Raw genomic sequence first — 110,489 nt, forward strand, 5'->3', positions numbered from 1 at the left:
CCCCCCCCCCCGCTGAGCCGACCGGAAACCTCGTTGCGAGTTCATCGAGACCAACGCGCTGCGCGCGGCCAACATCGACGTCTGATCGTCGGCGCGCCCTGACGCCACTGCCCGAGCCCTACTCGGCAGTGGCCGGGCGCACCTTCTCCACCTCCATCCGATCCCGCCCCTTGCGCTTGGACGCATAGAGCGCCTCATCCGCTCGCTTGAGCCCTTGCGAGAGTTCCGTGTCCGGCCGGTCGAACAAGGCCGCGCCGATGCTCAGCGACACCGGCTCCGGCGTCGCGAACATCTCGCGCGCCTGCTGCGAGAACGCCTCGCGCAAGTCCTGACCCAACGCCTGCGCGGCCGCGTCGGTCACGCCGCGCAGCAGGATCACGAACTCGTCCCCACCCAGACGCGCGGCCAGTGCGCCGGGAGGCAACACGCCGCGGATGAGATCGCTCAGCGTCACCAGCAGGACGTCGCCGGCGTGGTGGCCGTGCAGGTCGTTGACCTGCTTGAAGTGGTCGATGTCGATCAGCAGCAGGGCGCCGGGACTGCCGGGCGAGGCCTGCGCCAACAGCGTCGGTGCGCGCAGATAGAGCGCGCGGCGGTTGTCCAGGCCGGTCAGCGGATCGCGGGCGGCGATCTGCGCGATGCGTTCCTCGCGGCGATGGCGCTCGGTGCCCGTCATGGACATCGCGAGCAGCATGATCGCCATCACGCCTTCCACCAGTGAGACCAGGATCACCGCGCCACCGAAACTGGCCAGGTTGATGAAGGCCTCCGGCACCAGGGCCGAAGCCGCCTTGGCGAGATAGAACAGGCCATGCGCCAGCAGGACGACGCGCAACTGCGCCGCACCCACGTTCAGCGCGCCGCCGTGCGGGCGCAGCAACAGCCCGGCGCGCAGGGTGATGACGGCGATCAGCAGCGACTGGACACTCAGCATCGCCCGCGACCACCAGGGCCCGCCGGGCAGCCACAGCATCGCCAGCCACACGACGGGCAGCAGCCACCACGCGCGTGGCAAGCGCGTGCGCGTGAACTTCGCGACGCCGGCCAGGAACAGCCAGTGGGCGCCGATCAGCATGCCGTTGGAGAACCAGATCCCGATCAGCACATGGCCGCTGGAGCGCAGCAGGGCGAGCGTGCTGCCGACGGCGATGATTCCGAAGCCCGCGCTCCACAGCAGCAGCGAGCGTTCGCGCACGCTGCTCCATTCCGCGACCAGGTACAGCGCCGAGGCGGCAGCCATGGCCGTGGTGAGGACCAGCAGGGTGAAGGGATCGAGAGCCATGGCGGTGGAGGGGTCGGCGCGCGGCGAATTGTCGCAGGCGTGGTTTTCCGGACCCGGCCACCGCCGCGCTGAAGGCCCTCCGGATCTCCCCTCGGCGACAAAGGCCCCCGACGAATCGACGTCACCGGAACGGGTGATCCCCGGCCGGGCCGCATGACCTTCGGCCACCCCGATCGGGCGTCCGGCTTCGCAGAATGTTCGGTATCGGCCCTCGGGGCCCAGCGTCAGGTTCCCTCCATGAGCAACGAACAGACCCTCATCGATCCCGATCTGGAACAACTCGCCACGGCCTTCGCCGCGCAGGCCGCCGGCGATCCCGTCGGCGCCGTGCAGCAATGGACCCGCGCGATCGGCCGGCTGGATGCGCCGATGACCGAGGCGGCCCATCGGCTCGCCGATGCCTCGCTCGACTGGCCCGCGCGATCGGCGCTGAACACCGTCGCCGACGGCGCGGCCCTGCTGCGTCGCTGGGCGGACGACCGCGGTCAGCGCCCCGCCCTGCCGCGCATGCCCTTCCTGTCCCAGCGCGCCGCCTACCAGTACTGCGCGAGCCTGGTCTACCAGCGAGGGTCGCGGGCGACGGCCAACGCGCTGCGGCAAGGCCGTGTGGTCGTCCTCGGGCTGCGTCGGGAGACCTCCACCCTGGCCAACAAGGGCCGCGGGGTCTATGACGACCACATCGTCGTGCTCAATGGCTGGCGCAGCCGCGGCAGCGTCTGCGTCCTGCCCGGCAACACCGAGCCCTCCGCCCAGTACGCGCATCGCGCGGTCGTCACCGCGGGCAAGCCGCTCGACGAGCGCTACAAGGACGTCGCGTCCCGGGGCGCGAGCCACGTCGCCGGCGTCGACGTCAACGCCGACAAGATCCGCGACGCCGGCCGCCTGCGCGCCGGCACCTATTTCTTCCGGGAGAAGCCCGGCGGCTACCTCGGTGCCCGTGCCTTCCGATCGGCCGAGGACCAGACGGTCGAGCGCGACACCAACGGCGACGGCCGCTTCGCGCTCGACGACGCCGGGACACGCATCGACACCAAAGGCGTCGGCCGCACGATGTACATCCACTGGGGCGGCGCCGACAATGCGCCGGTCGTGAATACTTGGTCCGCCGGCTGCCAGACGATCCCGAAGAACCATTACGGGTCCTTCCTGTCCTCGGTCGGTCAGAACCCCTCCTTCTTCTACGTGCTGATCGATGGCCAATGACCGGATCTCCTTCGTCGCGCCCGCGCTGCTGCTGACCTTCGCCACGCTCGCCGGCGCCGCCCACGCGTCCGGCGGCGCGCCCGAACCCGCCTGCCGGTTCACCGCCTTCGTCGAGGAAACGGATCCCGCGGGTCTCAACGTCCGTGCGGCCCCGTCGGCCACGGCGAAGGTGCTGGGCACGCTGCCACCGGTCTGGTCCGACGGCTCCGGCCTGCGGGTACGCGTCCGCGTGGAGGTCACCGGCGTGCGCAACGGCTGGTTCCAGATCCGCGACGCCGCGGACGAGGACGTCATGACCGGCGAGCCGCCCCGCCCGACCTACGGCGGCGAGGGCTGGGTCAGCGGCAACAAGCTGATCGTGAAATCCCAGGCCGAAGCCGGGCACGCCCGTCCGGATGCGAAGTCACCGGCATCGCTTCGATTCAAGGACGGCTCGCTCTTCGACGGCAGCGACATGATGGCCGCCGGCCGGCTCGCGGACTGCCAGGGGCGCTGGGTCCTGGTCGACTACGACCTCTCGCGCGTCTCGGCCGACGTGCGCCAGCTCCTCGACATCGCTCCGGCGGCCCGCGCCGGCCGGCCCAAGGGACACGTCCGCGCCTGGATGGACCGGATCTGCGGCATCCAGGAGACCTCCTGCGACGGACCGTCCTCGCTCGACGATCAGTGAGGTCGCGGGCGGATCGACAGCTCGAGCCGGCGGGGCGGCGCCGGCCTCTGCGAGGCCCCCTTCACCGGGTCACGATCGGGAACCCGACCGCCGGCTTGTCGATCAAGCCCAGGAACTGGCGCAACGCGCCGGTGTCTCCGTCGACCTTGAGCGCGCCCGACATCACCAGCTCCATCGGCGTGGCCAGCCCCGAGCTCAGCTTGAGGAAGGCCGGCTTGGTCAGCGTGAGCGTCGCCGCCGGCGCCATCGGCGCCTCGCCCAGGCGGTGGTGCAGCACCGCGTTCTCGATCCACAGGCCGTAGGTCTCGTTCAGGTCGGTGAAGCGGAACGCCACCGCCAGCGTCACCCCGTCCGCCCGCGGTCCGTTCAGCGACGCGGCCATCGCGGTCAGGAACTGCTCGATCGGCGTCTGCATCAGCATGTCCATCACGCTCGCGCGCGACGGGCCGCGCTGCGGCGGGCCTGAGCGCAACTCCTGCGCGCCGGTCAGGTAGAAGTTGCGCCACGGCGCCGATTCCGCCGCATAGCCCAGCTGCTCGAAGCTCTTCGCCAGCAGCTCCTTCGCGCCGGCCGCCTGGGCGGCCCGCTCGTCGGCGAGCACCACATGCCGCAGCAGCTCCGCCGCCCAGCGGTAGTCGCCCGCGTCGAAGGCCTTGCGCGCGACCGCGGTCGCGGCCTCCGCACCGCCGGCCAGCGCGACGTAATGCCGCGCGGCCTCCACCGGCGGCAGCGGATCCAGATTCGAGGGATGCGCGTCGAACCAGCCGACGTAGTACTGCGCCACCGCCCGCACGTTGTGCTTCACCGTCCCGTAGTAGCCGCGCGAGCTCCACATCCGCGCCAGCGAGGCCGGCAGCTTCACCTCCTCGGCGATCTCCGACGGCGTGCGGCCCGCGTTGATCAGCCGCACGGTCTGGTCGTGCAGATAGCGATAGGTGTCGCGCTGCGACACCATGAAGGCCTCGATGCGCTCGCGCCCCCACACCGGCCAGCCGTGCTGCAGGAAGACCACGTCCTTGTCCGCCGTCTGCCCGATCGCCTCGTCGATGAAGCGCGACCACGACAGCGAGTCCCGCACCTTCGCGCCGCGCAGCGTGTACAGGTTGTGCATCGTCTGCGAGACCAGCTCCGCGGCGCCGAAGGCGCGCAGCTCGGGCAGCTCGAAGGTCATCTCGGCCGGCGCCTCGGTGCCCGGCACGTTGTGGAAGACGAAGCGCACGCCGTCGATGGTCATCGCCTGCGTCGGCTGGTCCACCAGCACCGTCGGCGGCAGGATGCCGATGCGGCCCGAGGCCACGCCCACGCCCAGCCCCGTGTCGACCAGACCGCGCGCATCCTTCGGCAGCAGCCCGCCGTACATGTAGCCCGCGCGCCGCGACATCGCGGGACCGACCAGCACGTTCTCGCTGGTGGCCTCCTCCATGAAGCCCACGGGCGCGACGATCGGGACCTGCCGCGCCACGGCGTCCTTGGCCGACAGCACGCCCAGCGCGCCGCCGAAGTGGTCCACGTGGCTGTGGGTGAAGATCACCCCGGTCACCGGCTGCGCGCCCAGATGCTGGCGCGCGAAGGCCAGCGCCGCCGCCGCGGTCTCCTGCGTGGTCAGCGGATCGACCAGGATCCAGCCGGTCTTGCCCTGGATCACCGTCAGGTTGGCGAGATCGAATCCGCGCAGCTGCCAGATGCCCTCGGTGACCTTGTAGAGCCCCGGCTGGTGATTGAGCCTGGCCTGACGCCACAGGCTGGGATTCACCGTGGACGGTGCCTCGCCTTGCGTGAACGCGAGCGCCTGGAAGTCCCACACGACCTTGCCCTGCTCGTCGCGGATCTGCCCGCTGGGCGCCGCGATGAAGCCGCGGCGGGAGTCCTCGAAGCTGCCGGGATCGTCGACGTCGAGCCCCACGAGGCCGGCCTTCTGACGCTCGCGGGTGAAGCTCGTCGCGTCGCCGCGCGGGTCGTCGGCGGCGGCCGCCGTCCGCGGTGCGAAGGACGTCGCGAGGCCGGCCGTGGCCAGCGCCGCGATCAGGAGGGTTCGGATCATGGGGATGTCTCGAGGAGTCGATCGGAGCGCGGCTGCCGCCGCGGTCCCCGGGTGTAGCACGGGCCGGGCTCAGCGGGGATCGGGCCTGACCTGGGGCGCGGGGCCGGCCATGGCGGTGGCGGCGAGCCTGGGGCCCGGTCCGGCATCGGTCTCGGATCCCGGCGCCCGCGCGAGGCGCCGGGCCGAGCGCTGCGGGTTCATCGTCATCAGCGCGACCAGTCCGCCGGCGATCAGCAGCAGGCCACCGACGAAGAAGCCCTGCTCGTAGCCCCGCGCGGCGGCGCGCGGAAGCTCCGCCGCGAGGTTCACGCCCGGCAGGCCCGAGGCCCGCTGGATCAGCCACCCCATCACCACGGGCGCACCCAAGCCACCGAGCGACGCCACCGCGTTGCCGATCGCGAGGATGCCGCCGCGCTGCGCGCGCGGGACGATCTCGCCGAGGATCGCGGGGCCGATGGAGTTGATCGTCAGGGTCATGCCCCCCGAGATCGCCAGCATCAGGAAGCGCTGCATCGTGGACAGGTCCAGCCACAGGAGCGCGCAGTTGCCCAGTCCGGCCACCACCAGCGACAGCCCGACGAAGGCCCCCCGCGAGCGCCGCGTCGGCATGCCGCCGAGCACCAGCCGCTGCGAGGCCCAGGCCAGACCCAGGCTCACCGGGGCGGTGATCAGGATGAAGAGCGCGAACATCCGTCCCGACTGGATGGGCGCGAAGCCCAACCCCTGCTGCAGGTAGCCGCTCAGCCAGGTCAGCGAGGCCGCCAGCACCCAGTGCGACACGAAGTGCGCCGCGAAGTTGCCCAGCACGGTCGGGTCGGTGAGCAGGTGGCCGTAGGGGAGGCGTGGCGACGGCGATGGCGATGGCGTCGCCTCCTCGACCTGCCCTTCGGCGCCGAGGAAGTACCACGCCACGCACCACAGCAGGCCGATGACCGTGAGCACCAGGAAGTTGGCGCGCCACCCCCAATGCGCCGTGATCTGCGGGATCGCGAGGCCCGCGATCAGCAGGCCGGCCGAGCTGCCCTGATGCAGCAGCGCGATGGGCAGGCTGCGGCGCTGGTCCGGGAACCACTTGCACAGCGCGTGCGTGGCCACCGGTGACGCGGGGCCTTCCGTCAGGCCGAGCAGGACCCGGCACACGACGAAGGCGGCCAGCGAGCCCGACACCGCCAGCGGCAGCTGGATCACCGCCCAGGCCAGCGCGATGGCCATCAGCACGCTGCGCGCCGCGATGCGGTTGGCGGCGAGGCCGCCGACGATGGCGCCGATCGCGAACAGCCAGTAGAAGCTGCCGCCGATCAGGCCGAACTCGGTGGGCGAGAGCTTCAGCTCCGCCATCATCGGCACCGCGACCAGGCCGAGCACGACCTTGTCGAGGAAGTTGCTGGTCATCATCAGCGCCAGCAGACCGGCGACGGTCCAGGCGCGCGCAGGGCGGTAGGCGCTGCTCATGGCATCAGCTCGGCAGGATCTCGCGCGCGATGGTGTTGCGCTGGATCTCGCTGGTGCCGGTGAGGATCCGCATCATGCGCAGCTGGCGGAAGGCCAGCTCCACCGGATGGTTCTGCGTCACGCCGACGTTGCCGTGGATCTGCACCGCGCGGTCGGCGATGGCGAAGCAGCGCTCGCTGATGAAGAGCTTGCAGGCCGAGGCCTCCCACTTCAGCGGATCGCCCGCGTCGGCGCGCATGGCCGCGTGCAGCATCATGCTTTCGCAGGCGAAGAGCTCGGTCTGCATGTCCGCCAGCAGGTGCTGGATCGCCTGGAAGCGCGCGATCGGTCCGCCGAACTGCTGGCGCTCCACCGCATAGGCCAGCGACATCCGATGCACCCGGCGCGCGAGGCCGATCATCGTCGCCGTGTGCAGCAGCCGGTTCAGGTGGATGCGCGCCATGCCCAGCCGCAAGCCGGCCCCGAACCCGCCGATCACGTTGCCCACCGGCACGCGGACCTGGTCGAAGTGGATGTCGGCGTCGATGTGCTGGCCGGACATCGGCACGTAGCTCGAGTCCACCCGCACGCCCGGGGCGTCGAGCTCGACGAAGACGGCGGTGATGCCCTTGGGACCGGCCTCCGGATCGGTCACGCACATCACGATGGCGATGTCGGCGAAGGGACTGCCGGTGATGAAGTGCTTCTGCCCGGTGATCACGAGCTCGCCGCCTTCCCGCACGGCGCGGGTCCGGATGCTGGCGGCGTCGGAGCCCGAATGCGGTTCGGTCATCGCGAAGCACACGCCCTTGTCGCCGCTCATCACGGGACCGAGGAAGCGCGCGCGCTGATCGGGCGTGGCGATCGCCATCAGGTTGCCGATGCGCGGCGGGCCGCTGAGCTCGCCCAGCACGTGCATCGCGAAGAGCGCGCCGGTAGAGGCCAGCTCGGCCTTGAGCAGGCACAGCTCCACCGTCGTCAGCCCCGGGCCGCCGAGCGCCTCGGGCATCGCCGCCGTCAGCAGGCCCAGCGCATGCGAGCGCTTCCAGATGTCGCGCAGCACCTCGCGCGGCAGCGGGTCGCTGGGCGCGAGACCGAGGCGGCGCTCGAGGGGCAGCAGCTCCTCCTCGATGAAGCGCAGCGCGCGGGCGCGCAGGTCCTCGTAGATCGGTCGTGTCAGCACGGGCAGCGTCGCGGGGCGGGCCGAGGGCGCGGGCCCCTCTCCCGCGACGCCAGCCGCGGTGCGATCGGTCGAGGAGGTCGAGGAGGTCGAGGAGGTCGAGGAGGTCGAGGAGGTCGAGGAGGTGGACGGGGTGGACGGGGTGACGGAAGCGGTGGCGCTCATGGTGCGGATCCTTGCGGCGGCAGGGCGGTCAATGGACTTGCCGCTCGTGCCCGGCCCAGTAGGGCTGCCGGACGTCCTTGCGGGCGATCTTGCCGTTGGCGTTCCTGGGCAGCGCGGCGACGAGCTCGACGCTGCGCGGGGACTTGTAGTCGGCGAGGTGACGGCGGCAATGCGCGATCAGCTCGTCGGCATCGACGTCGGCGCCGGCGCGCGGCACGACGACGGCCTTCACCGCCTCGCCCCAGCGCGCGTCGGGCACGCCGATCACGCAGGCCTCGTAGACCGCCGGGTGGCGATAGAGCACCGCTTCGACTTCCGTCGGATAGACGTTGAAGCCACCCGACACCACCATGTCCTTCTTGCGGTCCACGATGTAGAGGAAGCCCTGCTCATCGCGGCGCGCGAGATCGCCGGTGAGCAGCCAGCCGTCGACGAGCGCCTCGGCGCTGAGCTCGGGCTCGCGCCAGTAGCCGCTGAAGACGTCCTCGCCGCGGATGACGATCTCGCCGATCTCGCCGACCGGGACCTCGCGGCCCTGCTCGTCGACGATGCGGACCTCGGTCTCGCCATAGGGGCGGCCGCAGGAGGCGAGTCGATGCGGCGCGCTCGCGAGCGCCTCGGCGTGATCGCGGGTCGAGAGCGAGGCGACGGCGGAGGTGGACTCGCTCAACCCGTAGCCCTGGGCGAGCACCGGTCCGATGCGACGCCAGGCCTCCTCGACGCGCGCCGGCGCCATGGGTGCCGCGCCGTAGCTGAGCTGGCGCAGGCTCGACAGGTCGGCCTGCGCGAGGAAGGGCTCCTCCAGCAGCGCATGGATCATGGCCGGGACCATGAAGGCATGGGTGATGCGGTGCTCGCCGATGGCCTCGAGGAAGGCCCGGGGATGGAAGCGGTCGAACAGGTGCAGCGTCGCGCCGGCGTAGAGGAAGGGCTGCATCAGCATGCCGCTCGCGTGCGTGATCGGGCCGACCAGCGCGATGCGGTCGCCGGGACGGGGCGCGCCCTCGTTGCGGAAGAGCACCTTGCGAATGCATGCGCGGCGATTGCCGAAGCTCTGCATGGCGGCCTTGATCTTGCCGGTCGAACCCGAGGAGTAGTGCAGCACCGCCAGGTCGTCCTCGGAGACTGGCACATGCACCGGGGCATCGGGGGCGGCGGCGATCAAGGTCTCGGCGTCCAGGTGGCCCTCGGCGGGGCCGGCCAGGCTGATGAAGTGGCGCACGGAGCCGAAGCCCGGCGATCGCGGCCCGCGATGCGCGAAGCCCTCGCCGGCGAGAAAGACCAGTGGCTCGGCGCTCTCGACGACGTCGCGGGCCTCGTCCTCGGTGAAGCGGGCGTTGAGGGCGACCTTCACCAGCCCGGCCTTGAACAGCGCGGTCTCCAGCACCACCAGCGCGATAGCGTTGCGCGATTGCACGGCGACGCGGTCGCCCTTCGTCAGGCCGAGTCCGATCAGCGCGGCGGCGAGCCGGTCGCTGCGAGCGTCGAGATCGCGGAAGCTCACGCTGTCGTTGCCGCACACGACGGCTGGACGCTCGCCCCAGAAGCGCGCGCCGTTCCGGATGTGCCTGCAGATGTCCCACGTGGTCATGGGTTGTCTCCGTTGTTGTGACTGCAAGTGAGGAGCAGTCTGGAACCTGAGAGACATTCCCGCAACGCACGATCTGGCACATTCTGATGAAAACAAGTCATCGAGCCCGAAGACCCTCACCCCAGCCCTCTCCCGCCAGCGGGAGAGGGGGCCGGACGACCGAGCGCCGTGGTTGATCAGCCCCTGCGCTCGGTGGATGCAACTCCCTCTCCCGCTGGCGGGAGAGGGTGGGGGTGAGGGTCTTCGAGCTCGACGAAGGAAGACAAATGAACCTGAACGACATCGACTACCTCGTCGCCGTGGCCGAGCACCGACACGTGGGCCGTGCGGCGGAGGCGCTGGGGCTGACGCAATCGGCGCTCACGCGGGCGTTGGCGCGGCTGGAGGCGCTGGCGGGACTCCCGCTGTTCGAGCGCCACCCCAAGGGCGTGATGCCGACCGAGGCGGGCCTGGCCTTCCTGCGTCGCGCGCGACGCATCCAGCTCGAGTACGACGACACGCTCAGCGAGCTGCACCAGATGAAGACGGGCGAGCTCGGCATCCTGCGCATCGGCTACAGCCCCTCGGTGGACGTGGAGCGGCTGATGCAAGTGGTGCGGCGGCTGCTCATGGAGCGGCCCGCCGCGCGCATCCACCTGAGCGAGCGCCTGATGCATTACCTGATGGCGGACCTCGACGCGGGCGAGGTGGACGCCGTCGTCGCGCCGCTGCCGCATCCGATGCCGGACCCGCTGGAGGCCCTGCGCCTGAGCGACGACGAGCTGCAGGTGATGGCCGACACCGCCCACCCCCTGCGGCGTCGCAAGTCGCTGGACATCGCGGCCATCGCCGCCGAGCCCTGGCTGCTGCCGCCGCCGGACACGCGGCTGCGGCGCGAGCTGGAGCGCCTGGTGCAGCAGTCCGGCCTGCCACCGCTGACGGTGCGCATCGAGGCGGCGGCCACCAACCTCAACACGATGCGGCTGCTGTGCGGCACGCCGCTGCTCACGCTGAGCAGCAGCTGGTCACTGCCGCCGCTGGCCGCCATCGGCCTGAAGCCCTTGCCCATCGCGCTACCCGCGCTGCGCCGCAAGATCGGCTGGATCACGCGCAGGCACGGACACCGCTCGCCGTTGCTGGAGCGGATGCAGCAGCTGCTCGTCGAGGAGTTCGGCCTGCGCGGCGCCGCCAAGCGCCGCGTCGTCTGACCCGCGCATCAGGAGGAGCGCCACGCGCCGCCCGACCGCGCGGCGCGATCCCGGACCCCGGTCAGGCCGAAGCCTGCGCGTCCAGTTCCTTGAAGACCTCGGTCGCGGTGCGGAACGCATCGACCGCGGCCGGAACGCCGCAGTAGATCGCCGTCTGCAGGAAGACTTCCTTGATCTCGTCGCGCGTCACGCCGTTGTTGAGCGCCCCGCGGAGGTGGATCTTCAGCTCATGCGGCCGGTTCAGCGCCGTCAGCATCGCCAGGTTCAGCAGCGAGCGCGAGCGCCGATCCAGTCCCGGACGATTCCAGACATCTCCCCAGCAGTACTGCGTCACCAGCTCCTGCATCTCGATGTTGAAGTCGGTGGCGTTGTGGATCGACGCGTCGACATAGGCATCGCCGAGCACTTCGCGCCGCGTGGCGAGACCTTCCTCGAACAAGGCCGGATTTTTCGGGGCGTAGGGACGGGTCATCAGAAGCTCCTGGGCATCGCATCACTGGGAAGGCCTGGTCGCCGAGGCGGCTCTTGCCGCGACCAGGCCGGACGGCGGAGCGTAGCCCGACTTGGCGTCGTCCAATCCTCCGCTTGCGGCGAACCTGCTTGGGGTGGCCCGGCGACCGATGGCGAGGGGCGGCCGCGCTCGTCACCGTACGACGTCAGCCCTTGCGATGCGGGGCCGCGCTGGCCGCTTCCCAGAAGGCCTCGGCCGCCGCGCCCATCGGGTTGCGATCGCGGTACAGGCGGATCTCCAGGTCGAGGTGCCAGTCGGCGTCAGCCGCCAGCACCAGGCGACCCGCGGCCAGGTCCTCGCCGACCAGGATCCCCGGCAGCCACGCCAGGCCGCGCCCGTCCAGCGCCATCGTGCGCAGCACCGAGGCCAGATGCGCCGTCAGCACCGGCCGCACGCTGAGCCGCTCCAGCGCCGGACCCTTCACGTCGCGCAGGATGCGGCCAAGCCCCGACTCGGAGCTGTAGGCGAGCAACTGCACCGACGCGCTCTTGTCCGCCGCCTTGCCGCCGCCCCTGCCCGCGGCCTTGGCGGCCAGCAGCGGATGCGTGGGCGTGCCGTCCGCGGATGGCGCGCAGACCGGCAGCAACTGGTCGTGGCCGACGACGACGCATGGCAGCCCGGCCTCGTCCAGCGGCCCGGCGACCTGCGCGTGCCCATGCGCAAGCACGAATTGCACCTGCCGCTGCTGCAGCAGCGCCTCGCACTTCTGCTGCGTGTCGGAGACCAGGTTCACCGGGCCGACGCTGGTGCGGGTCTCGAGCGCGCGCAGCCAGCTCGGCATGAAGGAGAAGGACAGCGCATGCGTGGCCGCGAAGCGCAGCGTCTGCGAGCTGGCCTCGGCGATGGCGCGGGCCTCGCCGGGGAGGCGGGCGACGTGGGCCTGCAGCGCCTGCGCCGACTTGCGGAACCACAGCCCTGCGTCGGTCAGCCGCGCCGGCTGGGAGCTGCGGTCGAAGAGCTCGACACCCAGCCAATCCTCCAGCGCGCGGATGCGGCGGCTGAAGGCGGGCTGCGTCATGTGGCGCTCCTCGGCGGCGCGCGAGAAGTTGCCGGTCTCGGCCAGCACCATGAAATCGTCGATCCAGCTGAGGTTCAGGGTCATCGGGGCAGGGTCCGGAGCAGGTGAGCGGCAGAGGCGGCGAGGGCGGCCCAGGCGGCCGGTGCCTTCAAAGCATCAAAGGCTAAGAAAACTGAATTGGTCAGGTCAGGGGGCGTGGCGGGATCATGCGGCCCATTCGAAGCCAACCCGAAGTGGAGTCCCCGTGAAGATCGTCGAGATCCGTGAGCAGACGCTGCCGATCAGCAGCCCCATCCGCAATGCCTACATCGACTTTAGCAAGATGACCCTGAGCCTCGTGGCGGTCATCACCGACGTGATGCGCGACGGCAAGCCGGTGGTGGGCTACGGCTTCAACTCCAACGGCCGCTACGGGCAGGGCACGCTGATGCGCGAGCGCTTCATCCCGCGCATCCTCGAGGCCGACCCGGAATCGCTGCTCGACAGCCGCGGCATCCTCGACGCCCACAAGGTCTGGGACGCGATGTTCAGGAACGAGAAGCCCGGCGGTCACGGCGAGCGCTCGGTGGCGATCGGCACGATCGACATGGCCGTGTGGGATGCGGTGGCGAAGATCGAGGGCAAGCCCCTGTTCCAGCTGCTGGCCGAGCGCTACGGCAACGGCACGCCTGACCGCAAGGTCTTCGTCTACGCGGCAGGCGGCTACTACTACCCGGGGCAGGACCACGGCAAGCTCAAGGACGAGATGCGCAGCTACATCGACCGGGGCTACTCGGTGGTGAAGAAGAAGATCGGCGGCGCGTCGCTGGACGAGGACCTGCGCCGCATCGATGCCATCCTGAGCGTGCTGGGCGACGGCCAGAAGCTGTGCGTGGATGCCAACGGCCGCTTCGATCTGGACACGGCGATCGCGTACGCGAAGGCGCTGTCGCAGTACGACCTGTTCTGGTACGAGGAGGCCGGCGATCCGCTGGACTTCGAGCTGCAGGCGACGCTGCGCAACTACTACGCCAACCCGATGGCGACGGGCGAGAACCTGTTCTCGATGCAGGACGCGCGCAACCTGATCCGCCACGGCGGGATGCGGCCGGACCGGGACTGGCTGCAGTTCGACTGCGCGCTGAGCTACGGCCTGGTGGAGTACCTGCGCACGCTGGACATGCTGAAGGAACACGGCTGGTCGGCGAGCCGCTGCATCCCGCACGGCGGTCACCAGATGTCGCTGAACATCGCCGCGGGCCTGGGCCTGGGCGGCAACGAGTCCTACCCCGACCTGTTCCAGCCCTTCGGCGGCTTCCCGGACGGGGTGAAAGTGGAGAACTCCTACGTCACGCTGCCCGATCTCCCGGGCATCGGCTTCGAGGGGAAGGCGGATCTGTATGCGGTGATGAAGCAGTTGTCGGACTGATGACAGAGGGTCGCTTTGCTTCCCTTCACGGCATCTGCGCCAACGGGACAGGGCGGCTACCGAGTACCGATACTGGGTACAGAAGTATCGCGCAGGATTGTCTAGCTGATGTACCGCAGAAAATGCGGTGGTCAAGAAGTTCAGAGTGATTTCAACCGCATGAGCAGTAGAGCCCATTGCCTCGCATGAATAGGACGCTTTTGTCACAATAATGCTAGATTGCGGAAACGCGCTATGCCAATGTATGCGCCGGTCACGGCCGCCCAGAATCGCGCTCTATCAAATTTCATTCAGTGCTAGATCGTCAGCGTCGTCACTCTCCACAACGGCCTCGCTCATTCAAGACTAGCTCTGCCAGCGTCGCCAGAGCGCTAGCCCGCCGAGTACTGCTTGCTAGACAGGTAGCCTTCTAGCGACAGCCCGACGCGAATGCCGCGCCAGCAAGCATTCAATCTCACCGGCCTGCACCAGACAACGACGGACATCGCCGAAGATCCCGTACGGCCCGAAGTGCTGCTTCTACGAGCTAGTGCAGACGATTGGTCATGTCGTTGAAAAATGCACGACGGATTTCCTTTGCCGCTGGTAACGTCGGACTCTCAAGATCGAAAGATGCTCTGGGAGGAGTAATGGACATTAACGAGGCGATTCGACACGCGATTGACGGCAATGCTGTCCTATTTGCCGGTTCCGGGTTCTCATTTGGCTCGGTAGGGTTGGGTGGGGATTCGCCTCTTTCCGGAAGAGGGCTGGCAAGAAAGCTATACGCTGATGTCGGAGTTGACGCCGAGGATTCCGATCTCTCGATCGCTTCCCAACTCTATGTGGAACGCTTCGGAGAAGCCCAGTTGACGAGGCTGTGCCGCGAAATGTTCACGATCAAGTCTTCAGGCGCGCATCATCGCGAGATTGTTGACTTGCCTTGGCAGAGAATATATACGACCAACTACGACGATCTCATTGAACGCTCAGGAATCGACGTAGGCCGTGCCATTACGCCGATTACCCCGTCTGATTCTCCTGAGCGATATCTATCAACTGGGCGCGTCTGCCTACACATCAATGGCTTTATTAGTCGCCTAGGGGTTGGCGATCTTTCTAGTAATTTCAAATTAACCTTCGAGAGCTATCTCCATGATGCCTTAGAAGGAACACCATGGCAGTCTGTCTTACGGCAAGATCTTCGACTGGCTCGGGCAATAATATTTATTGGATACTCAATGTACGATTTGGATTTAGCCCGAATCGCACATGGCGAAGATATCAAAGGGAAGGCGATCTTCATCCTTTCCCCAGACCTGAAAGCAAACAGCCCAGACGCCCTGCGACTGCCTTTTTTCGGAAGCACCCATAAAATAGGTGCGATCGATTTCTCGAAAATGGTTCGGCACGAAAAAACCATTTATTCAAGACCAGAGATCACATTTGAACCAGTCGCTTTGGAGAAGATATCTGCAAAGCTCTCCCTAACTCCGCCAACGAACTCCGATGTCGAGAAACTATTTCTTTATGGTGATGTAAAAAATGAGCTTCTTGGCAGCCACTCTGCGAATTCGGCGACCAGGTATTATTTGCTTGATAGGCCTGCCACATCTTTAGCAACCCAAACTATCGAAGCGGGTCGCGATGTAGTACTTACTTCAGAATTAGGCAACGGAAAGACGATTGCTCTTGAGCAGATCAGCTACAAGCTCGCCGCTCTTGGTTGGCAGGTCCTGCGATTACGAGAAGATTCCAAAGCAGTCCGAAAGGAATTATCCCAAATCGTATCCTCGGACGTCCCCACGGTACTGGTTATTGATGGGTACATTCCATTTCTGGATGCAATAGACTTCGTTTCAATTCGGCGTGTCGGAAAGAAGATTGTCTTCCTGTTAAGTTCCCGGTCGCACGTGCACGACGTGTATCTAGAGCGCCTGGAAAACGCCTTGCGAGTTCAGGAGGTCGATGAGTTCGATCTCAATCTTCTCGAGCGAGAAGATGCGCGCTCGCTGGTCTCTATGATCGACACATATGGACTGTGGACGGAGTTCTCAAACCTATCTGACTCCGACCGCATGAAGCTTGTGCTTAGCGACTGCGGCGGTCAATTCCATCAGATTCTGCTCAAGCTCTATTCTTCCCCACAAATCGCGGGAAAAGTAAAGGCTCTGTTCGATGAAATAAAGCCCCACGTAAAGCAAATAGCCACCGCCGTATTCATAATAAAAGCGACTGATACTCCATTGCAAAAACATGTAGTTGACGACTTACTAGAGGGCAGTCCTCTAGTAAGGATGTCAAATACAGAGCGGGAATCCGTTCGATTTCTCTGGTCGGACAGCGGGGGGGTTTTCAAACTACGCTCATCTGTCTTAGCGGAATTCTACTTAACATCCCAAAGCAATGCCTCGGAAGTGGTGGCCGTGCTTTCCAGCATGTTTAAGCGAGCCCAAATTCTTGGCGGCCGGACTTATGAGTACTTCATGAGAAGTGCGATGACGTATTCGGCACTTCAAAAGATGCTCCCGAAGAATGGCCTCAGAGCTGCAGTCGTCAACTTCTATGAAGACATCCAAAATACGGCGTTTGCAAAGAAGAATCCCCATTATTGGCTTCAGTATGCAATCGCGCGCCTCGCAGTGGAGGACGATGATTTCGATCGCATCGGCGGATACTTTAAAGCGGCATATGCATTTGCAAAGCTGCTCCCAGCCTATGATACATATCAAATTGACAACCACTTTGCGCGCTTTCAATTAATGTCTGCGTGTCGCTCTCAAGATCCGGGGCACGCATTCGACCTATATATTGAAGCAAAGGCCATTCTTCTTCGGCAGACGCTGCGAGAGCAAAAGCACCAACCTTATCGCGCTGCAGCGGCGGTCGCTGACTTTGCGAGGGCTCACGGCAAGAGTCTCGATGAAAGGCAGATTCAGGACGTACGGCGCTTCTGCGAGAAGGTTATCGAACGAATCTCCGGTTTGAAGCCTCAAGTCGGCAATCATCGCCATGTTGTACGCTGCAGAAACGAACTATCGTCCATTAGGACTTGGCTAGACTCTCCCGACTAAAGGGATATATATTTTTAGTTAGGCATGCGCTAGCGTGGCATAACGTACCTTAGCCATACGGTAATCTTGTTGCGCGCGCGATTAACCTCTACCACCCAGCATCACTTCCTGATGCCCCTTCCCCGCCGGGATCATCGGGAAGCAGTTCTCCGCGGGCGTGACCGCGACGTCGAGGAAGAAGGGGCCTTCGCTCGCCAGGCACTCGGCGAGCGCCTCATCCAGTTCCTCCCGCCGCTCCACCCGACGGGCGGGCCAGCCGAAACCCTTCGCCACCGCCACGAAGTCCGGCAGGCAGGCGTTGTAGCTGTGGCTGTAGCGCTCGCCGTGATGCAGCTCCTGCCACTGCCGCACCATGCCCATGTGGCCGTTGTTGCACAGCACGACCTTCACCCCCGCGCGGTGCTGCCGCGCCGTCGCCAGCTCCTGCAGATTCATCAGGATGGAGGCGTCCCCGCTGACGCACACGACCAGCTTGTCCGGATGCGCCACCTGCGCGCCGATCGCCGCCGGCAGGCCGTAGCCCATCGTCCCCGCGCCACCCGAGCTCAGCCAGCGCCGCGGACGCTCGAAGGCCAGGCGCTGCGCCGCCCACATCTGGTGTTGGCCGACATCGGTCGACACGATCGCGTCGCGGCCCTCGAGCTGCGCGCGCAGCCGCGCCATCAGTGCCTGCGGAGCGATGACCTCCGGCGTGTCCTCGAAGTCGAGCGAGCGCTGCGAGCGCCACCCCTCGATGCGCGACCACCAGTCGGCCAAGCGCGACGCGGGCATCGCGCGTCGGGCCAGTGAGCGCCGCAACCTCGGCAGCAGCGAGCTCGCATCCCCGCACAGCGCCAGGTCGGCGCGGCGGACCTTGTCGATCTGCGCGGGATCGATGTCGAGATGAATCACGCGCGCGTTCGGGGCGAAGCTGTCCAGACGGCCCGTCACGCGATCGTCGAAACGCGCGCCGGCGCAGACGATGAGGTCGGCATGGTGCATCGCCAGGTTGGCCTCCAGCGTCCCGTGCATGCCCAGCATCCCGAGCCAGTTCGGCGAGGAGGCCGGCACCGCGCCCAGGCCCATCAGCGTCAGCGTGCAGGGCGCACGCGTGGCATCCACGATCGCGGCGAACTCGGCACAGGCCTCGTCACCGGCGTTGATCAGGCCGCCACCGCCGTAGAAGACGGGCCGGCTCGCCGAGGCGATCCAGTCGGCCGCTTCCTCGATGGCGCGCCCCTCGACAGGCAGCACCGCCATCGCATGGGCCCGATCCCGACGGGCTTCCGTCCGGGCCAGCCGTTCGCTGGCCGCCTTGCTCGCCTGTTCCGCCCGGCTTCGGGCCTTGGCGCTCAGCACGGGATCCGCGGCCACGGCGAGCTGCACATCCTTCGGCACGTCCAGCAGCACCGGTCCTGGCCGACCGCCTCGCGCGAGCGCCACCGCCTTGCGCACCAGCGCCGCGACATCGCCCCCTGGCCGCAATTGCGCGTTCCACTTCGTCACCGGGCGCGAGATCCCCAGCGCGTCGCACTCCTGGAAGGCATCGGTGCCGATGGCCGCGCTGTTGACCTGGCCACTGATGCACAGGATGGGGATGGAGTCGCACAGCGCGTCCAGCAAGCCCGTGGTGGTGTTGCTCATGCCCGGGCCCGAGGTCACCAGCACCACGCCGAGGCGACCCGTGCTGCGCGCGTAGCCTTCGGCCGCATGCACCGCCGCCTGCTCGTGGCGGACCAGGATGTGACGAAGCCGTGGCTCGCCATGCAGCGCGTCGTACAGCGGCAGCACCGCGCCGCCCGGGTAGCCGAAGACGGTGTCGACGCCGCACTCGACCAGCGTGTCCAGCAGGATCTGCGCGACATTGCGCGCGGCCGGTACCGGGGCGGCGTACGTTGACTGGGGCTGGAGCTGGGCGGCGAGCGTGGCGTTCATGCATCCAGTGTCCCGGGGAGCCCGCCGGAAAGGTTGCCGTTCTTGCCTTCTAGAATCCTTGCCGCAGCAAATCTTCCTGCCAAAGCCAGATGGATCAGCAAATCAATCTCGACAAGTTCGACCGCGCCATCCTGCGTGCCCTGCAGCGCAATGCCCGCGCCAGCCTGCAGGAGGTCAGCGACGAGGTCGGCCTGACCACCTCCCCCTGCTGGACTCGCATCAAGCGGCTGGAGGAGTCCGGCGTCATCGAGGGCTACACGGTGAAGGTCAACGCCGAGAAGGTCGGCCGGCCGGAACAGCTCATCGTCCAGCTCACGTTGAACAAGCACACCGACGCGGCCATGGCCGAGTTCGCCCGCCACCTCGAGGCCATCCCCGAGGTGATCGACGCCTACCTGGTGTCCGGCGACTACGACTACGTCCTGCGCCTGTCCGTGCGCGACACCCGCGACTACGAGCGCCTGCTGCGCGAGAAGCTCTACAAGATCCCCGGCGTGCGCCACAGCAAGTCCAGCTTCGTGCTGCGCTGCCTCAAGGCCAGCTCGCTGCCGCTGTGATCTCGCGCGGCCAGGACCGTGCGCGGGCGGTCTGCGGTCTGCGGGACGATCGGCCCGCCGGGGCGTGATCGCGCCATGCCGCGTCAGGCCGCCAACCGGAACACCGCCACCGCCTCGACCAGCTTCTGGGCCTGCGCCCGCAGGCTCTCGGCCGCCGCCGCGCTCTGCTCGACCAGCGCCGCGTTCTGCTGCGTCGCGCGGTCCATCTGCGACACCGCCTCGCTGATCTGCGACACGCCCTGGCTCTGCTGCTGCGAGGCCGCGCTGATCTCGCTCATGATGTCGGTCACCCGCTGGATCGAGTGGACGATGGCGCTCATCTTCTCGCCCGCCGTCGCCACCTGGCCCGACCCGCGCACCACGCGCTCGCTGCTGGTGCCGATCAGCGCCTTGATCTCGCGCGCCGCCTGGGCGCTGCGTTGCGCCAGGTTTCGCACCTCCTCGGCCACCACCGCGAAGCCGCGTCCCTGCTCGCCGGCCCGCGCCGCCTCGACCGACGCGTTCAGCGCCAGGATGTTGGTCTGGAAGGCGATGCTGTCGATCGTGCCGATGATGTCGCCGATGCGCCGCGAGGACTCGTCGATCTCCGACATCGTCGACACCACGTCGCCCACCGCGCCGCCGCCTTCGCCCGCCACCGTCGAGGCGCTCTGCGCCAGCTGGCTGGCCTGGCGCGCGTTGTCGGCGTTGTGCCGCACCGTCGCGCCCAGCTCCTCCATCGACGAGGCCGTCTGCTGCAGCGCGCTGGCCTGCTGCTCGGTGCGGGTGCTCAGGTCCGCGTTGCCTTGCGCGATCTCGGCCGAGGCCGTCGCGACGCCCTCCGCGTTGCCGCGCACCGTGCGGACGATCTCGTTGAGCCGCGACTGCATCCGCTGCAGGCCGGCCAGCACGCTCGTGGTGTCGTGCTCGGCCAGGCGGATCTCCAGCGTCAGATCGCCGTCCGCGACGCGTTGGGCGAGATCCACCGCCAGCGCCGGCTCGCCACCGATCTGGCGCCGCACGCCGCGCACGATCAGCACGCTCAGCACCACCCCGCCGACCACGGCCAGGGCCATCACCACGGCGATGGCCAGACTGCCGGAGCGGTAGGTCGTCGCCGCATCCCGCGCCGCCTCGTCCGAGCCACGATTGCTGAACTCCACGAGCTTGCCGATCTGCGCCACCCAGGCGTCGAACGCCTGCTTGGAGGCGCCCAGATGCAGCGTGCGCGCCTCCTCGAAGCGGCCCGCGCCGCCGCGCGAGGCGGTGATCGCCGTGGCCTGCGCCTCGAGATAGCGGTCCCGCAGCCGGCCGTACTCGAGGAAGAGCTTGTCCTCGTCCGGGTGCTCGACCAGCGGGTCGTAGGCCCGCTCCAGCGAGGTCAGCGATTGCCGCAGTTCGCTCATGCGCGCCTCGATCCGCGCCATGTCGGCCTCGCCGGTGTTCAGCACATGCTCGGCCTCCGAGCGTCGCAGCTGGTTGGCCGTCGCCCGCATGTCGCCCAGCATCTTGATCGCCGGCAGCCACCGGGTCGCGATGAGCTCGGTCCGCTCATTGACCAGGCCCATCCGGTTCATGCCGAACAGCCCCAGCACGGCCGTCAGCAGCACCATCACGCCGAAGGCCAGGCCCAGCTTGCGGCCCAGCGTCATCCCACCGGTGCCGCCGGGGGCCCGGGTTCCGTAGTCGTCGCGCATCTCGCACCTCCCTGGGCCGGTGGACCGGCCGATGCCTCATCCCGCGGCCGACGCGTTGGGCGCGCCCGCGCCGCGACCCGTTGTCGCAGTCCGTCGTTCCGGAAGCGGCAAATCATGCGCCCGGCCCCGACACCCCGCCAACAATGCCCCCGTCGGGACGTAGGCGGCCGGCCGGGATGCGCAACAGCTTCTTCATGTAGGCGCGCATCGCCGCTACATGCAGCCGCACCGCCTCCCGGGCCGCGGCCTCGTCGCCGTCGGCCACCGCGCGCAGCAGGGCGCCGTCGTGCAGGGGAAGCACCATCAGCTCCGGCGCCAGCAGGTCCACCCGCATGCGGCGGAAGGCCTCCAGCAGCCGGCCCCGCGCGGCCAGCATCAGCTCGGCGTGGTCGTTGCCGCCCAGGGCGCCCAACTGCTCGTGCAGCGCCTGGTCGGCGGCCAGCAGGTCCCGCACCACGCCGCGCCGCGCGGCGTCCTCGACCTGCGCCAGCAGGTCCAGGCCCCGCGTCAGGCCGGCCGTGGTGTCCACGGGAGGCGCGTCGCCCGCGTCCAGGCGCGCGCGGCAGGCCTGCGTCACCAGCAGCGACTGCAGCGCCTCGCGCACGTCGAAGTACTTGTCGATGAAGCGCTCGTCGACGTTCAGCACCACCGCGCCCTTGTTCATCCGCATGTCGACCAGCCCGTCCCCCTGCAGCTGCAGCAGCGCCTCCCGCACCGGGACATTGCTGACGCGGTAGTGCACGCTCAGTTCGTTGAGCGTCAGGTGCTGGCCCAAACGCCAGTTGCCCTCCTCGATGTCGGTGCGGATCTGGTCGCGCAGACGCAGGTAGGTGGGGGCGTTGATCGGATGATGGGAACGAACCATCGCGCAGCTCCGTCCAGTGGATGAGCTGTCCACTCTAGGGAGTCACCCGTCGCGGCGGGCCCGGCCGCGAGGGCCTCGCGACGCGTTCTTGCCGCTTCGCAAGCCCGCCGGCGATCGAGCGGCGAGCGACCGGCCCAATCCCGCATCGATGAGGAATTGACTGCCTGGAATCGGGAGGTGGGAGCCCGGGACCGGGAGGTGGGCTGTCGGATCGGCGCGACGCGCTACAGTCGCCGCCGGGAGGGTCCCGACACGCAGAGGCGAATGCCCACGTCGACACCCATTGGAGAGGGCTGCATGGCCAAGTCCCTGAAACAAGTCCTGAGCCAGATCGAGAAGCTTCAGAAGGAAGCCGACGCGCTGCGGGCGAAGGAGATCTCCGGCGTCGTCGCCCGCATCCGCGAGGCGATCGACCACTACGGACTCACCCCGGAGGAGTTGTTCGGTCCCGGCGTGGGTACCGGCCGCGCACGGCCCCCCCGCGCCGCGCCCGCCCGCAAGACGCGCGGCGGTGCCAAGACCGCCCGCGCCCACGGGGCGCCGAAGTACCACGACGGCAACGGTCGCACCTGGACCGGCGTCGGCAAGCGCCCCACCTGGTTCAAGGACGCCCTGGCCGCCGGGAAGACGGCCGAGGACCTGCTGATCGGCTGAGCGACCGCCCGCCAGGCGGGCGGTCCGCCTCACCAGACCTTGCAGCGCTCCGCGTCGGGCTTGACCATCTTCTGGCCCGGCTTGCAGTTGAAGGCCTTCTCGAACTCCGGCATGTTCACCGCCACGCCGTTGATCCGGTAGCGGCCGGGCGAGTGGGGGTCGGTCAGGGCGTGCACGCGCGCGTACTCGGGCCGGACCTGGCTGCAGTCCCACTGCGCGAAGCCGACGAAGAAGCGCTGCTCCGGCGTCAGGCCGTCGCGCGGCGTCAGCGTCATGTCCGCGACCTGCGCCTTCCAGGCGGCGTAGGCCAGCACCAGGCCGCCCAGATCGGCCAGGTCCTCGCCCAGCGTGAGCTTGCTGTTGATGCGGATGTCGTCGACCACGACGTACTGCGCGTACTGCTTCGTCACGCAGGCGGCGCGCTGCTCGAAGGCCTTGCCGTCCTTCTTGGTCCACCAGTCGCGCAGGTTGCCCTTGGCATCGAACTGACGGCCTTCGTCGTCGAAGCCGTGGATCAGCTCGTGGCCGATGGTGCCGCCGGTGTTGCCGTAGTTGGGCGCGTCATCCATCTTCTGGTCGAACAGCGGGGGCTGCAGCACGCCGGCCGGGAAGTTGATGTCGTTCATCTGCGCGTCGTAGTACGCGTTGACGGTCTGCGGCGTCATGCCCCACTCGCCCCGGTCCAGCGGCTTGCCGATCTTGGCCAGCTGACGCTGGAGCTCGAACGCGTTGCCGCGCATCACGTTGCCGGCGAAGTCCTCGCGCGTCACGGTCAGCGCGCCGTAGTCGCGCCAGCGGTCGGGGTAGCCGACCTTGTTGACGATGGCGTGGAGCTTCTCGGTGGCGCGCTGGCGGGTCGCCTCGCTCATCCAGCTCAGGGAGCGGATGCGGGCGGCCATGGCGTCCTCGATCTGCCGGGTCATCGTCAGCGTCTTGTCCTTCAGCTCGGGGCTGAAGTTGCGCGCGACGAACTCCTGGCCCAGCGCCTCGCCCATCTGCGCGTCGACCAGCTCGACGCAGCGCTTCCAGCGTGCCTTGAGCTGAGGCACGCCCTGCAGGGTCTGACCGAAGAACTCGAAGTTCGTCCGCACCCAGTCCGCCGACAGCGTCGCCGACTGGCTGCTGACCAGCTGCCAGCGCAGGTAGTCGCGCAGCTCGCCGAGGTCGCGCCTGGCCAGTTCCTTGCCCAGCGCCTTGAAGAAGGCCGGCTCGGTGACGTTGAAGGTCTTCACCGGGTCCAGGCCCAGCGCGCGCTGGTAGGCCGCCCAGTCGAAGCCCGGCGTCATCGCCTGCAGGCCGGCGGCCTTCATCGGATGGAAGCTCTTGTAGGGATCGCGCTTGTCGACGCGGCCCAGCGAGGCCTGGGCCAGCGCGGTCTCCAGCGCCATGACGCGGCGGGCCTGGGCCTGCGCGGCGGCGGGGGCGTCGCCCAGCAGCTCGAAGCTGCGCGCCACGTGAGCGACGAACTGGTCGCGCAGCAGACGCGATTTCTCGTCGGTCTTGAAGTAGTACTCGCGGTCCGGCAGGCTCAGGCCGCCGGCGTAGGCGAAGGCGATCACCTTCGTGGAGTCCTTCAGGTCCTGCCCCGAGGTGAAGCGGAACAGCAGGCGCTCGTTGTTGGTCGCCAGCTGCAGCGCGGCCAGCAGGGCGGGCAGCTCGCGGCGGTCCTTCAGCGCGTCGATGCGCGACAGCAACGGGCGCAGCGGCGCCAGCGCGTGCTGGTCGGCGGCGCCTTCGTCCATGCAGGCGGCGAAGTAGTCGCCCATGCGCGCCTGGTTGGCGCTGCGCGCCGGATCGGCGGCGGACAGCTTGTCCAGCACGCCCCACAGGTAGCGCTGGTTCTCGTTGGCCATCTTGGCGTAGACCGACCAGCGGGCCTGGTCCGGCGGGATCGGGTTGGCGGCCATCCAGCCGCCGCAGGCGTACTGGTACAGGTCCTCGCAGGGGTCCGCGCCGCGGTCCATCGCGGCCGTGTCCAGGCTGGGCGTGTAGGGCAGGCGGTCCAGCGGACCTTCGGTGGCGACGGGCTCGGTGCCGGTCGCGGGCGCCGCGGCGGCGGACGCGGCCGACGGGGCCGGGTCTTGCGAGGTCGCGGTGGCGCAGGCGCCAAGAGAAGCGGCCGCGACGAGCGCGGCCGCGGCGGTGCGGGCGAGGGGATGACGGGTCATGGCCGGCAGCGGGTGGTGATTGCTGGCGGGCATTCTCCATCAGCGGCCGGACGCCCCGCAGGTGTCTTCGGACACCCCGCGGATCGCCCGCGGAGGGCGGATCAGCCGCCCTGCGGCCCGCGCACCAGCAGCACCGGCACCTCGGCGTAGCGCACGATCAGCTCGGCGTCGCTGCCCAGCAACGCGCGCGACAGGCCGCGCCGGCCGTGGGTGCCCAGCACGATGACCTCGCCGCCCCAGGAGGCGCACTCCCCGGTGACTAGGTCGCTGACGCGGGAGGCCAGGCTCTCGCTGAGCTGCGTCGACACCGCGATGCCGGCGGCGCGGACCGTGGCGGCCGCGTCGTCCAGCACCTTCTTGCCGCCCGCGCGGATCTGCTCGAAGTTGTCCGGCGTGATGCCCAGCCCGGCGCTGGACATCATGGAGAAGGCTTGCAGGTCCAGCGCGTGCAGCAGCCGGATCTCGCCGCCGCTGAGCTTGGCCAGCCGGATCGCCTCCGCCAGACCGGCGTTGGAGGTGGGGCTGCCGTCGACAGGAACCAGGATCTTGGCGTACATGGTCATCGCTCCATCGGATGGGATGCGTCGATGCTAGTCCCCGGGCCCGGGCGCGGGCGAGCGCCGTGTCGCCGAGCTGGGCGGCACGCGGACGGCGCCGTCCGACATCGGTCAAACGGCGCCGCGCCGACGCGCGCCCGGGCCTCGGGCGCCGCTCAGGGCGCGCTGAAGCTGTTGAGCGCCTTCGGGAACTTGAACAGCCACAGACGCGTCAGGCGATCGATCTCGTTGCCGCGCGTCACCCGGGCGGTGACGGCGCCGGCCGCGCAGCTGCCGTCCTGCGCGATCACGCCGTTGACATCGACGGTGCACTCGGTCGGGTCGCCGGCCACGGCCTTGCCCTTGGCGTCCACGAGGGTGGACTTCAGGCCGAAGTCGTTGTCGTTGACCAGCGCCAGGGTGTTGCCGTCGACGATGGCCAGACCCTCGGCCTTCTCGGCCTTCCAGCCGGCGGCGTTCAGGTCCAGCAGCACGGTCTTCCTGAGCTTGACCACGTTGGCCCAGCTCACCGCCGAGGCGGTCACGCCGTCGATGCTGTTCTTCTCCAGCTCGGTGCCGAGGGTGGTGATCTCGGTCGCGTTGGCCGGGATCTCGACCAGCATCAGGAAGTTGCGCACCGCGCCCGTCGCATCGGCGCCCTGCTCGACGACGATGAACTTGCCGTTGCCCAGCGAGACCAGGTCACCCAGCTTGGCGCTGCCGGTGCGGTTGCGGTCCCACTTGCCGCCCTTGGCCGCCAGCGGGTAGCTCAGCGGATAGGCATAGAGCCTGGAGGTCTCGGTCTTGGGATCGAACTCGATCCAGCGCGCGAACTGGGCGAAGTCGCGCACCTTGACCTTGTCGTTGGTCTTGCCGTCCTGGTCCATGTCGCTGGTGTCGACGACCTCGACGCTCTTGCCCGCGCCGTCGACCGGGTCGATCGGGCTCTGCAGGAAGCCGTGCAGCTTGCCGCTGGCCGCGTCCATCGCCAGGCCTTCCATCCCGCGGTTGGGGCGGCGGTTCTTCAGCACGTCCGGCAGGCTGCCCGCGGTCGTGCCCGGGGCGTAGCGCTTGATCACCTGGAAGGTGGTGGCGTCGATCTTGACGATGAAGGGGCCGTACTCGTCGGAGGTCCAGAACACCTTGTTGGCGGCGTCCCAGACCAGGGTCTCGGTGTCCAGGCCGTTGGCGTCGAAGCCGGCCTTGGCGTTGTCGTACTTGAGCGCGTCGTTCAGCGGCACCTCGGCGCTGGAGCCGACCGCGCCGAAAGGCAGCGGCCGGCCGCTGACCTTGGAGCCGTCCGCGTTCTTCAGCGGGTTCAGCGCGGAGATCACCGCGCCGTTCTTGCCCAGCGTGATCACGCCGATGGACGGCGCGAAGCCGGGGGCGGGGAACATCTTGGTGGTCACGACGGCGCCGTTGTCCGGGCGCGGCGCGCTGGGGCTGTCGCCGTTGGGGCCGCGGTCGGTGATGGCGTAGAACTCCATCGCGCCGTCGGCGTTCTTGCCCTTGTAGGCCAGGCCCGAGCCCAGTGCCGGATAGAAGCCCTTGGGGAAGTCCTTCTTCGCGTCGGCGTTGCCGCCCTCGTAGGGCACGTACTGGCTGTCCGCGGCGCGAATCTGGAACTTGGTGATCGCCACGGCGCCGCCCGCCGTGTCCTGGCTGGAGCTGCTGGTGTCGGACTTGCCGAGCAGCGTGGCCAGGGTCGATTCGTAGTGCTCGACCGCGGCGGCGCGGCGGGTGGCGCTCATCGCGCGGGCGGCGTAGGGCTGGCCGTAGACGTCGGTCTGGCCGGCCGGCAACAGGGCGGCGAAGGCGGTGTCGAAGCTCGCCGAGGCGGCGGCGAAGTCCAGCGTCTTGCCCGCCAGCGCGTCATGCACGGCGCCCGCGATGGTGATGCCGTTGGTGGGATCGTCGTCCTCGTCCAGCGCCTGCAGGAACACCAGGCGGTTCTGCAGCGCGGCTTCCGTCAGGGTGGCGGTGCCGGCCAGGTCGGCGACGGCGATGTCCGCGACGCACTTGGCGCTGCCCACCACCACGCCGCCGACGGTGAAGGTGACGGCGTCGTCGGCCACGCACGGGAACACGCCGCCCGCGCCGGTCTTGCCCGACAGGCCGCTGGGCTTGGTCGAATAGCTGATGCCCTCGACCGGCGCATCGATCAGGCGCGCGGCGACCGCGGCCTTGCCGGGGGGCGCGTCGACGCCGTCGTCACCGCCGCAGGCGCTCAGCGCGGCGACGCTGGCCGCGGCCAGCAGGGACAGGCTCAGGCGCCGCGCGCCGGGGAGGGACGTGTTCCGCATGTCTTTCTCGTCTCGTTTCTCTTGGGTCTGGATCGCGACCGGCGCGACCGGTGTCCGGTCCGCGTCGGGACTGGGCGGCACCCTAGGGAGCGGGCGTTACAGCGGCGTGAAGACCGTTCACGCATGAGCAAGAAAGAGACAAGAACGTGACAAGAAGACCCTCACCCCAGCCCTCTCCCGCCTTGCGGGAGAGGGAGCAATACCGGCCGGGAAGCGTTTGCAACGGGCCTCGGAGGGGCGGGGTTCCGGAATCAGCGGGCTTGGGCTTGGGCTTGGGCTTGGGCTTGGGCTTGGGCTTGGGCTTGGGCTTGGGCTTGGGCTTGGGCTGAGCTGAGCTGAGCTGGGTTGGGGTGGAGTCGGGGTAGGGAGATCAAGGCAGAAGGCCCCGGAGCACGCCGGGGAGGGCGTGGTCCGGGGCCCGGTCAGGGGCTGCAGAGGAGGATCAGCCGCTGACCTTGATGCGGTTGTTGACGGACTGGACGCCCTTGGTCGCGAGGGCCATCGAGCCGGCGCGATCCCGCGCGGCCAGGTCCGGTGCCTTGCCGTCCAGGGTCACGTGGCCGTGCTCGGTCTCGACCTTCACGTCGAGCGCGCTCAGCTTGGGGTCGCCCGCCAGCGCGGTCTTGATCGAGGTAGTGATCTGGGCGTCATCGACGGCCACGCCGGCCTTGTCGGCGGCGCGTTCCATCTTCTTGCCCATCTCGTCGGCGGCCTGGCGGGTCTCGGCCGCGGCCTGGTCGGACTTCTGCTCCATCTTGGAGATGCCGGCGTCCAGGCGCTGGCCGGCGGTGCGGTCGTCATCCTCGCGACCGCAGGCGGTCAGCGCGACGGCGGCCACCACGGCGGGCAGCAGCAGGGCCAGGGAATGGGGGCGGGTGATGCGTTGCATGGCAGGCTCCTTTCGGGTGCTGAGTGCTGAGAGACCTGGCGGTCCTCGCGGTCCCTCCGGTCCATGTGCATCACTCTAGGCAGCCGCCCGCGTGCCGCGGGTCGGCTTCCGCCGGAAGCGCCGGTCGCCGCCGTTCCCGCGCCGCTGTAGGACCCCACCTACGCCCACCCCACAACCGCCGCCGACGCCCCGGCGGGCGCGAGCACCGTCACCCCTCGGCCGCGCCTTGCGACGGCGGGCACCGTCAAGTCTTCAGTCCCCTCGCGAACGCGGGCACGGTCAAGTCCTCTGCCCTCCTGGCGGGAGAACGCTCGCTCGACTCCCTCTCCCGCTTGCGGGAGAGGGCAGGGGTGAGGGTCTTCGGGGTCTCACAGCCCCCCACCCGCCGGCGCGGGTCCCTCCCCCGGTGTCACGCCCGGAATCGGAAAGTCGATCCTCGGGATCTCCGCCTCGTCCCGCTCCTCGCGCTTGAGCGGCAGCCAGGCGCGGATCTCGGTCCCCAGCCCCGGCGCGCTGCGCAGCTGCAGCTGACCGCGTTCCGCCTCCACCCGGAAGCGCATGCCCAGCAGCCCGTGCGACCCCAGCGTCATGCACGCCGGATCGAAGCCCTGGCCGTTGTCGCTCACGCTGACCAGCGCCTGCGCGTACTCGCGCTTGAGCGAGACCGTGGCCTGCGTCGCATGCGCGTACTTGGCCATGTTGGTCAGCGCCTCCTGCACCAGACGGAAGGCGGTCAGCTGCGCGCTGGCGGGCAGTTGCACCGCGGGGTCGAGCTGGAGCTGGATGGGCACGCCCAGGCGCTCGGCGGTCTCTCGGCACAGGATCTCCAGCGCCGGCACCAGGCCGAGCTGGTCCAGCGTGGACGGGCGCAGGTCCTCGATGATGCGGCGCTTGAGCGCGATGCCGCTGTTGAGCGTCTCGGTCAGGTGGTTCAGGCGCTGCATCAGGTCGGGGGCCTCGGCCTGCAGCTTGGGCCGCATGCGCGCGACGTCCAGCTTGGCCGCCGTGAGCAGGGCGCCCAGCTCGTCGTGCAGGTCGCGGGCCAGGCGGGCGCGCTCGTCCTCGCGCGCGGTCTGCAGGTGCCGGGCCAGCTGCGTCAGCTCCGCCGTGCGGCGCTGCACCTCGACCTCGAGGCGGTCACGCTCGGCGCGCATCTCCTCCTGCTGCTCGGCGCGCTGCTGGTCCAGGGCGCGGCTCTTGCGCACGAAGAGCACGAACACCAGCAGGCTCAGCAGCGTCATGCCGCTCACGCCGATGCGGCTGAGCATCAGCGTGTCATAGACCTGGCCGGTGCCCAGCGCGATGCGGGCGTTCTCGTCGGCCAGCAGCTCGGCGCTGCGGCGCCGGATCTGCTCCATCTGGTCGCGGCCGATGTCGGTCATCATGAGTTCCCGGCCCGCGTCGGCACGGCCGTTCTGGTAGAGCTTGAGCACTTCCTGCAGCTCGCTGAGCTTGGCGCCGACGGCGGTGGCGATCTCCTTGCTGCGGCGCTCGGCGTCGTTGGCGCCGACCTGCGCGTACATGCGCTGCAGCGCGTTCAGGCCCTGGGAGGCATCCTCGGCGGCAAAGCGGTAGGGATCCAGGTACTCCGGGCGGCCGGTGATCAGGAATCCCCGTTGCCCTGACTCCGCGTCGGTCACGCGGGCCATCAGGCGCAGCAGCTCCATGCGGGCGCGGCCCAGCGTGTCCAGACGGTCCATCTGCGAGACGGCGCCGAAGTAGGCCAGCTCGCTGATCAGGACCATCAGCAGGGCCACGAACACGCCCAGCGGCAAGGCCCAGGTCTTGCGGCCCAGGTTCGTGACGGTGTCCTTCAGGCTCATCCTCTACACTCCCTCGAGCGATACGCTCTCCACTTGACCATCGCCACCATGATCCGAATCGCCATCGTCGACGACCACGCGATTGTCCGCGCCGGACTGCGCCAATTCCTCTCCGAGCAAGTCGACCTGCGTGTCACCGGCGAGGCCGCCTCCGGCCGCGAGGCGCTGGACCTGGTCCGCGCCGGCGAGCTCGACGTGATGCTGATGGACCTCTCGCTGCCCGACCAGAACGGCGTCGAGACGCTGGCCGCGATCAAGGCGCGCAAGCCCGAACTCCCGGTCCTGATCCTGAGCGGCTTCCCCGAGACGCACTACGCGACCACGCTGCTGCGCCAGGGCGCCAGCGGCTACCTCAACAAGGAATGCGACCCGGAAGAGATCGCCACGGCGATCCGCACCGTGTTCCGCGGCCGCAAGTACATCACGCCCGCCGTGGCCGAACTGCTGGCCGAAGGCCTGGGCGCCTCGCCCGACCAGGCCCCGCACGAGACCCTGTCCGAGCGCGAGCTGCAGGTCTTCCTGCGCCTGGCCCGCGGCGAGACCGTGGGCCACATCGCCGACGGCATGTCGCTGAGCGTCAAGACGGTGTCGACCTACCGGTCGCGGGTGCTCGAGAAGCTGGCGCTCAACACCAACAGCGAGCTGACGTACTACGCCCTCAAGAACGGACTGATCGAGTAGCCGCATCGCGTGTCGCCGCATCGGCCAGGCCGGTGCAATAGGCCAGCAGGTCCTCAAGCTCGGCGGACTTGTCGAAGACCTTGTGGGCGCCCAGCGCGAGACAGCGCTGGCGCATGTCCGGCGTGGCGTAGTTGCTGAGCACGACACGATGCGCCTCTGGCAGCTGCTCCAGCGCCGCGCGCAGCACGTTCAGCCCGGTGCCCTGCGCCAGGAAGATGTCGATGATGAGCAGGTCGCAGCCCGGGTGCTCGCCCGCGAGCCAGCGCAGCGCGCCGCCCTCGTCGACCGCATGGCCGAGCACGCGCACATCCACCATCTCCTCGAGCGTCGCCACCAGGTTCTCCCGGATGACGGCGTTGTCCTCGACGAGGAAGCAGGTCAGGGCGGCGCTGGCGGGCTGGGCATCCATGGCACTTCGGGATGGCTCGTGCCGCCCGGACCGTGAAGTCCGGCGGCAGGGGAAACAATAGCGCGCGAACGGGCGTCATGCACGAGGCAGGCCGTCCGTTCGCGCGAGGCCCCCGGCCGGCGGGCACTGGCCGCCGACGGGAGCGTCGGGATCGCGGTTCCGCGTCAGTTGCGGATCGCGATCTCGTTCTTGACGCGCTTCACGCCCTTGACCTCGCGGGCCAGGCGCTCGGCGCTGGCCTTCTCGTCGGCGTTCTTGGCGAAGCCGGACAGCATCACCTCGCCCTGCAGCGTCTCGACGTGGATCGAAGTCGCGTCCACGGCCTTGTTCTCGACGAACTTGGACTTGACGGAGGCGGTGATGCCCGCGTCGTCGACGTACTCGCCGACAGAGGATTGACCGCGCGTGACCGCGCAGCCCGGCAGCATCGTGATGGCGCCCACGGCGGTGGCCAGGGCAATGACGGTGGCACGGATCATCATGAGGAATCTCCTTTTGGCGTGTTGATGAGGCTCAGGCGGCGGCGTGGCGATGCGATGCCACGACGGCCGGGGCCGGTTCTGCGAACGTCGCGGGGGCGTGATCCAGGAGATACGGAAGCGCCGCTTCCAGCCCCAGCATCGGGTCGTGGTCACCGACTGCGGTCCAGTGGACCTGGCATTCGGAATCCTGGGCGAACAGACTGAGAGAACTGTGGTCGGCGAATCCCATCTCGTGGCTCCTTGAGCGCCCCGTGGCGCGCTGAAATCACTCTACGTATGCCGAACAGCGACCCCTGTCGTCCGCATCCGCGATGTTTTGTAGGACAAGCGGCCATGGGGACGGCGGGCGCGGGAATGGGGCGTTGTCCTACACCGGGTCGGGGGACGTCCCGACAGGTCCGGGAACGGGGCCTGCCTAGGATGCCGGGCATGGATAGCAAGGACCGCGGCCCCGCGTTGGGAGGCCGCTCCGAGACCCCGGCCGCGAGCGGTCCGGGCACCCCCGACAAGACCAAGATTCAGATCGAGACCACCATGACGCTGTTTGCCTCCACGGTCGCGCCCAGCCCGGCGCCGGCCGCCCCCGATTTCCTTCCGTCCCATGGCGTGAATGCCGAGCTGCTGCTGTCGACGCCGCTGACCGTCGTGGTCCGCGCGCGTCTGGACTTCATCGCCGCCGACGGCCTGGCCGACGAGCAGGAACTGGCGCTGGTCATCCCGCGCAGCCGCTGTGAAGGTGACCTGCCCTACTGGCCGGCGCTGCTGTCGGCCGCGACCGAGCACTGGCATCGTTGCCCGGGCCATGCGCGCCGCCTGCGGGCCTGCGTCGACGGGGAATGGCAGACGCTGCTCACCGCGCAACCCGCCCACTGATTTCCTGGGCTCGCACGGCCAGCGATCGCGGCGCCGTGGCGAGCGCGTTGCGCGGCATGCGCCCGGATGTCGGGACTGACATCCGTCTTTACCGCTCCTCGGACATCGGCCCTCGGTGACGACGGGTGCCGGACAGGCTGGGCGCGGATAATCCGGCGTTGGCCCTGTGGGGGCCCGACGACGCATGATCCGACGCTTCTCACCCGACTCCCCCCGTTTCACGATCCCTTCCGCCCGACGCCTGACGACGCGATCGGCCGCCCTGGTGCTGTGCGCCTCGGCGGCGATGGCGCTGACGGGATGTGGCGTCTTCGGGGGCGCGGACGCGAAGGCGGCGCGCAAGAACTCGGTCTATCTGAACGAGCGCTTCCAGGCGGACGAGACCTACTCGCGCCTGTTCGACGCCGGCGTCGAGGACACCTGCGAGGCGGCGCGGCGCGCGTTGCTGAGCCAGGGCTACATCATCAACACGGCATCCGCGTCGTCGATCACCGGCGCGAAGCGCTTCCAGCCGGAAGCGGACGTGCACGTGGAGATCAACTTCAACATCGTGTGCGTGCCGGAAGGTGGAAGCGGCAAGATCGCGACGGCCTACGTGTCGGCGCTGCAGGATCGCTACAACGTCAAGCGCAGCTCGAACTCGACCAGCCTGGGCGTGAGCGCGATCGGGTCGATCTCGGTGCCGCTGTCGTCGACGTCGGAGTCGCTGGTCAAGGTCGCCTCCGAAACCATCCCCGCCGGCCAGTTCTACGACCGGTTCTTCGCGTTGATGCAGCGGTTGCTCAAGGAGCAGGATGCGGAAGGTGGGCGGGACAACGAGAAGACCGGCGGTTAAGCGCGCCCACGCGCTTCGTGGGCTTCGATTCGTTCCGCCATCGCCGTCATTTCCTGCAGATCCTGGGGACAAGGGTCCGGCAATTCCTTGCCGGCATATTCGTCCTGCTGCAGTTCTGCTTCCTCCGGCGTCAGGGGGCGTGTGCATCGCAGGGCAATCTCGTATGGGGTCATGCGGTCACCTCAATGCCTCTTTCCCGGGCGTATCGCCGATAGTGATTCCAGCTTGCCGACGATTCCTCCAGGGGAAACGACAACTTGATCGTTGATCCATGGCGAAGCCAGAAGGCTTCACCTTCAGTCGTTGCGAAGAGTTCAACGACGTCTCGACAGTTCCTGCAGATGGCAGGTAGTTCGGGATGCTCACGATAGCAAATGGGCAAGGCAGCGTTGAAACCCATCTTGGCCCATACGTAGTAGCCGTTCATGGCCGATTCACCTGCACGGTGATGCCAGTCCCCGACCGCGTGGACCACGACTTTCGAGAAGTAGCCCAGTCGCTGCGCTTCGTGAAGCTCGATCGCCACGCTTCGAGGCCCGATCCCCATCCCGCGAAATGCGGGTCGGAGGACGAATGCCCTGTTCTGGATCATGAAGACGTATCCACCTTCTACCGTCCGCGCAACGCTTCGGACAAGGGGCTCGCTCAGCAAATCCTGATTCAGGACCCGCAGTTCAATCACCCCAGCCTGCGTCGTTGCGACGTGAACCTCACTGCCGCGAGGTGCGCCAGAAAGGCGCGCCAGATCCTCGTCCTGATGCCACCCCTCCAGCTCCGGACTTCGCACGACCTTCACCGTGCTCGGATCGAACCACTTCTTCGTCACCTCATCCATGCCGCACTGCCTGGTCTCAAACGTAAGGCAGGCAGTCTCGGCAAGGCGTTCGTGGCGGTGAATAACAAAAGGGCGCCCCTGTGGGCGCCCTTCTGACCTGTGGCGGTCAAGCGGCTGACCGCTTGCGGGGTCACTTCGCCGGCTTGGCCTTCTCCAGCACCAGACCGCGGCGTTCCAGCAGCGGCTGGATCTGCGGCTCGTGGCCGACGACGGCGCGGAACATCGACAGCGCGTCCTGGCTGCCGCCCTGCGACAGCAGCTTCGCGCGGAAGGCATCGCCCAGCTCGCGCTTGAGACCGCCGTGCGACTTGAACCACTGCACGGTGTTGGCGTCCAGCACCTCCGACCAGACGTAGGCGTAGTAGCCCGCCGCGTAGCCGCCCATGATGTGGCTGAAGTAGGGCGTGCGGTAACGGGGAGGCACCGCGTCGTAGTCGTAGCCCTCCTCGCGCAAGGCCCTGGCCTCGAAGGCCATCACGCCGTCCGCGTCGGGGATCTGCTCCAGCGGCAGCTGGTGCCAGCGCTGGTCCAGCATCGCCGCGCTCAGGTACTCGGTCGTGGCGAAGCCCTGGTTGAACTGCTTGGCCGCCAGCACCTTGTCCAGCAACGCGCGCGGCATCGGCTCGCCCGTCTTGTAGTGCTTCGCGTAGTTGGCCAGGATGCTCGGCCAGTCGGCCCACATCTCGTTGACCTGGGACGGGTACTCGACGAAATCGCGCGGCACCTTGGTCCCGGCCATGCTCGGGTACTTCACGTTCGAGAACATCCCATGCAGCGCATGGCCGAACTCGTGGAACATCGTGTTCACCTCGTCCCAGGTCAGCAGCGTGGGCTTGCCGTCCATGGGCTTGGGGATGTTCAGGTGATTCGCCACCACCGGCTTCTGGTTCAGCAGCCCGCTCTGGTCGACATAGGCGTTCATCCACGCGCCACCGCGCTTGGACGGCCGCGCGTACATGTCGGCGATGAAGATCGCCAGCTGCGAGCCGTCCGCGTTGAACACGTCGTAGACCAGCACGTCCGGCTGGTACACCGGCAGGTCGCGGCGCTGCTTGAACTTGAGCCCGTACAGCTGGCCGGCCGCGTAGAACACGCCGTTCTCCAGCACGTTCTTCATCTCCAGATACGGCTTGAGCTGCGACTCGTCGAAACCGTACTTGGCCGCGCGCACCTTCTCGCTGTAGAAGCTCCAGTCCCAGGCCGCCAGCTTGAACGAGGGCTCGTGCTTCGCCGCTTGAGCTCGGTCGATCATGGCCTGCAGGTCCGCGCCTTCGCGGCGCGCGGCGGTCTCGGCGGCGGGCGCCAGCTGGCGCAGCATCGCATTGACGGCCGGCACGCTCTGCGCGGTCTCGTCCTTCAGCACGAAGTCGGCATGCGTGGCGAAGCCCAGCAGCCGCGCGCGCTCGGCGCGCAGCGTCAGCACGCGCGACACCAGTCCGGTGTTGTCGTAGGCGTTGCCGCGCGAGCCGCGCGCGACCGAGGTCTCGTAGATGCGCTGACGCAGCGCGCGGTTCTCCAGCTGCGACAGCACCGGCTGGCCGGTCGTGTTCAGCAGCGCGATCACGTACTTGCCGTCCAGGCCGCGCGTCTTCGCGGCGGCCGCGGCGGCGCTGATCTGCTCGTCGCTCAGACCGGCGAGTTCGGCCGCGCTGTCGACGACCACGGCCGAGTCGTTCACCTCGGCCAGCACGTTCTGGTTGAAGCGCGCGCCCAGTTGCGCGAGCTCGCCGTTGATCGCCTTCATGCGGGCCTTGCCGGCCTCGTCCAGCTTGGCGCCGGCGCGCAGCAGCTGGTTGTAGTGGCGCTCGACCAGGCGCTGCTCCTGCGCGCCCAGGTTCAGCTTCGCGCGCTGCTGATACAGCGCCTCGACACGCGCGAACAGCTTGGGATTCAGCGCGATGGCGTCGCGATGCGCGGCCAGCCTGGTCGCGTAGTCGGCCTGCAGCTTCAGGCGCGCGGGGTTGGCGTCGGCGCCGGTCAGGCTGGACAGCAGCGTGTAGGCGCGGCCCAGCGTGCGGCCGCCCCGCTCCAGCGCCAGGATGGTGTTCTCGAAGCTCGGCGCTGCCGGGTTGTCGACGATCGCCGTCACCTCGGCCAGTTGCTCGGCCATGCCCTGGTCCAGCGCGGGACCGATGTCGGCGTCGCGGATCTTGTCGAAGGGCGGGTACTGCAGCGGGAGCGTGCTCGGCGCCAGCAGCAGGTTGACGGCGCTCGGCGCGTCGGCGGCGTCGCCGGCCATGGCGGCGTTCTGAGGACTCGATGCAGGGGAGTTCTGGGCCAGCGCGGGCAACGCCGCGGTCACGATGGCCACGGTGGCGGCCAGGACGAAGGGAATCCTCATGGGGAGCGGCCCGCCGGCGCGGGCATTCGATTTTTGCAAGGCCGTCACCTTAGCCCAAGCCACCCCGTCCGGACGGTCGCCACGGGCGCCGTCCGCCCCGGACATGCCCGACCTCGGGTCTACCCTAGTCGTCCCGACGGTGACCGCGCGGGCGCGCGCCGCCGATTAGCATCAGCCCCAACCCCTTCCCCACGCCTGCCTCACGCGCCGGTCACGCGCGCCGCCTCCGATGTCCGACTCCACCTTCCAATGGGCCCTCATCGGCCCCGGCGCCATCGCGCACCGCTTCGCCGACGCGGTCGCGCGACTCGACGGCTGCCGCCTGCACGCGGTCTGCGGCCGCGACGCGCATCGCACGCAGCAGTTCGCCGAGCGCTGGTCGCGACCCGGCGACGCGCCGGTGCTCGCGCACACCGACCCCGCCGCGGTGATGCGCGATCCCGCCGTGGACGGCGTGTACGTCGCCACGCCGCATGGGCAGCACTTCGAGTACGTCCTCGCCGCGCTGCGCGCCGGCAAGGCGGTCCTGTGCGAGAAGTCGCTGGTGCCGAACGAGGCGATGGGCCGCCGCCTGGTCGAGGCCGCGCGCGCGCATCGCGCCTTCCTGATGGAAGCGGTGTGGACCCGCTTCCTCCCCGCCTACGCGGAGGTGGCGACCTGGCTGCGCGAGGGCCGCATCGGCGCGCTGCGCGGCATGCAGTCGACCTTCTGCTTCCCCGCGCCCTACGACCCCGACAGCCGCATCTTCAGCCCGGCGCTGGCCGGCGGCGCGCTGCTGGACGTCGGCATCTACAACCTGACGGCGACACGCTGGATGCTGCAGCACGCGCTGGGCGACGTGCCCCCGCTGCGCGACCTGGACGTGCGCGCGACGCTGGCGCCCACCGGCGTGGACGCGCGCCTGGCGGTGACGCTGGACTTCGGCGACGGACTGACCTCGCAGTTCGTCTGCGCGATCGACACCTACGCGCCCAACGCGATGCAGGTGCTGGGCGAGCAAGGCGCCATCGTGCTGCCCGAGACCTTCTGGGAGGCGACCCGCGTCCAGCTGCTGCCCGCGCGCGGCGCGCCCGAGACGCTGGAGCGCCCGTTCGAGATCAACGGCTTCGAGGGCGAGATCCGCGAGGCCATGCGCTGCGCGCGCGCCGGCGAGATCGAGAGCCCCGTCGTGCCGCATGCCGAGACGCTGGCGGTGCTGGGCTGGATGGACCGCATCCGCGCGCGGGCCGGCGTGCGCTACGCCTTCGACGAGGCCTTCCCCGCCCCCGCCTGAATCCCTGGCGAGGCGCCGCGCCGTCACGACCACGGACGCGTGTCGGCGATTCGCCTCGACCTTTCGCCCTCGCGCTGCGACATTCGCTTCGAATCATCGACAACAAGACCACGAGACCAGAAGAGACGACGATGGAGACCTTGCCCGCACCGACGCTCACCCTGAGCCGCGCCACGCCCGACGACCTGCCGCGCATCGAGAACCTCATGCAGTTCTACAACTACGACCTGAGCGAGTGGACGCCGGTCCCTTTCGCGCCGGAGGGCCGCTATCAGCTGCGGCCCAAGGCGCCGTACTGGGCGCAGCCGGACGTGCATCCGTTCATGATCCAGGTCGACGGGGACCTGGCGGGCTTCGCGGTCGTCGACGCGGAGTGCGAGCACCCGGACTCGGACCACAACATGGGCTACTTCTTCCTGGCACGCGGCTATCGCGGCCACGGCCTGGCGGCACTCGCCGCCGGCGAGGTGCTGAGCCGCTTCCCCGGCCGCTGGGAGGTCTATCACCTGATGGCCAACACGCCGGCGCTGCAGTTCTGGCCCGGTGTGATCCGCGCGCACGCGGCCGGCGACATCGCCCGCGAGGTGCGCACGCTGCACGAGGACGACTGCTGCCTGTACCGCTTCACCGTCGCCGCGCCCTGAGCGGGCGCTCGACGGCGCCGTCATCCTTCCGATCACCCGCGCGCACCGGCACCCGATCCGCCCCACCCTGACCACCACCGAACGAGGCCCCGCCATGCAGCTCATCGGCATGCTTGACTCCCCCTACGTCCGCCGCACGGCGATCTCGATGCTGCTGCTCGGGCTGCACTTCGAGCACCGCTCCCTGTCGGTGTTCCGCACCTTTGACGAGTTCAGCCGCATCAACCCGGTCGTGAAGGCGCCGACCTTCGTCTGCGACGACGGCACGGTGCTGATGGACTCGACGCTGATCCTGCAGTACGCGCAGTCGCTGTCGCCGGGCCGGACGCTGCTGCCGCCCAGCGACCCGACGCTGCGCCGCGCGCTGCGCATCGTCGGCCTGGCGATGGCCGTCTGCGACAAGAGCGTGCAGGCGGTCTACGAGCAGCAGCTGCGCCCCGAGGACAAGCAGCACGGCCCCTGGCTGGACCGCTGCACGGGACAGCTGCGGGCGGCCTTGGTGGAGCTCGAGGCCGAGCTGCGCAAGGCGCCGTTGTCGGCCGAGCGCGACGTGATCGGACTCGCGGGCGTGAGCATCGGCGTGGCCTGGGAGTTCGCGCGACAGATGGTGCCGGAGCTGCTGCCGCCGGCCGACGAGTTGCCGGGGCTGATCGCCTATGCGACGGCGGTGGAGCAGCTGCCCGAGTTCCGCGCCGCGCCTCACGGCGACGGCACGGTGCAGCCGGTGGCAGGCTGAATCGGCTCTCCCGCGGTCCGGACCGCCGACGTGGTCACCCCGTGGAGGCTCGTCCAGAAATGACAGCGGGGGCCGAAGCCCCCGTGTCGGTCGCCGTGTGCGGGCGAGGCGTTCAGGCGATCAGTTCGCCGCCGGCATGCCGATGCGCGGCAAGGAGCGCAGCGCCAGATGCAGCAGGGCGGCGATGCCGAGCAGGGTCAGCAGACCCAAGCCCCATACCCCCCAGACCACCGGCACCAGCCAGCCGACCGCGGCGCCCGCGAGCGGCGCGCCCTGGCCGGCCAGCTCCAGCACCCAGCGCACCAGGTCCTGGATCGCGCTCAGCAGGCCGGTGTCGAGGAAAGGCTCGAGCCAGGCGGGAAACTTGAACGCCACCGCCGTCTTGCCGAGTTCGGCGGCCTGGCCGGTGGACAAGGCGTCCACCGTCCAGCGCACGACCGCGGCCGAGGCCCAGGCCAGCCCGCTCCACAACAGCGCGAGCAGACCGGCGATGGCCCACAGCGCCGTCTTCAGCGGATCGAGACCGCGGCGACGAGCGCCGCTGAGGGCGTCGCTCATCGTGCTTACTCGTCGCGGCCGGCGAAGCCGAACAGGCTCAGCAGGCTGGTGAACAGGTTGAACAGCGACACGAACAGGCTGACGGTGGCCATCACGTAGTTGCGTTCACCGCCATTCACGATGCGGCTGGTCTCGAACAGGATCATGCCCACCGACAGCAGCGCCACCACGCCCGACACGGCCATGGCCAGCGCCGGCAGCTGGAAGAAGATGTTCGCGAGCGAGGCCAGGATCGCGATGATCATGCCGGCGAACAGGAAGCCGCCCATGAAGCTGAAGTCCTTCTTGGTCGCCAGCACGTAGGCCGACAGCACCAGGAAGGTCGCGCCGGTGGTGCCCAGCGCCAGGGCGATGGTCGTGGCGCCGCCCGGCAGGTTGAGGATGGCGCTCAGCAGCGGGCCCAGCGTGTAGCCCATGAAGCCGGTCAGCGCGAACACCAGCGGCACCGAGGCCGCGCCGTTCTGCGTCTTGTGGATCGCGAACAGCAGGCCGAAGTAGCCGATCAGCGTCAGGATCATGCCCGGGGCGGGCAGCTTGAAGGCCACCGCCGCGGCCGCGACGGCGCCGCTGAACAGCAGCGTCATCGACAACAGCGCGTAGGTGTTGCGCAGGACGCGGGCGACGTCGCCGCGCTGGGTGAAGACGTCCCCCTGGGACGTCGTGGAAGTCGTGGGCGTCCAACCCGAGGGGGACGCCGGCTGTCGTTGGAAGTCGCTCATGGCTGGTTCTCCTGGATCCGATTGAGCCGTTGGACGAAAGCGCGCTCGCGCGCGCACGAAGCCCGGACCTTAGCGGCCCGATCGATTCCGAAAAACCTGCTTCTTCCTCAAGTTGCTGAAGCAAATTCCGAGTCGATGCCCACCTCACCGCCAGCGCCGGTCCGGCGACCCAGCAGCTTGGACACCAGCGGGTGGTTCTGGCCGCGGCGCGAGTAGATGGCGTGCACGTCCTCCATCACCTCGGTCTGGCCCAGCAGGTGCAGGCCGGCCATCATCGACAGGTCGTCCGCGCCCAGGCGGCTGACCGGGAACACGCCCAGGCCGCGGGCCGCGAAGACGCTCATCAGGGCGCTGTCCTCGAACTCGCCGACGATCTGCGGGCGGATGTGGTGCTGCTCGAACCAGCGCTCCAGGCCGGCCCGCAGCGAGGCGTGGCGCGTCGGCAGCAGCACCGGCAGCGTCTCCAGGTTGTACGGGAAGCCCTTGTTGGGCGCGCGCCGGGCGCGCTCGACCAGCTCGGCGGGGCCGTACCAGTCCACCGGCGTGCTGGCCAGCAGCTGGCTGGTGATGCGCAGCGTCGGGTTGACGGGGGCCGGCTGGTCGGTGAGCACCAGGTCCAGGTGATGCAGCGCGAGCTCGCCCAGCAGCTGGTCGACCTCGCCCTCGTGGCAGACCAGGCGCAGGTGCGGCGTGTCCAGCACCGGCGCCAGCAGGGCGTGCGCGGCCAGCTTGGACAGACCGTCGGAGAGGCCCACCGACAGACGCTGCACGCGCTGCGTCGCGGCTTCGTGCACCTCGTGGGGAATCAACTGGCCGATCTGGAAGATCTCCTCGGCGCGGCTGAAGGCGGCCTGGCCGGCCTCGGTCAGCACCAGGCCGCGGCCCTCGGGCTTGAGCAGCTGGCAGCCCATGAAGCGCTCCAGCTCCCGCACCTGCGCGCTGATGGTCTGCACGGCCATGCCCAGGCGGTCGGCCGCGCGGGCAAAGCCGCCCTCCTTGGCCACGACCCAGAAGTAATGCAGATGACGGTAGTTCAGGTTGGACATGGCAGCGCCTCCGAAAAAGTCGAAGCCGGATGATAACCAGCTTCGCTTAGACGGTAGTTAAGACGATTTTGTTGAAGGTTTTTTCGCTCACCCTCCTGAACACCGATCCAGAGGTTCGGACTTTCGTGCGTCGCGTCCGCGCGCAGTCCATGAGCTTGGCGGCCCGCTTCATCGCATGCGGGGCGCCGTCCGGCGAATCGCTGCCTAGAGTCCCCTCATGTCTGTCGCGGGCTGGGTCCCGCTCGAGGAGGGCGTCATGGGCTTCGTCGGCCTGCTGTTCTGGATGATTCTGTTCGTGCTGTGCTGGCCGCTGGCTCTGCTGGCGCTGGTGCTGTGGCCGCTGGCCTGGCTGATCACCTTGCCGTTCCGGCTGATCGGGTTGAGCGTCGAGGCGGTCTTCGCGCTGCTCAAGGCCATCCTGTTCCTGCCGGCCCGCGTGCTGGGCTGGCGCGAGACCCGTTGATCCGCGCCGAAAGACCTGGATCCGCGCCCCCCCGCGGCGTCCCATGAAAAACGCGCCGGTGGCCTCACGGCCCCGGCGCGTCGTCGTTCTGGCATCAGCCCGCTGGGGCTGGCGGGTCAGACCGCGGCCAGGCCCGCCTTCAGGTCGTCGCGCAGGTCCTCGATATCCTCGATGCCAGCGGAGATCCGCACCAGAGAGTCCGTGATGCCCAGACGCTCTCGCGTTGCCAGCGGGATCGACGCATGCGTCATCAGCGCGGGCAGCGAGATCAGGCTCTCCACGCCGCCCAGGCTCTCGGCCAGCGAGAAGATCCGCACCCGCTCCAGGAAGCGGCGCGCGCCGGCCAGGTCGGTGTCGAGCTGGACGCTGATCATCCCGCCGCCGCCGCGCATCTGACGCTGCGCCAGCGCGAGCTGCGGATGGCTCTCCAGCCCCGGGTAATGGACGCGACGCACCTTGGGCTGCGCCTCCAGCCAGCGGGCGAGTTCCAGCGCGCTCTCGTTGTGCCGCGCCATGCGCAGCGCCAGCGTCTTGAGCCCGCGCAGCGCGAGGAAGCTGTCGAAGGGGCCGGCAATCGAGCCGACCGCGTTGTGCAGGAACTCGAGCTGCTCGCGCAGCTGGGCCTGGCGCGGTTCGCCGCCGACCACGACCACGCCGGAGATCACATCGCTGTGCCCGTTCAGGTACTTGGTCGCCGAGTGCATCACCGCGTCGAAGCCCAGTTCCAGCGGCCGCTGCGACCAGGGGCTGGCGAAGGTGTTGTCGGCGATGGCGAGCGCGCCGTGTTCCCGCGCGATCTTCGCGACCGCGGCCAGATCGGTCAGCTTCAGCAGCGGATTGCTGGGCGTCTCGATCCAGATCATCTTGGTCTCGGGACGCAGCGCGGCGCGGACGTTCTCCGGATTGCTGCTGTCGACATAGGTCACCTGCAAGCCGGCGCTGCGCTTGCGCACCCGCTCGAACAGCCGGTAGCTGCCGCCGTAGAGATCGTCGCCCGCCACGATGTGGGAGCCCGCATCCAGCGTGTCCAGCACGGTGGCCATCGCCGCCAGGCCGGACGAGAACGCGTAGCCCTGCACGCCGCCCTCCAGGCTGGCGATCGCGCGCTCGTAGGCCTGACGGGTGGGGTTGTGGGTGCGGCCGTATTCGTAGCCCTGGTGGACGCCGGGGCTCTGCTGACGGTAGGTCGAGGTCGCGTAGATCGGCGGCATCACGGCGCCGGTCAGCGGGTCGGGATGCTGGCCGCCGTGGATGGCGCGGGTGTCGAAGCGCAGCGAGGCGTCGTCGTGGCCCTCGGCGGGCGGGGTGTTCTTCGGGGACTGGCTCATGACAAGCCCTTTCGCAGGTGATTCAGAAGGTCGAAGCGGGTGACCAGGCCGTGGAAGCCGCGCTCGTCGGCGATCACGGCGACCAGGCCCTGGCGCAACTGGGCGATCAGGTCGGACAGCGGCGCCCCCGGCGGCAAGGTGCGCACATCATGGCTCATCGCGGCCTCGACCGGGTCCTTGAAGTGGCGCGCGTCCATGTGCATCTGGGCGAGCAGATCGGACTCGTCCAGCAAGCCGACCAGCTTGCCGTCGCGCAACACCGGCAGCTGCGAGACCTCGGCCTGGCGCATGCGGGAGAAGGCGGTGGCCAGCGTGTCCTCGGGGCTGACGCTGACGACCGCGCCATCCTCGGCGCGGCGCGCGATCAGGTCGCGCAGGTCGCCCTTCGAGGCGCGCTGCAGCAGTCCCTGATCGAACATCCACGGGTCGTTGTAGACCTTGGAGAGATAGCGGGTGCCGGTGTCGCAGACCAGCGTGACGACGCGCTTGGGCGTGGTCTGCGCGCGGCAGTACTTCAATGCCGCGGCCAGCAGCGTGCCGGTCGAGGACCCGGCCAGGATGCCCTCGGCCTTGTAGAGGTCGCGGGCGGTGGAGAAGCTTTCCTGGTCGGTGATCGAGTAGGCGTGGCGCACGCCGCTCAGGTCGGCGATGGGCGGGACGAAGTCCTCGCCGATGCCCTCGACGGCCCAGGAGCCGGCCTCGCCGTAGCTGCCCTTCTCGACGAAGTCCTTGAGGATGGAGCCGGCGGGATCGGCGAGCACCACGTCCAGGCCCGGCCGCACCTTCGCGAAGAAGCGCGACAGCCCGGTGATCGTGCCGCCAGAGCCCACGCCGCAGACCAGCGCGTCGATGCGGTGGCCGGTCTGATGCCAGATCTCGGGACCGGTGGTGGTCTCGTGGGCGAGCGGATTGTTGGGGTTGTTGAACTGGTCGGCGTACCAGGCGCCGGGGATGTCCTGGACCAGGCGGGCGGCACGGTCCTGGTAGTAGTCGGGGTGGCCCTTGCCGACATCGGACCGCGTGATGTGGACCTCGGCGCCCAGCGCCTTGAGCTGCAGCACCTTCTCCGCCGACATCTTGTCGGGCACGACCAGCGCGACGCGATAGCCCTTGGCGCGGGCGACCAGCGCCAATCCCAGCCCGGTGTTGCCGGCGGTGGCCTCGACGACGGTGCCGCCCGGCTGGAGCAGGCCGTCGCGCTCGGCGGCCTCGATCATGGACAGGCCGATGCGGTCCTTGATGGAGCCGCCGGGGTTCTGCGACTCGAGCTTGAGGAAGAGCTGGCAAGGGCCGGTGTCGAGCCGGTTGACGGGGACCAGCGGCGTGTTGCCGATCAGGTCCAGCACGGCGGGGCGGTCGGCGCGATCGGGGCGCCGGGAGGGCCTGTCGTCGACGGTGGGAGAGGCGGTCATGCGCGTTCCTTCGATCCTGGTGGGATGGGGCGGGCCCGCGTCCGGCAAGGATGGCGCCGGGGCGGGCGGCGAACCGTTCAGCGTAGGCGATCGCTAGCGCGGTGGCCGCAGCAGCTTATCCGCATCGCTTCGTTCGCGCGCGGGATCGAAGGTCATACCCTTGGATCCATGTCGTCCAGTAAGGGAGTCTTCAAGACCCAGCCATGACCTGATCACCTTGTCATCCGATGCGAGCACGCCCCGGCTTCGGCCGGGGCGTTCCTATTGGGGATCCCGACGACTGGAGTCGGTGGGCGACGAGGCGATTTGCGCTGAAACGGGTCAATGACCAGCAGGTGTCGGAGGAGCAAGCTGACGCCCCTCTCCACGGCATCTCCAGGACGGTCATGATCAACGAAGCCCTCTGCCAACGCGCACTCGAAGTCGCGGACGAGCCCATGAGCCGCGAGCAGCTCATCAACACGGCTTTGCGATGGTTCATCGCGCGGCAGGCGCAGGAGCGCTTGGCGCAGATGGGCGGCATCGCCCCGAACCTCCCGGACATTCCGCGTCGGCGTCAAGACCCTGAGAACGAGGAGGACCTGCAATGATGAAAGTGATCGTGGACACATCGGTGTGGATCGACCACTTCCGTCGCAACAACCCGTCGCTACTGGCGCTCCTTGACTTGGACGTCGTGCTCGCCCACCCAATGATCCTCGGCGAGCTCCGCTGCGGCAGCTTGCCCGAACCGCGCGCGACCGCGCTCTCCACTCTTGAGGACCTGGAGCCGAGCGCCGCCGTGGACATCGATGAGGTCATCGATCTCATCGAGGAAGAGCGGATCTTCGGCAAAGGATGTGGGCTGGTCGATCTGTCGCTGCTGGCATCGACCATCAAGACCCCGGGAGCTCGGCTCTGGGCAGCCGACAAGCGGCTCGCCGCGCTGGCCAAGCGACTCGACGTCGCCTACGTCGAGTCGGCGCCGCAGGGGCGTCATCGAGGGGAGCTCGCGCTCACCGCTGCATCCCCCACCGCCTGACCGTCGCCTTCTCGATGGTGCTGAAGACGAGGCGCTCGACCAGCCACCCGATCAGGATCACGAGCGCCAGCCCGGCGAACACGCGATCGGTCATCAGTTCGTTGCGGTTCTGGAAGATGTACCAGCCCAGCCCGCCCTGGCCCGACGAGGCGCCGAAGAAGAGTTCGGCGGCGATCAGCGTTCTCCAGGCAAAGGCCCAGCCCACGCGCAGGCCCGAGAGGATCGCCGGCAGCGCCGCCGGCAGCAGGATGAAGGCGACGTAGCGCGGCCCCTTCAGACCGTAGTTCCGGCCCGCCATGCGCAGCGTCTCCGGCACCGACGCGAAGCCCGCCGAGGCCGCCAGCGCCAGCGGCCACAGCACCGCGTGGACCAGCACGAAGATCAGACTCGTCGCGCCCAGCCCGAACCACAGCAGCGCCAAGGGCAGCAGGGCGATGGCGGGCAGCGGATTGAACATCGCCGTGAGGCTGGAGAGCAGGTCACGGCCCCAGCGCGAGGCCGTCGCCAGCGCCGTCAGCGCGAGCGCGAGCGCCACGCCCAGCGCGTAACCCTGCAGCAGCAGCTTCAGCGAGATCCCCGCGCGCAACAGCAGCTCGCCGTTGACCAGGCCGTCCCAGAGCGCGCGAGCGGCGGCGGTGAAGGTGGGCAGCAGAAGATCGTTGTCGGCGACTCGCGCGGCGACCTCCCAGGCGCCGGCGAGCAAGGCCAGCAGCGCGGCTTGACGCCAGGCGCTCAAGTCGATCAGTCGGCGCCATGGCGGCACGACGGTCTCGATCGGCGCGGTGTAGTCCGGGAGCTCGCGCTCCCGCTCCAGGCGCAGCGGTGGATCCGGCAGGCGCGACGCGCGATCCGGGAGACCGGCGCCACCCGCGGCGCGCGCGCTCCCCGAGATGCTCCCCGTACCCGACGCACCCGCGTGATCGGGCACCGCCCCACCAGGCAAGACCGTGACACTCATCGAGCGACTCCCGTCAGCTCATCCTCGAACAGCAATCGTTCGATCCGCTGTGCCTGCGCCGCGCGCTGCGACGGGGTCAGGGCTTGCGCGTTGAGCTCCGCCCGCACCCGACCCGGATGCGGCGACAGCACCAGCACCCGATGCCCGACGAGCAGCGCCTCCTCGATCGAGTGGGTCACGAAGAGCAGCGTGAAGCGCTCCTGTTCCCACAGCGCGAGCAACTCGTCCTGCATGCGCCGGCGCGTCAGCGCGTCCAGCGCGGCGAAGGGCTCGTCCATCAGCAGCACGCGCGGCTTCATCGCCAGCGCGCGGGCGATGGCCACCCGCTGCTTCATCCCGCCGGAAAGCTGGTGGGGATAGGCCGACCCAAAGTCCGCCAGTCCCACCCGCGCGAGCCAGTCGCGCGCCCGTTCCATCGCCTGCTTGCGCGGCGCGGTGCCCGAAGCGATGAGCGGGAAGGCGACGTTCTCCAGCACCGTCTTCCACGGTGGCAACTGGTCGAACTCCTGGAACACGGCGATGCGGTCCGGCCCCGGCCCGAGGACGGGTTGTCCGTCGACGAGGATCCGCCCCTCGGACGGCGCGACGAAGCCTCCCACCGCCTTCAGCAGCGAGGACTTGCCGCAGCCCGACGCGCCCAGCAGCACGAAGCGCTCCGAGGGCAGCACGTCGAAGTCGACGCGGTGTGTGGCCCGCACCAGGCCGCGCTCGCCGCGGTAGTCCAGGCTGACGCCCTCGACGCGCAGCCGCGCGTCCAGCGCGGCCGCGCCGGGCTCGCGATCGACGCCGCCCACTCCGTCGATGGCGCCGAGGGCCTCGGCCGCCACCGTGTCCAGCGCGCTGTCGACCCCGATGTCGTGGCCGGCGTCGATCCGGTCCAGCACCGCGCTCACGCTCAGCTCCCGTCCGCGTTCTGCGGATCGTCGAAGAAGTAATCCTGCGCGGATGCCGGCTTGTTCTTGATCGCGCCCACGCGATGCATGAAGGCCGCCAGTCCGTAGGTGTTCTGCGGCGTGATCTTGAACTGCACCTCCGGGTTCTTGATCACTTTCAGCAGCAACTCGCGCGGGACCTTGGAGTTCTCGTTGCGGATGTAGATGTCCGCCGCCTTCTCGGGGTTCTTCGCGATGAAGTCCGCCGCCTCGGCCAGCGCGCCGACGAAGGCCTTGTAGGTCTTCGGGTTGTCGCGCCGGAACTTCTCCGTCGTGTACAGCACCGTCGCCGACGCCGGCCCGCCCAGCACCTCGTAGCTGCTCAGCACGACGTGGACGTTGGGGTTGCCCGCCAGCCCCTGCTCCTGGAAAGGCGGGTTGCCGAAGTGGGCGTTGATCTCGGTGCCGCCCTTGATCAGCGCGGCCGTCGCCTCGGGATGCGGGATCGCGACCTGCAGCCGGTCCAGCTTGTTGAACTGCGCGTCGCCCCAGCGCTTGGCGGAGGCCAGCTGCAGCACCCGCGCCTGCACCGACACGCCCACCGCCGGCAGGGCGATGCGGTCCTTGTCGCTGAAGTCGTCGATCGTCTTGACGGCGGGGTTGCTGCTGGTCAGGTAGTACGGGAAGTTGCCCAGCGAGGCGATGCCGCGCACGTTCTGCCGGCCCTTGGTCTTGTCCCACAGCGTCAGCAGCGGCCCGACACCCGCGCCCGCGATGTCGATGCTGCCCGAGAGCAGCGCCTCGTTGATCGCGGGACCACCGGACAGCTGCACGCGCTGCACCTGGACGTCGACCCCGGCGGCCTTGCCGTGCTTCTCGATCAGCTTCTGGTCCTGCGCCACGTTGAGCAGCAGGTAGACGATGCCGAACTGCTCGGCGATGCGGATCTGGCCTTCGGCGTGCGCGGGCAGGGCACCCAACGTCAGCGCGCCGGCCATCGCGCCCGCGAGGACACGGCGCAGCAGGCGCCGCGGCGTGCTCGCCATCGTGGAGACGCCGGGGCGGTCGCCTGGAACATCGCTCGGGGAGCGGAGCGGATCGCGGGTCGACGCGAACTCGAGGAAGCGGTCGGTGGTCATGCGGGAACGTCGCCTTCGATGGTGGTGCGGTAGAGGTGGCGGCGCAGGTGGTCCGGGCAGCCGGCGGCCAGATGCAACAGCGAGCGGTTGTCCCAGAACACCAGGTCGTGCGCCTGCCAGTGATGGCGGTACACGATGCTCTTGCGACTGCTGTGCTCGAAGAGCTGGGCCAGCAGGTCGCGGCTTTCGTCCTCGGGGACGTCGAGGATCCGCGTCGTGAAGTGCTCGCTGACGAAGAGCGCCCGGCGCCCCGTCTCCGGATGCGTGCGCACCACCGGCTGGGAGACCGGCCTGACCTCGGCGATCTGCTCGGGGGTGAGCTTCGGGCGCCACGGGTTCCTCGCGCGCAGTTCCTCGTAGCGGGCGAGGTAGCTGTGCTCGGCGCGCAAGCCGGCGATGGCGGACTTCACCGCCAGCGGCAGCCCGTCATAGGCCAGATGCTGGTTCGCGAAGAGCGTGTCGCCGCCCTCGGCGGGCAGCTCCTGCGCGTGCAGCAGCGAGCCCAGGCTGGGGCGCTCCTTGTAGGACAGGTCGGAGTGCCAGTACTGGCCCGCGTCGCCCAGACCCAGCGGCTGGCCGTCGGCGTCGCGCAGGTTGGAGACCTGCAGGATCTCGGGATGCCCGGCCAGCTGGAAGTTGCGCAGCACGTGGATCTGCAAGGGTCCCCAGCGGCGGCTGAAGGCGATGTGCTCCGCCGGCGTGATGCGCTGGTCGCGGAAGACCAGCACGTGATGGTCCAGGTGGGCGCGGTGCAGGCGGGCGAAGTCGCCGTCGCTCAAGGGTCGCGACAGGTCGATGCCCACGACCTCCGCGCCCAGCGGCGCGTCGAAGGCGCGGATCTCGAAGCCCTGGTCGGCGGCGGTCAGCGTCGCGTCCTGCGACAGGACGGAGGGATAGCCGGCGCGGTCGATGAAGGACGCGGCGGTCCGGGCGGCGAGGGGCGAGGCGGTGGCAGTCATGGCCGTCGACTCTAGGCAGCCGTCCTTCTTCGGCGAACGAAGCTCGCGGCATGTCCAAGCGCGCGAAGCGCATAAGCGTGCTCGATGCGCGACGTCGCTCGCACGTCAGCGCCCTGGCGCGCACCGGCTTGTTCGCCAGCGCACATTGGGCAACGTCTTGTCACCCTTGGCGGGCGAATGCCGGGCTGGCGACATCTATCTTTACCTTGCTCGGTCAAGCAGCAAGGGGGCCTTCCTAGACTCGGCCGCTGCCCGGCGCCTCGTCGCCGACCCAGAACAAGCAGCGGAGGAACGCCCCATGAAACAAGTGATCTGCGTGAAGTGGGGCAGCGCCTACGGCGCCGACTACGTCAACCGTCTCTACGGCATGCTGCGCCGGCACGTGACCGGCGAGTTCCGCCTGGTCTGCCTGACCGACGACGCCACCGGCATCCGCCCCGAGGTCGACGCCTACGACCTCCCGGAGCTGGGCTGCGAGTGGCCCAAGCGCTCCATCGGCAAGTGGCGCAAGCTGGTGCTGTGGAGCGAGGACCTGGGCACGACCACCGGCCTGTCCGGTCCGGTGCTGTTCATCGACCTGGACTCCGTGATCGTCGACAACATCGACGGCTACTTCACCCATGGCGACCCGGACGACGTGGTGCTGGCCCGCAACTGGGCCAAGCCGCTGCAGAAGCTGGGGCAGACCTCGGTGTTCCGCTTCCCGGTGGGCAAGCATCCGCACATCATCCGGAACTTCCGCGCCGATCCGCAGGCCGTCGCCGACAAGCACCACTTCGAGCAGCATTTCGTGACGGCGTCGGTGCCGGGCGGGATCAAGTTCTGGCCGCATCTGTGGACGCGCCACTTCCGCCTGCACTGCCTGCCGCCGTTCCCGCTGCGCTACTTCCTGCCGGCGCGTCTGCCGGAGGGCGCGCGCATCGTGACCTTCCCGGGAGGCCCCAATCCCAGCGACGTGCTGGTGGGCCGCTGGACGCAGCAGGACCCGGCGCACGAGACGCCCTGGCAGCACATCAAGGCGACCTTCTCCGGTGGCGTCACCCACCGCTGGCGCCATCTGCGCCGTTATGTGCGCCCGACGCCGTGGCTGGCGCAGCACTGGGTGGAGTGAGCCCCGCGCCCGCCGACTTCGCGGGGGTCTCCGGGCCCGCCAGGTCCTGGATCACCTCCAGGGCCGTCTTCACCTTGAAGGGCTTGAGCATGATGCGGCGCGCGCCCAGCTCCTTGTAGAGCTGCGCGGTCGACACGTCGCAGGCCTCGGCGGTCAGCGCGACCGGCGTCCCCGGCGCGCAGCGCAGCGCGCCCGCGCGCACGCTCTGCAGCAGCGCCAGCGCATCCAGCCCCTGGCCGATGTCGAGCAGCAGCCCGTCCATGGTCTGGTGCTCCAGCAGCCGCTGCGCGGCCTCGTGGCTGCTGCACTCGTGGACCTCGGCGATCTGCATCTGGCGCGCCACCAGCGCGACCGTGCGCCGGAACAGCGAGTGCGGGTCGACCAGCAGCAGTTGCCGTTGCGCGTGCGGCATCAGTGCGGCTCCTCGGCCAGCGGCTGCCCGAGCAACTCCGCCACCGCCAGGTCGCGCAGGCTCATCAGGATGGCCAGGTCGGTGTCGTCCATGCCGCGGCGACGGCGATCGATCAGGCACAGCGTCCCGATGCGCACCCCGGGCGTGAGCTCCAGCGGCGCGCCCGCATAGAAGCGGATGTGCGGCGGCCCCAGCACCATGGGGTTGTCCGCGAAGCGCGGATCCTGCGTCGCGTCGCTGACCACCATCACCTCGGGCGCGTGGATCGCATGGCCGCAGAAGGAGACATCGCGGCCGGTCTCGCAGACCGCCAGCCCGAAGCGGGCCTTGAACCACTGGCGGTTGGTGTCGACCAGGCTGAGCAACGCGATGGGGACGCCGAACTCCTCGGCGGCGAACTGGACGATGCGGTCGAAGCGCTCCTCGGGGGGCGTGTCCAGGATCAGCAGCTCGCGCAGCGCCTGGAGCCGATCGGCTTCGTTGTCGGGAATCGGGGCGGTCATCATGGGACGCGGATCCTCCTTGCATCGCGGCGGGGCTTGTCGCGCCCCTCTCGGCCAGCGAAGGCCCCAGCCTATCGGAGAAGCCCCGCCCGTGCCAGCGCCGCCCTCCTGGTAGGGAGCGACGCCCCCGCCGCCGCCCCATTCCCGTCCCGCCGGCACCCGCGATCCCGGCCCATTCCTGCTTATGAGCGCCCCGCACCTCCATGCGCCGATTGCGCATTGGCGTCGTCGCGCCCGCCGCCCCAGACTGCGCAGCACGGAGGCGCCCATGTCGCCTCCGCCGGCGGCGGCCGTACTGCCACCGGAAAGGCATGGTGAAAGCCCAGGTCGTGACCGTGGGCCGCCCTCGGGGTCTTGGGGGAGGCGCTTCCGGCGGTTCGCGGTCACGGTCCTGGCGCCTTTCAATCCGCCTCCCGGCAGCTCTGAAGCCGCTTCCCGGGCCACCGCGCCCGGAGGACCTCCGGCATCGCGCCGGCCACGCCCGTGGCCCGGCGCCTTCGCGCGCCTGCTTATTTCATATTCGAGATAAGCAAATGCTCAAACAATCGTTCCTGGAATAAGGACAGTTTGGCAAGCTTCACGGCCCGATCACACGATTCCCAGAGTCCGCTTGCCATGACCCACGCCAACGCCTCGAAGTCCCGCCCGTCGCTGTCCGCCCTGACCGCGGTGAGCCGCCGCCACGCGCTGATGCTGGGCGCCGCGACGGCGCTGATGGGGACGTCCTCGCTGGCGCTGGCGCAACAGGCGCCGACCACGCTGCTGAACGTCTCCTACGACGTGGCGCGCGAGCTCTACAAGCAGGTCAATCCGGCCTTCGTCGCCGCCTACAAGGCCAAGACCGGCCAGACCATCACGGTGAACCAGTCGCACGGCGGCTCGTCCAAGCAGATCGGCTCGGTCATCGGCGGTCTGGAGGCCGACGTGGTCACCATGAACCAGGCCACCGACGTCGACACCCTGGCCGAGAAGGGCCTGACCAGCGCCGACTGGCGCAACAAGTTCCCCAACGCCGCCGCGCCCTACAGCTCGACCATGCTGTTCCTGGTCCGCAAGGGCAACCCCAAGGGCATCAAGGACTGGGGCGACCTGGCCCGCCAAGGCGTGTCGGTGATCATCCCCAACCCCAAGGTCACGGGCAACGGCCGCTACGGCTACCTGGCCGCCTGGGGCAGCGTCGTCGCCAAGGGCGGCACCGAGGCGCAAGCCAAGGACTTCGTCTCCAAGGTGCTGGCCAACGTGCCGGTGCTGGACGGTGGCGGCCGCGGCGCCACCACCACCTTCACCCAGCGCGGCATCGGCGACGTGCTGCTGACCTTCGAATCAGAAGCCGAGCTCATCGAGAACGAATTCGGCAAGGGCAACTTCGAGGTCGTCTATCCCAGCATCTCGATCGAGGCCGACGCCCCGGTCGCCGTGGTGGACAAGGTCGCCCAGAAGCGCGGCTCGGCCGCCCTGGCCAAGGCCTATCTGGACTTCCTGTGGACGCCGGAGGGCCAGGAAATCATTGCCCAGAACAACTTCCGTCCGCGCGATCCGGCCATCTTCAAGAAGCACGAGAAGCGCTTCGCGCCGATCAAGCTGTTCACCGTCGAGCAGACGCTGGGTGGCTGGGCCAAGGTGGGCAAGACCCACTTCGCCGACGGCGGCACCTACGACCAGATCATGGCCGCGCGCCGCTGAGCGCCAGCGCCGCAAGACCTGGCCCCGAGCACCCGACCCCGCGTCGCCTCGACCCCGATCCCGCTTGATCCGCTGATCCGATGAACACCGCCGTGCTTCCCGCGTCGCAGGCCGTCCCCGCGACGCCCCGCAAGCGACGCCGCGTCCTGCCCGGCTTCGCGCCGACGCTGGGCTTCACGCTCTTCTACCTGTCGCTGCTGATCCTGATCCCGCTGTGCGCGGTGTTCCTGAAGTCCGCCGGCCACGGCGCCGAGGCCTTCTGGAACGCGGCGACCTCGCCGCGGGTGCTGGCCTCCTACCGCCTGAGCTTCGGCGCATCGCTGCTGGCCGCGGGCATCAACGTGGTGTTCGGCTTCATCCTGGCCTGGTCGCTGGTGCGCTACGACTTCTTCGGCAAGAAGCTGGTGGACGCGCTGATCGATCTGCCCTTCGCGCTGCCCACCGCGGTCGCCGGCATCGCGCTGACCGCGCTGTACGCGCCCAACGGCTGGATGGGCAGCTGGCTGGAGCCGCTGGGCATCAAGGTGGCCTTCACACCGCTGGGCGTGCTGATCGCGCTGATCTTCATCGGCCTGCCCTTCGTCGTGCGCACGGTGCAGCCGGTGCTCGAGGACCTGGACACGGAGCTCGAGGAAGCCGCCGCCTCGCTGGGCGCGCACCGCTGGCAGGCCTTCCGCCTGGTGGTGCTGCCGATGCTCACGCCGGCGCTGCTGACGGGCTTCGCGCTGGCCTTCGCGCGTGCGGTGGGCGAGTACGGCTCGGTGATCTTCATCGCCGGCAACATGCCCATGGTCAGCGAGATCACGCCGCTGATGATCATCACCAAGCTCGAGCAGTACGACTACGTCGGCGCCACCGCGATCGCCGTGGTGATGCTGGTGTTCAGCTTCCTGCTGCTGCTGGGCATCAACGGACTGCAGGCCTGGAGCCTGCGTCGCAACGGACTGGACGGGAAGCGCTGACATGGCCGGATCCGCCGCAACCCTGGGCCGCGCCAAAGCCGCCGGCCACTTCCAGAGCAACCCCGCCACGCGCGAACGCGCCTGGGTCCGCTGGACCCTGCTGGCGCTGGGCCTGGGCTTCTTCGCGCTCTTCCTGCTGCTGCCGCTGGCCGCCGTCTTCACCGAGGCGCTGCGCAAGGGCTGGGACACCTATCTCGCCTCGCTGATCGAACCCGATGCCGTCTCCGCCATCAAGCTGACGCTGCTGGCGGCGGTGATCTCGGTGCCACTGAACGTGGTCTTCGGCGTGAGCGCCGCCTGGGCCATCACCAAGCACGACTTCCGCGGCAAGCAGTTGCTGATCACGCTGATAGACCTGCCGTTCTCGGTGTCGCCCGTGGTCGCCGGCCTGATCTACGTGCTGATCTTCGGCGCGCAAGGCTGGTTCGGCCCCTGGCTGGCCGATCACGACATCAAGATCATCTTCGCCGTGCCCGGCATCGTGCTGGCGACGGTGTTCGTGACCTTCCCCTTCGTCGCGCGGGAGCTGATCCCGCTGATGCAGGCGCAGGGACGCGATGAAGAAGAAGCGGCGACGGTGCTGGGCGCCAGCGGCTTCAAGACCTTCTGGCACGTCACGCTGCCCAACATCAAGTGGGGCCTGCTCTACGGGGTGATCCTGTGCAACGCGCGCGCCTTCGGCGAGTTCGGCGCGGTGTCGGTGGTCTCGGGCCACATCCGCGGCCAGACCAACACGCTGCCGCTGCAGGTCGAGATCCTCTACAACGAATATCAATTCGCCGCGGCCTTCGCCGTCGCGTCGCTGCTGGCCTTGCTGGCGCTGGTCACCCTGGGACTCAAGCAGTTCGTCGAGTGGCAAGCCTCCCGCAACGTCGTGAAGGAAGAAGCATGAGCATCCAGGTCCGCAACATCCACAAGTCCTTCGGCAGCTTCACCGCGCTGGGCGATGTCAGCCTGGACTTCCCCACCGGCGAGCTGACCGCGCTGCTGGGCCCCTCGGGCTGCGGCAAGACCACGCTGCTGCGCATCATCGCGGGACTGGAAACGGCCGATCGGGGCCAGGTCTTGCTGGACGGGGCCGACGCCTCCGACACCCATGTGCGCGAGCGCGAGGTCGGTTTCGTCTTCCAGCATTACGCGTTGTTCCGCCACATGACGGTCTTCGACAACGTCGCCTTCGGCCTGCGCGTGAAGCCGCGCAAGCAGCGGCCGCCGGAGTCGGAGATCAAGCGCAAGGTCCACGAGCTGCTGCAGCTGGTGCAGCTGGACTGGCTGGCGGACCGCTATCCGCCGCAGCTGTCCGGCGGTCAGCGTCAGCGCATCGCGCTGGCCCGCGCGCTGGCGGTCGAGCCGCGCGTGCTGCTGCTGGACGAGCCCTTCGGCGCGCTGGACGCCAAGGTCCGCAAGGAGCTGCGCCGCTGGCTGCGCCGCCTGCATGACGAGCTGCACATCACCAGCATCTTCGTCACGCACGACCAGGAAGAAGCGCTGGAAGTCGCGGATCGCGTGGTCCTGATGGATCACGGCCGCGTGGAGCAGGTCGGCTCGCCGACCGAGGTCTACCAGCGTCCGGCCACGCCCTTCGTCTACGGCTTCCTCGGCGCGGTCAACCGCTTCGAAGGCCGCGTGGACAGCGGCATCGTCCGCGTCGGCGACCAGACCCTGGCGCAAGGCGCCGCCGCCGCGATCGAGGGCGCCCAGCAGGGTCTGGTGCAGGCCTACGCGCGCCCGCACGAGCTGGTGATCATCCCGACGCAGGACGCGCCGGGTCTGCCCGCGACGGTCGAGCGCGTGTTGGCCTTCGGCGCCGCCGCGCGCGTCGAGCTGCGCGGCGCGCAGGGCGAGCATCTGGAAGCCGAGCTCAGCCGCGAGCAGGCTGAGGCGCTGCAGCTGGCCTCGGGTCAGCAGGTGCGGCTGCAGGCGTCGCGTCTGAGCCTCTTCGGCATCGACCAGGCGGCTTGATCCTCTGACCCGTACTCCGACAAGCAAGCCGCAGAGCGGGCAGTCTCGACCATGAATCTCCAGCAGTTGCGCATCGTCCGGGAGGCGGTGCAGCAGAACTTCAACCTGACCGAGGTGGCGGCCGCGCTGTTCACCTCGCAGTCCGGCGTCAGCAAGCACATCAAGGACCTGGAGGACGAGCTCGGCGTCGAGCTCTTCCAGCGCCGCGGCAAGCGGCTGCTCGGGTTGACCGAGCCGGGCAAGGAGCTGGCGGTGGTCGTCGACCGCATGCTGCAGGACGTGCGCAACATCAAGCGCCTGGCGCAGCAGTTCAGCAGCGCCGATCAGGGCCAGCTGACGATCGCCACCACGCACACGCAGGCGCGCTACGCGCTGCCGCAGGTGGTGGCGCGCTTCAAGCAGGCCTATCCGCGGGTGCACCTGGTGCTGCATCAGGGCAGCCCGTCGGAGATCGTCTCGCTGCTGCAATCGGGCGAGGCCGACATCGGCATCGCCACCGAGGCGCTGGGCAAGGACGACGCCTTCGTCACCTTCCCGTTCTACGAGTGGCGTCACGCGGTCGTCGTGCCGGAAGGGCATCCGTTGACCACGCGTCCGCTCACGCTCGAGACCCTGGCCGAGCAGCCGCTGATTACCTATCACGAGGGCTACACCGGCCGCGCCCGCATCGACGCGAGCTTCGCGGCGGCGGGCCTGGCGCCGGACCTGGTGATGTCGGCGCTGGACGCGGACGTGATCAAGACCTATGTGCAGGTGGGACTGGGCGTCGGCGTGATCGCCGCGATGGCCTTCGAGCCGACACGCGACTCCGGCCTGCAGCTGCTGGACGCGAGCCACCTGTTCCCGGCCAACACCACGCGCATCGCGCTCAAGCGCGGCCACTACTTGCGCGGCTTCGCCTATCGCTTCGTCCAGGAGTGCGTGGCCGAGCTGACCGAGGACGTGGTACGCGAGGCGATGGAGCCGAACGCGGCTTGATCGTCGCGGCCATGGTGGCTGCGGCACACCCTGGCCCCGCGGGGCAGGCTCACGGCGGGTGACGACGGCGCACGTTCAGCGCGGGCTGACGTTCAGCGGCTTGGCGTAGAACGCGTCCACGCGCGCGCCATAGCGGGCCTTGGCATCGACGCTGAGGTGGCTCAGGAACTCGTCACGCAGGAACTGCCGACCCGTCGCCGAGCCGAGTACCCGCTCGATGTGCTCGATCGTGCGGCGGCCCCAGGGCGTCCTCGGACAGGCGATGCCCGACACCACCGGCTCGCTGAAGCCATCGATGGGCACGCTGACCAGATCGGCCATCGAGATCGGACCGGCGCGGGCCGACGAGGTCGCGTTCGCCGCGTTGGCGCGCAGCGCCTGCTGCGCGGCCAGCACGAAGTCGTATTCGATCGTGTAGTCGGCGCGGCCGATGGCGATCATCGACAACATGTTCCCGCCGAAGTCCGGCGTCGTGTACGCGTCGACCACGCCCGGCGGCCGCTTCGCCAGCAGCGCGTCGATCGCGCGCCCGTAGCTGCGACCCGCGACCACCGCGCCGCGCAGCTGCCTCGCGGCCCAGACGCGCTCGAGCTCCACGTCGCCCGCCGCGTTGCGCGCGAGCTTGGGCAGCGCGGCGCGGCGCACGATCAGCTGGTGCGGCGGCACCAGATGCGTATCGATGAAGTAGGCGACGGTCTCGCGCTCGGGCGTGCGCAGCACGCCGAGGTGGCAGGCGCGCTCGCCGGCTTCGACCATTCGCCAGGAGCGCTTGACGTTGGCGATCAGCACCTCGTGCTTCGCGCGCGTGCCCCAGTGCGCGATCAGGTAATCGGCGACCGGCTGTCCCAGACCGAGCCGCGAGGGCACGGCGGCCACGGGCGCCGCTGGGCTCGCGCCCGAGCCGCCCGGCGTCGGCACGGACACGGCCGCGTCGATCTCCGGCATCAGCCAGGTCACGCGGTCGGATGCGGGTTGCGCCAGGGCGGCGCCCACGGCGAGCGTGCCGACGACGCCGAGCATCAGCGCCTTCGTCGACGCGAGCTTCGTGACGACCTGGGCCGCGGTCACGGGCGCGATCGACGGCATGGACGGGGGGAAGGCGGGGAACTGCTTCATGGCCACAAGCTGCGCAGCATAGGGCTTCCAAGCTCTTGCACCGCCCGCGAAATTGCTTATCGGTTTTTGTTGGAGGACAGCACGGGCGCGGATTCGAATAATCAATCCGCATAAGGAAGCCGCTTTCCCGACGTTTCCCTCACGTTCGTCGCCGGAAGCCGGCCGAAGGCCGCAAGGCCCGATCTGCACTGGATTCCACTGGCCTTCCCCGCGTTGTCCCCACAGCGCCCACGACGATGAATTTCCAACAGCTCCGTTCCGTCCGCGAGGCCCAGCGCCGCGGTTTCAACCTGACCGAGGTGGCGCAGGCCCTGCACACCTCGCAGCCCGGCGTCAGCCGCCAGATCCGCGAGCTCGAGGACGAGCTCGGCATCGACATCTTCGTGCGCGCGGGCAAGCGGCTGACCGGCCTGACCGAGCCCGGGCGCAACGTGATGCCCATCGTCGAGCGCCTGCTGCGAGAAGCCGAGAACCTGCGCCGCGCCGGCGAGGACTTCGCCCGCGCCGACAGCGGCCACCTGCGCATCGCCGCCACGCACAGCCAGGCGCGCTATGCGCTGCCGCCGGCGGTGCGCGACTTCCGCGACTCGCATCCCGAGGTCAGCCTGCAGTTCACGCAGGGCTCGCCGCAGCAGATCGCGCGCCTGCTCATCGACGGCGAGGCCGACGTGGGCATCGCCACCGAGGCGCTCGCGCTGCATCCCCAGTTGCTCACGCTGCCCTGCTACCGCTGGACCCACACCGTCCTCGTCCCGCCCGGCCATCCGCTCGAGCAGGAGGCCGCCGACGGCCGGCCACTGACGCTGGAGCGGCTGGCGCAGTTCCCCGTCATCACCTACGAGACCGGCTACACCGGCCGCTCGCACATCGACGACGCCTTCGCGAGCGCGGGGCTGGACCTGAACGTGGTGCTGGTGGCGATGGACGCCGACGTGATCAAGACCTACGTCGAGCTGGGCCTGGGCGTGGGCATCGTCGCGGCCATCGCCTACGACGAGGAGCGCGACCGCCATCTGCGCGCGATCGATGCCCGCCATCTCTTCGCCGACAACCTCACGCGGCTGGCGGTGCGGCGCGACGCGTATCTGCGCGACTACGTCTACGCCTTCATCGAGACCTTCGCACCGCCGCTGACACGGGTGCTGGTGGAGCAGGCGCGCGTGGCGCCGGGCGGAGCGGATTGAAGGGAGCCCCGGTTCCAAGGGGCCATGCCGAAAGTTTTTTCGCATGAGCACATCCGCGGCGCACGACTTTGCAAAGCTGAAACACTTGGTTGGGCGATGAGGGGCGGCTTCCTAGAGTGACGGGCTCAGCTGCTCACTCCCACAAGGAAGACTCTTGAAGCCCAACGTCAAGCAAACGGCCCGACTGACCGGTTCGGCCGCCACGCTGGTGGCCGCCCTGGCCGCCGCGTTCCCCGCCAGCCTCGCCTTCGCGCAGGACGCGCCGCCGGGCACCGGCGAGGCCGCGAAGGCGGCCCAGAAGGAACCCGCCAAGGAGGCCGGCAAGGACCCCGCGAAGGAGGCGCCGCTGCCGTCGGTGGTGGTGACCGGCTCGCGCATCTCGCGCGTGAGCAGCGAGGGCCCCAGCCCGGTCACCGTGATCAAGGCCGAGGACATCGACCGGCTCGGCTACAAGAACGTCTCCGACGCGCTGTCCAGCCTGACCGAGAACACCGGCTTCACCCAGGGAGAGGACTTCGGCAACACCTTCACGCCGGCCGCCAACGCCATCAGCCTGCGCGGCCTGGGGCCGAATCACACGCTGGTGCTGGTGAACGGCCGCCGCGTCGCCGACTATCCGACGGCCTATGAAGGCTCGGTCAACTTCGTCAACATCGCCAACATTCCGTCGGCGCTGATCGACCGCATCGAGGTGCTGAGCGGGGGCGCGTCCTCGGTCTATGGCTCGGACGCGATCGCCGGCGTGGTCAACATCGTGCTGAAGAAGCATGTCGACGAGATCAGCGTGAACCTGCGCGTCGGCGGCACGCAGCGCGGCGGCGGCGAGAACGCCCGCGCCCAGGTGACCGGCGGCTTCGACGGCGGCGCGCTGCAGGGCGTGTGGGGCGTGGAGCTCAGCGGCCGCGAGCCGATCTGGAGCCGCCAGCGCGACTTCATGGCCGACACCACCTTGCAGGGCGCGGCGCCGACGGTGGTCATCGGCCGCCGCAACGCGAGCAACGGCAAATACCTCGCTCCGACCGACGGCTGCGCCGCGGCCGGCACGCTCTTCGACGGCGCCACCTCCGCCTACACCGGCAAGAGCGGCACCTACTGCGGCAGCGGCCGGGCCTCGCCGACCTACTGGACCACGCAGACCGGCAATCGCAGCGCGCAGGCCGCGGGCCAACTGACCTGGCAGCTCGGCCACGGGCTGGAACTCTTCGCGGAAGGGCAGTTCGGCTCGGCGCGGACCGAGAACAACACCCGCGGTCCGAGCTGGACCTCCGAGGTCACCGGCAACAGCTATTTCCGCAACCGGACCACCGGCCTGCTCGAGACCTGGACGCGGCGCTTCGCGCCGGAGGAACTGGGAGGCGCGGACCGCTTCAACCGCCAGTGGCGGGATTCGACGCACAACATCGCCGTCGGCGCGCGCGGAGAACTCAGCGGCAGCTGGACCTACGAGATCGCGTTCAACAGCTCCTACTACCTGAACCGCACGACCACGCCGCGACTGCTGTCGGGCATCGACACGCTGCTGCTGGGGCCCAAGCTGGGCACCGAGGCCGACGGCACGGTGATCTACGCGGCCGATCCGGCGCGGCTGTTCCGGCCGCTGACGCCGCAGGAGATCGACAGCGTCACCGGCCGCAGCTGGACGCGCAACGCCAGCTGGAGCCAGCAGCTGAGCGCCACCGCCAACGGCGAATGGTTCTCGCTGCCCGGCGGCCCGGTGAAGGCGGCCGTCGTGGCCGAAGCCGGCACGCAGGGCTTCCGCAACGAAGCCGATCCGCGCCTGGGCACCAGCGTCTTCTACAACACCAGCACCTCGCCGGCCGTGCGCGGCACGCGGGGCCGGCTGGCGCTGGGCGGCGAGCTCAACGCGCCGATCACCCGGCAGCTGACCGCGACGCTGGCCGCGCGCCACGACCGCTACGACTTCGCCGGCCGCAACGACGGCAGCACGACCTACAACGCCGGTCTGGAGTTCCGGCCGCTCTCGTCGCTGCTGGTGCGGGCGCAGCACGCGACCAGCTTCCGCGCGCCGGACATGAATTACATCTTCGCGCAGCAGACCAAGGGCTACTACTCGTCGTCGACGGACTACTACCGCTGCGTGGCCTCGGGCCAGCCCATCACCAAGTGCGACTTCGCCAACGTGTCGCCGGGCTTCAACTACCTGCGCACCGGCTCGGCGGACCTGAAGTCCGAGCGCGGTCGCTCCTGGGGCGTGGGCGCGGTGTGGCAGCCGGCGGCGTCCTTCGACCTGTCGGTGGACCTGTGGAAGATCGCCATCCGCGACCTGGTCACCGACCTGAGCGCCGACGGCCTGCTGCGGACCGAGGCCGACTGCCGCTCCGGCGCGAAGGACCTGCAGTCCCCGACCTGCCAGGACGCGATCGCCCGCATCCGGCGCAATCCGCTGGACGCGCTGGTGCGACCGGGCGAGGTGGCGGAGATCCGCGTCAATCCGATCAACGCGGCCAGCGAGTCCACCTGGGGCATCGACGTCGGCACGCGCTACAGCTGGTCGGCCGAAGGCTGGGGCCGCTGGACCGCGGACGCGAAGTACACCAAGGTCAAGAGCTTCCGGTACCAGCAGTTCGCCGGCGATGCCAACGACAACATCGTCGGTACCCGTGATTTCGGCGACTGGCCGAGCCGACTCAACGCGAGCTTGAACTGGAAGATCGGCGATTGGTCCCACACGCTGGCGGCCCAGCGCAACGGGCGCATCCCGGGCGCGGAACCGGGCGCCTGGGTCGGCCCCTACTGGAACCTCAACGCGAGCACCTCGTGGCAGCTGGCCAAGCGCACGCGGGTCAGCGTGATCGTCAACAACGTGTTCGACAAGATCCGCCGCGACCCGAGCTCGACCTGGCCGTACTACCCGGTGGGCTACTACCTGCCGCACGGCCGCCAAGGCTGGATCGAGCTGGAGCACAGCTTCGGCGCATGAGGCCGCGCGCCCGACCCGGGCGCCATGGCCGTCGTGATCGACGCGGGGCCGTCCCTCACGAGGGAACGGCCCTTATTCGTTCTTGATTGGTTTGCATGGTCGGCTGCAAAGCAAAGCAGATCTTCTTGGTTCACTTGGACGGTGCGCTTGCCTACATTGGGCGCTCCCTCAACCGAACGAGAAGATCCCTGTGAACGCTCTCCGCCGCACCGTCTCGCTGCTCGCCACCGCTGCCCTGCTCGGCGGCGCGATGATGCCCCTGGCCCATGCGCAGGGCTCGGTCACGCTGCTCAACGTGTCCTACGACCCGACGCGGGAGCTGTACCAGGACTTCAACACCGCCTTCGCCAAGTCCTGGAAGGCCAAGACCGGCGAGACCGTCACGGTGAAGAACTCGCACGGCGGCTCGGGCAAGCAGGCGCGCTCGGTGATCGACGGCCTGGACGCGGACGTCGTCACGCTGGCGCTGGCCTACGACATCGACGCGCTGTACGACCACGGCAAGCTGGTCCCGTCGGACTGGCAGAAGCGTCTGCCCAACAACGCCTCGCCCTACACCTCGACCATCGTGTTCCTGGTCCGCAAGGGCAACCCCAAGCACATCAACGACTGGCCGGACCTGGCCCGCAGCGGCGTGGACGTGATCACGCCCAACCCGAAAACCTCGGGCGGCGCGCGCTGGAACTACCTGGCGGCCTGGGCCTATGCGCTCAAGCAGCCGGGCGGCAACGCGGACTCGGCCAAGGCCTTCGTCAAGCGCATCTACGGCAACACCAAGGTGCTGGACTCGGGCGCCCGCGGCGCGACCACGACCTTCGTCGAGCGCGGCATCGGCGACGTGCTGATCGCCTGGGAGAACGAGGCCTATCTGGCGGTGAAGGAGCTGGGTCCGGACAAGTTCCAGATCGTGACCCCGAGCCTGTCCATCCTGGCCGAGCCGCCGGTGTCGGTGGTCGACAAGACCGTGGACAAGAAGGGCACGCGCAAGGTCGCCCAGGCTTATCTCGAGTACCTGTACTCGCCGGAAGGCCAGGAGATCGCCGCGAAGAACTACTACCGTCCGCGTGACGCGAAGGTCGCGGCGAAGTACGCCAAGCAGTTCGCGCCGGTGAAGCTGGTGACCATCGACGAGGTCTTCGGCGGCTGGCGCAACGCGCAGAAGACGCACTTCGACGATGGCGGCGTCTTCGACCAGATCAGCGCCGCGCGCTGATCCCTTCTGATCTCTCCGATTTCCTGTTTGTCTCCTCGGTCGATCTCGGACGCCGCCTGCGCGGCGTCAAAGGCAACCTGACCGTTCGCTCTCGCGAGCAGCCCTGCCAGGCCAGTCCTGGCGGGGCATTTTTTTCGTCCGGAGGCGGGCGGCCTCAGCCGCAGCACTTGGCGCCGGCGCGGCCAGCGGTGCCGCACGTCGTCGCCACCGGAGGAGGCACGCCGTTATCCACAGCCACGACCGGTGAAGCCCTGTGGACAGAGTTGTCCACAGCCGCCTTCGCGGCGGCTTCCTTGCGCTCGCTGTAGCGGTCGACGAGGTAGGGACCGAGATCGCGCGTGAGCAGCGTGAACTTGAAGAGCTCCTCCATCACGTCCACGACGCGGTCGTAGTAGGACGAGGGCTTCATGCGGCCTTCCTCGGTGAACTTGTCGTAGGCCTTGGCGACGGAGGACTGGTTGGGGATGGTCAGCATCCGCATCCAGCGACCGAGCACGCGCATCTGGTTGACCGCGTTGAAGCTCTGCGATCCGCCGCTGACCTGCATCACCGCGAGGGTCTTGCCCTGTGTCGGGCGGATGGCGCCGGAGCTCAGCGGGATCCAGTCGATCTGCGCCTTCATGACTCCCGTCATCGCGCCGTGACGTTCCGGCGAGCACCAGACCATGCCCTCGGACCAGGCGGCGAGCTCGCGCAGCTCACGCACCTTGGGATGCGTGTCGGCGGCGTCGTCAGGCAACGGGAGGCCGGACGGATCGTAGAGGCGGACCTCACCGCCCATCGCCTCCAGCAGCCGCGCGGCTTCCTGCGTCAACAGCCGGCTGTAGGAGCGCGCGCGCAGCGAGCCGTGGAGCAACAGGAAGCGCGGTCGGTGTGCCGCGGGCTCGCGCGGTGCGAGCCGATCCGGCGTCGGCACGTCGAAATGGTCGGCGACGAGCGCCGGGAAGCTGGGGGTCGGGTCAGACATGGCGGGATCCCTTCTCGTACCAGGATTGCGTGCGGTTCACGAGGGCGACGACGGCCAGCATCACCGGCACCTCCACGAGCACGCCCACCACGGTGGCCAGCGCGGCGCCGGAACGCAGGCCGAAGAGGCCGATCGCCGTCGCCACGGCGAGCTCGAAGAAGTTGCTCGCGCCGATCAGCGCGGACGGGCCGGCCACGTCATGCCGCACGCCCAGGGCGCGATTCAGCAGATAGGCGAGCGTCGAGTTGAAGGCCACCTGCAGCAGGATGGGCACGGCGAGCAGCGCGATGACCAGCGGCTGCGCGAGCACGCGCTCGCCCTGGAACGCGAACAGCAGCACCAGCGTCAGCAACAGCGCCGCGATGGAGAGCGGCCCCAGACGATCGACCACCGCCTGCAGCCGGTCGGCGCCGCGCGCGAGCAGCCAACGCCGCCAGATCTGCGACAGCAGCACCGGGATCACGATGTAGAGCAGCACCGAGATCGCCAGCGTGCCCCAAGGCACCACGATCGAGGACAGCCCCAACAGCAGCGCGACGATGGGCGCGAAGGCGACGAGCATGATCGCGTCGTTGAGCGCCACCTGCGACAGGGTGAAGTAGGGATCGCCGCGGCACAGTCGGCTCCAGACGAAGACCATGGCGGTGCAGGGTGCCGCGGCCAGCAGGATGAGGCCGGCGATGTAGCCGTCGATCTGGTCCGGCGGCAGCCACGGCGCGAAGACATGGCGCACGAAGATCCAGCCCAGCAAGGCCATCGAGAAGGGCTTCACCGCCCAGTTGATGAAGAGCGTGACGCCGATGCCGCGCGCCTGGGACTTCACCTGGCCGAGTGCCGCGAAGTCGATCTTCAGCAGCATCGGGACGATCATGATCCAGATCAGCACCCCGACCGGCAGGTTGACCTGCGCGATCTCCCAGCCGCCGACGGTCGACGCGACATCGGGCAGCAACTGCCCGATCACGACGCCGACGACGATGCACAGCGCGACCCACAGGCTCAGATAGCGCTCGAAGAAGCCGATGGCGGGCGGGCCGAGACCGCCGGCCGGCTTCTCCGTCAGCCCGCTCGCTACCACGGCGGCCGAATCGCGGGAGGCTGCTCGTGAGGTGATGTCGCTCATCTCAGGACTTCTCGATCTCGAGCAGGGCCTGGCGCAACTCGGCATCGCTCATGGTGTCGAGCGGCAGCTGCGCGAGCTGCAGCATCCGGGTGCCGATGGCCTGACGCGTGAGCTCGAAGGCGCGGGGGCGCTCGTCCTCGGGCGCGTTCGACGGATCCGGATAGCCCCAGTGCACCTGGACCGGGCCACCCGGCCAGTACGGGCACGGCTCGGCCGCGGCGCTGTCGCAGACGGTGATGACGACGCGCATCTCGGGCGCGTCGGTGCCGGAGAAGACATCCCAGCTCTTGCTGCCCAGGCTCGAGACATCGACGCCGGCGTGGCGCAACGCGTCGAGCGCATGGGGATTGATGCGGCCGCTCGGCGCGCTGCCGGCGCTGAAGGCGCGGAGGTCCTTGCCGAGCCGGGCGGCCCAATGGTTCAGCATCGCCTCCGCCAGCACGCTGCGGGCGGAGTTGTGGGTGCACAGGATGAGGATGTTCGTGGTCATCGGGGTCTCCGGATCTCGGTCATGGCCGCCAGCGTCATCAGCAGCAGGTCTTCGAAGCCGCGCCGTCGACGGCGCAGGACTCGCCCTGGCAGCAGTTCTCGGTCAGGTAGCCGAGCAGTGCGTTCATCCGGTCGTAGGCGGCGCGATAGATGAGGTTGCGGCTGGCGCGCTCCTGCGTGACCAGGCCAGAGGCGACCAGCTCCTTCAGGTGGAAGGACAAGGTCGCGGCCGGGACGCCGAGCCCCTCCTGGATCGCTCCGGGCGTCAGGCCGGACTCGCCGACGACGACCAGCGCGCGAAAGACCTGCAGCCGCAGCGGCTGCGCGAGCGCCCCGAGGGCCTTGACGACTTCGTTTTCTTCCATCTTTCCATTTTTATGGAAATGTTGATGGGAAGCAAGTCGTGGGGCCTTCGCGCCCAGGAAGAGGCGAGGGCTCCTCAGAGCGGCGCGGCCGCTTCCGGATAGAGGCCCGGCAAGAGGATCGGCAGGGCGTCCAGCGGCAAGGCCGCGTGGACCGCCGAATTGCGGCTCTCGGAGCTGACGATGCCATCGTCGAGCAGGCCCTTCAGCACGCGAGCCGCCGAGCGTGGCGGCATGCCGAGCAGCTGCTGGAACTCTCCTCGGCTCACGGGACCCGCCGCGAAGAGATGGAAAAGGATCAGGTCCATGCCCGGCCGATAGATCAGTTCCTTGCCCGGCTGGAGCCTGCGCACCGCGACCAGTTGAGCCAACCGCGTGCGCATGTTCGGCAGATCCAGCAACTTGCCCATGAAGGACACCTGGTCCATGCAGACGTCCAGGAAGAACCGGCACCACTGCGCCAACATGCGTTCGCTGAGATTGCCTCGACCATCGAGGTCGCCTTGGCGAGCCATGTCGGCCTCCGACAAGCGAGCGTAGTACTCGTCCCTGCGTCGCGCGAAGCCACGGTTCACCGACCACAAGCCTCCCGAGAGCTGCCACAGCGCCGCATGCGTTTGCAGCCGGGTCGCTCGGCCATTGCCATCGGCAAAGGGATGAATCCACGCCATGCGATGGTGCGCGCAGGCGACCACGCGGGGAAGATCGCACATGACCCAGCGTTTCGCATACGCCTGATCGAATCGGTCCAGAAACTTCGGCAGTGCGGCGTGGGTCGGCGGGTGGTGTCGATGCACGGCGACGTCGGTGGTCCGAACCGCGCCGGGCTCGATCAGCGTGCCTTCCTCGGACCGCCGGTCCGCTTCGTCCAGGCGCTCATAGAGCTCACGATGCGCCTGGATGGCGAAGGCGCTTCGCAGCGGATCCTCGCCGGCATCGACATGACGCTCAAGCGCTTCCTCGGCCCCGACATGCGCCAGTGCCAGGCGTTGACGGAAGGCGATGTCGGGCTGATCCGCGAAGCTGCGCGTCAACGCCTGCGCGATGTAGACGGGATGCGTGCTCTGCCCTTCGATCCGATTCGAGTAGTACGAGTTCATCGCCCGGACGAGGCCGCGAAGCGCGACCAGCATGCTGGGGTGAGCGCCCCCTCTCAGCAACAGCGAATCCCGCGCGATCTGGTCGCCCATCTCCCGCAACTCGCCAAGATGGCTCGCGCCGGGAAGCATCGGCTCGAATGGGTGAGGGGCGTCGTAGACGGTCACCTGTTGGGGCTTGACGGACATGTTTTGGCAGTCTATTTGGCAGACCGATTGGCAGACAGAATTCTCATTCAAATATATGTTTTTAAAGAAACTATCTCAATCTACAACTCAGAGAAATGTCAAATTTGGCAGACCATTTGGCGAGCTAAATGACTGACCGGCTGACTGCCGACGGGTCTTCCAGGGCACCTGCCTGACCGCGACGCAAGGGTCGTTCGCTGATCAACATCTGGCGACCATCCCCCCTCATCCTGCGCCAAGCAGTGACCAACTACCGCACTCGCACCTGTGGATAAGCTGAAGGGCCGATCTGCCGAGCAGTGGCCCCCTTATGCTGACCGCCGTGATCCGTCCCAGCCCGACACGCGTTCGCCGCTTCAACATCCCGCGTCCCGTCCTGGCGACCCTGGCCCTGAGCCTGGTCGCCGCGGCGCCGTGCGCGCGGGCGCAGCCGGCCGAGCCGGCGGTCACCAAGATCACCTGGCTCGCGTCCGATCACACACCGGTGATGACCGGCTCCGACGCCAGCGGCGTGACGAACCGGGTCGTGACCTACCTCGGCAAGCAATGGCCGCAGGTCCAGCATGAGATCGTCTTCGCCAACGCCAAGCGCAGCTGGCAGATGATCGAGAACGGCGACGAGGTCTGCCGCGCCAACATGGTCCGCACGCCGGAGCGCGAGAAGTCGGCCTACTTCATCAACACCCAGCTCACGCCGCCGCCTCAGCTCGTGGTGCGCCGCGACCGGCTCGCCAAGCTGCCGCGCAACGCCGCCGGCGAGGTCCTGCTCCAGCGGCTGTTCAGCGACACCCGTCTGCGTGGCGCGCTCATCGACGGCCGCAGCTACGGGCCCGCGCTCGACGAGGTGCTCGCCGCGCGGCCGGCCAACGGCGCCGTGTCGATGTACTCGCCCAAGGACTTCGGCGCGCGCATCCTGCAGATGATCAGCCTGGGCCGCGCCGATTACTCGATCGAGCAGGACATGGCCCTGGTCATGGCCGGCAACCCCAAGGATCTGGCCAGCGTGCCCATCCAGGGCGCCAGCGAACTGGTGATGGCCGGGATCGCCTGCCCGCGCACGCCCTGGGGGCTGGCGGCGATCCGCGGCATCGACCGCGCCTATGGCCGCCCCGAGGGCGCCGCCAACCTGCGCGAGGGCCTGATGCATTGGCTCACGCCCGAGACCAAGGCCCATTACGCCGCGCGCTTCGACGCGTTCTATCGCGAACGCGCCAAGCCCTCCCGCATCGACCCCTGAACCTTGATCGCGGTCGCGATCCCCGTGGCCATCGGGAACTCAGGCCGATCGCCGCCGAGCCGGGCTGTGGACAAGTGCCGCGCCGGGATCAGTCCTGCTGCTCGACGCGATTGCGACCGCCATCCTTGGCGCGGTACAGCGCCTGGTCGGCGCGGCCCAGCAGCTCCTCCACGCGCAGGTCCTCGACCCGCAGCGCGGTGACACCGAAGCTGGCCGTCAGCGCCACCGGCGGCGAGCCCGCCTGCAGCTCCAGCCCGCTCACCTCGATGTGCTGGCGCAGCCGCTCGACCAGGTGGGTCGCGTCTTCCAGCGAGGTCTGCGGCAGCAGCAGCGCGAACTCCTCGCCCCCCAGGCGACCGAGCAGATCCTGCTTGCGCACGATCTGCGCGCACAGCTGCACCAGCCGGCACAGCGCCGCGTCGCCGCGCGCATGGCCCAGCGTGTCGTTGATGCGCTTGAAGTGGTCGACGTCCATCATCACCAGCGACATCTCGAGCCCGTAGCGCCGGCTGCGCGCCAGCTCCGCCTCGGCATGCTCCAGGAAGCAGCGGCGGTTGGCCGCGCCGGTCAGCGCATCGGTCGTGGCCAGGCGCTGGAGCTCCAGCTCCAGCCGCTTGCGCTCGGTGAAGTCCACCAGCGTGCTCAGCACCGAGGCCGCGCCGTCGTAGACCACCGGCACCATGGACAGCAGCATCCACAGCTCCCCGCCATCGGCGGCCAGCAGGCAGACCTCCTCGCCCTGCAGCCGGCCCTCGTCGCGGAACTTCAGCTGCATGCGGTCGCGGTCCGCGGGATCCCGGTAGAAGCTGATCGCGGGCTTGCCGACCAGGTCGTCCAGCGGCCGGCCGACGATGTCCGCCGAGGGGCCGTTGGCGTAGACGATCAGCGCGTCGCGCTCGCGCGTGACCACCATCGGGATGGGCGCGTTGTCCAGCACCGCGCGCAGGCGCTCCTCGCTGTCGGCGAGCTCGCGGGTGCGCTGCGTCACGCGGCGCTCCAGGCTGGCGTTGAGCTCCTGCAGCTCCGCCACCAGCCGCGCGTTGTCCACCGCGTTGACCACGTTGGCGCAGAGCAGCTCCAGGAAGCTGACCCGCGCCTCGGTGAACACGCCCGCGGCGGCGGCGTTCTCCAGGTAGAGCGCGCCCACCGTCTGCCCCTGCTTGAGCAGCGGCAGCGCCAGCACCGAGCGCGGCGGCGCCGCGTGGTGCTGGAAGTAGTCCTCCATCGTCGCCAGGCCGCGCGCGTCCACGATCAACTCACGGCGGCCGTCGCGCAGCACGCGCGTCATCAGCGCCAAGGGCAGTTGGGCGCCGGCACGCTCCAGCGGCAGCTGTTCCAGCAGGTGCAGCCTGGGCTGATCGCCCAGCGTCGCCTCCGCCTGCAGCACCCAGCGCGTCGCGCCGGCCGGTCCGCTGGCCAGCACGATGGCCGCGCGCTGCGCGCCGGCGTTCTCGGCCACGACCTCCAGCAATCGACGCAGCAGGCGCGGCAGATCCGGCTGGCTGCTGATCGCCTGCACCGCCTTGGTCAGGCTGCTCAGGTCGGCCGCGTCCGGGCGCTCGCCGTCGAGCTCCACCCCCTCCTGTCCGTCGAAGAGCGAGGCCAGCGCCGAGTCCTCGAAGGCGCCCGACACCGGCGTCAGCGCCGGCACGCCCGCGCCACCCAGCGAGACCACGCCCCATCGTTTCCAGGCCTGCTGCGCGTGCAGCCGCGCATGCGCGGCGCGGACCGGCTCGCGGTCCTGCCACCAGGCGGCCTGCGCCCGCCACACGGCGGCGCTGTCCAGCGCCGTGCCGTGCGGGCCCTCGGCCGCCTCGATCGCGCGCTCCAGCAGCCGCTCGATCTCCTCGTCCGAGGCCTCGGCCAGCATCGCCTGCTGCGCCCGCAGCAGGGCGACGCGGTCATGCAGATGCCCCGGTCCCGCGTCCTGCCAGCGTTGCAGGCGCTGGAGCGCGTCGTCCTCCAGCGCCAGGTCGCGCTCGCCACCGGCCAGGGCCAGGCGCTGCGAGGCCCAGGCCGCGATGAACAGGAACAGCGACTGCGCATGCATGCCGCGACCCGCCGCGAAGAGACCGCGCGCCGCCTGCGCCTCGCGCAAGGCGGGCTCGGGCCGGTCGGCGGCGAAATGCAGCAGCGCCTGCCAGCCGTGCAGGAACATCAGGCCGGTCTGGTCCTGACGCTCGGCATAGGTGCGCGCGAAGGTCTCGGTGCCCTTGAGGCCCTGCTCCGGCAGCTGCGGCCGTTGCAGCGTCCTGACCAGTGCCAGCAGCACGTCCTCGTAGTCGGCGGCCACCGGCTGGCGCATCGCGCGCAGGCGCTGCGCATGCGTCTGCAGCTGCTCCTGCAGCACGGCCAGCGGGGCGCCGGAAAGGAAGGCATGCACGTCGTGGACGTAGAGCCCCAGCCCCGCGTGCCGCAGGTTGCCGAACTCCAGCCCGTTGCGATGCGTCTGCATCAGGCCGTCCATGCTCACCCGCAGCCCGTCGACCCAGTGGCTCAGGAAGGCGTGATACGAAAAGCCCGCATGCGCGAAGACCTGCATCCAGCCGTGGCGCTTGACCAGGTCCATGGACATGCGGCCGATGTCATGGGCGAAGCGGTAGTCGCCGAGGAACTCCGCGCACATCAGGCCCAGCACCGAGTACGCCGACAGCGCCTGCGGCACGTGGCCGTGGTCCACCATCAGCCGGACCTGGAACAGCGTCAGCAAGGGCAGCAGCGCCGGCCGCACGATGTAGGCCGCGGCGGTCATCTTCGCGGCGATGGACATCAGCAGCAGCCGCGCCTCGTCGCGCATGGGCTCGCGCGCGGCCAGGGTGTCCAGGCCGATCGCGACGACCTCCTTCTGCAGCTCCCCGAGCAGTCGCGCCACGTCGGCCATCGCGTCGGGGCCGGAGAGTTGCGGCAGCCGCGCGTTCAGCAGCAGGAAGAGCTCGAGGCCGAGATCCACCGTGTCGGCGAGCCGGCCCTGGGCATAGAAGGCCTCCATGCGGACCTCGAGCAGGCGGGCCCGCTCGGCGTTGTCCACGGCATCGGCGAGCGCGGACTCGAGCAACGCGTCCATGCGCGCGGGGCGGCCGGCGAGGTAGGCCATGCGCGCCGCGTGATGCAGCCATGCGCCGCGTCGCGGCGAGCGCGGCGCGAGCTCCAGCGCCAGCTCCGCGTAGTCGGCGGCGGGCTCGAAGGCCGCGGCATCCAGCGCCAGGCGCGAGGCCTCGGCGTTGAAGTCGGCCAGCGCGAGCCGCTCGGCCTCGTCCCTGCCTTCGCGCAGCAGCATGCGCGCGGCGTTGAGGTGATGCAGCGCGGTGTAGGGCAGCGGCGTGTCCGGATGCGCGGTGCGATGGCCGTCGCGCAACAGGCGGCCGATGCGCAGCTGCAGCGCGGGCCGCTGATCGGCGGCGATGCGTTGCAAGGCCGCTTCCTGCACGCGATCGTGCGCGAAGGCGTAGCGCACCGATTCGCTCGCCTGGCCTTGCAGCTGCGGCGCATAGCGGTAGAGGGCGCTGGCGGGCACCAGCAACTGCGCCTGCAGCGCGGGCAGCAGGTCGGTGGCGAGTTGATCGGCCGGCGCGTCCAGCGCCATCGCCAGGCTGTCCAGGCCGAAACTCGCGCCCAGCAAGGCGGCGACGCTCAGCGCCTGGCGCGTCGCGTCGGGCAGGCGCTCGAGCTGCTGGAGCATCAGCGCGACGACGTTGTCGGCCGTGCGCGTCGCCGCGATGCGCTCCAGCGCGTGATCCCAGCGCTGAGCGGAGGCGTCGTAGTGGATCAGCCCGCGGCGGACCAGGTCCTCCAGCAGCCGGCGCAGGAAGAAGGGGTTGCCCGCGGTCCGCGTCTGGCACAGGCGCGCGAGCTCGTCGAGCCCCGCGTCCTCCGCGTCCGCGTCGCGATGCAGGCTGTCGGCGAGCAACCGGCGCGTGTCGTCCAAGCCCAGCGGCCCGACGCGCAGCGAGCTGAAGCGCTCGCCGATCTGCTGGCGCAGCTCGGCCAGCTCCTGCGCGATCGGATGACCGGGCGGGATCTCGTTGTCGCGATACGCGATGACGAACAGCGTGTGGCGCAGCGACGCGTCGCTCAGGCATTCGCGCAGCAGGCGGCGCGAGGCGCGGTCGGCCCATTGCCAGTCGTCGAGGAACAGCGTCTGCGGCTCGCCCTCGCGCGCGAGCGCGGCGAAACCCTGGCTGACGCTGCGCAGGAACCGGTTCTCGGCCTCCGCGGGACCGACCGCCACCAGCGGCGCGACGGCGCCCAGCAGCGGTGCCAGCTCGGGCAGCGCCTGCGTCAGCAGACCGGCGTTGGCGCCGAGGCGATCGCGCAGGCGTTCACGCCACAGGACTTGCTGCTCGTCCGGCAGCGCCAGCACCTGCGCGGCGCGTTGCGCCAACAGATGGAGCAGCGGTCCGTAGGGGCGGTCCTGGCCGTACTGGTTGAACTTGGCGGCGGCGAAGTGCCCGCGCTGCGCGAGCAGGCTGCGCTGCGCCGCCAGCACCAGCGCCGTCTTGCCGATGCCGGAGAAGCCCGCGACGGCGACCAGTCCGGCGCCCGTCGGGAAGCCCTGCGCGGCGTCGTCGAAAGCCTGCGCGATCTGGGCCTGCGCGACCTCGCGGCCATAGAGGCGGCCGCTGGGCTGGAAGCGCACCGCGGCGTCGCCGCGTCCCGGCTCGAAGCCCGGCAGGCCGCGGCCCTGTTCCAGCGCCGCGAGACAGATCTGCAGGTCCTGGCGCAAGGCCTGGTGGCTCTGGTACCGGCCTTCAGGCTCCTTGTGCAGACAGTGCGCGACGACCTGCGCCAGCGGCGCGAAGACCTGGTGGTTGCGTGTCGTGGCCATCGGCGCGGCAAGCGCCAGATGCGCGTGCACGGCGCGCGCCGGATCATCGATGTTGAAGGGCGGCGCGCCCGTCAAGGCTTCGAGCAGCGTGGCGCCCAGGCTGTAGAAGTCGGCGCGGTAGTCGACATCGCGGCTCATGCGGCCGGTCAGTTCCGGCGCCAGGGTCGCGAGCGAGGCCTCGATCAGCTCGGCCCGCTGGACCAGCGGGCGCTCGCGCTCGATCTCGGCGGCCAGACCGAGGTCGGCGATCAGCACCCGCCCCGGTTCGCGGCCCGCGCCCGGCAGCAGCAGGATCTTGCCGGGTCCGAGATTCCTGTGGATCAGTCCATGGCCGTGCAGGTGCTGCAGGCCGGTGATGAGGTCCAGCGCGATGCGCAGCAGCTCCTCGTTGTCCAGCGTGCCGCGCGCGATGCGGTGGCGCAGCGTCTCGCCGCCGAAGTCCGGCAGCACCAGCGCGGGCCGGCGTTCATGCTCGATGAGGGCTTGAGGGCAGAGGATCAACGCCGGATCGAGGCGTCGCGCGAGATCGAATTCGCGGCGCAGTCGCGCCACGGCGGTGGGATCCGCCCGGGCATCGCGCAGGCGCTTGAGCAGCGCGGTGCCGCCCTGGCCGTCGCCGACGCGGACGACCTCGCTCCGTCGACCCTGGTGGAGCGTGCGCTCCGCCTGCCAGGCACCCGCGGCGGCCGTCTCCCACGCTCGTCTGTCCGTCATCCCATCCCGCTCTTTGTTGATCGGTGAATGTAACGGCTGGCCGTGGCAGGTTCGCGTCAACGCGGCGTCAAACCTGGGCCCAAAGCCCCGGGGAAGCGGGAGAAAGTGACAGTCCGGCGGCCCGTCGTGGCGCCGGCGGCACAGCAGGTCCGGTCGGCGTGTCACCTTGGCGCCAGCGTTCCCTTGAGCCGCCGCGCGGCGCGGGCGGGACGGGCGGACCGATCGGCAGGTCCGAACGACCGACCGACCGGGGCTCGCGCGGGGATGCTCAGGCGCTCGCGGTCTTCGCGCGATCCGTCGCGCGGTCGGCGCGGATGCGCAGCAGCAGCGCCGCGGCCGAGGTCAGGACCGCGAGACCACAGACGCCGCGCCAGCCCAGGGCCTGCAGCGACAGCGAGCCCAGCCAGGCGCCGGTGGCCATGCCGATGAACATCGCGCCGATCAGCACGGCGTTGAGGCGGCTGCGCGCCGGCGGCTCCAGGCCGTAGACGATGCTCTGGTGAGCGACCAGGCAGGACTGGACGCCGAGGTCGAACAGCACGGTACCGGCGACCAGGATCCACAGGTTGCTCGGCAGCAGGCCCATGCCGAGGAAGGAGACCAGCACCAGGGTCGCGCCGAGCCGGATCACGGAGCGGGCGCCGCGCTTGTCGGCGACGCGTCCGGCCAGCGGCGCGGCGAGCGCGCCGGCAGCCCCGGCCAGGCCGAAGGCACCGGCCGCCGCGCTGCCCAGGTTCAGCGACTGGTGCAGCATCACGGCCAACGTCGACCAGAAGGCGCTGAAGCCGACCGCCAGCAGCGCCTGTGTCGCGGCCGCGGTGCGCAAGGCCGGGTAGCGGCGCGTCAGCGTGAGCATGGACCGCAGCAGCTCGCCATAGGGCATCGGGCTGGCGGGTGGCATCCTGGGCAGGCCGCGCTGCAGCATCAGGCCGAGTCCGAGGATGCTCAGCGCCGCGATGCCGAACACCCAGCGCCAGCCGAACTGCTGCGCCAGCGTGCCGCTGACGACACGCGACAGCAGGATGCCGAGCAGCAGTCCCGTCATCACGGTGCCCACGGTCTGGCCGCGTTGCGCATCGGGCGCGAGCGTCGCGGCCGCGGGCAGCAGGTCCTGCGCGAGTGACGCGGTGATGCCGATGAGCACGCTGGCCAGGCACAGCGCGACCAGGTTGGGCGAGAACGCGGCCACGATCAGCGCGAACAACAGGGCAGCGCTCTTGAACGCGATGAGACGGCGCCGCTCGATGCGGTCGCCCAGCGGAGCGAGCAGCAGGATCGCCGCGGCGTAGCCGAGCTGGGTGAGCGTCGGGATCAGGCCGATCTGCGAGGCGCTGGCGCCGAACTCGGTCGACAGCAGACCCAGCATCGGCTGCGCGTAGTACAGCGGCGCGACCGAGAGTCCGGCCCCCACCGCCAGCAGCAGCACCAGCGCGCGCGACATCGGCGCGGCAGGCGTGGCGGTGGTCGGGGCGGGAGAGGTGGCGGGCGGAGAGGCGCTCATGGGGAACCAAGCAAAGGCGCGATTGTCCGCGCGCCCATCGCGCTCGTGGGCGAACCGTGGCGATGGGCTTCGATCGGCAAGGGGCTTCGCATCCGGCCTCACGGAATGACCAAGGCGTGCATGAATTCGACCCACTTCGGTCATTGATGCCCCCCGCGGACCGTCTCAAAGTGCCCCCTTTTTCCTCTCAGGAGCTCGAGATGACGCGTCCCTCTTCCCCTGGTTTCCCTCTCGCGCGTCGACGCGGCGCGTGGCTCGCGCTGCTCGGCATCGTGCTGCTGAGCGCGTGCTCGTCGGGTCGATGGCTGCGCGACGGCACCTCGCCGACCGAGACCGAACGCGACCTGTTCGATTGCGAGCGCGAGGCGGCGCGCATGTATCCACCGGCGGTGGTGACCGAGCAGCGCTATGGGGGACAGTCGTCCGAGAAGACGAAGTGCACGAAGAAGGGGGAGGTGCTCGACTGCAGCACCACGACCACGCCGGCCTACTCCTCGACCGTGGACGCGAACGAGGATCGGCGCCTGCGCGCGCAGGGCTCCTGCATGCGCGGCCGCGGCTACTGGTGGCAGGAAGACCGCTGAGGCGGTCACCTCGCTTCGATGAGGAACCCGGCCCGCGGGAGGCGGCCCCGGTTCATGGCGCTGTGGACAACTCAGCTGCCGTACTTGATCGAACAGCCGTAGGGCCGCGTGCTGGCCTGGCTGATCTTCTTGCCGGCGGCGAGCTCGCCCAGCGCCGTTTTCACGTAGGGGTCGGCCTTGGCGATGTCGTCGACCTTCGCGGTGGCGATGCTGTCGATGCCGCCCTTGTAGACCAGCACGCCCTGTGGATTGACGATGAACAGGTGCGGCGAGGTCTGCGCGCCATAGGCCTTGCCGATCTGGCCGCTCGGGTCGAGCAGGGTGTGGGTCGGGGCGGCGCCGCGTTCCTGGTTCAGCCTGATCGCGGTCGGTCCGTCGACGAAGCCCTGCTGGCCCGGCGCGGACGAGATCACCTGCAGCCATACGACGCCGTGCGCGGTCGCGTCCTTCTGCAGCGCCGGGATGTTGCCGCTGCCGTAGTGCTTGCGGACGTACGGGCACTCGTGATTGGTCCACTCGAGCACGACGGTCTTGCCCTTGAGGCTGTCCAGCGTGAGTGTCTTGCCCTCCGCGGTGGTCGCGCTGAAGGCGGGCGCTGGATGGTCGATCTGCGCCTGGGCATGGGCGATGCCGGCGATCGACCACGAGGCGACCAGGGCCGCGGCGGCGATCAGGGACCGGCGCGACAGGGCGCGCGCGGCGCCGGAGAACGAAGCGGGGATCGATGCGGTCTTCATGTCGAGGAGCTCCTGGAGGTGGTGGGCGGGCTGGCCGGGCTGGCGCGTGATCGCGCGATCACGTGGCACCGGCTTGCAAGGCCGAGACGACGATGCCGGGCGTCAACAGCTGCGGCAGCACCTGCGCGTCGCTGCCGATGCCGGCCGGATAGAACAGGTAGAGCGGCACGCCGCTGCGCTGGTGCCGCCGAAGCAACTCGGTGATGCGCGGGTCCTGGCGCGTCCAGTCGCCTTTCAGATAGGTCACGCCCTTGGCGGCGAAGGCGTCCCGGACGTCGGCTGTGGACAAGGCGACGCGCTCGTTGACCAGACAGGTGATGCACCACGACGCGGTGAGATTCACGAACACGGGCTTGCCTTGCGCGCGCAGCGCGGCGAGGCGCTCCGGTGAATAAGGTTCGAACTCGGCTTGCGCGGCGCCCGCAGGATCGCCGCCTTCCCGCATGGCCCCGGGGTTCCGGGGCGAAGCGACGTCTGTGGACAAGTTGTCGCTCGCGGCCATCGGCAACAAGCTCGCCGTCGCGAGCATGGCGGCGATCGCACCGCCGGCACCCGTCCACCGCCAGCCCGCGGAAGCCCGCCGACTCACGCGCCTGAGCCAGGCGGCGAGTGCGAGCATCCCCATGCCTGCCAGGGCCAGGAGGACCCCCGCCGGTCCCGCCTGCTGCGCCAGCACCCACACCAGCCAGATCGCGGCGGCGAACATCGGGAAGGCCAGCCCCTGCTTGAGCACCTCCATCCATCGACCCGGGCGCGGCAGGCCCCGCTGCAGGGCCGGCCACCAGGCCAGCGCCAGATACGGCAATGCCAGGCCCAAGCCCAGCGAGAGGAACACTGCGAACAGCGGCACCGGCGACTGCGCCAGCGCATAGGCCATCGCCGCGCCCATGAAGGGCGCGGTGCAAGGGGTCGCGACGACGGTCGCTAGAACGCCGGTGAAGAAGCTGCCGCTCAGGCCGGATCGGCTCGCGAGCCCGTTGCCCATGCCGGCGAACCCCGCGCCGATCTCGAGCACGCCCGCCAGCGACAGACCCAGCACGAACATCAACCACGCGAGCGACAGCACGAAGATCGGCGACTGGAACTGGAAGCCCCAACCGACGCCGCTCCCGGCCGCGCGCAACGCGAGCAGGGCCGTCGCCAGCGCCGCGAACGCGACGAGCACGCCGGCCGTGTAGGCCAGACCTTGCCGGCGGTGCTCACGCGGCTCGCCATGCAGAAAGCCCAGGGCCTTGATCGCCAGCACCGGGAAGACGCAAGGCATCAGGTTGAGGATCAGCCCGCCGACGAGCGCGAGTCCCATCGCTGTCCACAAGCCCAAGTTGTCCACACCCGCGGCGGTGGCGGACGTCGCCGATGTCGCCGCGCCGCCGGTCACCGTCGGGTGCACCGTCCAGGCCCGGCCGTCCACCAGCAGCAGGCCTTCGATCGGCTGGCCCGCCTGGGCCGGTTGCTCACCGACCGGCATGCGCAGGTGCCAGTCATTACCTGCGCGGGTCAGCGCCGGCTTGGCGGCATGCTCGATGCGGCCCCAATCGTTCGGCAGGAACAGCGCCTGCCGGATATCCACAGGACCGGGGGCTTGAGCCGGCCAGCTCAGCGTCATCTCACGACCGTCGATGCGCGCGCTCACCGGATAGGGCACGGCGACGGGCAGCGCGGCTCGCGCACGGGCCAGGGTGTCGGCCTCCGACGAGTCCATGGCCCGGGCCGCCACCGGCAGCACGAGGGTCAAGGTCGCCTGTTGGGGAATGCACGCCTCGCGGCAGACCAGCCAGGTCGCCTCGGCCGACAGCGTCGCGCTTCCTCCTGGGGTCAGGTCTTGTGGCAGCCGGACCTCGGTGAGCAGGAGCGCCCGATCCTCGTAGCCATAGTTCGTGATCGGTCCGACATCGAAGCGCTTCGGCGCTGGCCAGAGGATGTCGCCGGCCTGCGCGCCTGTGGGTAACTTCCACTCGATGCTCGTGGGCTGACCGGAGTCGCCCGGATTCCGCCAGTACGTGTGCCAATGCGGCGCGATCCGCTGCTCCAGCGCCAGCAACACGGTCTGCCCCGGGACCACGCGCGACGAGGCGCTGATCAGGCGCACCTGCACTTCATCCGTGGCCGAACGGTCCGACGGCGAGATCCGCGCCGAGGCCGATGACATCGAGGCATTCGGCGCTTGCGCGACCGCGGCCGTGCTCATGCACAGGGTCGCGGCCGCCGCGACCGCGAGGTGGGTGGACCTGGGTGGCATGGCCGCGATGCTAGGCCTTGGCCGACGCCCCTCGCAAGGCATCGGACTTCGGGGATTGCAGCCGCGCCTTCCTTGTTTCCTTACCGAAAGGAAAACCAGGTTCCGGGATCGCGGAGGTCCGTGATTCGAGGCGTCCGTGACGAGGCGATCGGCTCATGGCGCCGACCTCTCGGACGCGGGTCGTCGCGATGCGGGGACAAGGCAGCGACTCGTGCCACCTGTGGAAAACCGCGAGCAAAAACGGGGGAGGTCCTTCGACAAGGACCCGAGAACCCAGAAACGAGGCGCGAAAAATGTCCACAGCCTGTCAGCCCCTGACAAACGGGATGCAGGGGACCGTTGGGGAAAACGTCGAAAAACGGGGAGACCCCAAAAAACGGCCAGGGGCATCTCGCGTCCACACCGGCGTCCGACGCCGGTCCGCTCGAAAAAATGTCCAGAGGCTGACAGCCCCTGACAGTCGACAGAGGGCGGCAACGCGGGATACCGGACCCAGCCCCGAAAAACAGCGGAGACCCGGTCCGGCGAAAAAATCGATCTCAACCCGGCATGTCCGGTTCGACCAGTTGCGTGAGCAGCAGCAGCGACTCCTGCCAGCCCAGATGGCAGGCCGCTTCCGGGATCACGTCCGGAATGCCTTCCTGGGTCACCTGCATCGCCGTCCCGCAGAAGACCGGCTTGAGCTCGATGGTCGTGACCATCTCCCCGGGCAGGTTCACGTCGTCGAAGCGGCTCGTGTAGCGCAGCCGGCTGCCGGGTTGGAGCTCCAGGTACTCGCCGCCGAAGGTGTGCTGCGCGCCCGCCGCCAGGTTGGTGAACGACATGCGCCAGCTGCCGCCGACCCGCGGATCCATGTGATGCATGGTGCCGGTGAAGCCGTGCGGCGGCAGCCATTTGCACATCGCGGCCGGGTCGGTGAAGGCGCGGTAGATGCGCTCGGGCGGCGCCTTGAGCACGCGATGCAATCGGAGGGTGAAGGGCATCGAAAGTCTCCCGTTCAGGGGCTCGCGCGTCGCGCGGGCGGAAGGCCGACCATAGTCCGCGATCGTGTCGGGCGCGAGTCTCCGCGCCCCTGACAGGGAATCCCCGAAGCGGGCGCCGGCCGGCGCTCGACGGCGAAGCTCGGCGCCCGCCAGGCGTCAGCGGGAGGCCTCGCCCGTCCACACGCGCATGACGCGATACGGCGGCCGGCCCTCGTCGGCCCCCCCGGTGAAGGCGGGCGTCTTGTGGAGCTGGTTCACCGAGATGTAGAGCCAGGGCGAGTCGCCCAGGTGCACGCTGTCGGGCCAGTCCAGGCGCGGATCGCGCGCCAGCGGGGTGAGCTTGCCGTCCGGATTGAGCTGGTCGATGCCGCCCTCGTTGAGGTTGGTGAAGAAGTGGCGACCGCGCTTGTCCGTCGCGGCGCCGTCGGAGACCGGCTTCGGCCCGACGCGCCGGATGGCGTCGCCGATCCGGGCATCGCTGGCGCCGTCGCGCAGCAGCTGGGCCGGCAGGGCGTACCAGGTCTTGCCGTTCATCGCGCCGAAGAACAGGGTCTCGCCGTCGGCCGACAGGCTGATCGGATTCACCGCCACGTTCGCCGGTTTGCCCTGGAACTGGATGGGCCGGCCCGCGATCACCATCGGGGCCTCGGGTTCGGCCTGCAAGGCGGGGTGACCGCCGAATCGCCGCGCCTTGCCGGTGGACATCTCGACGGCGATCAGTCCCGGGTTGGCGATGTCAGCCAGGAAGATCCAGCCGTGGCGGTCATCGACCACCAGATCCTGGACGAAGCTCCCCTTGGGCGCGACATCCGGTGGCAGGACGATGAGATGGGTGCGCCGCCCTTGCGCCGCATCGAAGGCCCAGAGCCGGGTCTTGCCCAGGTTCAGGCCCATGTCCACGATCCACACCCGGCCGCGGCCGTCGAGCGCGATGCCCAGTGGCGTGTCGATGCGGTCGTCGCTGGCTGGACGGGTGCCGCGCTGGAGTTCGACGTTGGGCCAGGGCCGGTAGGCGTCGCGGCCGGTGATCTCGATGAGCTGGGCCGAGGCCGGCGCGCCCAGCGGGTGGACGGTGGCGAAGAGTCGACCACCGGGGCCGGGCGTCACGTTGCCGGGACGGATCGGCAGCTCGGCGACGACTTCCAGGTCGCCGGGCTGGGCGGCCTGCGTCGGCGGGGCCAGCACGGCCGCGATCGCGAGCATCGAGGTGGTCAGGACAGCGCGCAGCGGCGCGTTCCGCGAAGGGGAGGGGAGGGCGGTCATCGGTCGCTCCTCGCTCATCGGCGAGGCCTGGTTGGGGGAAGCGATGAGTCTTCCGCAGCAGGCCTCGGCAATGAACCGGCGCGCGATTGAACCTGCTTCAACCGACGCTTGAAGGCCGGTGCGGATCCGCCCCTGTGGACAAGTCCCTCAGATCGAGAACGACCACTCCAGGATGCTGGCGCGGGCGGGCCGGCGCTCGCGCGCGGCGCGGGCCCGCGCCGATTCGACCCAGCGCTTGGCCAGCGGGAAGGGACCGAAGCCCGACTCGCTGTTGATATGTCCGACCAGGCCGATGTTGCTGTAGCTGCTGCCCCAGCGCGTGGCCCAGCGCAGCGCGCTCGCGGCGCTCATCCAGGGATCGTTCTGGCTGGCGATCAGCGCGGTCGGCCGGCCCAGCCGCTGATGCGGCAGGCTCTCGGCCAGACCGAACTTGTCGGGCTCGGCCGGCGCGACGAACAGCGCCTCCCGCACCGGCGAGTCCGGATGCTGATGCAGGTGATGCGCCAGCGCCAGGCAGCCGAAGCTGTGGGCCACCGCGATCCATTCGCCGGGGCCGGCGTTCTCCAGCCGCGACTGGATGCGCTCCGACCAGCGCTCCAGCTCCGGATGGCTGAAATCACGCTGGCGCACCCGGTGGGCGTCGCGGTACTGCTGCTCGAGCCAGGTCTGCCAATGCGCCGGGCCGCTGTCGTGCAGGCCCGGGATGATCAGCAGGCGCGGCTCGGCGTCGCCGTTGCGCCGTGCGGCGCGGTGCGGATAGAGCGCCATGGCGATCTCCTCGGCGCCTCAGAGGGTGGCGATCGACACCTCGGTCGACTTGACCAGGGCGACGACTTCCTTGCCGACCGTCAGCTGCAGCTCCTTGACCGAGCGCGTGGTGATCACCGACGTGACCACCAGGCCGCCGGCGGTCTGGACATCGACCTCGGACACGACCGGGCCTTCGATGATCTCCTTGATCGTGCCGCGGAACTGGTTGCGGACGTTGATGGCGGTGATGCTCATGCGGGGGCTCCCCTGAATGTGGTGGCGCCCAGCTTAGGCAGCGGTCCTCATCCGGCGAACGAAGGGCTGCGACCATCCACATGCGACCGCCTCATAAGCGCCAGGCCGCCCGTAAAGCCCCGGTAAACGGATCCGCCACGCGCCCGGCCGCCGGGATTGCCCGTTGATGGCTGTCATCGAGCGACATGCACAATGCGCGATCCCCTGCCCGGCGGACCGCCGGCGCTCGTCCCTCGATCGGGTTCCAAGTCATGAACAAATCGTTTGCGCGCGGCGTCGCCGCGCTGTCGCTCCTGGCCGCCTGCTGCGGTCAGGCCTTCGGTTTCGGCGCCGTCGGCCACAACACGGTCGGCGAGATCGCCGCCCAGCTGATCCAAGGCCATCGCGCCGACGCCGAGGTCAAGCGCATCCTGGGCAAGGTCTCGCTGCGCGACATCGCCGTCTGGGACGACTGCGTCAAGGGCATCGACACCGGCAACGGCTTCAAGTACGCCGTGACCGGCCGCTTCCACGAGTGCGCCGTCTTCGAGAACGATCCCGAGGAGGAAGCCCGGATGCGCGACTACGTCCAGCGCAACTTCGAGCAGTGCGATCCCAAGCCGGGCGAGGAGTCCTGCAACAAGCAGTACCACTACTCGAACGTCGCCATCCAGCGCGGCCGCTACGTCGCCGGCGCGATCGGCACCAGCGATCACGACATCGTCGCGGCGCTGAAGGCCGCGGTGCTCGTGCTCAAGACCGGCAAGCAGACCCCGCCGATGAACTTCAACGAGCGTGACGCGCTGGCGCTGATCGTCCATGCGCTGGGCGACATGCATCAGCCGCTGCACATGGGCTCGCTCTACCTGGACGCGGACGGCAAGGCCTATGACCCCGACACCCAGGGCAACGATGCGCAGACCCACACGGTTGGCGCGAACGCGATCACGCTGCCCAAGCCGGACGGCACGCCGGGCGGCAACCTGCACAGCTACTGGGATGGCATGCCCGGCCGCCTGAGCCCGGCCCAGCTGGCCGCCATGCCGGCCCTGGCCAAGGACGTGCCGCCCTCGACCGGCAATCCCGACGACTGGCCGGTGCAGTGGGCGAGCGAATCGCTGCTGGGCGCCCGCGACGCCTTCGACGGCATGAGCTTCGGCGCCCGCCAGCAGAGCCTGCGCGGTCCGCGCTGGCTGGCCACGCCGCCGGCGAACTACGACGCGCGCAGCCTGGAGCAGACCCGGCTGAACGTCATCAAGGGCGGCGCCCGTCTGGCGCAACTGCTGGAGACCATCTGGCCAGACAAGAAGTAAGCCTTCAGACGAAGCCTGAGAGCCCCGCCGATGCGGGGCTTTTTTTCGTCCAAACGCGCCCGAAAGACCGTCACAAGGCCTCCCAGGATCGTCCAACAGCCGTTTTCGAACCCTCCTACACCCTGTGCAAAGAGCTGTGGAGGCGGCTTGAACAACCGCAGGCTTATCCACAGCCGAGCGGCGCCGCCGGAAGTTGTTGTCGATCCGTCCCCGCGTTGCACCGGGTCCGGCGCACAGGGTTGAGGCAATCACAAGTACTTGAATTGAAAACAGAAATGGCACTTGTCCACAGGAAGTGCCAAACACCTACTAACACGACCAGAGAGATATTCAACATCAAGGAATAAGAAAAGCGGGCGTGTCACACTTCCGGGATGTCTGCTTCTCCCTCACCTCTCTTCACCGCTTCCGCGGGGTTCGAGTCGGCCTGCCAGATCGATGCGCTGCCGCCCGGACACCGCAGCCGGGGTCTGCATGGCCACAGCTACCTGGCCACCGTTCGTGCCGAGTTGCCCACAGGCTGGGCGCCCTTCCCAGGGTCCGAAGTCCATGCGCTGCGCGATTGCCTCGAGCGCTGCATCGCACCGCTGGACCATGCGCTGCTCAACCAGCACATCACCCAGCCGACGGACGAGAACATCGCCCGCTGGATCCGACATCGCCTCGAGACCGAGTTCCAGGTCCCCGGCATCACCCAGGTCGGGATCCAGAGCACCGCGAACTCCGGTGTCGATCTGGACGCCAACGGCCACGCCCATGTCTGGCGCCGTTACCGCTTCCAGGCCGCGCACCAACTGCCCAACGTCCCGATGGGCCACAAGTGCGGCCGGATGCACGGCCACGGTTTCGAACTGATCCTCCACGCGAATCAGGATCTGGGCGAACGCGACCTGAGCATCGACTACGACCACCTCGACGAGCTCTGGGCGCCGTTCCACGCGCAGCTGAACTACCAGTGCCTCAACGAGATCGAGGGCCTGTCGAATCCGACGAGCGAGCTGATCTCCTCCTGGCTGTGGAGCAAGCTCAAGCCGCAACTGCCCGAGCTGAGCTGGGTCACCGTCTACGAGACCGGCTCCAGCGGCGCCAACTTCGACGGCGAGCGCTACCGGATCTGGAAGGAATTCACCCTGGACAGCGCGGTCAAGCTGGCCCGCGCGCCGGCCGGTCATCAGCTCGCCGGCATCCACGGCCACACCTTCACGCTGCGCCTGCACCTGAGCGCGCCGCTGGACCAGGTCTACGGCTGGGCGATGGACTTCAGCGACGTGAAGATGCTGTTCGATCCGATCTTCAAGTCGATGGACCACCACCCGCTGCATGAGCTCGCGGGACTGCCGGACGCCGACACGGCCAGCCTGGCCGCCTGGGTGCTCCAGCACGCGAAGGCGCAGCTCGAGCCGCTCGAGCGCGTCGACCTCTACGAAACCCGCGGGAGCGGGGCGATCGTCAGCCACGGCCCGATCGAGGAGCTGATCCCGGTATGACCTACGCCGTCAAGGAAATGTTCTACACGCTGCAGGGCGAGGGCGCGCAAGCCGGCCGTGCGGCCGTGTTCTGCCGCTTCGCCGGCTGCAACCTCTGGAGCGGCCGCGAGCAGGACCGTGCCACGGCCGTCTGCAGCTTCTGCGACACCGACTTCGTCGGCACGGACGGTCAGGGCGGGGGCAAGTTCGCCTCGGCCGATGCGCTTGCCGAGGCGATCGACGCCAAGTGGCCCAAGGATGACCACGGCCGCAAGACCGGCACGCCCTACGTGGTCTGCACGGGCGGCGAACCGCTGCTGCAGCTGGACGGGCCGCTGATCACGGCGCTCAAGGCGCTGGGTTTCGAGATCGCCGTCGAGACCAACGGCACGCAACCCGCGCCGGAAGGTCTGGACTGGATCTGCGTCAGTCCCAAGGCCGACGCCGAGATCGTGCTGAAGACGGGCAACGAGCTGAAGCTGGTTTATCCACAGCCGCTGGCGATGCCGGAGCGTTTCGAGGGCTTGGCCTTCGAGCACTTCTTCCTCCAGCCCATGGACTCGGTGCTGCAGAAGCAGAACACCAAGGCGGCGGTGGCGTATTGCATGGACCACCCGCAATGGAAGTTGTCCATCCAGATGCACAAGGTCGTCGGCATCGACTGAGGACGGCGGCGCGGTCCTCCGGTCGTCCACAGGCTTGTCCCCCGCGAAGGGACCGCTAATCGATCCGGGGCCGCGCTGTAAAGCCAACAAAGCTGTGGAAAACTTTTTGACAAGGCCCTGCTTTTCCACAGCCGCATCGAGATCCGACGGCTTGTTGTCATCTCGTCCCAGCGCTTAGAGGCCCTCCGCGCACAGCGTTTTCATCGACGCAAGTCCTTGTCTGAATTGAACAATCTGGACTTGTCCACAAAAACCGGCGCCCTCTACCAACATGACCAAGGAGTTATATAAAACCTTGATGTTGAAAAGAGAGGCGAGAAAAAAACCGGGCGCGTTGCTGCAACACCCGAAAGCAACACGCTCGGCTTGAGCCGGAACCGGCCCGCTTGCACACTGCGGTCCCATGGACATCGAAGAGCTGCAACTTCGCCTGCGCCGCTTCGCCGCGGCAAGGCACTGGGATCCGTACCTGACCCCGAAGAACCTGGCGATGGCGCTGGTCGTCGAGGCGGCAGAGCTCGTCGAGATCTTCCAGTGGCAGACGCCCGAGCAGTCGCTGCAGCTGGACGAGCCCACGCGTCAGCACCTGGGCGAGGAGATCGCCGATGTGCTGCTGTACCTGTTGCAGATCGCGGACCGCGCCGGCGTCGACGTGCCGCAGGCGGTCGAACGCAAGCTGGTGATGAACGCCAGGAAGTACCCCGAACCCACCGCATGAAGCGCACGATCGCCGTCATTGACTTCGAGACCACCGGCAACTCCCCGCAGGGCGGCGGTCGCGCCACCGAGATCGCCGCCGTGCTGCTGCGCGACGGCGAGATCGTCGGCCAGTACCAGAGCCTCATGAACACCGGGGCGTGGATCCCGCCGATGATCGAACGCCTCACCGGCATCAGCAACGAGATGCTCGAGGACGCTCCCGATGCGGCCCGCGTCATGCGCGAGGTGGCCGAGTTCACCGCCGACTGCGGCTTCGTCGCGCACAACGCGAGCTTCGATCGCGGCTTCTGGCTGCATGAGCTCGATCGCGCGGAGGTCGCGCCGCGTGTCGCGCCCGAGTTCGCGTGTACCGTGAAGCTGGCTCGCCGGCTCTATCCGGAATCGCCCAACTGCAAGCTCGGCACGCTGGCGCGCTATCACCGGTTGCCTGACAACGGCCGCGCGCACCGGGCCCTTGCCGACGCGATGACGACGGCCCAGCTCGTGCAGCGGATGCAGCGCGACATCGGGCTCGAACTCGTCGAATTTCTCGGCGAACTGAGCGTCGAGCACGAGCTGCTGCTGCGATTGCAGGCCGTGGCGCGTCCCCAATGGCACAAGGCCGCGACCGGATACGCCCGTGATCTGCGCCGCCATCTGCAGGACTCGTTGGTCTGATCGCGAACATCGAAGGGGCCGGGCGAGAGTCCGACACCATCGATCAAAAGCAGGTCAGCAAATCATTTACTGTCAAGATCCCCAATTGGCCGCATAGGCTGGGACAATCTTGCGCTTTCCCGTTTTGCGTTTGTTCTCAGGTATGTCGAGTATTCAAGTCCGCCCGGCCACGCTGCGTGATGCCAAGGCCATCGCCCAGATCCAGGTGACTTCCGCTCAGGATGCGTACAGGGAGTTCTGGCCCGACACCGCCCTGAATGGTCTGTCGATCGCTCAGCGCCAGGCCTATTGGCGCGAAGCCATCAACATGTGCGAGCCGCAAGTGCTGGTCGCCCATCTGGACAACGAAGTCATGGGCTTCGTCGGTTTCGATCGCTCGCGCGACAAGGGCACCCCGTCGACCACCGGCGAGATCTGGGCCATGTACGCGTCTCCGTCGCATTGGGACAAGGGCGTCGGTCAAGCGCTGGTCGAAGCCGCCCAGGAAGGTCTGCACGAAGAGGGCTGCACCCGCGTGACCCTGTGGACCTACAAGAACAACTCCCGCGCGATGCGCTTCTTCGAGCTGGCCGGTTTCCGCCCGGAATCGGACAGCGTCAAGGCCGTGGACGTCGAGGGCAAGCCCCTCGAGCAACTGCGCATGCAGCGTTCGCTGGTCTGATCCCGTGCTGGCGAAGCTCACGTCGAAGAACCAGCTGACCCTGCCCAAGAGCGTCACCGACCGGCTCGGCCCGGTGCAGTACTTCGAGGTCCAGCTGCAGGCGGGTCAGGTCTTGCTCACCCCGGTGCGGATCCAGCGCGGCGATGCCGTGCGGGCCAAGCTGGCCGAACTGGACCTGGGCGAGGACGTGATCGCGCGCGCGCTGGATGCCGCGCGCAAGCCCGTGAAGCAGGCCACGAAGCAGGCCGCGGGCAAGGCGGCAAGGTCTGTCGGCGGCAAGGCCTCCCCCGTCAAGACCAGGACGCCGGCGACAGCCGGCGTCGCGCTTGTGGATAAGTCTGTGCAGAAGCGTGTGGGCAAGGCGGTGGACAAGAAGCTCGCCGCGGCGCGCAAGCCCGCAGGCAAGGCGGCCGCGAGCGTTTCCGCGAAGCTGTCCACAGCCGCCGAGAAGCCTGCGCGCAAGACGCCGGCCAAGACTTCGCGTCGGAAGGGCGCCTCGGCCGCATGAGCCGTCGTTCCCGAGCCCACGCTGCGCCCGAACGCGCGGTGATCGATCCCTCATTGATCCTGCGCGCGCTGACGCTGTCCGATGACGCGTCGCGTGGTCTGCGTCGCGCCTGGCAGCAAGGGCTGCTGCGACCGCTGCTCAGTCCCGAGCTGGCGTCGACCTTGATGCGCGCGCTGTCCTATCGGGCGCTGGGTTTGTCGACTGACGAGCAGCAGGAATTGCTCGCCGATTTCCTGCCCTTCGTCGAGGTGGTGAAGCCGGTCGCGGGGGCTCGTGCGTCACGCGCATCGGGTGTGCCGGCGACGCATCAGGCGCTCGTCGAGCTCGCCCTGCAAGGCGATGCGACGGTGCTGTTATGCGATGACGAGGTGCTTTCGGAATGGTCTGCGAACAGTCGCAGCCAGGCCGCCCGGCAACTCTGCACGGTCCGCGCGATGTCGGCATGGTTCCAGGTGTTGCCCCCCTCCCAGAGAGACGCGGTGCTTTGCTAAATTCCGCCCTCTCTTATGGGCAGCTTTCACGACCGGATCCCCTCCAACATGTGGCGCGTGGTGTTCTACGAACGCCGCGGCAATCGTGTTCATCTGGACCGCACCGGTCCATGGCTGCCGGAGAAGCAACTGGCGAAGAACTGGGCTGACTGGTTCAAGGAGCGCGGCTATCACGTCGCGTTGCAGGACCAGAACGGCGGCCTCGAGAAGATGTACCCCGGCCTGCCCGGCTGAGCGGATTCGTCGTCCCCCCTCGCTGAATTCCTGCCGCGCCGATCGCGCGCGCCTCGCATCGTTTCAAGCCGCGTCGCGGAAGCCCTGACGCTCCAGCGCCCAACCATCGGTCCCGGCGCTGCCGTGGCTCTGCACGTGGACGTTGCTCAGGTGCTTGCTGGCGGCGCGCTGCACCAGTTGCTCCGCCTGCTCCGCCGTCAGCTGCGAGGCGAAACGCGTCCAGCGCTTCTGCAGCAGCGGGTCGCGCCATGCGTCCTCGAGCGCCCATCGGATGTCCATCGGATCGGTCAGCGACTGGCAGCGCAGCACGCGCGGCACCAGGGCCAGCACGAACTTGGAGAAGTCGGCGCGCTGTTGCGTGGCCATCAGCGCTTCCAGGCGCGTGAGGCGCTGGCTCCAGCCCGGCGTCGCCAGTTGACGGGTGACCAGCGCCTGCAGCGCCTGCACCGGATTGAACAGCCGCATGCGATTGGAGGGCATCACCAGCAGCGGCAGCGTCGCGGCCAATTCATGCGCCATCGGCGTGACGAAGCTGGCCAGGACGGCCATGCGTTCCCAGGCCTCGGCATTGAGACCGCCCGCCAGGGTCATCGGGCCCTGACGCAGGCTCTGAGCCATCGCCCAGCATTGCTGCCAGCCGCGGTCCGACTTGGCCTGGTTGGCGGCGTGGCTCATCAGCGTCAGGTTGCCGGCCGCATAGCCCGCGTCGTCGCGAACGCGGTCGATCGAGCGGCATTGCGGGTGATCGGCGTCGTCGTTGAGCGCCAGGCGGCTGACGGGGCAGTGGGTGGTGTCCAGCTGCTGCAGGTAATTGGGCGTGACCAGCAGCGTCTCGAAATTGCGGCCGCGCTGCCAGGCATGCAGGCGCAGGGAGAGCCACAGCTGCGTGTGGCGATGCGACTTCAGGGTGCGTGCGCCGAAAGTCGAGCGGCCCAGCTGCCAGCCCTGCTGCAGCGGCGATTGGCGGAAGAGCTGATCCACCGGCGGCGTCAGGCCGTGATGGGCGTAGTCCCAACCGAGCTCGAAGCCCACGCGCTCATGACTGGAGGCGGCTTCCTCCTCGCGGTCCGCGCGGCGTTCGGCGAGTCGCTCCTCCAGACGTTCCGAGCGGCGGCCGAGGCGCGGTTCCGCGTCCTGCGTGCCCATGGGCAGGGCCAGTTGCTGGGCGGCGTTGTCGGCGGCGTTGCGGTGGATAGAAGCGACCATGAGACTCTCCTTGAGGACCGCTGAACCAACGGGTTCAGGCTTGGGATCAAGTATTTGGGTCAGCTGGCTCATAGAATGAGCCACCTTTCATCGGTCGACAGAAATTTGCGGTCGGCCCACCGGAATCTGTCAGGAGGGGCCGCCATGGACCGCACCGAACGCTTCTACAAGATCGAGATGCTGATCCGCAGCCGGGGCTGCGTGAGCTTCGCGGAGATGCGCGAGCAGCTGGAGGTGTCGCCGGCGACGCTCAAACGCGATCTGCAGTACCTGCGCGAGCGCATGGACGCGCCCATCGAGTACGACGCCGCGGAAAACGGCTACCGCTTCGGGCAGCAATGGCGCGGCCAGCGGCATGAGCTGCCCGGCATCTGGTTCAGCGAGAAGGAGTTGCACGCGCTGCTGACCATGCATCAGATGATGGCCGGGCTGGACGAGAACGGCCTGCTCAGCCGGCACCTGCAACCGATGCTGGACAAGCTCACCGGCATGCTGGGCGGCGACGAGGTCGAGGCGCAGGAGATGACGCGCCGCATCAAGTTGATTTCCACGGCCCGGAGACGCGTGCCGTCGGAGCACTTCGAGACCGTGGGCAGCGCCGTCGTGAAGCGGCGGCGCCTGAAGCTGCGCTACCGCAAGCGGGGCCCGGGCGGCGGCTCGGTCAGCGAGCGGGACGTGTCACCGCAGCGCCTGGTCCACTACCGCAACACCTGGTATCTCGACGCGTGGTGCCATGCCAGCGACGGCTTGCGGCGTTTCGCGCTCGATGCGGTGGAAGCGGCCGAGGTGCTGCCGGATCAGGTGGCGCGCAGCCTGCCGCTCAAGGAGCTGGAAGGGGAGCTGGATCAGGGCTACGGCATCTTCGCCGGCGGTGATCCGCAATGGGCGACGGTGATCTTCGGCGCCGGTATCGCGGCCTGGGTGTCGAGCGAGGAATGGCATCCATCGCAACGCAGCGAATGGCTGCCCGACGGACGCTGGCAGCTGGAACTGCCCTTCGTCGATGCGACGGAGCTGCTGATGGACCTGCTCCGACATGCGGGCCAGGTCGAGGTGGTGTCGCCGCCCGCGCTGCGGGAAGCCTTCGCGAAGCGGCTCACGCACGCGGTGGCGGCGCTCGACGCCTGAGCACGCGCCGCTTGCGGCACCGCGTGCCGGCCCGCTGGTCCGGCGCCCCTGTGGATATCTCCGCCGAGGGGCGCGGCGTCAGGGCGAGTTCGACGGAAGGACAGTCTCGACCGACGCTCCGGTCACTGGCGCCGGCCACTCCGGTGGAAGGCCGGACGGTGATGGTGCGTCAACGTGGCCGCATGGCCGTGGATGTCGTGCACGGCGGGCCGCGGGATGCCGATGGGGCGGGGCGCGTGGTGCGGCATCGGCCGGGTGGCGAGGCCCTCGGCGGGCGTGCCGGGATCGATGTCGTTCGGGGAGGCGTCGCCGGGCATGCGCCGGAGCTGATCCATCCACCAGACCTTCAGCCAGTCCATGCGCAGGCTGGCGAGCATCAGCAAGGCCAGCAATGCGGCCCAGACGGCCCATAACCACAGGTGGGACATGAGGGTCTCCCGTTCACGCGCCGGGGCGCGACAGCGTTCATGCTGTCACTGTGCGGGTCGCGGCGCAAGCACGCGGCGCCGCGGTTCGTCGGGAGCCTGGCTTCCTAGAATCGCAGAGATATCCACAGGATCCGGCCGCCGTCCGTCGATCGGGCGGTGCGGCGGTCAGGACATCCGGCCCACGGGCCATCAGGAGACACCGATGAACGCGCCTCGAGATTTCAGCGCCCCCGCCCAACCGGACTACGCGCCGCGGCCCCTGCCGGCCGAGATGCTGAGCGCCCTGCAGACGCGCTTCGGCGCACGCTGCAACACGGCGCTGGCGATGCGCCAGCAGCACGGGCGGGATGAATCGGTCTTCGACCTGCCGCCGCCCGAGGCGGTCGTCTTCGCCGAGAGCAACGAGGAGGTGGCCGAGGTCCTGGCGCTCGCCAACGCGCATCGCGTGCCGGTGATTCCCTACGGCGCCGGCACCTCGCTGGAGGGCCATCTGCTGGCCGTGCAGGGCGGGATCAGCCTGGACCTGTCCCGGATGAACAGGATCCTGCGGATCAACGCCGAGGACCTGACCGTCACCGTGCAGGCCGGCGTGACGCGCAACCAGCTCAACGCCGAGATCCGCCATCAAGGCCTGTTCTTCCCCATCGACCCGGGCGCGGACGCCTCCATCGGCGGCATGTCCGCCACGCGGGCCAGCGGGACGAACGCGGTCCGCTACGGGACGATGAAGGAGAACGTGCTCGGCCTGACCGTGGCGACGGCGGCGGGACAACTTGTCCACACCGGCTCGCGCGCCCGCAAGAGCAGCGCCGGCTACGACCTGACGCGGCTGTACGTCGGCAGCGAGGGCACGCTGGGCGCGATCTGCGAGATCACGCTGCGGCTTTATCCACTGCCCGAGGCGGTGTCCGCGGCAGTGTGCTCCTTCGAGAGCATCGACGCGGCCGTCCGCACCACCATCGCCATCATCCAGATGGGCGTGCCGATCGCGCGCTGCGAGCTGCTGGACGCGCACGCGGTCCGCGCCGTCAATCGCCACGACAAGCTGACGCTGCGCGAGGCCCCGATGCTGCTGATGGAGTTCCACGGCTCCGAGGCCGGTGTCGCCGAGCAGGCGGCCCTGGTGCAAGAGATCGCCGCCGAACACGGCGGCACCGACTTCGAATGGGCGACCACGCCGGAGGACCGCACCCGCCTGTGGACAGCTCGGCACCACGCCTACCTGTCGGCGCTGCAGATGAAGCCCGGCTGCCGCGCGGTGACGACGGACACCTGCGTGCCGATCTCGCGCCTGGCGGAGTCCATCAATGCGTCGGTGGAGGAGGTCGAGGCCAGCGGCCTGCCGTACTTCATCGTCGGTCACGTGGGGGACGGCAACTTCCACATGGGCTATCTGATCGATCCCGAGCTGCCGCGGGAACGCGAGACCGCCGAGCGGCTCAGCGCCCAGATGGTGGCCCGCGCGATCGCGCTGGAAGGTAGCTGCACCGGCGAGCACGGCATCGGCCTGCACAAGCAGGGCTTCCTGGTCCAGGAAGCGGGCGAGGGCGCCATCGATCAGATGCGGGCGATCAAGCGGGCGCTCGATCCGAACGACATCATGAATCCGGGGAAGATCTTTGGCCTCACGGGCGAACGCTGATGACTTCTCACACTGATGGAATGACAGCTAAAGGTGGAAGACCGCAGCCGCATGGCCTTGCTTAAGCGATTGCAGGCCCCATCAGAATTTTCGACACTCGTAGAATAGCTTCCTTGGCAAAGAACTTGTTGAAGGTGCGACCATGAATGCAACTGTTGAATCGAAGGCTGCGTCGGATGCGAAGCAGACGGTGCAGACGCAGTTCAGCCACTTCTACAAGGTGATGGGGGGGACGACGGAGCAGCCACGCAACGCGTTGGAGATGCTGCAAAGGAAGTCGGAACCCACCACGAGCCCTACCAACCAGAAACGATGAATGAAGCCACCGCAAGGTGGCTTCCTCACTTATGCGCGACCTCTACGATCAGCAAGACCATGCGCGAGCTCTGCCAGAGCGGGAAGAACTGGATGTCGGGCGGTCACCGTTTCGACGGGACTATGGTCGTCTATTGCATTCGGCAGCGTTCCGACGGCTCCAGGGCAAGACACAGCTATTTCCTGGTCACGAGTCGGACTTCTTCCGAAATCGGCTCACGCATTCGTTAGAGGTCGCTCAAGTTGCGAAGGGCATCGCGCAGCTATTGAATGCGCGGGATTTGGCGACGAGGGCGGAGAAGATTGATCTCGACCTCGTCGAGTTTGCCGGTCTGGCGCATGACCTTGGCCATCCTCCCTTCGGACACAACGGTGAGCGGGCGCTCGACGAGTGCATGAAAGCCTTTGGAGGTTTCGAGGGGAACGCGCAGACGCTGCGGATTCTCACGCGTGTTGAGAAGAAGGTGTATCGGTCGGGGGACCTCGACGATGGAACCTGCGGCATCTCGGTCGACGGAATCGACAAGCGTTTGGGCATCAACGCCACCTTCCGTGGTCTCGCAGCGGTCCTCAAGTACGACTCGGAGATTCCGGTGGTGCGTGGCAAAGACGCTGGGCTGGCGAAGGGCTATTACGAAAGCGAGAAGAGCCTCGTGGCCAGCATCAAGAGTCACGTCGGACAACCGCCAGACGGTGTGGCGTTCAAGACCCTCGAATGCCAGATCATGGATATCGCGGATGACATCGCGTATTCGACATACGACTTGGAAGATGCGATGAAGGGCGGCTTCACGCATCCGATGAAGCTTCTCTCCCAGATCGTCGGAGACCAAGGTCTGCTCGAAACGCTTCGCGCAAAGGTGGCCAAGGAGGTTGAGTCCCTCACCGAACGAGAGCTCTACGAATCGATCGGTAGCGTCTTTATGGTTTTTGACCGTGATGAGGGGCCGCTCGAGATGTATACGAAGTCGAAACTGATCGCCGGCGATGGGCATCATCGCTCCGAGTTCAGTTCCGCGATGATCGGCCGTTTCATGAGGGGCATCAGCCTTGAAATTCCGCCGAACGCGGATCTGCGTTTCGCGAAGGTGCTCGTTGAGCGGCCGATCAAGATTGCCATCGAGGCCGTGAAGCACCTGAACTATCTGCTCACGATCATGTCGCCGCGCTTGAAGGTCGTCGAGTTCCGAGGCTTTGAGGTGGTCCAAACGATCTTCAGCACGCTGACCGACGAAGCACAAAACGGACATCATCTTCTGCCCGACGATCTGCAGGAGATGTACAGGCGCCTCAAGGATGGCTCTCAGCGGATGAGGTTGGTTTGCGACTTCGTCGCTGGCATGACCGATGGCTATGCAGTCGACTTCTATGGTCGACTCAAAGAGTCCGGCGCCACGATCTTCAAGCCCTTCTGATCGTCACAGGCGCCTCAATGCTGCGGCGCCGGCACGCTCCACTTGCGGGTCACGTCGCCTCGGGCGTTCACGCTCTCCATGTGCACGCCGAAGCCCCACAGCCGCGCCACGTGCTTGAGCACCTCCTGCGCGTCGTCGTGCAGCGGCCGGTCCTGGTGCTGCTGATGGCGCAGCGTCAGCGAGCGGTCGCCGCGCAGGTTCACGTTCCAGACCTGGATGTTGGGTTCGCGTGTGGACAAGTCGTACTGCCGCGAGAGCGTCTCGCGGACATGTTGATAACCCTGCTCGTCGTGGATCGCGGAGATCTCGTACTCGGCCTGGTGCTCCTCGTCGAGGATGGAGAACAGCCGGAAATCCCGCATCAGCTTGGGGCTCAGGTACTGCGCGATGAAGCTCTCGTCCTTGAAGTTGCGCATCGCGTGATCCAGCGTCGGGAGCCAGTCGGTGCCGGCGATCGCGGGGAACCACTCCCGATCCTCGGCGGTGGGCGCCTCGCAGATGCGCTTGATGTCGGTGTACATCGCGAAGCCCAGCGCATAGGGGTTGAGCTGTGCCATCGGCGGCTGCGCGACCACGTTGGTGTGCGACTTCAGCCACTCGATCATCATCCCGTCCGACAGGTAGCCGTCGTCGTACATGGTGTTGAGCAGCTTGTGATGCCAGAAGGTGGCCCAGCCCTCGTTCATCACCTGCGTCTGGCGCTGTGGATAGAAGTACTGCGCGATCTTGCGGACGATGCGCACCACCTCGCGCTGCCAGGGCTCGAGCAGCGGGGCGTTCTTCTCGATGAAGTACAGCAGGTTCTCCTGCGGCTCGTCCGGGAAACGACGCTTCTCCTCGGCCTTGGCCTCGTCCTCGGGTCGGCGGGGCAGAGTGCGCCACATGTCGTTGACCTGGCGCTGTGCATAAGCCTCGCGGTCCTTGCGCATGGCCTGTTCCTGGGCCAGCGAGAGCTTGGCCGGACGGCGGTAGCGGTCCACGCCGTGGTTCATCAGCGCGTGGCAGGAATCGAGCGTCGCCTCGACCGTGTCCAGGCCGTAGCGTTGCTCGCAGTCGGCGATGTAGTGCTTGGCGTAGACCAGGTAATCGATGATGGACGAGGCATCGGTCCACATCCGGAACAGGTAGTTGTTCTTGAAGAAGCTGTTGTGGCCGTAGCAGGCATGCGCGATGACCAGCGCCTGCATCGCCATCGTGTTCTCCTCCATCAGGTAGGCGATGCACGGATCGGAGTTGATGACGATCTCGTAGGCCAGGCCCATCTGGCCGCGCTTGTAGTGGCGTTCCGTCGAGATGAACTCCTTGCCGTAGCTCCAGTGCCGGTAGTTCACCGGCATGCCGACCGACGCGTAGGCGTCCATCATCTGCTCGGCCGTGATGACCTCGAGCTGGTTCGGATAGGTGTCCAGGCCGTAGCGCTCGGCGGTGGCGCGGATGACCTCGTGGTACTCCTCGATCAGCTCGAAGGTCCAGTCGCTGGGGGAGGGCAGCGGCCGCTCGGGGCGCTTCTCCAGCGGACGCATCTGCATCAGCGGGGCCCGCACACGGCGGCCGCCGTACTCGTTCTGACCGATCCCGATGCCGACATTGCGGCGGTTCTCCAGGCTGCTCATGGTCTCACCCTCCGAGTCGGCGCTCATGCGCTCGCCCCTTCCTTCTTGAACAGATCGCGGAAGACCGGATAGATCTGCGCGACCTCCACCGCCTTGCGCATCGCGAAGTGGCGCACCTCGTCCTGCAGCTTGGCGTATTCCTCCCACAGGTTCTGCTCGGCCTCGGCCACCTGCACGTAGGCGTAGTAGCGGCACAGCGGGAGGATCTTGTCGGCCAGCAGCTCGCGGCAGCGTCCGCTGTCGTGATGCCAGTTGTCGCCGTCGCTGGCCTGGGCGCCATAGATGTTCCAGTCGCCGGCCGGGTAGCGGGCGCGGATGATCTCCTCCATCAGCACCAGGGCCGAGGACACCACCGTGCCGCCGGTCTCGGTCGCATGGAAGAAGTTCTGCTCGTCGACTTCCTGCGCTTGCGTGTGGTGGCGGATGAAGACCACCTCGATCTTCTCGTAATGCCGCGTGAGGAAGAGATAGAGCAGGATGAAGAAGCGCTTGGCCAGGTCCTTGCGGCTCTCGTCCATCGAGCCCGACACGTCCATCAGGCAGAACATCACCGCGCGCGTCGTGGGCTGGGGCACCTTGATGCGGTTGCGGAAGCGCAGGTCGATCGGGTCGAGGAAGGGGATGGCGCCGATGCGCTGCTTGAGCAGCACGATGCGGGCCTCGGTCTCGGCGACGAGCGCCTGGATCTCGGGCCGGCGGCCGTCCTCTTCCTGCTTCAAGGTCTGCAGCCGGGCCTCGAGCTCGTGCAGCTCGCGCCGCTTCTCCATGCCCAGCGCGATGCGCCGGCCCAGCGCGCCGCGCATCGAGCGCACCACGTGGAGATTGGTCGGCGTGCCGTCGGTGACGTAGCCGGCGCGCACGGTCTTGTACTCGGGCGTCTCCGCGAGCGTGGTGCGCGCCAGATTCGGAAGTGCCAGGTCCTCGAAGAAGACCTGCATGAACTCCTCCTTGCTGAGGTGGAAGACGAAGTCGTCCTCGCCCTCGCCGGAGTCGCTCGCCTGGGAGCCCCCGCCGCCGCCCTGGCCGCCCTGCGGCTTGGCGACGCGGTCACCCTTGATGTGCTCGGTGTTGCCGGGCCGCACGACCTCGCGCGTGCCGCCCTCGCCATGGCTGAAGACGGGCTCGCTCAGGTCGCGCTTGGGGATGTGGACATCCTCGCCGCGTTCCATGTCGCGGATGCCGCGCTTGTCCACCGCGCGGCGCACCGCGTCCCGGATCTGGTCGCGATAACGGCGCAGGAAGCGCTCGCGGTTGCCGATCGATTTGTTCTTGCCCGACAGCCGTCTATCGATGATCTGTTGAAGGCTGGTCATGTGGACCCCGCTGGTTCTGTTCCGATCGTCCGGATCTGCCGGACCTGGTCCCAACGTCCGCCCCGCGTCGCCGCCGTTGCCATGCGCCGGCGCGGGGCCCTCGGCCGATCAGGCCGATCAGCTCGACTTGCGCACCCGCAGGTACCACTCGCACAACAGCCGCACCTGCTTGGGCGTGTAGCCCTTGTCCACCATGCGCTGCACGAAGTTCTCGTGCTTCTTGGCCTCGTCGGCGCTGGCCTTGGCGTTGAAGCTGATGACCGGAAGCAGCTCCTCGGTGTTGGAGAACATCTTCTTCTCGATCACCGTGCGCAGCTTCTCGTAGCTGGTCCACGTCGGGTTCTTGCCCGCGTTGTTGGCCCGCGCGCGCAGCACGAAGTTCACGATCTCGTTGCGGAAGTCCTTCGGATTGCTGATGCCCGCGGGCTTCTCGATCTTCTCGAGCTCCGCGTTCAGCGCCGAGCGGTCGAACACCTCGCCGGTGTCGGTGTCCCGGTACTCCTGGTCCTGGATCCAGTAGTCGGCGTAGGTGACGTAGCGGTCGAAGATGTTCTGGCCATACTCGCTGTAGCTCTCGAGGTAGGCCGTCTGGATCTCCTTGCCGATGAACTCGGCGTAGCGTGGCGAGAGCACCTCCTTGATGAAGCCGACGTACTTCTGCTCGGCCTCCTGAGGGAACTGCTCCCGCTCGATCTGCTGCTCCAGCACATACATCAGGTGCACCGGATTCGCGGCCACCTCGGTCGAGTCGAAGTTGAAGACCTTGGACAGGATCTTGTAGGCGAAGCGGGTGGAGATGCCGGACATGCCCTCGTCGACGCCGGCGTAGTCGCGGTACTCCTGCTGCGACTTGGCCTTGGGATCGGTGTCCTTCAGGTTCTCGCCGTCATAGATCTGCATCTTGCTGAAGACGCTGGAGTTCTCCGGATCCTTCAGCCGCGTGAGCACCGCGAACTGCGCCATCATCTTCAGCGTCCCGGGCGCGCACTTGGCATCGGCGAGCGAGGAATTGCGGATCAGCTTCTCGTAGATCTTCACTTCCTCGCTGACGCGCAGGCAGTAGGGCACCTTCACGATGTAGATGCGATCGAGGAAGGCCTCGTTGTTCTTGTTGTTGCGGAAGGTCTTCCACTCGCTCTCGTTGCTGTGCGCCAGCACGATGCCGTCGAAGGGGATCGCGCCGAAGCCCTCGGTGCCCTTGAAGTTGCCTTCCTGCGTCGCGGTCAGCAGCGGATGCAGCACCTTGATGGGCGCCTTGAACATCTCGACGAACTCCAGCAGGCCCTGGTTGGCCAGGCACAGACCGCCGGAATAGCTGTAGGCATCGGGGTCGTCCTGCGCATAGGTCTCGAGCTTGCGGATGTCGACCTTGCCCACCAGCGAGCTGATGTCCTGGTTGTTCTCGTCGCCCGGCTCGGTCTTGGCCACGCCCACCTGCTTGAGCATGCTGGGCAGCCGCTTGATGACCTTGAACTTGCGGATGTCGCCACCGTACTCGTCGAGCCGCTTCACCGCCCACGGGCTGAGGATGCGGTTCAGGTAGCGGCGCGGGATGCCGTACTCGCGCTCGAGCAGCGGGCCGTCCTCGACCGGATCGAAGAGCCCGAGCGGGGTCTCGTTCACCGGACTGTCCTTGAGCGCGTAGAACGGGACGTGCTCCATCAGCTGCTTGAGCCGCTCGGCGATGGAGCTCTTGCCGCCGCCCACGGGGCCCAGCAGATACAGGATCTGCTTCTTCTCCTCCAGCCCTTGCGCGGCGTGGCGGAAGTAGCTGACCACCTGCTCGATCGCGTCCTCCATGCCGAAGAACTCGGCGAAGGCGGGATAGATCTTGATGACCTTGTTCTGGAAGATGCGCGACAGGCGCGGGTCGTTGCGCGTGTCCAGCATCTGCGGCTCGCCGATGGCCTTGAGCATGCGCTCGGGCGCGGTGGCGTAGGCGAGGGGATCGCGCTTGCACTCGTCGAGATACTCCTCCAGCGTGAGTTCCTCGACCTTGCTGCGTTCGTAGCGTGCCGCGAAATGGCTGATCACATCCATGCTGACCTCCAGAGTAGTTCGTGGGGAGGCGACGCGGGGCCGTGCAGCGACGGGTCCCGCATCGTCCAGGAAGTTCTGGCGACGTCCATGACTCAAGGCGTCATCAGAGCTTTCCGGGCTCAGCGTGTGATCAGCAAACGGCCGACCCAATGTCGGTCCGGGTGCCCTGCCGGTGAGTGTCCTCGCGATGGACAACCCCGTCGGCGGCGAGGGCTTGGTGGAATCATGCTACGCCCGTCGGCATCGACGGGGCGGCAAGACATGACCCTTGTACTCCGTTGTTCAACGTCTGTGAAGCGGCGGAGTTGACGCTCCCCGCAAGTCGGGCCCCTGTGGGAATTACGCAGGAGACAGCATGCAGGACGCGTGCCATCCTGCGTCGTTGAACCCGTGTCGGGACGCCTCGCCGACCGCGCGGGCGCGATCGGCGTCGGTGCTCAGGCGTCCGGCGCCTCCCGGCGCAGCTTTTGCAGCAAGCCATTCAACTCGTCGAGCGAGCCGAAACCGATCGAGACCTCGCCCTGTTCACCGCGCTTGGTCTTCTTCTTGACGCGGATTTCCACCGGGGCGGTCAGCAGGTCGGAGAGCTCTTCCTCGAGCCGCAGCACATCGCGGCTCTTGTCCGATTTCACGCGCAGCAGCGGGGCCTGACGGCCCGCGCCCTGCTGGCGCTGCACCAGCTTCTCGGCCTCGCGCACGCTCAGCTTCTTGGCGGCGATCTCGGTCGCGCTGGTGATCTGATGCGCGCCGTCCAGGGCCAGCAACGCGCGCGCGTGGCCCATGTCGATGTCGCCGGCCATCAGCATGTTCTGCACCGGCTCGGCCAGGTTGAGCAGCCGCAGCAGGTTGGAGGCGGCGCTGCGCGAGCGGCCCACCGCTTGCGCGGCCTGGTCGTGCGTCATGCCGAATTCCTCGACCAGCCGCTTCAGGCCCTGCGCCTCTTCCAGCGCGTTGAGGTCCTCGCGCTGGATGTTCTCGATCAGCGCCATCGCGGCGGCGGCCTCGTCCGGCACGGCCTTGACCAGCACCGGCACCTCGGCCAGGCCCGCCAGCCTGGCGGCGCGGAAGCGGCGCTCGCCGGCGATGATCTCGTAGCGGACCGCGCCGTTCGGGGCGATCGGGCGCACCAGGATCGGCTGCATGATCCCTTGCGCCTTGATGCTCTCCGCCAGCTCGTAGAGCGAGCCCTCGTCCATGCGCGTGCGTGGCTGGTACTTGCCAGCCTGCATCTGCGCCAGCGGCAGCACGCCGGGTTCGCCCTCGCGCGCGGCGGGCGCGTCGCTCACTTTGGGGCCCAGCAAGGCCTCCAGGCCCATGCCCAGGCCCTTGGGTTTCTTCGTCACCATGGGGCGCGATTGTCCGCGATTCGCCGCAGCATCTCGCGGCCCTCCGGCCAGGCCCCCAGACCGGTGGCCGTGTTGATGTGTCCCAGCGCGCCGCCGAGCACGAATGCCGCGCCCCAGTCGGCCGCCATGCCGGCCGCGCGCTCGGGGGCGCAGAAGGGGTCGTCGCTGGACGCCACCACGATGGACCGGAAGGGCAGGCGGCCGCGCCGGATCGGCCGCCAGTTGTGCAGCTGGGGCGGGGTCTCCTCGCGCTCGGTGTCGGGCGGCGCGACCAGCAGCGCACCGGCCACCAGGCGCGTGTGCGTCGAGTGCTCGGCCCAGGCGGCCACCAACTGGCAACCCAGGCTGTGCGCGACCAGCAGCGCCGGCTGCTCCACCAGCCGCCCGTCCTGCTGCAGCACCTCGTCGAGCCGTGCCATCCAGTCGCCGCGGCGCGGCCATTCCCAATCGTTCTGCTCGACGCGGACGTCGCCATGCAGGCGTTGCCATTCGCTCTGCCAGTGGTCGGGATCGGAGTTCAGCCAGCCCGGCAGCAGGTAGACCGGCCGCGGGATCGCGGCGTCGTTCCCCGCCGCGTCGGCGAGGGCGGTAGTGTCGAGGTCATTCGACGGAATGGCGTGTGTTGACATCGGATGGCCTTATGCTTCGCGCTTCTTTGGCGCCGATGGGGAAAGGGTCCCCGGCGGCAGCGGATTTTGCAGGAGCGGCGATGAAGTACGCGGTGTATGTCGACGGGCAGGAGGGCACGACCGGCCTGCGCATCAATGAATATCTGGCGCAGCGCGCCGACATCGAGGTGCTGCGCATCGACGCTGACAAGCGCAAGGACGCCGCCGAGCGCGCCCGCCTGCTCAACGCCGCCGATGTCGCCTTCCTGTGCCTGCCCGACGCCGCCTCGCGCGAGGCGGCCGCGATGATCACCAATCCCCGGACCTGCCTGATCGACGCCAGCACGGCGCACCGCACGGTCGCGGGCTGGGCCTTCGGCCTGCCCGAGCTGAGCAAGGGCCAGCGCGGCGTGATCCGCGAGTCCAAGCGCATCGCCAACCCCGGCTGCCACGCGAGCGCCTTCATCCTGGCGGTGCGTCCGCTGGTCGATGCCGGCCTGCTGTCGCCCGACGCGCTGATCACGGCGACCTCCATCACCGGCTACTCCGGCGGCGGCAAGTCCATGATCGCGGAGTACGAGGCGGGCGGGAACACCAAGCTGGATTCGCCGCGCCCCTACGCGCTGGGCCTGGCGCACAAGCACATCCCGGAAATGATGGCCCACACCGGCCTGAGGAACGCCCCCGTGTTCATGCCCATCGTGGCCAACTTCTACAAGGGCCTGGGCGTGACGGTGCCGCTGCATCTGAGCCAGCTGCGCGCCGGCACGACGCCGGAGCAGGTCCGCGACGCGCTGGCCGCGCACTACGAAGGCGAGCGCTTCGTCCACGTGAAGCCGCTGCGCGACGCGGACACGCTGGCCGGCGGCTTCTTCGACGTGCAGGCCTGCAACGACACCAACAACGTCGACCTGTTCGTGTTCGGCAACGAGCAGCAGATCCTCGTCATGGCCCGCCTGGACAACCTGGGCAAGGGCGCCAGTGGCGCCGCGGTGCAGAGCATGAACGTGCACTTGGGCGTCGACGAATCGCTGGGCCTGACCGGCCCGGACGTGAACAGCATCTGATGAGCGACGTGTCGAGGGATGGCGCGATGAAGCGGGACTGGCGTCGGGACGACGCCGTTCCGCCGAGCGACCTCGACGCGATCCGCGATGCGGTCATCAGCTTCGGCCGCCAGCAGACACAGGGCAGCGACGCGCGGGACATCGCCGTGGCGCTGTACGACGGCGACGCGCTGATCGCCGGCGCCTTCGGCCGGACCGAATTCCAGCGGCTCTACGTGAGCTATCTCTGGGTCCATGCGGACCACCGCGGGCAAGGCCTGGGCGGCGACTGCCTGCGCCAGCTCGAGGCCATGGCGCTCAGGCGCGGCTGCGTGGATGCGCTGATCGAGACCCTGCTGGACGAGGTCGCCGAGATGTACGAGCACCTCGGCTACGCCTGCATCAGCCATGTGCACGACTTCGTGCCGGGCTTCACCCGCCACACGCTGTTGAAGGTCTGGCAGGCGCGCGACTGATCGCGTGCGGCGGTCGGCCTCGCCGGCCCTGGCTGCCCGGTGGGGGCGTCTCCGGAACTCAGGCCCAGGCGCGCGGGTCGTCGCTGCGGTAGTGGTAGCGATAGCCCTGCAGGAAGCCCAGACGGCCATACAAGCGCTTCGCGACCTCGTTCTCGGCCCCCACCTGCAGATACGCATTCGAGGCGCCCTGGCGCCTTGCCACGGCCAGCAGCGCCGCGCAGAGGCGGAAGCCGTGTCCCCGACCGCGCTGGTCCTCCGGCGTGAAGATGTCGAAGAGTCCCGCCATGCCCCCCGAAGGGCGGCCGTCCGCGGCGGGATCGATCGCGACTTGTCCACAAGCCAGCAGCACACCGTCCTGTTCCAGCTTGAAGGCCTGATGGCGGATACGGGCCTGTTCGAGCCGGCGCGCATGGCCTTCGATTTCCACGGTGCTCGAGCCGCGCAAGGCGCCGATGAGCCCCGCATATGCGGCGGGGGAGAGCGGGACCAGGCCGGCCTCGTCGCTGAAGCCGTCGAGCGAGGGCAGCACCATCACATCGGCGGGATCGAAGGCGGTCCAGCCCATGCCGGCCAGCCGATCGTCGAGATCGCCCGGTTGACTGAAGGGGGTGAGGCGCAGGATCAGCGGCAGCTGCGCGTGGTCGAAGCTGACGCGGCAACGGCGCAGGACTTCGTCCAGGGGCAGGGTGCCGTCCTCGATCGCGTTGACGCAGCGGGAGCGCTTGGCCTTGCCGGGAGAGAGCCTCAGCAGCCAGCCGTCCACCCGCGCTTCACGTGGCGCCGACGCGGCGTTGAGGCCGGCGAGCTCGGCCCGGCGGGCGAGGGCGTCCAACTCGGGCGACATGGCGGTGGTGCTCCGCGCGCGTGAACGTCGCCCCGGTCAGCGCATCGCGCCGACGCGCTTCACCATTTCCTTGGCGAAGTCGACGAAGGCGTGCGCACCCTTGGAGCTGCCGTCGAACACGACGCCCGGCAGCCCGTAGCTGGGGGCTTCGGCCAGACGCACGTTGCGGGGGATGACGGTGTCGAAGACCTTCTCGCCGAAGTGCGCCTTCAGCTGTTCGCTGACCTGCTGCTGCAAGGTGATGCGCGGGTCAAACATGACGCGCAGCAGACCGATGATCTGCAGGTCCGGGTTCAGGTTGGCGTGGATCTGCTTGATGGTGTTGACCAGGTCGGTCAGGCCCTCGAGCGCGAAGTACTCGCACTGCATCGGCACCACCACGCCATGCGCTGAGCACAGGCCGTTCAGCGTGAGCATGGACAGCGAGGGCGGGCAATCGATCAGGACGAAGTCATAGTCCGCGGCTGCGGCGGCCAGAGCAGTCTTGAGGCGCTGCTCACGGCGTTCCAGCTCGACCAGCTCCACCTCCGCTCCCGCCAATTCCCGGTTGGCGCCCAGCACGTCATAGCCCGCCTTCTCGCTGCGCTGACGGGCCTCGGCGATCGTCGAGGACTCGAGCAGCACGTCATAGACGGTGAGGGGCAGGGCGCGCTTGTCGATGCCCGATCCCATGGTCGCGTTGCCCTGTGGATCCAGGTCGATCACCAGCACGCGCTGGCCGACCTTGGCCAAGCCAGCAGCCAGGTTCACCGTGGTGGTCGTCTTGCCGACGCCGCCTTTTTGGTTCGCAACGCAAAAGATCTTGGCCATGAAGGGTCGGGAAGCTGGTGATGGCAGGACGCTGGGGAGGGCGGAGCTTAACCGATGGCAGCCGTGGGACGGATCCAGAGCAGGCAGCGTTGTGCGTCCAGTCCCGGAACGTCGAGCTGTTCCACGTGAAACACGGACAGATCCGGTGCTCGTTTCGCGAGCTCGGTGAGCTCTTCGGCCGGATGCTGACCCTTCATGGCGGCCCAGACCGCACCAGGCTTCAGATGCATCCGAGTCCATTCGGTGAAGTCGGCCAGCGAGGCGAAGGCCCGCGAGGTGATGACATCGAAGGGGGCCGTCTTGAGCTTCTCGACACGCGAGTGCTCGGCGTGCAGGTTGGGCAGGCCCAGTTCGGCTGCGACCTGGGCGATGAAGAAGGCCTTCTTGCCGACGGTGTCGACGCAAGTGACGTCGATGGTCGGGTCGCAGATGGCGATGACCACGCCCGGCAGACCGCCGCCGCTGCCCACATCCATCAGCCGCATCGCTTGACCCGCGGCATGACGGCGCAGGGGCGGGATGAGGCTGAGACTGTCGACCAGATGCTGGGTCAGCATCGCCTCGGGATCGCGGACCGCGGTCAGGTTGTAGACCTTGTTCCACTTCTGGAGCAGGCCGAGGTAGGCGATCAGCTGGTCGAGTTGCGAGTCGGTCAGGCCGAGTCCCAGGGGCTGGGCGGCAGTCGCGAGGCGGGAGCGCAGGTCGAGGTCGGTCATCAATTCAGCCTGTGTCGGCAGTCGATCGGCGGGATTCAAAACGCCGGCTCGAGTGATCTCGGCCGGCGCTGGTGGCAATGCGAGGGGGTGGGCGACGCGGGACATGCGGTGGCACGTCCCGTCGGCCTCAGGCGGCGGACGGTTCGGCCGCGGCGTCCTGATCGGTGAAGCCCTTGAAGCGGCCCTTGCGCAGGTGGATCAGCAGCAGCGAGATCGCCGCCGGCGTGATGCCCGAGATGCGCGAGGCCTGGCCCAAGGTCTCCGGCCGATGCTTGCTCAGCTTCTGGCGGGCCTCGAAGGAGAGGGCGGTGACCAAGTGGTAGTCCAGGTCCTCGGGCAGGCGCAGGTGCTCGTAGTTGGATGCGCGCGCCACGTCGTCCTGCTGCTTGCTGATGTAGCCGGCGTACTTCACGCTGATCTCGATCTGCTCGACGACGGCATCCGCCATGTCGGTGCCCAGGGTCTCGGCCAGTGCGTCGCGCGTGACGCGGGCCTCCGGGCGAGCGATCGACGCCACCTCGGCGATCGTGTCGAAGGTGACGCCCGGGCGGCGCAGCAGATCGACCAGGTTGTATTCGCGCTCCAAGGCCTTGCCCACCAGACGTTCCGCATCGGCGGCGGGCAAGATGTTCGGGTGCACCCAAGTCGACTTCAGCTTCTCTGTTTCACGTGAAACAGCATCGCGCTTGCGGTTGAAGGCGTCCCAGCGGGCGTCGTCCACCAGACCCAGTTGGCGGCCGGCTTCGGTCAGGCGCATGTCGGCGTTGTCCTCGCGCAGCTGCAGGCGGAACTCGGCGCGGCTCGTGAACATCCGGTAGGGCTCGGTGACGCCCTTGGTGATCAGGTCGTCGACCAGCACGCCCAGGTAGGCCTGGTCGCGCGTGGGCAGCCAGGCGTCCTTGCCCTGGACTTGCAGGGCGGCGTTCAGGCCGGCGAACAGGCCTTGGGCCGCCGCCTCCTCGTAGCCGGTCGTCCCGTTGATCTGGCCGGCGAAGAACAGGCCGCCGATGGCCCGCGTCTCGAAGCTGGACTTCAGCTCGCGCGGATCGAAGTAGTCGTACTCGATGGCGTAGCCGGGACGCAGGATGTGCGCGTTCTCCAGGCCGGGGATGGACTGGACAGCGGCAAGCTGGATGTCGAAGGGCAGGGACGTGGAGATGCCGTTCGGATAGAACTCGTGCGTGGTCAGGCCCTCGGGCTCCAGGAAGATCTGGTGCGAGTCCTTGTCGGCGAAGCGATTGATCTTGTCTTCGATGGACGGGCAGTAGCGCGGGCCGACGCCCTCGATCACGCCGGTGAACATCGGGCTGCGGTCGAAGCCGGAGCGGATGATCTCGTGGGTGCGCTCGTTGGTGTGGGTGATCCAGCAGGGCAGCTGCCGGGGGTGCTGGGCGGCATTCCCCATGAAGCTGAACACGGGCACCGGATCCAGGTCACCGGGCTGCTCCAGGCATTGGGAAAAGTCGATCGTGCGGCCGTCCAGGCGAGGCGGGGTGCCGGTCTTGAGGCGGCCCTGCGGCAGCTTCAGTTCCTTGAGCCGGCCCGACAGCGAGACCGCGGGCGGATCGCCGGCACGGCCGGCGGCGTAGTTCTGCAGTCCGATGTGGATGCGGCCGTCCAGGAAGGTGCCGGCGGTCAGCACCACGGCGCGGGCGCGGAAGCGCAGGCCGGACTGGGTCACCGCGCCGACCACGCGGTCGCCTTCGACCATCAGGTCGTCGACGGCCTGCTGGAACAGCATCAGGTGGGGCTGGTTCTCCAGGCGCTGACGAATGGCGGCCTTGTAGAGCACGCGATCGGCCTGGGCCCGGGTGGCACGCACGGCCGGACCCTTGGAGCCATTGAGGATGCGGAACTGGATGCCGCTCTCGTCGGTGGCCGCGGCCATGGCGCCGCCCAGCGCATCCACTTCCTTGACCAGGTGGCCCTTGCCGATGCCGCCGATCGACGGGTTGCAGCTCATCTGGCCGAGCGTCTCGATGTTGTGGGTCAGCAGCAGCGTGCTGACGCCCATGCGGGCGGCGGCCAGCGCGGCCTCGGTGCCGGCATGGCCGCCACCGACCACGATCACGTCGAACTCTTTCGGATAAAGCATGGCAAGTCGGGCCAGCAGAAACGGCGGTCTCGCCCTCGCGGACCTCGGCGACCTCGCAGGCTCGACGAGCGCGCGGATCCGGGGCGGCGGGCAGCCGGCTGGCATCAGATGAGGGAAGGGCGCGATTTTACGCGGGGCTGTGGATAAGTCACCGCCTCAGGGGCATGGTGAGCGGCACTCGTTGGCGGGGCGCGCCATCGCGCGGCGACAATCCACGGGTCATGAACTGTCGTCCCCATTGCGCGGCCTGCTGCATCGCGCCGTCGATCTCCAGCCCCATCCCCGGCATGCCCGACGGCAAGCCGGCCGGCGTGCGCTGCATCCAGCTCGACGATGCGCTGCGCTGCAAGATCTTCGGCCACCCGGACCGGCCGGCCGTCTGCGGCTCGCTCCCCCCGCACGAGGAGATGTGCGGCGAGAGCCGCGAGCAGGCCCTGCGCTGGCTCGGCTGGATGGAAGACCAGACGCGTCCCGCCTGAGCGGGCCGTTCGCCCCCAGCCGCTGCCCCATCTCGCCTCGGCGGCGGCCAAGACGCTGCAGACGCGCAAGAACGACATCCGCAGCTGAGCGTTCGCGGGGCGGCGCGCCTGAAAGCGGTTTGACAGCGCGCGCTCGTAGAGTCGGAGTTTCCAGAAGACCACATCGGAGACACCGAATGATCCCCACCGACGAGGACCGCCGCCGCTTCCTCCTGCAGACCGCCGCGCTCGGCGCCGCGGGAGCCTCCCTAGGCACCGCGCTGCCCGCCTTCGCGCAGACCACCTGGCCCTCGCGCAACGTGCGCCTGGTCGTGCCCTTCGCCCCCGGCGGCAGCAGCGAGATCGTCGCGCGCGCCACCGCGTCGGAGTTGTCCAAGACGCTGGGCCAGTCGGTCTATGTGGACAACAAGCCGGGCGGCGGCGGCAACATCGCCATGGGCGAGGTGGCGCGATCGGAGGACCAGCACACGCTGATCCTCGGCCACATCGGCACGCTCGCGGTGAACCCCTACATCTACGACAAGCTGCCCTACGACCCCAACCGCGATTTCAAGCCCATCACGCTGCTGGCCAAGGTGCCTTCGCTCTACGTCGTCCATCCGGACGTGCCGGCGCGCAACTTGAAGGAATGGGTGGCGCTGGTGCGCAAGAACCCGGGCAAGTTCAGCTACGGTTCCGCGGGCAACGGCAGCGCCGGCCACCTCGCGATGGAGTACCTCAAGATGGTCGCCGACCTGTACATCCTGCATGTGCCCTATCGCGGCACCGGTCCGCAGCTGACGGACCTGCTGGCGGGACGGCTGGAGGCGGCCTCGGTGGGTGCGCCGGCCATCATCCAGTTCATCAAGGCGGGCAAGCTGCGCTGCATCGCCACCGGCTCCAAGGAGCGGCTGCCCCAGCTGCCCGACGTGCCGACGGTGGCGGAGCAGGGCTTCCCGGGCTTCGAGATGACGCAGTGGTATGGCCTGTGCGCGCCCGCTAACCTGGCGCAGCCGGCGGTGGACAAGCTGGCGGTGGAGTCGGTCAAGGCGATCCGCTCGCCCGCGGCGCGGGAGCGCCTGAGCCACGATGCGGCCGAGGCCGTGGGCAGCACGCCGGCGCAGTTCGCGGCCTTCATCGCACAGGAGCAGCAACGCTGGAAGGCGGTCGTGGCGCGCGCCAAGATCAAGCCCGATTGAGCACCGCG

101 protein-coding genes are annotated in these 110,489 nt (G+C 68.6%); 44 read left to right on the forward strand and 57 right to left on the reverse strand.

The annotated features are described in order from the left end of the window. Window positions 1-118: 118 nt before the first annotated feature. Window positions 119-1,282: a GGDEF domain-containing protein gene (locus MCHT01_RS14060; protein WP_067065982.1), complete on the reverse strand. Its 1,164-nt coding sequence runs from the start codon at window positions 1,280-1,282 to the stop codon at window positions 119-121. Window positions 1,283-1,519: 237 nt separating this feature from the next. Between MCHT01_RS14060 and MCHT01_RS14065 the strand changes: the two genes are divergently transcribed. Both MCHT01_RS14065 and MCHT01_RS14070 read left to right on the forward strand, forming a co-directional pair. Then, window positions 1,520-2,485: a hypothetical protein gene (locus MCHT01_RS14065; protein WP_067065983.1), complete on the forward strand. Its 966-nt coding sequence runs from the start codon at window positions 1,520-1,522 to the stop codon at window positions 2,483-2,485. Then, window positions 2,475-3,155, forward strand: coding sequence for an SH3 domain-containing protein (locus MCHT01_RS14070; RefSeq protein WP_067065984.1), 681 nt, complete (start codon window positions 2,475-2,477; stop codon window positions 3,153-3,155). Before MCHT01_RS14065 ends, MCHT01_RS14070 begins: the two co-directional genes overlap by 11 nt. A gap of 61 nt (window positions 3,156-3,216) precedes the next feature. Here the strand turns inward: MCHT01_RS14070 and MCHT01_RS14075 are convergent, their stop codons facing one another. The 4 genes from MCHT01_RS14075 to MCHT01_RS14090 form a co-directional block, all read right to left on the reverse strand. Next, window positions 3,217-5,196, reverse strand: coding sequence for an alkyl/aryl-sulfatase (locus MCHT01_RS14075; RefSeq protein ID WP_067065985.1), 1,980 nt, complete (start codon window positions 5,194-5,196; stop codon window positions 3,217-3,219). Between the two features lie 69 nt (window positions 5,197-5,265). Then, entirely contained in the window at window positions 5,266-6,648 is a 1,383-nt protein-coding gene (locus MCHT01_RS14080; protein WP_067065986.1) for an MFS transporter, read from the reverse strand. A gap of 4 nt (window positions 6,649-6,652) precedes the next feature. Beyond that, the gene (locus MCHT01_RS14085; RefSeq protein ID WP_176579646.1) at window positions 6,653-7,972 is read right to left on the reverse strand and encodes an acyl-CoA dehydrogenase family protein; all 1,320 of its coding nucleotides are present in this window, start codon (window positions 7,970-7,972) and stop codon (window positions 6,653-6,655) included. 28 nt (window positions 7,973-8,000) lie between these two features. Continuing rightward, the gene (locus MCHT01_RS14090; protein ID WP_067065987.1) at window positions 8,001-9,563 is read right to left on the reverse strand and encodes a class I adenylate-forming enzyme family protein; all 1,563 of its coding nucleotides are present in this window, start codon (window positions 9,561-9,563) and stop codon (window positions 8,001-8,003) included. A 266-nt stretch (window positions 9,564-9,829) separates the two neighbouring features. Here MCHT01_RS14090 and MCHT01_RS14095 point away from each other — a divergent pair, with 266 nt between their 5' ends. After that, a complete protein-coding gene (locus tag MCHT01_RS14095; RefSeq protein ID WP_067065988.1) occupies window positions 9,830-10,750 on the forward strand; it encodes a LysR family transcriptional regulator in 921 nt (306 codons plus the stop codon). 61 nt (window positions 10,751-10,811) lie between these two features. Here the strand turns inward: MCHT01_RS14095 and pcaC are convergent, their stop codons facing one another. Together pcaC and MCHT01_RS14105 are read right to left on the reverse strand one after the other, a co-directional pair. Then, window positions 10,812-11,222, reverse strand: coding sequence for a 4-carboxymuconolactone decarboxylase (gene pcaC, locus MCHT01_RS14100; protein WP_067065989.1), 411 nt, complete (start codon window positions 11,220-11,222; stop codon window positions 10,812-10,814). Window positions 11,223-11,406: 184 nt separating this feature from the next. Continuing rightward, entirely contained in the window at window positions 11,407-12,363 is a 957-nt protein-coding gene (locus MCHT01_RS14105; RefSeq protein ID WP_369688625.1) for a LysR family transcriptional regulator, read from the reverse strand. A 160-nt stretch (window positions 12,364-12,523) separates the two neighbouring features. Between MCHT01_RS14105 and MCHT01_RS14110 the strand changes: the two genes are divergently transcribed. Together MCHT01_RS14110 and MCHT01_RS25665 are read left to right on the forward strand one after the other, a co-directional pair. Further along, window positions 12,524-13,687, forward strand: a complete 1,164-nt coding sequence (locus MCHT01_RS14110; RefSeq protein WP_067065990.1) for a mandelate racemase/muconate lactonizing enzyme family protein — start codon at window positions 12,524-12,526, stop codon at window positions 13,685-13,687. Between the two features lie 545 nt (window positions 13,688-14,232). Next, window positions 14,233-16,740: a P-loop NTPase gene (locus MCHT01_RS25665; RefSeq protein WP_084452661.1), complete on the forward strand. Its 2,508-nt coding sequence runs from the start codon at window positions 14,233-14,235 to the stop codon at window positions 16,738-16,740. An 81-nt stretch (window positions 16,741-16,821) separates the two neighbouring features. Here the strand turns inward: MCHT01_RS25665 and ilvB are convergent, their stop codons facing one another. Next, window positions 16,822-18,654 carry a biosynthetic-type acetolactate synthase large subunit gene (ilvB, locus tag MCHT01_RS14120; RefSeq protein ID WP_067065992.1) on the reverse strand — a complete coding sequence of 611 codons (1,833 nt, stop codon included), beginning with the start codon at window positions 18,652-18,654 and terminating at the stop codon, window positions 16,822-16,824. A 101-nt stretch (window positions 18,655-18,755) separates the two neighbouring features. Between ilvB and MCHT01_RS14125 the strand changes: the two genes are divergently transcribed. After that, window positions 18,756-19,211, forward strand: coding sequence for an Lrp/AsnC family transcriptional regulator (locus MCHT01_RS14125; RefSeq protein ID WP_067066076.1), 456 nt, complete (start codon window positions 18,756-18,758; stop codon window positions 19,209-19,211). 83 nt (window positions 19,212-19,294) lie between these two features. Here the strand turns inward: MCHT01_RS14125 and MCHT01_RS27835 are convergent, their stop codons facing one another. Beyond that, window positions 19,295-20,887, reverse strand: coding sequence for a methyl-accepting chemotaxis protein (locus tag MCHT01_RS27835; RefSeq protein WP_276525807.1), 1,593 nt, complete (start codon window positions 20,885-20,887; stop codon window positions 19,295-19,297). 112 nt (window positions 20,888-20,999) lie between these two features. Next, a complete protein-coding gene (locus MCHT01_RS14135; RefSeq protein WP_067065994.1) occupies window positions 21,000-21,752 on the reverse strand; it encodes a GntR family transcriptional regulator in 753 nt (250 codons plus the stop codon). 297 nt (window positions 21,753-22,049) lie between these two features. Here MCHT01_RS14135 and MCHT01_RS14140 point away from each other — a divergent pair, with 297 nt between their 5' ends. Beyond that, window positions 22,050-22,406 carry an H-NS histone family protein gene (locus MCHT01_RS14140; RefSeq protein ID WP_067065995.1) on the forward strand — a complete coding sequence of 119 codons (357 nt, stop codon included), beginning with the start codon at window positions 22,050-22,052 and terminating at the stop codon, window positions 22,404-22,406. Between the two features lie 29 nt (window positions 22,407-22,435). Here the strand turns inward: MCHT01_RS14140 and MCHT01_RS14145 are convergent, their stop codons facing one another. The 5 genes from MCHT01_RS14145 to MCHT01_RS14165 form a co-directional block, all read right to left on the reverse strand. Continuing rightward, complete coding sequence (locus MCHT01_RS14145) at window positions 22,436-24,574, reverse strand: M13 family metallopeptidase (RefSeq protein ID WP_084452663.1); 2,139 nt, start codon at window positions 24,572-24,574, stop codon at window positions 22,436-22,438. A 101-nt stretch (window positions 24,575-24,675) separates the two neighbouring features. After that, on the reverse strand, window positions 24,676-25,131 hold the full coding sequence (locus MCHT01_RS14150; RefSeq protein ID WP_067065997.1) for a universal stress protein: 456 nt from the start codon (window positions 25,129-25,131) through the stop codon (window positions 24,676-24,678). 155 nt (window positions 25,132-25,286) lie between these two features. Further along, window positions 25,287-27,413 (reverse strand): esterase-like activity of phytase family protein, encoded by a 2,127-nt coding sequence (locus MCHT01_RS14155; protein WP_067065998.1) that lies wholly within the window; start codon window positions 27,411-27,413, stop codon window positions 25,287-25,289. Between the two features lie 442 nt (window positions 27,414-27,855). Beyond that, on the reverse strand, window positions 27,856-28,302 hold the full coding sequence (locus tag MCHT01_RS14160; protein ID WP_067065999.1) for a BON domain-containing protein: 447 nt from the start codon (window positions 28,300-28,302) through the stop codon (window positions 27,856-27,858). 368 nt (window positions 28,303-28,670) lie between these two features. Next, window positions 28,671-30,125 carry a CHASE3 domain-containing protein gene (locus MCHT01_RS14165; protein ID WP_084452627.1) on the reverse strand — a complete coding sequence of 485 codons (1,455 nt, stop codon included), beginning with the start codon at window positions 30,123-30,125 and terminating at the stop codon, window positions 28,671-28,673. Window positions 30,126-30,173: 48 nt separating this feature from the next. Between MCHT01_RS14165 and MCHT01_RS14170 the strand changes: the two genes are divergently transcribed. Further along, window positions 30,174-30,806: a response regulator gene (locus MCHT01_RS14170; RefSeq protein ID WP_067066077.1), complete on the forward strand. Its 633-nt coding sequence runs from the start codon at window positions 30,174-30,176 to the stop codon at window positions 30,804-30,806. Here MCHT01_RS14170 and MCHT01_RS14175 read toward each other — a convergent pair. From MCHT01_RS14175 to MCHT01_RS14185, 3 genes are all read right to left on the reverse strand, one after another. After that, a complete protein-coding gene (locus tag MCHT01_RS14175; RefSeq protein WP_067066000.1) occupies window positions 30,784-31,215 on the reverse strand; it encodes a response regulator transcription factor in 432 nt (143 codons plus the stop codon). The two genes, MCHT01_RS14170 and MCHT01_RS14175, sit on opposite strands and share 23 nt — an antisense overlap. 164 nt (window positions 31,216-31,379) lie before the next feature. Continuing rightward, window positions 31,380-31,697, reverse strand: a complete 318-nt coding sequence (locus MCHT01_RS14180) for a BON domain-containing protein (RefSeq protein ID WP_067066001.1) — start codon at window positions 31,695-31,697, stop codon at window positions 31,380-31,382. A 31-nt stretch (window positions 31,698-31,728) separates the two neighbouring features. Continuing rightward, window positions 31,729-31,926: a hypothetical protein gene (locus tag MCHT01_RS14185; protein WP_067066002.1), complete on the reverse strand. Its 198-nt coding sequence runs from the start codon at window positions 31,924-31,926 to the stop codon at window positions 31,729-31,731. Window positions 31,927-32,126: 200 nt separating this feature from the next. Between MCHT01_RS14185 and MCHT01_RS14190 the strand changes: the two genes are divergently transcribed. Together MCHT01_RS14190 and MCHT01_RS14195 are read left to right on the forward strand one after the other, a co-directional pair. Next, on the forward strand, window positions 32,127-32,570 hold the full coding sequence (locus MCHT01_RS14190) for a hypothetical protein (protein WP_067066003.1): 444 nt from the start codon (window positions 32,127-32,129) through the stop codon (window positions 32,568-32,570). Between the two features lie 184 nt (window positions 32,571-32,754). Next, window positions 32,755-33,405: a DUF2242 domain-containing protein gene (locus MCHT01_RS14195; RefSeq protein WP_067066004.1), complete on the forward strand. Its 651-nt coding sequence runs from the start codon at window positions 32,755-32,757 to the stop codon at window positions 33,403-33,405. Here MCHT01_RS14195 and MCHT01_RS26765 read toward each other — a convergent pair. From MCHT01_RS26765 to MCHT01_RS14200, 3 genes are all read right to left on the reverse strand, one after another. Then, complete coding sequence (locus MCHT01_RS26765; RefSeq protein ID WP_169806135.1) at window positions 33,402-33,578, reverse strand: hypothetical protein; 177 nt, start codon at window positions 33,576-33,578, stop codon at window positions 33,402-33,404. The two genes, MCHT01_RS14195 and MCHT01_RS26765, sit on opposite strands and share 4 nt — an antisense overlap. Continuing rightward, on the reverse strand, window positions 33,575-34,240 hold the full coding sequence (locus MCHT01_RS26250; RefSeq protein WP_148661531.1) for a hypothetical protein: 666 nt from the start codon (window positions 34,238-34,240) through the stop codon (window positions 33,575-33,577). The genes MCHT01_RS26765 and MCHT01_RS26250 overlap by 4 nt, the downstream gene beginning before the upstream one ends. A 130-nt stretch (window positions 34,241-34,370) precedes the next feature. Continuing rightward, window positions 34,371-36,581, reverse strand: coding sequence for a M3 family metallopeptidase (locus MCHT01_RS14200; RefSeq protein WP_067066005.1), 2,211 nt, complete (start codon window positions 36,579-36,581; stop codon window positions 34,371-34,373). A gap of 229 nt (window positions 36,582-36,810) precedes the next feature. On the opposite strand from MCHT01_RS14200, the gene MCHT01_RS14205 reads away from it, so the two are divergent. From MCHT01_RS14205 to MCHT01_RS14215, 3 genes are all read left to right on the forward strand, one after another. Further along, window positions 36,811-37,854, forward strand: a complete 1,044-nt coding sequence (locus MCHT01_RS14205; protein WP_067066006.1) for a Gfo/Idh/MocA family protein — start codon at window positions 36,811-36,813, stop codon at window positions 37,852-37,854. Window positions 37,855-37,985: 131 nt separating this feature from the next. Further along, window positions 37,986-38,498: a GNAT family N-acetyltransferase gene (locus tag MCHT01_RS14210; protein WP_067066007.1), complete on the forward strand. Its 513-nt coding sequence runs from the start codon at window positions 37,986-37,988 to the stop codon at window positions 38,496-38,498. A gap of 94 nt (window positions 38,499-38,592) precedes the next feature. After that, on the forward strand, window positions 38,593-39,234 hold the full coding sequence (locus tag MCHT01_RS14215) for a glutathione S-transferase (RefSeq protein ID WP_067066008.1): 642 nt from the start codon (window positions 38,593-38,595) through the stop codon (window positions 39,232-39,234). Window positions 39,235-39,354: 120 nt separating this feature from the next. Here MCHT01_RS14215 and MCHT01_RS14220 read toward each other — a convergent pair whose 3' ends face one another. The 3 genes from MCHT01_RS14220 to MCHT01_RS14230 all read right to left on the reverse strand — a co-directional run bounded on the left by MCHT01_RS14220 (window position 39,355) and on the right by MCHT01_RS14230 (window position 41,557). After that, a complete protein-coding gene (locus tag MCHT01_RS14220; protein ID WP_067066009.1) occupies window positions 39,355-39,792 on the reverse strand; it encodes a hypothetical protein in 438 nt (145 codons plus the stop codon). A gap of 5 nt (window positions 39,793-39,797) precedes the next feature. Then, the gene (locus tag MCHT01_RS14225; RefSeq protein ID WP_067066010.1) at window positions 39,798-40,511 is read right to left on the reverse strand and encodes a Bax inhibitor-1/YccA family protein; all 714 of its coding nucleotides are present in this window, start codon (window positions 40,509-40,511) and stop codon (window positions 39,798-39,800) included. 107 nt (window positions 40,512-40,618) lie between these two features. Further along, window positions 40,619-41,557: a LysR family transcriptional regulator gene (locus MCHT01_RS14230; RefSeq protein WP_067066011.1), complete on the reverse strand. Its 939-nt coding sequence runs from the start codon at window positions 41,555-41,557 to the stop codon at window positions 40,619-40,621. Window positions 41,558-41,774: 217 nt separating this feature from the next. Between MCHT01_RS14230 and MCHT01_RS14235 the strand changes: the two genes are divergently transcribed. Further along, complete coding sequence (locus MCHT01_RS14235) at window positions 41,775-42,020, forward strand: hypothetical protein (protein WP_245643296.1); 246 nt, start codon at window positions 41,775-41,777, stop codon at window positions 42,018-42,020. 116 nt (window positions 42,021-42,136) lie between these two features. Here MCHT01_RS14235 and MCHT01_RS14240 read toward each other — a convergent pair whose 3' ends face one another. Together MCHT01_RS14240 and MCHT01_RS14245 are read right to left on the reverse strand one after the other, a co-directional pair. Next, window positions 42,137-43,348: a trans-sulfuration enzyme family protein gene (locus tag MCHT01_RS14240; protein WP_084452629.1), complete on the reverse strand. Its 1,212-nt coding sequence runs from the start codon at window positions 43,346-43,348 to the stop codon at window positions 42,137-42,139. Next, window positions 43,345-44,760 carry a pyridoxal-phosphate dependent enzyme gene (locus MCHT01_RS14245; protein WP_067066013.1) on the reverse strand — a complete coding sequence of 472 codons (1,416 nt, stop codon included), beginning with the start codon at window positions 44,758-44,760 and terminating at the stop codon, window positions 43,345-43,347. Before MCHT01_RS14245 ends, MCHT01_RS14240 begins: the two co-directional genes overlap by 4 nt. A gap of 227 nt (window positions 44,761-44,987) precedes the next feature. On the opposite strand from MCHT01_RS14245, the gene MCHT01_RS27435 reads away from it, so the two are divergent. Together MCHT01_RS27435 and MCHT01_RS14255 are read left to right on the forward strand one after the other, a co-directional pair. After that, the gene (locus tag MCHT01_RS27435) at window positions 44,988-45,350 is read left to right on the forward strand and encodes a hypothetical protein (RefSeq protein ID WP_245643298.1); all 363 of its coding nucleotides are present in this window, start codon (window positions 44,988-44,990) and stop codon (window positions 45,348-45,350) included. Next, window positions 45,347-45,781: a type II toxin-antitoxin system VapC family toxin gene (locus MCHT01_RS14255; RefSeq protein WP_337958247.1), complete on the forward strand. Its 435-nt coding sequence runs from the start codon at window positions 45,347-45,349 to the stop codon at window positions 45,779-45,781. Before MCHT01_RS27435 ends, MCHT01_RS14255 begins: the two co-directional genes overlap by 4 nt. Here MCHT01_RS14255 and MCHT01_RS14260 read toward each other — a convergent pair. The 4 genes from MCHT01_RS14260 to MCHT01_RS14275 all read right to left on the reverse strand — a co-directional run bounded on the left by MCHT01_RS14260 (window position 45,756) and on the right by MCHT01_RS14275 (window position 49,709). Beyond that, on the reverse strand, window positions 45,756-46,739 hold the full coding sequence (locus MCHT01_RS14260) for an ABC transporter permease (RefSeq protein ID WP_084452632.1): 984 nt from the start codon (window positions 46,737-46,739) through the stop codon (window positions 45,756-45,758). The genes MCHT01_RS14255 and MCHT01_RS14260 overlap by 26 nt on opposite strands. After that, a complete protein-coding gene (locus MCHT01_RS14265) occupies window positions 46,736-47,533 on the reverse strand; it encodes an ABC transporter ATP-binding protein (protein ID WP_174549056.1) in 798 nt (265 codons plus the stop codon). Before MCHT01_RS14265 ends, MCHT01_RS14260 begins: the two co-directional genes overlap by 4 nt. Before the next feature lie 101 nt (window positions 47,534-47,634). Next, on the reverse strand, window positions 47,635-48,609 hold the full coding sequence (locus MCHT01_RS14270; RefSeq protein ID WP_067066082.1) for an ABC transporter substrate-binding protein: 975 nt from the start codon (window positions 48,607-48,609) through the stop codon (window positions 47,635-47,637). A 137-nt stretch (window positions 48,610-48,746) separates the two neighbouring features. Continuing rightward, entirely contained in the window at window positions 48,747-49,709 is a 963-nt protein-coding gene (locus tag MCHT01_RS14275; protein WP_084452634.1) for a TauD/TfdA dioxygenase family protein, read from the reverse strand. A 298-nt stretch (window positions 49,710-50,007) separates the two neighbouring features. Between MCHT01_RS14275 and MCHT01_RS14280 the strand changes: the two genes are divergently transcribed. Continuing rightward, window positions 50,008-50,820, forward strand: coding sequence for a glycosyl transferase (locus MCHT01_RS14280; protein ID WP_067066014.1), 813 nt, complete (start codon window positions 50,008-50,010; stop codon window positions 50,818-50,820). Here MCHT01_RS14280 and MCHT01_RS14285 read toward each other — a convergent pair. Both MCHT01_RS14285 and MCHT01_RS14290 read right to left on the reverse strand, forming a co-directional pair. Continuing rightward, a complete protein-coding gene (locus tag MCHT01_RS14285; RefSeq protein ID WP_067066015.1) occupies window positions 50,747-51,232 on the reverse strand; it encodes a response regulator in 486 nt (161 codons plus the stop codon). The two genes, MCHT01_RS14280 and MCHT01_RS14285, sit on opposite strands and share 74 nt — an antisense overlap. Next, window positions 51,232-51,738, reverse strand: coding sequence for a GAF domain-containing protein (locus MCHT01_RS14290; protein WP_067066016.1), 507 nt, complete (start codon window positions 51,736-51,738; stop codon window positions 51,232-51,234). The genes MCHT01_RS14285 and MCHT01_RS14290 overlap by 1 nt, the downstream gene beginning before the upstream one ends. A gap of 687 nt (window positions 51,739-52,425) precedes the next feature. On the opposite strand from MCHT01_RS14290, the gene MCHT01_RS14295 reads away from it, so the two are divergent. The 5 genes from MCHT01_RS14295 to MCHT01_RS14315 all read left to right on the forward strand — a co-directional run bounded on the left by MCHT01_RS14295 (window position 52,426) and on the right by MCHT01_RS14315 (window position 57,320). Continuing rightward, window positions 52,426-53,418 carry a sulfate ABC transporter substrate-binding protein gene (locus tag MCHT01_RS14295; protein WP_067066084.1) on the forward strand — a complete coding sequence of 331 codons (993 nt, stop codon included), beginning with the start codon at window positions 52,426-52,428 and terminating at the stop codon, window positions 53,416-53,418. 80 nt (window positions 53,419-53,498) lie between these two features. Further along, on the forward strand, window positions 53,499-54,380 hold the full coding sequence (gene cysT / locus MCHT01_RS14300; protein WP_067066017.1) for a sulfate ABC transporter permease subunit CysT: 882 nt from the start codon (window positions 53,499-53,501) through the stop codon (window positions 54,378-54,380). 1 nt (window position 54,381) lies between these two features. Further along, the gene (cysW, locus tag MCHT01_RS14305; RefSeq protein ID WP_067066018.1) at window positions 54,382-55,272 is read left to right on the forward strand and encodes a sulfate ABC transporter permease subunit CysW; all 891 of its coding nucleotides are present in this window, start codon (window positions 54,382-54,384) and stop codon (window positions 55,270-55,272) included. Beyond that, window positions 55,269-56,342: a sulfate/molybdate ABC transporter ATP-binding protein gene (locus MCHT01_RS14310; protein ID WP_067066019.1), complete on the forward strand. Its 1,074-nt coding sequence runs from the start codon at window positions 55,269-55,271 to the stop codon at window positions 56,340-56,342. Before cysW ends, MCHT01_RS14310 begins: the two co-directional genes overlap by 4 nt. Before the next feature lie 51 nt (window positions 56,343-56,393). Beyond that, window positions 56,394-57,320: a CysB family HTH-type transcriptional regulator gene (locus MCHT01_RS14315; protein ID WP_067066020.1), complete on the forward strand. Its 927-nt coding sequence runs from the start codon at window positions 56,394-56,396 to the stop codon at window positions 57,318-57,320. 75 nt (window positions 57,321-57,395) lie between these two features. On the opposite strand, the gene MCHT01_RS14320 is transcribed toward MCHT01_RS14315, so the two are convergent. Next, window positions 57,396-58,436, reverse strand: coding sequence for a hypothetical protein (locus tag MCHT01_RS14320; protein WP_067066021.1), 1,041 nt, complete (start codon window positions 58,434-58,436; stop codon window positions 57,396-57,398). Window positions 58,437-58,672: 236 nt separating this feature from the next. Between MCHT01_RS14320 and MCHT01_RS14325 the strand changes: the two genes are divergently transcribed. The 3 genes from MCHT01_RS14325 to MCHT01_RS14335 all read left to right on the forward strand — a co-directional run bounded on the left by MCHT01_RS14325 (window position 58,673) and on the right by MCHT01_RS14335 (window position 63,774). Beyond that, window positions 58,673-59,620, forward strand: a complete 948-nt coding sequence (locus MCHT01_RS14325) for a CysB family HTH-type transcriptional regulator (protein ID WP_067066022.1) — start codon at window positions 58,673-58,675, stop codon at window positions 59,618-59,620. A 154-nt stretch (window positions 59,621-59,774) separates the two neighbouring features. Next, entirely contained in the window at window positions 59,775-62,561 is a 2,787-nt protein-coding gene (locus tag MCHT01_RS14330; RefSeq protein WP_245643299.1) for a TonB-dependent receptor plug domain-containing protein, read from the forward strand. Between the two features lie 250 nt (window positions 62,562-62,811). Further along, window positions 62,812-63,774, forward strand: a complete 963-nt coding sequence (locus MCHT01_RS14335; RefSeq protein ID WP_067066086.1) for a sulfate ABC transporter substrate-binding protein — start codon at window positions 62,812-62,814, stop codon at window positions 63,772-63,774. Window positions 63,775-63,928: 154 nt separating this feature from the next. Here the strand turns inward: MCHT01_RS14335 and arsH are convergent, their stop codons facing one another. The 5 genes from arsH to MCHT01_RS14360 all read right to left on the reverse strand — a co-directional run bounded on the left by arsH (window position 63,929) and on the right by MCHT01_RS14360 (window position 68,001). Next, window positions 63,929-64,741 carry an arsenical resistance protein ArsH gene (gene arsH, locus MCHT01_RS14340; protein WP_084452638.1) on the reverse strand — a complete coding sequence of 271 codons (813 nt, stop codon included), beginning with the start codon at window positions 64,739-64,741 and terminating at the stop codon, window positions 63,929-63,931. Continuing rightward, complete coding sequence (arsB, locus tag MCHT01_RS14345; RefSeq protein ID WP_084452640.1) at window positions 64,734-65,864, reverse strand: ACR3 family arsenite efflux transporter; 1,131 nt, start codon at window positions 65,862-65,864, stop codon at window positions 64,734-64,736. Before arsB ends, arsH begins: the two co-directional genes overlap by 8 nt. A gap of 1 nt (window position 65,865) precedes the next feature. Further along, window positions 65,866-66,354, reverse strand: coding sequence for an arsenate reductase ArsC (locus MCHT01_RS14350; RefSeq protein ID WP_067066023.1), 489 nt, complete (start codon window positions 66,352-66,354; stop codon window positions 65,866-65,868). 37 nt (window positions 66,355-66,391) lie between these two features. Beyond that, window positions 66,392-66,718 (reverse strand): ArsR/SmtB family transcription factor, encoded by a 327-nt coding sequence (locus MCHT01_RS14355; RefSeq protein WP_067066024.1) that lies wholly within the window; start codon window positions 66,716-66,718, stop codon window positions 66,392-66,394. 74 nt (window positions 66,719-66,792) lie between these two features. Then, the gene (locus MCHT01_RS14360) at window positions 66,793-68,001 is read right to left on the reverse strand and encodes a Fic family protein (RefSeq protein WP_067066025.1); all 1,209 of its coding nucleotides are present in this window, start codon (window positions 67,999-68,001) and stop codon (window positions 66,793-66,795) included. 310 nt (window positions 68,002-68,311) lie between these two features. On the opposite strand from MCHT01_RS14360, the gene MCHT01_RS14365 reads away from it, so the two are divergent. Beyond that, window positions 68,312-69,238, forward strand: a complete 927-nt coding sequence (locus tag MCHT01_RS14365) for a TIGR02285 family protein (RefSeq protein WP_067066026.1) — start codon at window positions 68,312-68,314, stop codon at window positions 69,236-69,238. Window positions 69,239-69,326: 88 nt separating this feature from the next. Here the strand turns inward: MCHT01_RS14365 and MCHT01_RS14370 are convergent, their stop codons facing one another. Together MCHT01_RS14370 and MCHT01_RS14375 are read right to left on the reverse strand one after the other, a co-directional pair. Next, window positions 69,327-74,777, reverse strand: a complete 5,451-nt coding sequence (locus tag MCHT01_RS14370) for a diguanylate cyclase (protein ID WP_067066027.1) — start codon at window positions 74,775-74,777, stop codon at window positions 69,327-69,329. Window positions 74,778-75,045: 268 nt separating this feature from the next. Continuing rightward, window positions 75,046-76,278 (reverse strand): MFS transporter, encoded by a 1,233-nt coding sequence (locus MCHT01_RS14375; protein WP_067066028.1) that lies wholly within the window; start codon window positions 76,276-76,278, stop codon window positions 75,046-75,048. A 200-nt stretch (window positions 76,279-76,478) separates the two neighbouring features. On the opposite strand from MCHT01_RS14375, the gene MCHT01_RS14380 reads away from it, so the two are divergent. Then, window positions 76,479-76,862 (forward strand): hypothetical protein, encoded by a 384-nt coding sequence (locus MCHT01_RS14380; protein WP_067066029.1) that lies wholly within the window; start codon window positions 76,479-76,481, stop codon window positions 76,860-76,862. A gap of 71 nt (window positions 76,863-76,933) precedes the next feature. On the opposite strand, the gene MCHT01_RS14385 is transcribed toward MCHT01_RS14380, so the two are convergent. The 6 genes from MCHT01_RS14385 to MCHT01_RS14410 all read right to left on the reverse strand — a co-directional run bounded on the left by MCHT01_RS14385 (window position 76,934) and on the right by MCHT01_RS14410 (window position 83,089). Continuing rightward, a complete protein-coding gene (locus tag MCHT01_RS14385; protein ID WP_067066030.1) occupies window positions 76,934-77,599 on the reverse strand; it encodes a redoxin domain-containing protein in 666 nt (221 codons plus the stop codon). Window positions 77,600-77,657: 58 nt separating this feature from the next. After that, entirely contained in the window at window positions 77,658-79,787 is a 2,130-nt protein-coding gene (locus MCHT01_RS14390; protein WP_067066031.1) for a protein-disulfide reductase DsbD family protein, read from the reverse strand. Between the two features lie 590 nt (window positions 79,788-80,377). After that, entirely contained in the window at window positions 80,378-80,821 is a 444-nt protein-coding gene (locus MCHT01_RS14395; RefSeq protein WP_067066032.1) for an SRPBCC family protein, read from the reverse strand. Between the two features lie 156 nt (window positions 80,822-80,977). After that, on the reverse strand, window positions 80,978-82,084 hold the full coding sequence (locus tag MCHT01_RS14400) for an L-dopachrome tautomerase-related protein (protein WP_148661533.1): 1,107 nt from the start codon (window positions 82,082-82,084) through the stop codon (window positions 80,978-80,980). A gap of 147 nt (window positions 82,085-82,231) precedes the next feature. Beyond that, window positions 82,232-82,852 (reverse strand): RBBP9/YdeN family alpha/beta hydrolase, encoded by a 621-nt coding sequence (locus tag MCHT01_RS14405; protein WP_067066033.1) that lies wholly within the window; start codon window positions 82,850-82,852, stop codon window positions 82,232-82,234. A gap of 18 nt (window positions 82,853-82,870) precedes the next feature. Further along, window positions 82,871-83,089: a TOBE domain-containing protein gene (locus MCHT01_RS14410; RefSeq protein WP_067066034.1), complete on the reverse strand. Its 219-nt coding sequence runs from the start codon at window positions 83,087-83,089 to the stop codon at window positions 82,871-82,873. Window positions 83,090-83,340: 251 nt separating this feature from the next. Here MCHT01_RS14410 and MCHT01_RS14415 point away from each other — a divergent pair, with 251 nt between their 5' ends. The 9 genes from MCHT01_RS14415 to MCHT01_RS14455 all read left to right on the forward strand — a co-directional run bounded on the left by MCHT01_RS14415 (window position 83,341) and on the right by MCHT01_RS14455 (window position 89,783). Further along, window positions 83,341-84,381: a S1/P1 nuclease gene (locus MCHT01_RS14415; protein ID WP_067066035.1), complete on the forward strand. Its 1,041-nt coding sequence runs from the start codon at window positions 83,341-83,343 to the stop codon at window positions 84,379-84,381. 374 nt (window positions 84,382-84,755) lie between these two features. Next, window positions 84,756-85,868 (forward strand): 6-pyruvoyl trahydropterin synthase family protein, encoded by a 1,113-nt coding sequence (locus MCHT01_RS14420; RefSeq protein WP_067066036.1) that lies wholly within the window; start codon window positions 84,756-84,758, stop codon window positions 85,866-85,868. Further along, complete coding sequence (gene queE / locus MCHT01_RS14425; protein WP_067066037.1) at window positions 85,865-86,512, forward strand: 7-carboxy-7-deazaguanine synthase; 648 nt, start codon at window positions 85,865-85,867, stop codon at window positions 86,510-86,512. Before MCHT01_RS14420 ends, queE begins: the two co-directional genes overlap by 4 nt. A gap of 403 nt (window positions 86,513-86,915) precedes the next feature. Beyond that, complete coding sequence (locus tag MCHT01_RS14430) at window positions 86,916-87,230, forward strand: nucleotide pyrophosphohydrolase (RefSeq protein ID WP_067066038.1); 315 nt, start codon at window positions 86,916-86,918, stop codon at window positions 87,228-87,230. Then, window positions 87,227-87,889: a 3'-5' exonuclease gene (locus MCHT01_RS14435; protein ID WP_067066039.1), complete on the forward strand. Its 663-nt coding sequence runs from the start codon at window positions 87,227-87,229 to the stop codon at window positions 87,887-87,889. Before MCHT01_RS14430 ends, MCHT01_RS14435 begins: the two co-directional genes overlap by 4 nt. A 142-nt stretch (window positions 87,890-88,031) precedes the next feature. Then, complete coding sequence (locus tag MCHT01_RS14440; protein WP_067066040.1) at window positions 88,032-88,550, forward strand: GNAT family N-acetyltransferase; 519 nt, start codon at window positions 88,032-88,034, stop codon at window positions 88,548-88,550. A 4-nt stretch (window positions 88,551-88,554) separates the two neighbouring features. Further along, on the forward strand, window positions 88,555-89,058 hold the full coding sequence (locus MCHT01_RS27440) for an AbrB/MazE/SpoVT family DNA-binding domain-containing protein (protein WP_245643300.1): 504 nt from the start codon (window positions 88,555-88,557) through the stop codon (window positions 89,056-89,058). Next, window positions 89,055-89,549 (forward strand): PIN domain-containing protein, encoded by a 495-nt coding sequence (locus MCHT01_RS14450; protein WP_084452644.1) that lies wholly within the window; start codon window positions 89,055-89,057, stop codon window positions 89,547-89,549. The genes MCHT01_RS27440 and MCHT01_RS14450 overlap by 4 nt, the downstream gene beginning before the upstream one ends. Before the next feature lie 15 nt (window positions 89,550-89,564). Then, window positions 89,565-89,783, forward strand: a complete 219-nt coding sequence (locus MCHT01_RS14455) for a hypothetical protein (protein WP_148661534.1) — start codon at window positions 89,565-89,567, stop codon at window positions 89,781-89,783. Between the two features lie 63 nt (window positions 89,784-89,846). On the opposite strand, the gene MCHT01_RS14460 is transcribed toward MCHT01_RS14455, so the two are convergent. Beyond that, entirely contained in the window at window positions 89,847-90,989 is a 1,143-nt protein-coding gene (locus tag MCHT01_RS14460) for a hypothetical protein (RefSeq protein WP_067066043.1), read from the reverse strand. Between the two features lie 144 nt (window positions 90,990-91,133). Between MCHT01_RS14460 and MCHT01_RS14465 the strand changes: the two genes are divergently transcribed. Continuing rightward, complete coding sequence (locus tag MCHT01_RS14465; RefSeq protein WP_067066044.1) at window positions 91,134-92,117, forward strand: helix-turn-helix transcriptional regulator; 984 nt, start codon at window positions 91,134-91,136, stop codon at window positions 92,115-92,117. Window positions 92,118-92,239: 122 nt separating this feature from the next. On the opposite strand, the gene MCHT01_RS14470 is transcribed toward MCHT01_RS14465, so the two are convergent. Continuing rightward, a complete protein-coding gene (locus MCHT01_RS14470) occupies window positions 92,240-92,545 on the reverse strand; it encodes a hypothetical protein (RefSeq protein WP_067066045.1) in 306 nt (101 codons plus the stop codon). A gap of 202 nt (window positions 92,546-92,747) precedes the next feature. Here MCHT01_RS14470 and MCHT01_RS14475 point away from each other — a divergent pair, with 202 nt between their 5' ends. The 3 genes from MCHT01_RS14475 to dgt all read left to right on the forward strand — a co-directional run bounded on the left by MCHT01_RS14475 (window position 92,748) and on the right by dgt (window position 95,917). Further along, complete coding sequence (locus MCHT01_RS14475; RefSeq protein WP_067066046.1) at window positions 92,748-94,187, forward strand: FAD-binding oxidoreductase; 1,440 nt, start codon at window positions 92,748-92,750, stop codon at window positions 94,185-94,187. Between the two features lie 142 nt (window positions 94,188-94,329). Continuing rightward, the gene (locus MCHT01_RS26770) at window positions 94,330-94,503 is read left to right on the forward strand and encodes a hypothetical protein (RefSeq protein ID WP_169806136.1); all 174 of its coding nucleotides are present in this window, start codon (window positions 94,330-94,332) and stop codon (window positions 94,501-94,503) included. 31 nt (window positions 94,504-94,534) lie between these two features. After that, window positions 94,535-95,917, forward strand: a complete 1,383-nt coding sequence (dgt, locus tag MCHT01_RS14480) for a dGTP triphosphohydrolase (RefSeq protein ID WP_084452646.1) — start codon at window positions 94,535-94,537, stop codon at window positions 95,915-95,917. Window positions 95,918-95,931: 14 nt separating this feature from the next. Here the strand turns inward: dgt and MCHT01_RS14485 are convergent, their stop codons facing one another. From MCHT01_RS14485 to MCHT01_RS14505, 5 genes are all read right to left on the reverse strand, one after another. Next, on the reverse strand, window positions 95,932-97,446 hold the full coding sequence (locus tag MCHT01_RS14485; RefSeq protein WP_245643312.1) for a SpoVR family protein: 1,515 nt from the start codon (window positions 97,444-97,446) through the stop codon (window positions 95,932-95,934). 107 nt (window positions 97,447-97,553) lie between these two features. Further along, a complete protein-coding gene (locus MCHT01_RS14490; RefSeq protein WP_067066048.1) occupies window positions 97,554-98,843 on the reverse strand; it encodes a YeaH/YhbH family protein in 1,290 nt (429 codons plus the stop codon). A 117-nt stretch (window positions 98,844-98,960) separates the two neighbouring features. Continuing rightward, a complete protein-coding gene (locus MCHT01_RS14495) occupies window positions 98,961-100,883 on the reverse strand; it encodes a PrkA family serine protein kinase (RefSeq protein ID WP_067066049.1) in 1,923 nt (640 codons plus the stop codon). 437 nt (window positions 100,884-101,320) lie between these two features. Next, entirely contained in the window at window positions 101,321-102,229 is a 909-nt protein-coding gene (locus tag MCHT01_RS14500; RefSeq protein ID WP_067066050.1) for a ParB/RepB/Spo0J family partition protein, read from the reverse strand. After that, window positions 102,223-102,858 (reverse strand): RBBP9/YdeN family alpha/beta hydrolase, encoded by a 636-nt coding sequence (locus MCHT01_RS14505; RefSeq protein ID WP_084452648.1) that lies wholly within the window; start codon window positions 102,856-102,858, stop codon window positions 102,223-102,225. Before MCHT01_RS14505 ends, MCHT01_RS14500 begins: the two co-directional genes overlap by 7 nt. 80 nt (window positions 102,859-102,938) lie before the next feature. On the opposite strand from MCHT01_RS14505, the gene argC reads away from it, so the two are divergent. Further along, window positions 102,939-103,904: an N-acetyl-gamma-glutamyl-phosphate reductase gene (argC, locus tag MCHT01_RS14510; RefSeq protein ID WP_067066051.1), complete on the forward strand. Its 966-nt coding sequence runs from the start codon at window positions 102,939-102,941 to the stop codon at window positions 103,902-103,904. Further along, the gene (locus tag MCHT01_RS14515) at window positions 103,904-104,359 is read left to right on the forward strand and encodes a GNAT family N-acetyltransferase (RefSeq protein WP_218017900.1); all 456 of its coding nucleotides are present in this window, start codon (window positions 103,904-103,906) and stop codon (window positions 104,357-104,359) included. Before argC ends, MCHT01_RS14515 begins: the two co-directional genes overlap by 1 nt. A gap of 58 nt (window positions 104,360-104,417) precedes the next feature. On the opposite strand, the gene MCHT01_RS14520 is transcribed toward MCHT01_RS14515, so the two are convergent. The 4 genes from MCHT01_RS14520 to mnmG form a co-directional block, all read right to left on the reverse strand. Further along, complete coding sequence (locus tag MCHT01_RS14520; protein WP_067066052.1) at window positions 104,418-105,203, reverse strand: GNAT family N-acetyltransferase; 786 nt, start codon at window positions 105,201-105,203, stop codon at window positions 104,418-104,420. Window positions 105,204-105,239: 36 nt separating this feature from the next. Further along, a complete protein-coding gene (locus tag MCHT01_RS14525; RefSeq protein ID WP_067066053.1) occupies window positions 105,240-106,013 on the reverse strand; it encodes a ParA family protein in 774 nt (257 codons plus the stop codon). 47 nt (window positions 106,014-106,060) lie between these two features. Next, window positions 106,061-106,729, reverse strand: coding sequence for a 16S rRNA (guanine(527)-N(7))-methyltransferase RsmG (gene rsmG / locus MCHT01_RS14530; protein WP_067066054.1), 669 nt, complete (start codon window positions 106,727-106,729; stop codon window positions 106,061-106,063). 127 nt (window positions 106,730-106,856) lie between these two features. Further along, a complete protein-coding gene (gene mnmG / locus MCHT01_RS14535; RefSeq protein ID WP_067066055.1) occupies window positions 106,857-108,824 on the reverse strand; it encodes a tRNA uridine-5-carboxymethylaminomethyl(34) synthesis enzyme MnmG in 1,968 nt (655 codons plus the stop codon). 221 nt (window positions 108,825-109,045) lie between these two features. On the opposite strand from mnmG, the gene MCHT01_RS14540 reads away from it, so the two are divergent. After that, window positions 109,046-109,303 (forward strand): YkgJ family cysteine cluster protein, encoded by a 258-nt coding sequence (locus MCHT01_RS14540; protein ID WP_084452650.1) that lies wholly within the window; start codon window positions 109,046-109,048, stop codon window positions 109,301-109,303. A gap of 176 nt (window positions 109,304-109,479) precedes the next feature. Beyond that, complete coding sequence (locus MCHT01_RS14545; RefSeq protein ID WP_067066057.1) at window positions 109,480-110,481, forward strand: Bug family tripartite tricarboxylate transporter substrate binding protein; 1,002 nt, start codon at window positions 109,480-109,482, stop codon at window positions 110,479-110,481. Window positions 110,482-110,489: the final 8 nt, after the last annotated feature.

The organism is Mitsuaria chitosanitabida ATCC BAA-476 = NBRC 102408 (genome assembly GCF_001598255.1).
GTDB classification, from domain to species: domain Bacteria; phylum Pseudomonadota; class Gammaproteobacteria; order Burkholderiales; family Burkholderiaceae_C; genus Roseateles; species Roseateles chitosanitabidus.

What these genes read in the sequence shown, in the direction of transcription:
- MCHT01_RS14490 (WP_067066048.1), bottom strand. Translation starts at nt 98,843, where the DNA reads ATGACCAGCCTTCAACAGATCATCGATAGACGGCTGTCGGGCAAGAAC.
- MCHT01_RS14420 (WP_067066036.1), top strand. Translation starts at nt 84,756, where the DNA reads ATGTCTGCTTCTCCCTCACCTCTCTTCACCGCTTCCGCGGGGTTCGAG.
- MCHT01_RS14225 (WP_067066010.1), bottom strand. Translation starts at nt 40,511, where the DNA reads ATGAGCGACTTCCAACGACAGCCGGCGTCCCCCTCGGGTTGGACGCCC.
- MCHT01_RS14365 (WP_067066026.1), top strand. Translation starts at nt 68,312, where the DNA reads ATGCTGACCGCCGTGATCCGTCCCAGCCCGACACGCGTTCGCCGCTTC.
- MCHT01_RS14185 (WP_067066002.1), bottom strand. Translation starts at nt 31,926, where the DNA reads ATGGGATTCGCCGACCACAGTTCTCTCAGTCTGTTCGCCCAGGATTCC.
- MCHT01_RS14095 (WP_067065988.1), top strand. Translation starts at nt 9,830, where the DNA reads ATGAACCTGAACGACATCGACTACCTCGTCGCCGTGGCCGAGCACCGA.
- MCHT01_RS14515 (WP_218017900.1), top strand. Translation starts at nt 103,904, where the DNA reads ATGAGCGACGTGTCGAGGGATGGCGCGATGAAGCGGGACTGGCGTCGG.
- arsB (WP_084452640.1), bottom strand. Translation starts at nt 65,864, where the DNA reads ATGAGCGACATCACCTCACGAGCAGCCTCCCGCGATTCGGCCGCCGTG.
- MCHT01_RS14545 (WP_067066057.1), top strand. Translation starts at nt 109,480, where the DNA reads ATGATCCCCACCGACGAGGACCGCCGCCGCTTCCTCCTGCAGACCGCC.
- MCHT01_RS14210 (WP_067066007.1), top strand. Translation starts at nt 37,986, where the DNA reads ATGGAGACCTTGCCCGCACCGACGCTCACCCTGAGCCGCGCCACGCCC.
- MCHT01_RS14405 (WP_067066033.1), bottom strand. Translation starts at nt 82,852, where the DNA reads ATGGCGCTCTATCCGCACCGCGCCGCACGGCGCAACGGCGACGCCGAG.
- MCHT01_RS14260 (WP_084452632.1), bottom strand. Translation starts at nt 46,739, where the DNA reads ATGAGTGTCACGGTCTTGCCTGGTGGGGCGGTGCCCGATCACGCGGGT.
- MCHT01_RS14160 (WP_067065999.1), bottom strand. Translation starts at nt 28,302, where the DNA reads ATGCAACGCATCACCCGCCCCCATTCCCTGGCCCTGCTGCTGCCCGCC.
- MCHT01_RS14435 (WP_067066039.1), top strand. Translation starts at nt 87,227, where the DNA reads ATGAAGCGCACGATCGCCGTCATTGACTTCGAGACCACCGGCAACTCC.
- MCHT01_RS14105 (WP_369688625.1), bottom strand. Translation starts at nt 12,363, where the DNA reads ATGACCCTGAACCTCAGCTGGATCGACGATTTCATGGTGCTGGCCGAG.
- MCHT01_RS14320 (WP_067066021.1), bottom strand. Translation starts at nt 58,436, where the DNA reads ATGAAGCAGTTCCCCGCCTTCCCCCCGTCCATGCCGTCGATCGCGCCC.
- MCHT01_RS14470 (WP_067066045.1), bottom strand. Translation starts at nt 92,545, where the DNA reads ATGTCCCACCTGTGGTTATGGGCCGTCTGGGCCGCATTGCTGGCCTTG.
- MCHT01_RS14235 (WP_245643296.1), top strand. Translation starts at nt 41,775, where the DNA reads ATGTCTGTCGCGGGCTGGGTCCCGCTCGAGGAGGGCGTCATGGGCTTC.
- MCHT01_RS14520 (WP_067066052.1), bottom strand. Translation starts at nt 105,203, where the DNA reads ATGTCGCCCGAGTTGGACGCCCTCGCCCGCCGGGCCGAGCTCGCCGGC.
- rsmG (WP_067066054.1), bottom strand. Translation starts at nt 106,729, where the DNA reads ATGACCGACCTCGACCTGCGCTCCCGCCTCGCGACTGCCGCCCAGCCC.
- MCHT01_RS14280 (WP_067066014.1), top strand. Translation starts at nt 50,008, where the DNA reads ATGAAACAAGTGATCTGCGTGAAGTGGGGCAGCGCCTACGGCGCCGAC.
- pcaC (WP_067065989.1), bottom strand. Translation starts at nt 11,222, where the DNA reads ATGACCCGTCCCTACGCCCCGAAAAATCCGGCCTTGTTCGAGGAAGGT.
- argC (WP_067066051.1), top strand. Translation starts at nt 102,939, where the DNA reads ATGAAGTACGCGGTGTATGTCGACGGGCAGGAGGGCACGACCGGCCTG.
- MCHT01_RS14540 (WP_084452650.1), top strand. Translation starts at nt 109,046, where the DNA reads ATGAACTGTCGTCCCCATTGCGCGGCCTGCTGCATCGCGCCGTCGATC.
- MCHT01_RS14440 (WP_067066040.1), top strand. Translation starts at nt 88,032, where the DNA reads ATGTCGAGTATTCAAGTCCGCCCGGCCACGCTGCGTGATGCCAAGGCC.
- MCHT01_RS14070 (WP_067065984.1), top strand. Translation starts at nt 2,475, where the DNA reads ATGGCCAATGACCGGATCTCCTTCGTCGCGCCCGCGCTGCTGCTGACC.
- MCHT01_RS14325 (WP_067066022.1), top strand. Translation starts at nt 58,673, where the DNA reads ATGAATTTCCAACAGCTCCGTTCCGTCCGCGAGGCCCAGCGCCGCGGT.
- MCHT01_RS27435 (WP_245643298.1), top strand. Translation starts at nt 44,988, where the DNA reads ATGCGAGCACGCCCCGGCTTCGGCCGGGGCGTTCCTATTGGGGATCCC.
- MCHT01_RS14315 (WP_067066020.1), top strand. Translation starts at nt 56,394, where the DNA reads ATGAATCTCCAGCAGTTGCGCATCGTCCGGGAGGCGGTGCAGCAGAAC.
- MCHT01_RS26770 (WP_169806136.1), top strand. Translation starts at nt 94,330, where the DNA reads ATGAATGCAACTGTTGAATCGAAGGCTGCGTCGGATGCGAAGCAGACG.
- MCHT01_RS14500 (WP_067066050.1), bottom strand. Translation starts at nt 102,229, where the DNA reads ATGGTGACGAAGAAACCCAAGGGCCTGGGCATGGGCCTGGAGGCCTTG.
- MCHT01_RS14240 (WP_084452629.1), bottom strand. Translation starts at nt 43,348, where the DNA reads ATGAGCCAGTCCCCGAAGAACACCCCGCCCGCCGAGGGCCACGACGAC.
- MCHT01_RS14410 (WP_067066034.1), bottom strand. Translation starts at nt 83,089, where the DNA reads ATGAGCATCACCGCCATCAACGTCCGCAACCAGTTCCGCGGCACGATC.
- MCHT01_RS14245 (WP_067066013.1), bottom strand. Translation starts at nt 44,760, where the DNA reads ATGACCGCCTCTCCCACCGTCGACGACAGGCCCTCCCGGCGCCCCGAT.
- MCHT01_RS14165 (WP_084452627.1), bottom strand. Translation starts at nt 30,125, where the DNA reads ATGAGCCTGAAGGACACCGTCACGAACCTGGGCCGCAAGACCTGGGCC.
- MCHT01_RS14080 (WP_067065986.1), bottom strand. Translation starts at nt 6,648, where the DNA reads ATGAGCAGCGCCTACCGCCCTGCGCGCGCCTGGACCGTCGCCGGTCTG.
- MCHT01_RS14155 (WP_067065998.1), bottom strand. Translation starts at nt 27,413, where the DNA reads ATGCGGAACACGTCCCTCCCCGGCGCGCGGCGCCTGAGCCTGTCCCTG.
- MCHT01_RS14295 (WP_067066084.1), top strand. Translation starts at nt 52,426, where the DNA reads ATGCTGGGCGCCGCGACGGCGCTGATGGGGACGTCCTCGCTGGCGCTG.
- MCHT01_RS14310 (WP_067066019.1), top strand. Translation starts at nt 55,269, where the DNA reads ATGAGCATCCAGGTCCGCAACATCCACAAGTCCTTCGGCAGCTTCACC.
- MCHT01_RS14350 (WP_067066023.1), bottom strand. Translation starts at nt 66,354, where the DNA reads ATGACCACGAACATCCTCATCCTGTGCACCCACAACTCCGCCCGCAGC.
- MCHT01_RS14290 (WP_067066016.1), bottom strand. Translation starts at nt 51,738, where the DNA reads ATGATGACCGCCCCGATTCCCGACAACGAAGCCGATCGGCTCCAGGCG.
- MCHT01_RS14460 (WP_067066043.1), bottom strand. Translation starts at nt 90,989, where the DNA reads ATGGTCGCTTCTATCCACCGCAACGCCGCCGACAACGCCGCCCAGCAA.
- ilvB (WP_067065992.1), bottom strand. Translation starts at nt 18,654, where the DNA reads ATGAACGCCACGCTCGCCGCCCAGCTCCAGCCCCAGTCAACGTACGCC.
- MCHT01_RS27835 (WP_276525807.1), bottom strand. Translation starts at nt 20,887, where the DNA reads ATGCGCGACGACTACGGAACCCGGGCCCCCGGCGGCACCGGTGGGATG.
- MCHT01_RS14455 (WP_148661534.1), top strand. Translation starts at nt 89,565, where the DNA reads ATGGGCAGCTTTCACGACCGGATCCCCTCCAACATGTGGCGCGTGGTG.
- MCHT01_RS14255 (WP_337958247.1), top strand. Translation starts at nt 45,347, where the DNA reads ATGATGAAAGTGATCGTGGACACATCGGTGTGGATCGACCACTTCCGT.
- MCHT01_RS14090 (WP_067065987.1), bottom strand. Translation starts at nt 9,563, where the DNA reads ATGACCACGTGGGACATCTGCAGGCACATCCGGAACGGCGCGCGCTTC.
- MCHT01_RS14275 (WP_084452634.1), bottom strand. Translation starts at nt 49,709, where the DNA reads ATGACTGCCACCGCCTCGCCCCTCGCCGCCCGGACCGCCGCGTCCTTC.
- MCHT01_RS14065 (WP_067065983.1), top strand. Translation starts at nt 1,520, where the DNA reads ATGAGCAACGAACAGACCCTCATCGATCCCGATCTGGAACAACTCGCC.
- MCHT01_RS14175 (WP_067066000.1), bottom strand. Translation starts at nt 31,215, where the DNA reads ATGGATGCCCAGCCCGCCAGCGCCGCCCTGACCTGCTTCCTCGTCGAG.
- MCHT01_RS14140 (WP_067065995.1), top strand. Translation starts at nt 22,050, where the DNA reads ATGGCCAAGTCCCTGAAACAAGTCCTGAGCCAGATCGAGAAGCTTCAG.
- MCHT01_RS14450 (WP_084452644.1), top strand. Translation starts at nt 89,055, where the DNA reads ATGAGCCGTCGTTCCCGAGCCCACGCTGCGCCCGAACGCGCGGTGATC.
- MCHT01_RS14375 (WP_067066028.1), bottom strand. Translation starts at nt 76,278, where the DNA reads ATGAGCGCCTCTCCGCCCGCCACCTCTCCCGCCCCGACCACCGCCACG.
- MCHT01_RS14430 (WP_067066038.1), top strand. Translation starts at nt 86,916, where the DNA reads ATGGACATCGAAGAGCTGCAACTTCGCCTGCGCCGCTTCGCCGCGGCA.
- MCHT01_RS14485 (WP_245643312.1), bottom strand. Translation starts at nt 97,446, where the DNA reads ATGCAGATGCGTCCGCTGGAGAAGCGCCCCGAGCGGCCGCTGCCCTCC.
- MCHT01_RS26765 (WP_169806135.1), bottom strand. Translation starts at nt 33,578, where the DNA reads ATGACCCCATACGAGATTGCCCTGCGATGCACACGCCCCCTGACGCCG.
- cysW (WP_067066018.1), top strand. Translation starts at nt 54,382, where the DNA reads ATGGCCGGATCCGCCGCAACCCTGGGCCGCGCCAAAGCCGCCGGCCAC.
- MCHT01_RS26250 (WP_148661531.1), bottom strand. Translation starts at nt 34,240, where the DNA reads ATGGATGAGGTGACGAAGAAGTGGTTCGATCCGAGCACGGTGAAGGTC.
- queE (WP_067066037.1), top strand. Translation starts at nt 85,865, where the DNA reads ATGACCTACGCCGTCAAGGAAATGTTCTACACGCTGCAGGGCGAGGGC.
- mnmG (WP_067066055.1), bottom strand. Translation starts at nt 108,824, where the DNA reads ATGCTTTATCCGAAAGAGTTCGACGTGATCGTGGTCGGTGGCGGCCAT.
- MCHT01_RS14190 (WP_067066003.1), top strand. Translation starts at nt 32,127, where the DNA reads ATGGATAGCAAGGACCGCGGCCCCGCGTTGGGAGGCCGCTCCGAGACC.
- MCHT01_RS14285 (WP_067066015.1), bottom strand. Translation starts at nt 51,232, where the DNA reads ATGCCGCACGCGCAACGGCAACTGCTGCTGGTCGACCCGCACTCGCTG.
- MCHT01_RS14060 (WP_067065982.1), bottom strand. Translation starts at nt 1,282, where the DNA reads ATGGCTCTCGATCCCTTCACCCTGCTGGTCCTCACCACGGCCATGGCT.
- MCHT01_RS14145 (WP_084452663.1), bottom strand. Translation starts at nt 24,574, where the DNA reads ATGACCCGTCATCCCCTCGCCCGCACCGCCGCGGCCGCGCTCGTCGCG.
- MCHT01_RS14360 (WP_067066025.1), bottom strand. Translation starts at nt 68,001, where the DNA reads ATGTCCGTCAAGCCCCAACAGGTGACCGTCTACGACGCCCCTCACCCA.
- MCHT01_RS14355 (WP_067066024.1), bottom strand. Translation starts at nt 66,718, where the DNA reads ATGGAAGAAAACGAAGTCGTCAAGGCCCTCGGGGCGCTCGCGCAGCCG.
- MCHT01_RS14395 (WP_067066032.1), bottom strand. Translation starts at nt 80,821, where the DNA reads ATGCCCTTCACCCTCCGATTGCATCGCGTGCTCAAGGCGCCGCCCGAG.
- MCHT01_RS14075 (WP_067065985.1), bottom strand. Translation starts at nt 5,196, where the DNA reads ATGATCCGAACCCTCCTGATCGCGGCGCTGGCCACGGCCGGCCTCGCG.
- cysT (WP_067066017.1), top strand. Translation starts at nt 53,499, where the DNA reads ATGAACACCGCCGTGCTTCCCGCGTCGCAGGCCGTCCCCGCGACGCCC.
- MCHT01_RS14200 (WP_067066005.1), bottom strand. Translation starts at nt 36,581, where the DNA reads ATGAGGATTCCCTTCGTCCTGGCCGCCACCGTGGCCATCGTGACCGCG.
- MCHT01_RS14195 (WP_067066004.1), top strand. Translation starts at nt 32,755, where the DNA reads ATGATCCGACGCTTCTCACCCGACTCCCCCCGTTTCACGATCCCTTCC.
- arsH (WP_084452638.1), bottom strand. Translation starts at nt 64,741, where the DNA reads ATGTCTGACCCGACCCCCAGCTTCCCGGCGCTCGTCGCCGACCATTTC.
- MCHT01_RS14495 (WP_067066049.1), bottom strand. Translation starts at nt 100,883, where the DNA reads ATGGATGTGATCAGCCATTTCGCGGCACGCTACGAACGCAGCAAGGTC.
- MCHT01_RS14370 (WP_067066027.1), bottom strand. Translation starts at nt 74,777, where the DNA reads ATGACGGACAGACGAGCGTGGGAGACGGCCGCCGCGGGTGCCTGGCAG.
- MCHT01_RS14525 (WP_067066053.1), bottom strand. Translation starts at nt 106,013, where the DNA reads ATGGCCAAGATCTTTTGCGTTGCGAACCAAAAAGGCGGCGTCGGCAAG.
- MCHT01_RS14085 (WP_176579646.1), bottom strand. Translation starts at nt 7,972, where the DNA reads ATGAGCGCCACCGCTTCCGTCACCCCGTCCACCCCGTCCACCTCCTCG.
- MCHT01_RS14230 (WP_067066011.1), bottom strand. Translation starts at nt 41,557, where the DNA reads ATGTCCAACCTGAACTACCGTCATCTGCATTACTTCTGGGTCGTGGCC.
- MCHT01_RS14215 (WP_067066008.1), top strand. Translation starts at nt 38,593, where the DNA reads ATGCAGCTCATCGGCATGCTTGACTCCCCCTACGTCCGCCGCACGGCG.
- MCHT01_RS14335 (WP_067066086.1), top strand. Translation starts at nt 62,812, where the DNA reads ATGATGCCCCTGGCCCATGCGCAGGGCTCGGTCACGCTGCTCAACGTG.
- dgt (WP_084452646.1), top strand. Translation starts at nt 94,535, where the DNA reads ATGCGCGACCTCTACGATCAGCAAGACCATGCGCGAGCTCTGCCAGAG.
- MCHT01_RS14380 (WP_067066029.1), top strand. Translation starts at nt 76,479, where the DNA reads ATGACGCGTCCCTCTTCCCCTGGTTTCCCTCTCGCGCGTCGACGCGGC.
- MCHT01_RS25665 (WP_084452661.1), top strand. Translation starts at nt 14,233, where the DNA reads ATGTCGTTGAAAAATGCACGACGGATTTCCTTTGCCGCTGGTAACGTC.
- MCHT01_RS14505 (WP_084452648.1), bottom strand. Translation starts at nt 102,858, where the DNA reads ATGTCAACACACGCCATTCCGTCGAATGACCTCGACACTACCGCCCTC.
- MCHT01_RS14220 (WP_067066009.1), bottom strand. Translation starts at nt 39,792, where the DNA reads ATGAGCGACGCCCTCAGCGGCGCTCGTCGCCGCGGTCTCGATCCGCTG.
- MCHT01_RS14390 (WP_067066031.1), bottom strand. Translation starts at nt 79,787, where the DNA reads ATGAGCACGGCCGCGGTCGCGCAAGCGCCGAATGCCTCGATGTCATCG.
- MCHT01_RS14270 (WP_067066082.1), bottom strand. Translation starts at nt 48,609, where the DNA reads ATGGCCGGCGCGCTGACGTTGGGTGCCCTGCCCGCGCACGCCGAAGGC.
- MCHT01_RS14415 (WP_067066035.1), top strand. Translation starts at nt 83,341, where the DNA reads ATGAACAAATCGTTTGCGCGCGGCGTCGCCGCGCTGTCGCTCCTGGCC.
- MCHT01_RS14465 (WP_067066044.1), top strand. Translation starts at nt 91,134, where the DNA reads ATGGACCGCACCGAACGCTTCTACAAGATCGAGATGCTGATCCGCAGC.
- MCHT01_RS14400 (WP_148661533.1), bottom strand. Translation starts at nt 82,084, where the DNA reads ATGACCGCCCTCCCCTCCCCTTCGCGGAACGCGCCGCTGCGCGCTGTC.
- MCHT01_RS14180 (WP_067066001.1), bottom strand. Translation starts at nt 31,697, where the DNA reads ATGATGATCCGTGCCACCGTCATTGCCCTGGCCACCGCCGTGGGCGCC.
- MCHT01_RS14150 (WP_067065997.1), bottom strand. Translation starts at nt 25,131, where the DNA reads ATGTACGCCAAGATCCTGGTTCCTGTCGACGGCAGCCCCACCTCCAAC.
- MCHT01_RS14170 (WP_067066077.1), top strand. Translation starts at nt 30,174, where the DNA reads ATGATCCGAATCGCCATCGTCGACGACCACGCGATTGTCCGCGCCGGA.
- MCHT01_RS14385 (WP_067066030.1), bottom strand. Translation starts at nt 77,599, where the DNA reads ATGAAGACCGCATCGATCCCCGCTTCGTTCTCCGGCGCCGCGCGCGCC.
- MCHT01_RS14205 (WP_067066006.1), top strand. Translation starts at nt 36,811, where the DNA reads ATGTCCGACTCCACCTTCCAATGGGCCCTCATCGGCCCCGGCGCCATC.
- MCHT01_RS14135 (WP_067065994.1), bottom strand. Translation starts at nt 21,752, where the DNA reads ATGGTTCGTTCCCATCATCCGATCAACGCCCCCACCTACCTGCGTCTG.
- MCHT01_RS14475 (WP_067066046.1), top strand. Translation starts at nt 92,748, where the DNA reads ATGAACGCGCCTCGAGATTTCAGCGCCCCCGCCCAACCGGACTACGCG.